At 57.5% G+C, this 115343-nt stretch carries 103 protein-coding genes and 3 tRNA genes (2 of these 106 running past the window's edge); 69 read left to right on the top strand and 37 right to left on the bottom strand.

Going from position 1 to position 115343, the window contains the following annotated elements:
* Positions 1–645, bottom strand: partial view of a DNA mismatch repair protein MutS gene (mutS, locus tag MLD04_RS16270; RefSeq protein WP_248160491.1) — the 5' end (the start) only. It extends 1989 nt beyond the left edge of the window; the window shows 645 of its 2634 coding nt (coding positions 1–645); its start codon is at positions 643–645; its stop codon lies beyond the left edge, outside the window.
* A 105-nt stretch (positions 646–750) separates the two neighbouring features.
* On the opposite strand from mutS, the gene MLD04_RS16265 reads away from it, so the two are divergent.
* The 6 genes from MLD04_RS16265 (at position 751) to MLD04_RS16240 (ending at position 7767) form a co-directional block, all read left to right on the top strand.
* A complete protein-coding gene (locus MLD04_RS16265) occupies positions 751–1263 on the top strand; it encodes a CinA family protein (RefSeq protein ID WP_248160490.1) in 513 nt (170 codons plus the stop codon).
* 161 nt (positions 1264–1424) lie between these two features.
* Positions 1425–2468 carry a recombinase RecA gene (gene recA / locus MLD04_RS16260; protein WP_248160489.1) on the top strand — a complete coding sequence of 348 codons (1044 nt, stop codon included), beginning with the start codon at positions 1425–1427 and terminating at the stop codon, positions 2466–2468.
* A 32-nt stretch (positions 2469–2500) separates the two neighbouring features.
* Positions 2501–2962, top strand: a complete 462-nt coding sequence (locus MLD04_RS16255) for a flavodoxin family protein (RefSeq protein WP_248160488.1) — start codon at positions 2501–2503, stop codon at positions 2960–2962.
* A 111-nt stretch (positions 2963–3073) separates the two neighbouring features.
* Complete coding sequence (locus MLD04_RS16250) at positions 3074–5482, top strand: Lon protease family protein (RefSeq protein WP_248160487.1); 2409 nt, start codon at positions 3074–3076, stop codon at positions 5480–5482.
* 39 nt (positions 5483–5521) lie between these two features.
* Complete coding sequence (fixJ, locus tag MLD04_RS16245) at positions 5522–6142, top strand: response regulator FixJ (protein WP_008937667.1); 621 nt, start codon at positions 5522–5524, stop codon at positions 6140–6142.
* 50 nt (positions 6143–6192) lie between these two features.
* Entirely contained in the window at positions 6193–7767 is a 1575-nt protein-coding gene (locus tag MLD04_RS16240) for an ATP-binding response regulator (RefSeq protein WP_248160486.1), read from the top strand.
* On the opposite strand, the gene MLD04_RS16235 is transcribed toward MLD04_RS16240, so the two are convergent.
* Entirely contained in the window at positions 7764–8639 is an 876-nt protein-coding gene (locus tag MLD04_RS16235; RefSeq protein ID WP_248160485.1) for a MaoC/PaaZ C-terminal domain-containing protein, read from the bottom strand. The two genes, MLD04_RS16240 and MLD04_RS16235, sit on opposite strands and share 4 nt — an antisense overlap.
* Before the next feature lie 235 nt (positions 8640–8874).
* Between MLD04_RS16235 and MLD04_RS16230 the strand changes: the two genes are divergently transcribed.
* Both MLD04_RS16230 and MLD04_RS16225 read left to right on the top strand, forming a co-directional pair.
* On the top strand, positions 8875–9879 hold the full coding sequence (locus MLD04_RS16230) for an AraC family transcriptional regulator (RefSeq protein ID WP_248160484.1): 1005 nt from the start codon (positions 8875–8877) through the stop codon (positions 9877–9879).
* Positions 9880–10033: 154 nt separating this feature from the next.
* Positions 10034–10110 (top strand) — tRNA-Asp (locus MLD04_RS16225).
* A 159-nt stretch (positions 10111–10269) separates the two neighbouring features.
* Here the strand turns inward: MLD04_RS16225 and MLD04_RS16220 are convergent.
* Positions 10270–11373 carry an AraC family transcriptional regulator gene (locus MLD04_RS16220; protein WP_248160483.1) on the bottom strand — a complete coding sequence of 368 codons (1104 nt, stop codon included), beginning with the start codon at positions 11371–11373 and terminating at the stop codon, positions 10270–10272.
* 140 nt (positions 11374–11513) lie between these two features.
* On the opposite strand from MLD04_RS16220, the gene MLD04_RS16215 reads away from it, so the two are divergent.
* From MLD04_RS16215 to MLD04_RS16115, 21 genes are all read left to right on the top strand, one after another.
* On the top strand, positions 11514–13577 hold the full coding sequence (locus MLD04_RS16215) for an NADPH-dependent 2,4-dienoyl-CoA reductase (RefSeq protein ID WP_248160482.1): 2064 nt from the start codon (positions 11514–11516) through the stop codon (positions 13575–13577).
* 92 nt (positions 13578–13669) lie between these two features.
* Positions 13670–14923, top strand: coding sequence for a DNA repair protein (locus MLD04_RS16210; protein ID WP_248160481.1), 1254 nt, complete (start codon positions 13670–13672; stop codon positions 14921–14923).
* 112 nt (positions 14924–15035) lie between these two features.
* Complete coding sequence (locus tag MLD04_RS16205; RefSeq protein ID WP_008937674.1) at positions 15036–15920, top strand: NAD(+) kinase; 885 nt, start codon at positions 15036–15038, stop codon at positions 15918–15920.
* Between the two features lie 2 nt (positions 15921–15922).
* Positions 15923–16936, top strand: coding sequence for a metallophosphoesterase (locus MLD04_RS16200; RefSeq protein WP_248160480.1), 1014 nt, complete (start codon positions 15923–15925; stop codon positions 16934–16936).
* Positions 16937–16999: 63 nt separating this feature from the next.
* A complete protein-coding gene (locus tag MLD04_RS16195; protein WP_248160479.1) occupies positions 17000–17839 on the top strand; it encodes a rhomboid family intramembrane serine protease in 840 nt (279 codons plus the stop codon).
* A gap of 165 nt (positions 17840–18004) precedes the next feature.
* Positions 18005–18298, top strand: coding sequence for a YeaC family protein (locus MLD04_RS16190; RefSeq protein WP_248160478.1), 294 nt, complete (start codon positions 18005–18007; stop codon positions 18296–18298).
* Positions 18295–19134, top strand: coding sequence for a DUF2797 domain-containing protein (locus tag MLD04_RS16185; RefSeq protein ID WP_248160477.1), 840 nt, complete (start codon positions 18295–18297; stop codon positions 19132–19134). Before MLD04_RS16190 ends, MLD04_RS16185 begins: the two co-directional genes overlap by 4 nt.
* Positions 19135–19155: 21 nt before the next feature.
* Positions 19156–21798: an aminopeptidase N gene (gene pepN / locus MLD04_RS16180; RefSeq protein ID WP_248160476.1), complete on the top strand. Its 2643-nt coding sequence runs from the start codon at positions 19156–19158 to the stop codon at positions 21796–21798.
* 185 nt (positions 21799–21983) lie between these two features.
* Positions 21984–23372, top strand: a complete 1389-nt coding sequence (locus MLD04_RS16175; RefSeq protein ID WP_248160475.1) for a DUF1329 domain-containing protein — start codon at positions 21984–21986, stop codon at positions 23370–23372.
* Positions 23373–23517: 145 nt separating this feature from the next.
* A complete protein-coding gene (locus MLD04_RS16170) occupies positions 23518–24663 on the top strand; it encodes a WD40/YVTN/BNR-like repeat-containing protein (protein ID WP_248160474.1) in 1146 nt (381 codons plus the stop codon).
* Between the two features lie 46 nt (positions 24664–24709).
* A complete protein-coding gene (locus MLD04_RS16165) occupies positions 24710–27094 on the top strand; it encodes an efflux RND transporter permease subunit (protein ID WP_248160473.1) in 2385 nt (794 codons plus the stop codon).
* Positions 27095–27285: 191 nt separating this feature from the next.
* Positions 27286–28266 carry a TAXI family TRAP transporter solute-binding subunit gene (locus MLD04_RS16160; protein WP_248160472.1) on the top strand — a complete coding sequence of 327 codons (981 nt, stop codon included), beginning with the start codon at positions 27286–27288 and terminating at the stop codon, positions 28264–28266.
* A gap of 87 nt (positions 28267–28353) precedes the next feature.
* A complete protein-coding gene (locus MLD04_RS16155; RefSeq protein ID WP_248160471.1) occupies positions 28354–30954 on the top strand; it encodes a TRAP transporter permease in 2601 nt (866 codons plus the stop codon).
* A gap of 161 nt (positions 30955–31115) precedes the next feature.
* Positions 31116–33041: a threonine--tRNA ligase gene (gene thrS, locus MLD04_RS16150; RefSeq protein ID WP_248160470.1), complete on the top strand. Its 1926-nt coding sequence runs from the start codon at positions 31116–31118 to the stop codon at positions 33039–33041.
* Entirely contained in the window at positions 33038–33583 is a 546-nt protein-coding gene (gene infC, locus MLD04_RS16145) for a translation initiation factor IF-3 (RefSeq protein WP_239039229.1), read from the top strand. The genes thrS and infC overlap by 4 nt, the downstream gene beginning before the upstream one ends.
* A gap of 92 nt (positions 33584–33675) precedes the next feature.
* A complete protein-coding gene (rpmI, locus tag MLD04_RS16140) occupies positions 33676–33867 on the top strand; it encodes a 50S ribosomal protein L35 (protein WP_008937687.1) in 192 nt (63 codons plus the stop codon).
* Between the two features lie 29 nt (positions 33868–33896).
* Entirely contained in the window at positions 33897–34250 is a 354-nt protein-coding gene (gene rplT / locus MLD04_RS16135) for a 50S ribosomal protein L20 (protein WP_248160469.1), read from the top strand.
* Between the two features lie 137 nt (positions 34251–34387).
* A complete protein-coding gene (gene pheS, locus MLD04_RS16130) occupies positions 34388–35386 on the top strand; it encodes a phenylalanine--tRNA ligase subunit alpha (protein ID WP_248160468.1) in 999 nt (332 codons plus the stop codon).
* A 72-nt stretch (positions 35387–35458) separates the two neighbouring features.
* Complete coding sequence (pheT, locus tag MLD04_RS16125) at positions 35459–37831, top strand: phenylalanine--tRNA ligase subunit beta (RefSeq protein WP_248160467.1); 2373 nt, start codon at positions 35459–35461, stop codon at positions 37829–37831.
* Between the two features lie 3 nt (positions 37832–37834).
* Positions 37835–38137 (top strand): integration host factor subunit alpha, encoded by a 303-nt coding sequence (gene ihfA, locus MLD04_RS16120; protein ID WP_007151838.1) that lies wholly within the window; start codon positions 37835–37837, stop codon positions 38135–38137.
* Complete coding sequence (locus MLD04_RS16115) at positions 38118–38483, top strand: MerR family transcriptional regulator (RefSeq protein WP_008937691.1); 366 nt, start codon at positions 38118–38120, stop codon at positions 38481–38483. The genes ihfA and MLD04_RS16115 overlap by 20 nt, the downstream gene beginning before the upstream one ends.
* Before the next feature lie 72 nt (positions 38484–38555).
* On the opposite strand, the gene MLD04_RS16110 is transcribed toward MLD04_RS16115, so the two are convergent.
* The 7 genes from MLD04_RS16110 to cyoA all read right to left on the bottom strand — a co-directional run bounded on the left by MLD04_RS16110 (position 38556) and on the right by cyoA (position 44525).
* Positions 38556–38744, bottom strand: coding sequence for a YgaP family membrane protein (locus MLD04_RS16110; RefSeq protein WP_248160466.1), 189 nt, complete (start codon positions 38742–38744; stop codon positions 38556–38558).
* A 159-nt stretch (positions 38745–38903) separates the two neighbouring features.
* Positions 38904–39515: a Yip1 family protein gene (locus MLD04_RS16105; protein ID WP_248160465.1), complete on the bottom strand. Its 612-nt coding sequence runs from the start codon at positions 39513–39515 to the stop codon at positions 38904–38906.
* Between the two features lie 242 nt (positions 39516–39757).
* Positions 39758–40648, bottom strand: coding sequence for a heme o synthase (gene cyoE, locus MLD04_RS16100; protein ID WP_248160464.1), 891 nt, complete (start codon positions 40646–40648; stop codon positions 39758–39760).
* Positions 40648–40974 (bottom strand): cytochrome o ubiquinol oxidase subunit IV, encoded by a 327-nt coding sequence (gene cyoD, locus MLD04_RS16095; protein WP_248160463.1) that lies wholly within the window; start codon positions 40972–40974, stop codon positions 40648–40650. Before cyoD ends, cyoE begins: the two co-directional genes overlap by 1 nt.
* Entirely contained in the window at positions 40974–41594 is a 621-nt protein-coding gene (locus MLD04_RS16090) for a cytochrome o ubiquinol oxidase subunit III (protein ID WP_248160462.1), read from the bottom strand. Before MLD04_RS16090 ends, cyoD begins: the two co-directional genes overlap by 1 nt.
* 2 nt (positions 41595–41596) lie before the next feature.
* The gene (cyoB, locus tag MLD04_RS16085) at positions 41597–43588 is read right to left on the bottom strand and encodes a cytochrome o ubiquinol oxidase subunit I (protein WP_248160461.1); all 1992 of its coding nucleotides are present in this window, start codon (positions 43586–43588) and stop codon (positions 41597–41599) included.
* Between the two features lie 4 nt (positions 43589–43592).
* Positions 43593–44525, bottom strand: coding sequence for a ubiquinol oxidase subunit II (cyoA, locus tag MLD04_RS16080; RefSeq protein ID WP_248160460.1), 933 nt, complete (start codon positions 44523–44525; stop codon positions 43593–43595).
* Between the two features lie 503 nt (positions 44526–45028).
* Between cyoA and MLD04_RS16075 the strand changes: the two genes are divergently transcribed.
* Positions 45029–45226 carry a hypothetical protein gene (locus MLD04_RS16075; RefSeq protein ID WP_248160459.1) on the top strand — a complete coding sequence of 66 codons (198 nt, stop codon included), beginning with the start codon at positions 45029–45031 and terminating at the stop codon, positions 45224–45226.
* Positions 45227–45296: 70 nt separating this feature from the next.
* On the opposite strand, the gene MLD04_RS17730 is transcribed toward MLD04_RS16075, so the two are convergent.
* From MLD04_RS17730 to MLD04_RS16060, 3 genes are all read right to left on the bottom strand, one after another.
* Entirely contained in the window at positions 45297–46271 is a 975-nt protein-coding gene (locus MLD04_RS17730) for a substrate-binding periplasmic protein (RefSeq protein WP_248160458.1), read from the bottom strand.
* A gap of 156 nt (positions 46272–46427) precedes the next feature.
* Positions 46428–46504 (bottom strand) — tRNA-Pro (locus tag MLD04_RS16065).
* Positions 46505–46621: 117 nt separating this feature from the next.
* The gene (locus tag MLD04_RS16060; protein ID WP_248160457.1) at positions 46622–48265 is read right to left on the bottom strand and encodes an FMN-binding glutamate synthase family protein; all 1644 of its coding nucleotides are present in this window, start codon (positions 48263–48265) and stop codon (positions 46622–46624) included.
* Between the two features lie 239 nt (positions 48266–48504).
* On the opposite strand from MLD04_RS16060, the gene MLD04_RS16055 reads away from it, so the two are divergent.
* Positions 48505–50094 (top strand): BCCT family transporter, encoded by a 1590-nt coding sequence (locus tag MLD04_RS16055; RefSeq protein WP_248160456.1) that lies wholly within the window; start codon positions 48505–48507, stop codon positions 50092–50094.
* Positions 50095–50159: 65 nt separating this feature from the next.
* Here MLD04_RS16055 and MLD04_RS16050 read toward each other — a convergent pair whose 3' ends face one another.
* The 4 genes from MLD04_RS16050 to MLD04_RS16035 all read right to left on the bottom strand — a co-directional run bounded on the left by MLD04_RS16050 (position 50160) and on the right by MLD04_RS16035 (position 53959).
* Positions 50160–51110, bottom strand: a complete 951-nt coding sequence (locus tag MLD04_RS16050) for an alpha-L-glutamate ligase-like protein (protein WP_248160455.1) — start codon at positions 51108–51110, stop codon at positions 50160–50162.
* 1 nt (position 51111) lies between these two features.
* A complete protein-coding gene (locus MLD04_RS16045; RefSeq protein WP_248160454.1) occupies positions 51112–52629 on the bottom strand; it encodes an inactive transglutaminase family protein in 1518 nt (505 codons plus the stop codon).
* Positions 52626–53423 (bottom strand): ATP-dependent zinc protease family protein, encoded by a 798-nt coding sequence (locus tag MLD04_RS16040; RefSeq protein WP_248160453.1) that lies wholly within the window; start codon positions 53421–53423, stop codon positions 52626–52628. Before MLD04_RS16040 ends, MLD04_RS16045 begins: the two co-directional genes overlap by 4 nt.
* 143 nt (positions 53424–53566) lie before the next feature.
* Positions 53567–53959 carry a hypothetical protein gene (locus MLD04_RS16035; protein ID WP_248160452.1) on the bottom strand — a complete coding sequence of 131 codons (393 nt, stop codon included), beginning with the start codon at positions 53957–53959 and terminating at the stop codon, positions 53567–53569.
* Positions 53960–54226: 267 nt separating this feature from the next.
* Here MLD04_RS16035 and MLD04_RS16030 point away from each other — a divergent pair, with 267 nt between their 5' ends.
* Together MLD04_RS16030 and MLD04_RS16025 are read left to right on the top strand one after the other, a co-directional pair.
* Complete coding sequence (locus MLD04_RS16030; protein ID WP_248160451.1) at positions 54227–55660, top strand: DNA recombination protein RmuC; 1434 nt, start codon at positions 54227–54229, stop codon at positions 55658–55660.
* 5 nt (positions 55661–55665) lie between these two features.
* Positions 55666–56526 carry a tetratricopeptide repeat protein gene (locus MLD04_RS16025; RefSeq protein ID WP_248160450.1) on the top strand — a complete coding sequence of 287 codons (861 nt, stop codon included), beginning with the start codon at positions 55666–55668 and terminating at the stop codon, positions 56524–56526.
* Between the two features lie 7 nt (positions 56527–56533).
* On the opposite strand, the gene MLD04_RS16020 is transcribed toward MLD04_RS16025, so the two are convergent.
* Positions 56534–57553 (bottom strand): AraC family transcriptional regulator, encoded by a 1020-nt coding sequence (locus MLD04_RS16020; protein WP_248160449.1) that lies wholly within the window; start codon positions 57551–57553, stop codon positions 56534–56536.
* Positions 57554–57730: 177 nt separating this feature from the next.
* On the opposite strand from MLD04_RS16020, the gene MLD04_RS16015 reads away from it, so the two are divergent.
* Positions 57731–58801 (top strand): CaiB/BaiF CoA transferase family protein, encoded by a 1071-nt coding sequence (locus MLD04_RS16015; RefSeq protein WP_248160448.1) that lies wholly within the window; start codon positions 57731–57733, stop codon positions 58799–58801.
* Between the two features lie 50 nt (positions 58802–58851).
* Here MLD04_RS16015 and MLD04_RS16010 read toward each other — a convergent pair whose 3' ends face one another.
* Complete coding sequence (locus MLD04_RS16010) at positions 58852–62250, bottom strand: hypothetical protein (protein WP_248160447.1); 3399 nt, start codon at positions 62248–62250, stop codon at positions 58852–58854.
* A 299-nt stretch (positions 62251–62549) separates the two neighbouring features.
* On the opposite strand from MLD04_RS16010, the gene MLD04_RS16005 reads away from it, so the two are divergent.
* Positions 62550–64064 (top strand): fumarate hydratase, encoded by a 1515-nt coding sequence (locus MLD04_RS16005; RefSeq protein ID WP_248160446.1) that lies wholly within the window; start codon positions 62550–62552, stop codon positions 64062–64064.
* Between the two features lie 68 nt (positions 64065–64132).
* Here MLD04_RS16005 and MLD04_RS16000 read toward each other — a convergent pair whose 3' ends face one another.
* Positions 64133–65587: a protein adenylyltransferase SelO gene (locus MLD04_RS16000; RefSeq protein WP_248160445.1), complete on the bottom strand. Its 1455-nt coding sequence runs from the start codon at positions 65585–65587 to the stop codon at positions 64133–64135.
* 69 nt (positions 65588–65656) lie between these two features.
* Here MLD04_RS16000 and MLD04_RS15995 point away from each other — a divergent pair, with 69 nt between their 5' ends.
* The 4 genes from MLD04_RS15995 to MLD04_RS15980 are packed head-to-tail and all read left to right on the top strand — an operon-like array spanning position 65657 to position 70403.
* The gene (locus MLD04_RS15995) at positions 65657–66607 is read left to right on the top strand and encodes a hypothetical protein (RefSeq protein WP_248160444.1); all 951 of its coding nucleotides are present in this window, start codon (positions 65657–65659) and stop codon (positions 66605–66607) included.
* Positions 66608–66628: 21 nt separating this feature from the next.
* Positions 66629–67432, top strand: coding sequence for an HAD-IIB family hydrolase (locus tag MLD04_RS15990; protein WP_248160443.1), 804 nt, complete (start codon positions 66629–66631; stop codon positions 67430–67432).
* A 14-nt stretch (positions 67433–67446) separates the two neighbouring features.
* On the top strand, positions 67447–68670 hold the full coding sequence (locus MLD04_RS15985) for a glycosyltransferase family protein (RefSeq protein WP_248160442.1): 1224 nt from the start codon (positions 67447–67449) through the stop codon (positions 68668–68670).
* Positions 68667–70403 carry a sugar phosphorylase gene (locus tag MLD04_RS15980; RefSeq protein WP_248160441.1) on the top strand — a complete coding sequence of 579 codons (1737 nt, stop codon included), beginning with the start codon at positions 68667–68669 and terminating at the stop codon, positions 70401–70403. Before MLD04_RS15985 ends, MLD04_RS15980 begins: the two co-directional genes overlap by 4 nt.
* A gap of 122 nt (positions 70404–70525) precedes the next feature.
* Here MLD04_RS15980 and MLD04_RS15975 read toward each other — a convergent pair whose 3' ends face one another.
* The gene (locus tag MLD04_RS15975) at positions 70526–71551 is read right to left on the bottom strand and encodes an NADP-dependent oxidoreductase (protein ID WP_248160440.1); all 1026 of its coding nucleotides are present in this window, start codon (positions 71549–71551) and stop codon (positions 70526–70528) included.
* A 93-nt stretch (positions 71552–71644) separates the two neighbouring features.
* The gene (locus MLD04_RS15970; RefSeq protein ID WP_248160439.1) at positions 71645–72556 is read right to left on the bottom strand and encodes a DUF1853 family protein; all 912 of its coding nucleotides are present in this window, start codon (positions 72554–72556) and stop codon (positions 71645–71647) included.
* A gap of 79 nt (positions 72557–72635) precedes the next feature.
* On the opposite strand from MLD04_RS15970, the gene MLD04_RS15965 reads away from it, so the two are divergent.
* The 3 genes from MLD04_RS15965 to MLD04_RS15955 all read left to right on the top strand — a co-directional run bounded on the left by MLD04_RS15965 (position 72636) and on the right by MLD04_RS15955 (position 74894).
* The gene (locus tag MLD04_RS15965) at positions 72636–73076 is read left to right on the top strand and encodes a VOC family protein (RefSeq protein ID WP_248160438.1); all 441 of its coding nucleotides are present in this window, start codon (positions 72636–72638) and stop codon (positions 73074–73076) included.
* Between the two features lie 62 nt (positions 73077–73138).
* Positions 73139–74548: a hypothetical protein gene (locus MLD04_RS15960; RefSeq protein ID WP_248160437.1), complete on the top strand. Its 1410-nt coding sequence runs from the start codon at positions 73139–73141 to the stop codon at positions 74546–74548.
* Entirely contained in the window at positions 74520–74894 is a 375-nt protein-coding gene (locus tag MLD04_RS15955) for a hypothetical protein (RefSeq protein WP_248160436.1), read from the top strand. Before MLD04_RS15960 ends, MLD04_RS15955 begins: the two co-directional genes overlap by 29 nt.
* A gap of 49 nt (positions 74895–74943) precedes the next feature.
* Here the strand turns inward: MLD04_RS15955 and MLD04_RS17680 are convergent, their stop codons facing one another.
* Complete coding sequence (locus tag MLD04_RS17680) at positions 74944–75498, bottom strand: cold-shock protein (RefSeq protein ID WP_282451975.1); 555 nt, start codon at positions 75496–75498, stop codon at positions 74944–74946.
* A 159-nt stretch (positions 75499–75657) separates the two neighbouring features.
* Here MLD04_RS17680 and MLD04_RS15945 point away from each other — a divergent pair, with 159 nt between their 5' ends.
* Positions 75658–75876 (top strand): SlyX family protein, encoded by a 219-nt coding sequence (locus MLD04_RS15945; RefSeq protein WP_248160435.1) that lies wholly within the window; start codon positions 75658–75660, stop codon positions 75874–75876.
* Between the two features lie 27 nt (positions 75877–75903).
* On the opposite strand, the gene dapE is transcribed toward MLD04_RS15945, so the two are convergent.
* The 6 genes from dapE to map are packed head-to-tail and all read right to left on the bottom strand — an operon-like array spanning position 75904 to position 83050.
* The gene (gene dapE / locus MLD04_RS15940; RefSeq protein WP_248160434.1) at positions 75904–77040 is read right to left on the bottom strand and encodes a succinyl-diaminopimelate desuccinylase; all 1137 of its coding nucleotides are present in this window, start codon (positions 77038–77040) and stop codon (positions 75904–75906) included.
* Entirely contained in the window at positions 77027–78055 is a 1029-nt protein-coding gene (gene dapD, locus MLD04_RS15935; RefSeq protein WP_248160433.1) for a 2,3,4,5-tetrahydropyridine-2,6-dicarboxylate N-succinyltransferase, read from the bottom strand. The genes dapE and dapD overlap by 14 nt, the downstream gene beginning before the upstream one ends.
* Positions 78056–78088: 33 nt before the next feature.
* Positions 78089–78436, bottom strand: a complete 348-nt coding sequence (locus tag MLD04_RS15930; protein WP_248160432.1) for an ArsC family reductase — start codon at positions 78434–78436, stop codon at positions 78089–78091.
* Positions 78433–79635, bottom strand: coding sequence for a succinyldiaminopimelate transaminase (dapC, locus tag MLD04_RS15925; RefSeq protein WP_248160431.1), 1203 nt, complete (start codon positions 79633–79635; stop codon positions 78433–78435). Before dapC ends, MLD04_RS15930 begins: the two co-directional genes overlap by 4 nt.
* Entirely contained in the window at positions 79632–82277 is a 2646-nt protein-coding gene (locus MLD04_RS15920; RefSeq protein WP_248160430.1) for a [protein-PII] uridylyltransferase, read from the bottom strand. The genes dapC and MLD04_RS15920 overlap by 4 nt, the downstream gene beginning before the upstream one ends.
* Positions 82278–82279: 2 nt before the next feature.
* The gene (gene map, locus MLD04_RS15915) at positions 82280–83050 is read right to left on the bottom strand and encodes a type I methionyl aminopeptidase (RefSeq protein ID WP_248160429.1); all 771 of its coding nucleotides are present in this window, start codon (positions 83048–83050) and stop codon (positions 82280–82282) included.
* Positions 83051–83296: 246 nt separating this feature from the next.
* Here map and rpsB point away from each other — a divergent pair, with 246 nt between their 5' ends.
* The 16 genes from rpsB (at position 83297) to MLD04_RS15835 (ending at position 98086) form a co-directional block, all read left to right on the top strand.
* Positions 83297–84049 carry a 30S ribosomal protein S2 gene (gene rpsB / locus MLD04_RS15910; RefSeq protein WP_008937772.1) on the top strand — a complete coding sequence of 251 codons (753 nt, stop codon included), beginning with the start codon at positions 83297–83299 and terminating at the stop codon, positions 84047–84049.
* A 92-nt stretch (positions 84050–84141) separates the two neighbouring features.
* Positions 84142–85011 (top strand): translation elongation factor Ts, encoded by an 870-nt coding sequence (gene tsf, locus MLD04_RS15905; RefSeq protein ID WP_248160428.1) that lies wholly within the window; start codon positions 84142–84144, stop codon positions 85009–85011.
* A gap of 179 nt (positions 85012–85190) precedes the next feature.
* On the top strand, positions 85191–85919 hold the full coding sequence (gene pyrH / locus MLD04_RS15900) for a UMP kinase (protein ID WP_008937774.1): 729 nt from the start codon (positions 85191–85193) through the stop codon (positions 85917–85919).
* 68 nt (positions 85920–85987) lie between these two features.
* Positions 85988–86545 carry a ribosome recycling factor gene (frr, locus tag MLD04_RS15895; RefSeq protein WP_248160427.1) on the top strand — a complete coding sequence of 186 codons (558 nt, stop codon included), beginning with the start codon at positions 85988–85990 and terminating at the stop codon, positions 86543–86545.
* A gap of 67 nt (positions 86546–86612) precedes the next feature.
* On the top strand, positions 86613–87383 hold the full coding sequence (gene uppS, locus MLD04_RS15890) for a polyprenyl diphosphate synthase (protein ID WP_248160426.1): 771 nt from the start codon (positions 86613–86615) through the stop codon (positions 87381–87383).
* A 22-nt stretch (positions 87384–87405) separates the two neighbouring features.
* Positions 87406–88245, top strand: a complete 840-nt coding sequence (locus MLD04_RS15885; RefSeq protein ID WP_248160425.1) for a phosphatidate cytidylyltransferase — start codon at positions 87406–87408, stop codon at positions 88243–88245.
* Between the two features lie 2 nt (positions 88246–88247).
* The gene (gene ispC, locus MLD04_RS15880) at positions 88248–89432 is read left to right on the top strand and encodes a 1-deoxy-D-xylulose-5-phosphate reductoisomerase (RefSeq protein ID WP_248160424.1); all 1185 of its coding nucleotides are present in this window, start codon (positions 88248–88250) and stop codon (positions 89430–89432) included.
* A 50-nt stretch (positions 89433–89482) separates the two neighbouring features.
* Complete coding sequence (gene rseP, locus MLD04_RS15875) at positions 89483–90832, top strand: RIP metalloprotease RseP (protein ID WP_248160423.1); 1350 nt, start codon at positions 89483–89485, stop codon at positions 90830–90832.
* Positions 90833–90876: 44 nt separating this feature from the next.
* A complete protein-coding gene (gene bamA, locus MLD04_RS15870; RefSeq protein WP_248160422.1) occupies positions 90877–93195 on the top strand; it encodes an outer membrane protein assembly factor BamA in 2319 nt (772 codons plus the stop codon).
* 46 nt (positions 93196–93241) lie between these two features.
* Entirely contained in the window at positions 93242–93739 is a 498-nt protein-coding gene (locus tag MLD04_RS15865; protein ID WP_248160421.1) for an OmpH/Skp family outer membrane protein, read from the top strand.
* 47 nt (positions 93740–93786) lie between these two features.
* Positions 93787–94812 carry a UDP-3-O-(3-hydroxymyristoyl)glucosamine N-acyltransferase gene (lpxD, locus tag MLD04_RS15860; protein WP_248160420.1) on the top strand — a complete coding sequence of 342 codons (1026 nt, stop codon included), beginning with the start codon at positions 93787–93789 and terminating at the stop codon, positions 94810–94812.
* Positions 94813–94823: 11 nt separating this feature from the next.
* Positions 94824–95261 carry a 3-hydroxyacyl-ACP dehydratase FabZ gene (gene fabZ / locus MLD04_RS15855; protein ID WP_248160419.1) on the top strand — a complete coding sequence of 146 codons (438 nt, stop codon included), beginning with the start codon at positions 94824–94826 and terminating at the stop codon, positions 95259–95261.
* Positions 95261–96052: an acyl-ACP--UDP-N-acetylglucosamine O-acyltransferase gene (gene lpxA / locus MLD04_RS15850; RefSeq protein WP_008937784.1), complete on the top strand. Its 792-nt coding sequence runs from the start codon at positions 95261–95263 to the stop codon at positions 96050–96052. The genes fabZ and lpxA overlap by 1 nt, the downstream gene beginning before the upstream one ends.
* 17 nt (positions 96053–96069) lie before the next feature.
* Entirely contained in the window at positions 96070–97251 is a 1182-nt protein-coding gene (gene lpxB / locus MLD04_RS15845) for a lipid-A-disaccharide synthase (RefSeq protein ID WP_345799626.1), read from the top strand.
* Positions 97251–97931, top strand: coding sequence for a ribonuclease HII (rnhB, locus tag MLD04_RS15840; protein ID WP_248160418.1), 681 nt, complete (start codon positions 97251–97253; stop codon positions 97929–97931). The genes lpxB and rnhB overlap by 1 nt, the downstream gene beginning before the upstream one ends.
* A gap of 78 nt (positions 97932–98009) precedes the next feature.
* A tRNA-Met gene (locus tag MLD04_RS15835) sits at positions 98010–98086 on the top strand.
* A 69-nt stretch (positions 98087–98155) separates the two neighbouring features.
* On the opposite strand, the gene MLD04_RS15830 is transcribed toward MLD04_RS15835, so the two are convergent.
* From MLD04_RS15830 to MLD04_RS15805, 6 genes are all read right to left on the bottom strand, one after another.
* The gene (locus MLD04_RS15830; protein WP_248160417.1) at positions 98156–98689 is read right to left on the bottom strand and encodes a Crp/Fnr family transcriptional regulator; all 534 of its coding nucleotides are present in this window, start codon (positions 98687–98689) and stop codon (positions 98156–98158) included.
* Between the two features lie 181 nt (positions 98690–98870).
* Complete coding sequence (locus MLD04_RS15825; protein ID WP_248160416.1) at positions 98871–100631, bottom strand: FUSC family protein; 1761 nt, start codon at positions 100629–100631, stop codon at positions 98871–98873.
* Between the two features lie 129 nt (positions 100632–100760).
* Positions 100761–101549 (bottom strand): alpha/beta fold hydrolase, encoded by a 789-nt coding sequence (locus tag MLD04_RS15820; RefSeq protein WP_248160415.1) that lies wholly within the window; start codon positions 101547–101549, stop codon positions 100761–100763.
* A 14-nt stretch (positions 101550–101563) separates the two neighbouring features.
* Positions 101564–102766 (bottom strand): 3-oxoadipyl-CoA thiolase, encoded by a 1203-nt coding sequence (gene pcaF, locus MLD04_RS15815; protein WP_248160414.1) that lies wholly within the window; start codon positions 102764–102766, stop codon positions 101564–101566.
* Positions 102767–102774: 8 nt separating this feature from the next.
* The gene (locus MLD04_RS15810) at positions 102775–103551 is read right to left on the bottom strand and encodes a CoA-transferase subunit beta (RefSeq protein WP_248160413.1); all 777 of its coding nucleotides are present in this window, start codon (positions 103549–103551) and stop codon (positions 102775–102777) included.
* A 1-nt stretch (position 103552) separates the two neighbouring features.
* Positions 103553–104368 (bottom strand): CoA transferase subunit A, encoded by an 816-nt coding sequence (locus MLD04_RS15805; RefSeq protein ID WP_248160412.1) that lies wholly within the window; start codon positions 104366–104368, stop codon positions 103553–103555.
* A gap of 198 nt (positions 104369–104566) precedes the next feature.
* On the opposite strand from MLD04_RS15805, the gene MLD04_RS15800 reads away from it, so the two are divergent.
* Positions 104567–105346 (top strand): IclR family transcriptional regulator domain-containing protein, encoded by a 780-nt coding sequence (locus MLD04_RS15800; protein ID WP_248160411.1) that lies wholly within the window; start codon positions 104567–104569, stop codon positions 105344–105346.
* Between the two features lie 5 nt (positions 105347–105351).
* On the opposite strand, the gene MLD04_RS15795 is transcribed toward MLD04_RS15800, so the two are convergent.
* Entirely contained in the window at positions 105352–106254 is a 903-nt protein-coding gene (locus MLD04_RS15795; protein WP_248160410.1) for a LysR family transcriptional regulator, read from the bottom strand.
* A 106-nt stretch (positions 106255–106360) separates the two neighbouring features.
* On the opposite strand from MLD04_RS15795, the gene MLD04_RS15790 reads away from it, so the two are divergent.
* From MLD04_RS15790 to MLD04_RS15750, 9 genes are all read left to right on the top strand, one after another.
* A complete protein-coding gene (locus tag MLD04_RS15790; RefSeq protein WP_248160409.1) occupies positions 106361–107482 on the top strand; it encodes a muconate/chloromuconate family cycloisomerase in 1122 nt (373 codons plus the stop codon).
* A gap of 49 nt (positions 107483–107531) precedes the next feature.
* Positions 107532–107822: a muconolactone Delta-isomerase gene (catC, locus tag MLD04_RS15785; protein WP_058342332.1), complete on the top strand. Its 291-nt coding sequence runs from the start codon at positions 107532–107534 to the stop codon at positions 107820–107822.
* A gap of 71 nt (positions 107823–107893) precedes the next feature.
* Entirely contained in the window at positions 107894–108835 is a 942-nt protein-coding gene (catA, locus tag MLD04_RS15780; protein WP_248160408.1) for a catechol 1,2-dioxygenase, read from the top strand.
* Positions 108836–108949: 114 nt separating this feature from the next.
* Positions 108950–110323 (top strand): Rieske 2Fe-2S domain-containing protein, encoded by a 1374-nt coding sequence (locus MLD04_RS15775; protein WP_248160407.1) that lies wholly within the window; start codon positions 108950–108952, stop codon positions 110321–110323.
* The gene (gene benB / locus MLD04_RS15770) at positions 110320–110811 is read left to right on the top strand and encodes a benzoate 1,2-dioxygenase small subunit (protein ID WP_248160406.1); all 492 of its coding nucleotides are present in this window, start codon (positions 110320–110322) and stop codon (positions 110809–110811) included. The genes MLD04_RS15775 and benB overlap by 4 nt, the downstream gene beginning before the upstream one ends.
* A 20-nt stretch (positions 110812–110831) precedes the next feature.
* Positions 110832–111863 carry a benzoate 1,2-dioxygenase electron transfer component BenC gene (benC, locus tag MLD04_RS15765; protein WP_248160405.1) on the top strand — a complete coding sequence of 344 codons (1032 nt, stop codon included), beginning with the start codon at positions 110832–110834 and terminating at the stop codon, positions 111861–111863.
* Complete coding sequence (gene benD / locus MLD04_RS15760; RefSeq protein ID WP_248160404.1) at positions 111860–112639, top strand: benzoate diol dehydrogenase BenD; 780 nt, start codon at positions 111860–111862, stop codon at positions 112637–112639. Before benC ends, benD begins: the two co-directional genes overlap by 4 nt.
* Positions 112640–112705: 66 nt before the next feature.
* Positions 112706–113953, top strand: a complete 1248-nt coding sequence (locus MLD04_RS15755; RefSeq protein WP_282451973.1) for a benzoate/H(+) symporter BenE family transporter — start codon at positions 112706–112708, stop codon at positions 113951–113953.
* 272 nt (positions 113954–114225) lie between these two features.
* Positions 114226–114651 (top strand): fibronectin type III domain-containing protein, encoded by a 426-nt coding sequence (locus MLD04_RS15750; protein WP_248160402.1) that lies wholly within the window; start codon positions 114226–114228, stop codon positions 114649–114651.
* Positions 114652–114685: 34 nt separating this feature from the next.
* Here MLD04_RS15750 and MLD04_RS15745 read toward each other — a convergent pair whose 3' ends face one another.
* Positions 114686–115343, bottom strand: the final stretch of a protein-coding gene (locus MLD04_RS15745) for a CHASE2 domain-containing protein (protein WP_248160401.1). The gene runs 1910 nt beyond the window's last position; 658 of the gene's 2568 nt are visible here — the last part of the coding sequence; its start codon lies beyond the right edge, outside the window; its stop codon occupies positions 114686–114688.

Raw genomic sequence — 115343 nt, 5'->3', positions numbered from 1 at the left:
GGTAAGCACCCTGTGGGCGGTGTCGGATTCGAACAGCCAGGGACCCTGCCGACGGATGCCGGTGAAGCCCTCCAGGATATCGGCGTACGGGAAATCTTCGCTGATGAGTATCTCGGCGGGCCTGAGACGCTGCAATTCGCCCTGAAGGGCATCCAGGTCCTCAAGTTCGGAGACAGAGAAACGGCCGCTGGAAATGTCCAGGGAGGCGAACCCGAACCGCTCCTTCTGGTTGAAGATGGCCGCCAGCAGATTGTCGCGCCGGTCCTCGAGGAAGGCTTCGTCACTGAGCGTGCCGGGTGTGACAATCCGGACGACCTGCCGCTCCACGGGGCCCTTGCTGGCCGCGGGGTCCCCGATCTGCTCGCAGATGGCGATGGATTGACCCGCGCGGACCAGCCGGGCAATGTAACTTTCGGCCGAATGGTAAGGGACGCCTGCCATGGGAATCGGATTTCCGCCGGATTGCCCGCGGGCGGTCAGGGTGATATCCAGAAATTCGGCCGCCTTTTTGGCGTCTTCGTAAAACAGTTCGTAAAAATCACCCATGCGGTAGAAGACCAGCTCGTTCGGATGCTGCCCCTTGATCTTCAGGTACTGCTGCATCATGGGGGTGTGCTTTGAGAGATCGGTCTGCGCTGCTGACATGAGTGGTCCGGTCTGCGTTGGATTGGATGGAGGCGTGAATTGTAAGAAAATAACGCCGGCGATGAAACGAAGCGTTTCGATAAACCCTTTCCCGAGGAGAGCGACATGTCAGTGACTGACCACGACCTTGAGCATGCGGGTTTGCGGCTCGGCAAACTCCTGGACAGCCAGCGACGTACCATTGCCACCGCCGAAAGCTGCACCGGCGGCTGGGTTGCCAAGGTGCTGACGGATCGCCCTGGCTCTTCGGCCTATGTCATGGCCGGGCTGGTGACCTACAGTAACGGTGCAAAGCAGGCGTTACTGGGGGTCAAAGAAGAGACCCTGGACGCTCACGGTGCGGTCAGTGAGCCGGTGGTCCGGGAGATGGTGTCCGGAGCTGTCAGGGCGGCGGGCGTTGATGTCGCAGTAGCGATCAGTGGTGTCGCCGGCCCCGGCGGGGGGAGTGAGGGAAAGCCGGTCGGGACTGTCTGGTTTGCCTGGGGCGCCGGCGGAGCCAGTACAGAGGCGGCTGTTCGGCATTTTCAGGGCGATCGGGATCAGGTGCGCCGCCAGTCGGTTCTGTTTGTGCTGGAGGCAGTGACGGAGTACATCGAGCGAACTTCGTCGGTTTCTTGAATCGCTTCACGCGGGAGGGGTTGGTCTCCTCATCCGCTTATGTTTTAATACTGTTCAAATATACAGGAAATGCACTGGATGGCTCCGGTGGTTTCCTTCCAGATTTCGCTGTCGGTCTCCTGGAAAAGGGCTGGCAGCCCCGGCGACGAGGGTTTGTAGCAATGGAAGACAACCGCAAGAAAGCATTGAGCGCAGCGCTGAGCCAGATCGAGCGCCAGTTCGGCAAGGGTGCCGTCATGAAGATGGGGGATCAGCCCCGCGAAGCCATTCCTGCGGTCTCTACCGGTTCCCTGGGGCTGGACGTTGCCCTGGGTATTGGTGGTCTGCCTTACGGCCGGATCGTTGAAATCTACGGCCCGGAAAGTTCCGGTAAAACCACGCTGACTCTGCAGGTGATCGCCGAAGCCCAGAAGCAGGGCAAGACCTGTGCATTCGTGGACGCCGAGCATGCGCTGGATCCGGTGTACGCCGAGAAACTGGGGGTTAACGTTGATGATCTTCTGGTCTCCCAGCCGGACACTGGCGAACAGGCGCTTGAAATTGCCGACATGCTGGTTCGCTCCAACGCCGTGGATGTGATTATTGTCGACTCCGTGGCGGCGTTGACGCCGAAAGCGGAGATCGAAGGCGAGATGGGCGACAGCCACGTTGGCCTTCAGGCACGACTGATGTCCCAGGCGCTGCGCAAGCTGACCGGTAACGTCAAGCATGCAAACTGTCTGATGGTGTTCATCAACCAGATTCGTATGAAGATTGGTGTGATGTTTGGTTCGCCAGAGACGACCACCGGCGGTAACGCGCTGAAATTTTACTCTTCCGTCCGCCTGGACATCCGTCGCATCGGTTCCGTCAAGGACGGCGATGAAGTGGTGGGTAACGAAACCCGCGTCAAGGTCGTCAAGAACAAGGTTTCTCCGCCGTTCAAGCAGGCTGAGTTCCAGATCATGTATGGCAAGGGCATCTACCACATGGCCGAGGTTCTGGACATGGGTGTGAAGGAAGGCTTCGTGGACAAATCCGGCGCCTGGTACGCATACAATGGTGACAAGATTGGCCAGGGCAAGGCCAACGCCTGCAAGTTCCTGGAAGAAAACATGGACATTGCCACCGAGATTGAAGCCAAGGTCCGCGACAAGCTGATGCCCAAGCCGGTCAAGAAAGATGCGGCGGCAGAGCCGGCCGAGGCCAATGGAGAGTTGCTCTAAGAGTATTCCGGGCTGTGAAGAGGGGAGGTGCGATGAAACGGTTGCTGATTTTCGCTCACGCGCCTTCCCCGAATACCCTTCGATTACGGGACACTGTCTGTGCTGGCGCCCGGCATGAGGACATCGAGGCCGTTGAGGTGGTGGTCAAACCACCGCTGGAGGCTGGTCCGGAAGACGTTCTTGAGTGTGATGCCATTATCCTTGGCACAACCGAGAACCTGGGGTACATGAGTGGTGCCCTGAAGGACTTTTTTGACCGTACTTATTACCCCTGTCTGGAAAAGACCCAGGGATTACCCTTCACCTATTACGTTCGAGCAGGCCATGATGGCACAGGCACCTGCCGGGCGATTGACTCTATCACTACCGGTCTGCGCTGGCGGCGCATTCACGAACCGCTTGTCTGTCGTGGCGAGTACCGGGACCACTTCGAAAATGACTGTCGCGAACTGGGACTTTACGTGGCGGCGAGTCTCGACGCCGGGCTGATCTAGCTGGTAAGTAAAACTTTTGCCAAAACGCGACAGGGCGGCTTGCAGAATCTACAATGAGCGGCCAAAGACTCTTCAATCAATCAGTTATCCGGATTGTTACAGGAACATACCTTGAAGCCATTGCCTCTGCATCAGCTCTACAAAGCCTGCGTTCTGAAAGACCTTCTCTTCAAGACCACGAAGCAACTGGAGCCGTTGGCTGAAATTGTCGGTCAGAACCGTGCCCAGGAAGCGGTGCGTTTTGCGCTGGCGATGCCGCACGGAGGCTACAACGTCTATGCAGTGGGACGGAATGGTCTGGGCAAGCGCACCATGATGCTCCGCTATCTGGAACACCATGTAGATACCGAGCAACAGAGCCATGACTGGTGCTATGTGGCCAATTTCGAGGAGCCGCGGATTCCCAAGCTGTTGAAGCTCCCCGCGGGTCTCGGGTCTCAGCTCAAGCAGGATATGGACAGACTGATGTCACGGCTGGTCAAGGTGATTCCCCAGACGTTCGACAGTGACAGTTTTCTGGAGCGATCCGAGCAGCTCAAGAATGAATATGGCAAGAAGCAGGAAGATGAACTCGAGAAGGTCGCGGTCCAGGCCAAACGCAAGAAAATCAGTCTGACTGTCACGACACCGGGCGGGTACCGTCTGGTGGCCATGAACGGAGACGAGCCGCACACTGCGGAAACTTTCGAAGCGCTCAGCGAGAAGGAGCGCGATCGTTTTGAGGACGCCATCAACAGACTGGAGAAACGTCTGCGGCAGGCCTTGCGTAAGATTGCCGACTGGGAGCAGGAGTATGCCGAGAAGCAGCATGCCCTGAATCAGGAAACTCTGGAGGGGATTTCCGGTCATCAGCTGGACGAGCTTGTTGAAAAGTACCGGGAGCTGCCGGATGTTGTCGAATATATCAATGCCGTCCGGGCGGATCTGGTGGAAAACCTCGACATTTTCCTGGACGACAGTGAAGAGCAGGTGGCCATCGCCTATGCGTCTCTCGACAAAAAGATGCCCCGCCGGTATCTGATTAACCTGCTCGTACACCAGAAAAGCAATGAAGTGCCGGTGATCGTTGAGGAAAATCCGACTTACCACAACCTGTTCGGGTATGTGGAGAACGTGACCTACAAGGGTACCGTGTTCACCGACTTTTCCCTGATTCGTCCGGGGAGTCTGCACAAGGCCAACGGTGGGTACCTCCTGATGGATGCGATCAAGGTTCTGGAGCAGCCGTTTGTATGGGATGGCCTCAAACGGGCCCTGCGTTCCCGGTCGCTGCAGATCAACTCGTTGGAGCGTGAGATGACGCTGTCCGGAACCATCTCCATCGAACCGGAGGGCGTCCCCCTCGACGTCAAGATTGTCCTGTTCGGAGATCGGGAAACCTGGCTGCTGTTGCAGGAATACGATTCCGAGTTTTCCGAGTTGTTCCGGGTGACGGCGGACTTTGAAAACGAAATGTACCGGACCGACGACAGCCAGCTGCTGTATGCCAAGTTTATTGCCAGTCTGGTCAGTGAGAAGAAACTGCTCCACTGCACCAACAAAGCGGTGGCGCGCATCATCGAGCACAGCGCGCGCATGGCCGAGCATCAGGACCGTCTGTCGCTGCATGCAGCGGACATTGCCAATCTGCTTCGGGAGTCCGATTTCTGGGCCCGGCAGGCTGGGGCCCGTCTGATTACCGACGTGCATGTCGAAAGGGCACTGGAAAGTGCCCGGTACCGAAGCAGTCGTATACGGGATCAGTTCTACGATTCCATCCGGGATGGGTCGACGCTTGTCTCGACCACCGGCACCTGTGTGGGCCAGGTTAACGCCCTGTCCGTACTATCGACCGGTGGATATGAATTTGGCCTTTCCAATCGGGTGACGGCAACCTGCTATTATGGCGATGGTGGTGTCATGGACATTGAGCGGGATGCCAAGCTGGGGGGGAACATTCATTCCAAGGGAGTGATGATCCTGACCTCCTGGCTGTCATCGAAGTTCGCCGTCGACGACCCCATGCATCTCTCTGCCAGCCTCACGTTTGAGCAGAACTACGGTGAAGTCGAGGGAGACAGTGCTTCGCTGGCGGAACTTTGTGCCCTGGTATCGTCGTTGTCCGGTGTGCCGGTTCGTCAGGATCTGGCGATTACGGGGTCGGTCAACCAGTTCGGTGAGGTCCAGCCGATTGGCGGCGTGAACGAAAAAGTGGAAGGGTTCTTCGCCACCTGTCAGTTGAAGGGCGGGCTGACAGGTGAGCAGGGCGTGATTGTACCCGTGACCAATGTCCAGAACCTGATGTTGGATGCGGAAGTGGTCAGCGCGGTCAGGGCCAGACAGTTTTCAGTCTATGCGGTTGCCCACGTTGAAGAGGCGATCAGCCTGTTATTGGGGTTGCCAGCGGGCAAGCCCGACAAGCGGGGCAGGTATCCGAAGCAGAGCGTTTTTGGCATTATCCAGCAACGGCTTGAACAAATGCGGGAGCACGAGCGCCAGGAACACGCCAAGGCCGATCACAAGGACCCGTCAATTCACTGACCGGAAACGATAAGAAAACGGACAGGAGAGAATACACCCATGACAGATATCCAGCAGACTGTGTACGTAGTTGAGGATGATGAGGCGGTGCGCGATTCCCTCGAGCTGCTGTTGAAATCCGATGGCAAGCCGGTGCAGACCTACGAGAGCGCAAATGCGTTTTTGCGGGATTATTCCGACAAGATGGCCGGCTGCATCGTGCTGGATATCCGGATGCCCGGCATGGACGGGATGGAGCTGCAGAAAAAGCTGAACGACAAGCACTCCATTCTGCCCATCATCTTTGTGACCGGGCATGGCGATGTGCCCATGGCGGTTGATGCCATGAAGGAAGGGGCGGTGGATTTTATCCAGAAGCCCTACCGTGAAGAGGCGCTTCTCGAAAAGATCGAAGCGGCGCTGGAGCAGGACCTGGAGCAGCGCAAGACTCTGGATGAGAAGCAGGAAATCATCCGGCGCATCAAGAGCCTGACGCCCCGGGAGCATGAAATCATGGACCGGATGATTGCAGGCCAGGCGAACAAGGTTATTGCGATCGAGCTCGAGATCAGCCAGCGTACGGTCGAGATCCATCGTTCCCGGGTTATGCACAAGATGGGAACCCACTCTCTGGCACATCTCGTTCGTATGGTCTTGTCCGTAAAGGACCTTATCGACTAAGCGTGCCCGCGCCGGCATGATGGCGAGATGTTTTTTACCGGCCCGACTCTATGACTGAAACCGTCAGCGAGAATTCCGAGGTGACGGTTCTGTTGGTTGATGACAACCCTCAGAACCTCAAAGTCCTCTATGAAACCCTGAAAGACAAAGGCTATCGCCTTTTGATTGCCAATGAGGGCGAAAAGGCTCTGGACCTAGCCCATCGGCACCAGCCCGAAGTTATTCTGCTGGACATCATGATGCCGGAAATGGACGGCTACGAAGTGTGTCAGCGGCTCAAAGACGATCCGCAGACGGCCGATTGCGCCGTTGTGTTCCTGTCCGCCCTGGACGATCTTCAGGCAAAAGTGAAAGGTTTTAACCTCGGCGGCGCTGATTACATCTCCAAACCATTTCAGTCCCAGGAAGTGATTGCGCGGGTAAAGACGCACGCCCGGGTTATCCGGCTCGAACGCGAGTTGCAGGCGCGCAACCGGGAATTGCAGGGGGACCAGGCCCGGATCCTCAACTCCATCAGCGAAGGTATCTACGGCCTCGACGAGAACGGAATCATCGAGTTTGCCAACCCTGCCGCTGCGCTGATCATGGGCGCGCCCGCTGAGGAATTGATTGGCCAGAACTTTTTCGAACTGCATTTTGCAACCTGCTCGGACGATCCTGATGGCCTGCCGGTAAAGGCCACCTGTCGACAGGGCGTTGCCGAAAATCAGCGGGATATCCGGCTTCAGCGGCTGGATGGGACCGGATTTCCGGCCGAGTATCGTTCCACGCCCAAACTGGATAATGATGAGTTGCACGGCGCCGTGGTGGTTTTCAGGGACATTACAGCGGAGCTGGAAAGCGAGAAGGAGCTGCAGGAGGCGCGGGAGCTGGTTCAGGAACAGCGCGATCAGCTGGCACACACGTCCCGTCTGACCACGATGGGGGAAATGGCTGCCGGTTTCGCCCATGAAGTGAATCAGCCATTAACGGCCATCACCAACTACGCCCGTGTGGCCAAGCGCATGATGGGTAAGGAGTCCCCGGATCTCTCCCTGTTACAGGAAACACTGGACAAGATTGAGGCGCAATCCCATCGTGCCAGCGAAATTATTCGCCGTATCCGTCGTTTCATGAAGAAGCCTGCCACCGGAAAGGAAATCCTTTCGGTGGAGGCGCTGCTGGAAGATACCCGCCAGTTTGCCGAAGTGGATATGCGCAACAACGAGGGTGGGATAGAAGTGCTGCTCGACGACGCCTTGCCCGATGTCCTGGCGGACCCGGTGCAGGTGCAGCAGGTGGCCCTGAACCTGATCCGCAATGCCCTCGAGTCCACCCGTTCGGCAGGGGCATCGGAACCGGTAGAGGTACGGGCCTACCTGAAAGGCGATGCGTGTGTGCGGATCGAGGTTCGCGATCACGGAGTTGGCCTGCCGGATGACGCCGAAGAGAAGCTTTTTCACCCCTTCTACACCACCAAGGACGAAGGCATGGGGATCGGGCTGGCCACCTGTCGTTCGCTGATTCAGGCGCAGGGCGGTGAAATCGGTTTTGAGCGCCCTGAAGACGGCGGTGCCCGATTCTTCTTCACGCTCCCGGTATCGGGTGCGGAGGGTGAGCCGTGCCAGCCCTCCGGCACTGATTAGAGCCAGTCAACGCGCCCGATCAGGTGGGGCGCATCCCCTTTGCTGTTAAGAAGCTGATAGTCCCAGCCACTTTGATCAGCCTGCCACTCAAGGGTCGCCACTCCCGGAAGGAAGAGCGGTTTCTTGAACTGGCAGCTCACGGTGAAGGACTCTCCTTTCCAACCTTCCTGCTGTTCCAGCTCCGCCAGGATTTTTGCCTGGCTCCACATGCCATGGGCAATGGCCCTCGGAAATCCGAACGCCCGGGCTGTGAGTGCATGCAAGTGAATCGGATTGCGGTCGCCGGAGACCGCTCCGTACTGACGTCCAATGGATTCCGGGGCCCTGATCGACAGGGTTTGCGCAAAGCGCTGCAGCTCTGAAGCCTGTTTCTGCCCGGACGTCGTGTCTTTGGAGGTTGGCTTGCGAAACAGGTTGGTGCTGGTTTCCTGCCAGGCGAGAGTGCCAGCCGAACGGGCCTCTGTGGTGAGGTCGAACTCGATGCCACGGGCGGTTTCCTGCTGGTTCCCCAGCCGCACGGTCAGATCCAGGGTTTCGCCTGCACCGATTGGACGATGCTGGGTGATGGTGTTTCGCAGATGCACCAGTCCCAGCAACGGCAGGGGGAAATCCGGTTCGGTCAGCAATTTCAGATGCAGGGGAAACGCGAGTATGTGCGGCCAGGTTACCGGGACACTGGTGTGCTGACTGAACCCGCAGACCGACGAGTATTCGGCCAATCGTTCGTTAACCGTGGCCACTCCGAGCAGGTGTGCCTCAAGTTCGGGGATCGTCGGTTGCGCACCCGGGTTCATTCGCTTGGGAATCAGGGCCTTGCTGAACAGTGGCAGCAGGGCCGGTGGTCGGTTGCGATAAATCAACGGCGTCGGCATGGTGCAGGTCTCCTTGTCGCCTGATATGCTCTATTATTAACACAGATCGCCTCTGGCCCCGGAAAGAGAGGCTATGCCCGGGATTTTCCGGCTTTTTACACTCTGGTTGAGTCTGGCAAACCCGACTGGCTCGATCATTGGCTTGGCACGCCCCGCTGGTTGTCCGGCGGGTCAAAGTAGTACCCATAAATAAAAAAAGCGGGATCTTATGCAGGAACTTCGTGACGCGGGAGTAATGTTGCGCCTGATTTATGAGGCGATGAAGAAAAAGGGTGTTGATACCGATGCCGTCTTCAGTCGCCTGGGCGTGGATGAGAGCTATGTATACACCGATCAGCTGCGAACGCCGCATAGCGCGCAGCTTTACTTCTGGCAGGCGTTGGAGGATGTGTCCGGTGACCCGGATATAGGCCTTCATCTCGGGCAGCTCCTGCCCGCCTACAAGGGGCAGGTCCTCGAATACCTGTTTCTGAGCAGTCCGACCTTTGGAGAGGGGTTGCGGCGAGCCCAGAATTACCAGCGGCTGCTCAGCGATGCAGCCAATACCGATTTCTTCATTGAGGGCGACAACGCCTGCATGGTCCTGGATGCGGCCTGCGACGATGTCCGTCGCCTCAAACATTTCAACGAGTGTTTTGCCCTTGGGCTGATCACGTTTTTCCGGTCCATTACCGACGATCAGTTCTACCCGTCGCGCGTAGAGTTCGAGCATAGTCGGGAACAGGGGCAGGAGCACGTCGCCGAAGTGTTCGGCTGCGAGGTTGTCTTTGATGCGGAGGAGAATCGCCTCTATTTCCCCGTGAGCCTGTTGCAGCATACCTCTCCGCACGCCGAACCGGAGTTGCTCGATCTCCATGAGCGGTTTGCCAGTGAGCAGGTGGCCCGGTTGGAGAAAAAGGACATCGTCGGGCAGGTGGAACGTATCGTTGCCGAGCTTCTGGATAGCGGTGAAGTGACCCTGGACGCGGTTGCCGGAAGACTCGGTATCAAGCCCAGAACCCTCCGGACCCGATTGACCGAGGCCGAAACCAGTTTCAATCAGGTGCTTGCCGAATTCCGGTACCGTCTGGCCCGGCAACTTCTGGCGACAACGGACGAGTCGATTGATGAAATTGTCTATCTGACCGGCTTTTCGGAACCGAGTACCTTCTACCGTGCTTTCAAACGCTGGTCCGGAATGACGCCGATCGAATATCGTCGGACCGCCCAGGGCAAAGACGCCATGGTAGATGCCATGTAAAAAGTTTTCCGTTTTTTTCGGAAAACCGTTGACATGTTTCAGGGCGTCTATATAATGCGCCCTCGTTGTCACCGAGCAGTCACACCCCTGACTGCTAAGCCTTTAACAGATCAGGCTTTTGATCGAGGTTGAAGCGCACGGTGGTGACCCACGCGGAGCGGTAGTTCAGCTGGTTAGAATACCGGCCTGTCACGCCGGGGGTCGCGGGTTCGAGTCCCGTCCGCTCCGCCATTTTCCTCCCCTTGTTTTCACTCTGTTCCGTTCGATTCTGACTCCAAACTGTCATAAAGACCTTCTATTTTGTCTCTCATACGTACCGTTCGAGAGAGAGTCGATGTCTGAATACGAAGAAGAGCTGCTTGAAACCTATTTTGACGACCTTGCCGACGATCAGGACTTTGTTGACGACGCCACCGAGCTTTGAGTCTGTTCGGATTGCAGGTTGGCATTTCCTTTCTGTCTGAGTTCTTTGCGCCTTTCGCCGGGGCTGATTCCAAACCAGCGCTGGTACGCCTTGTGAAAGGCCGGAGGGTTGGCAAACCCGAGCAGCCAGGCGATTTCTGACAAAGAACTCTCGGTTTCCCGGAGATAGTCCTCGGCCAGTTGCTGGCGGGTCTTGTCCAGTAATTGACGGAAACCGGTGCCCTCTGTCGCCAGATGGCGCTGCAGGGTCCAGGGCGTCATGCCCAGGTGCGCTGCGACCCTTTCAAGCGATGGTGTTTCCCCCCGAAACATGGGCGTCATCAGGTGGCGTACCCGATCCGACATCTGCCAGCCCCTGCGGATTTTTTCGAGTTCCTGTTCACACAGTCTGCCTAACTGTGCATGCATGGCTGGATGGGCCTGGATGCTTGGCTGGCGCCAGGCACTCTCCTTGAAGGTCAGGCTATTTTCGTCTGCTCCGAACTCGACCGGGCAGCGGAACCAGCTTTCAAACAGATCATCCAGTCCGTTGGAACGGTATTCGATGCAAACCTTTTCCAGAAGGTCATACCGGCCGGTCAGCGTTCGCGCCATTTGGGTCCATGCGGCCAACACCGAATCCACGACGAAGTAATTGTATGGGTTGTAAGGCCGTATGGAGTAAAACCGGACGGTGCGCCGTTCCGGCTCGATGGACGGGCGTCCGCGGCTGTTCTGGCTGGTCAGCAGAGAATAGCGGGTCAGTGTTGCCAGGGCCTGGCTCACCGTCGGTGCGGTTTCGGCTGCGATGCCTGCAAGGCCCGCGTCCACTGGTCGGCTGAGTGCGCCCATGCGTAAACCCAGGGCGGGATTTCCGCAATCCATGATGGCGGCGTGTCCCATGCGCATGAACCGGGGAATACTTATGCGCGCTTCCGGTGAGGCGAGCCCGGTTTCGTCCAGACCGAACTGCGTTGCCAGTCCCGGGGTATCGGCGCCTTCCGCCGCGGCCGCACGCAACAGCACGGATACGTAGAGCATGCTGATGTCGCCAAGGGCATTCCGCTTATTGGAGTCCTGATTTCGTGGCATCCTGTTTCCATCTCATGGGCAGTGTTGTCCTAGGATAACAGAAAGTTGTGTTTGGATATTGAGTGGCGCCGGGTCGCCCGTTAAGTTGTCCCTCATACCGAAAGGCGCGTGTCGTCGCCCGAACCGATGAGGAGATCAACATGAGCGCTACACCTGGTGTAGAGAAGTATCCCAACCTTCTGGAGCCGCTGGACCTGGGCTTCACCAAGCTTCGCAACCGGACGCTGATGGGCTCCATGCATACGGGGCTTGAGGAAGCCAAGAACGGTTTTAATCGTCTGGCCGAGTTCTATGCGGAGCGTGCCCGCGGCGGGGCTGGGCTGATTGTAACGGGTGGCATCGGTCCGAATGAGGAAGGCGCGGTCTTCCAGCATGCGGCGAAAATGACGACGGAGGAGGAATCTGATCGCCACAAGGTCATCACCGAGGCGGTCCATGAGGCCAACGGCAAAATCTGTATGCAGATCCTGCATGCCGGTCGCTACGCCTATTCTCCTGCGCTGGTTGCTCCGTCAGCCATTCAGGCGCCGATCAACCCCTTCAAGCCCCGGGAGCTGGACGAGGACGGTATCCAGAAGCAGATTGATGACTACGTGAACTGTGCCGCGCTTGCCCAGCGAGCGGGTTACGACGGCGTAGAGATCATGGGCTCAGAGGGCTACTTCATCAACCAGTTCATCGTGACGCATACCAATCAGCGCACGGACCGCTGGGGTGGAAGCTATGAAAACCGGATTCGCCTGCCCATCGAAATCGTGCGTCGGGTTCGCGAGCGTGTTGGTGAAAACTTCATCATTGTCTATCGTCTGTCCATGCTTGACCTGATTGAGGATGGCAGCACCTGGGATGAAGTCGTACTGCTGGCAAAGGAGATCGAGAAGGCCGGAGCGACGATCATCAATACCGGCATCGGCTGGCACGAGGCGCGGGTGCCCACGATCGCCACGTCCGTGCCACGGGGCGCGTTTACCAAGGTGACAGCCCGTCTCAAGGGAGAGGTATCGATACCGCTGGTGACCACCAACCGGATTAATATGCCTGATGTCGCGGAGCAGGTTCTGGCCGAGGGCGATGCCGACATGGTGTCCATGGCCCGGCCGTTCCTCGCCGACGCGGAGCTGGTACTCAAAGCCGCAGAGGATCGTGCCGACGAAATCAACACCTGTATCGGGTGTAACCAGGCGTGCCTGGATCATACCTTCAGCGGCAAACTGACCTCTTGCCTGGTCAACCCGAGGGCCTGTCACGAGACCGAGCTGACCTATGTTAAGACAGCCGCGCCCAAGTCCATTGCGGTGGTCGGTGCCGGGCCGGCTGGCCTCGCGTTCGCATCGGTTGCCGCGGAGCGTGGCCACAAGGTTACCCTGTTTGACGCCGGTAACGAGATCGGTGGGCAGTTCAATGTGGCCAAGCGGATTCCGGGGAAAGAAGAATTTTACGAAACCCTCCGGTACTACCGGGTGATGCTTGAGAAATACGGCGTGGACATCCGGCTGAACACCCGGGTAAGCGCGGACGATCTGAAGGCTGGTGGCTTTGATGAAGTCGTTCTGGCAACCGGTGTTGAGCCCCGTACCCCCGACATCGATGGTATTGATCATCCCAAGGTAATCGGCTATCTGGATGCGCTGCTTGAGCGCAAACCGGTTGGTCAGAAGGTGGCGGTGATCGGTGCCGGCGGGATTGGCTTTGATGTCTCCGAGTTCATCGTTCACCAGGGCAAGTCGGCGTCTCTGGATACCGGTGAGTTCATGAAGGAGTGGGGTGTTGATCTGAGCGTCGAGCACCGGGGTGGAATCCAGGGTGTCGAGGCCGATGTCCCCGAACCGGCCCGTCAGGTTTACCTGCTCCAGCGCAAAGCGTCCAAAGTCGGCAAGAACCTGGGCAAGACCACCGGCTGGATCCATCGGACCTCCCTGAAGAACCGGCAGGTGCAGATGGTGCCGGGTGTCACTTACCGGAAAATCGATGATGAAGGCCTGCACATCACTGTGACGCCGAAGGGTGCCGAGCAGGGTGAGGACCGGGTTCTGGACGTTGACACGATCATCGTCTGTGCCGGCCAGGAACCGCTCCGTGAGTTGCAACAGGGTGTTGAGGCGGCTGGACTGCCAGTACACCTGATTGGCGGAGCCGACGTTGCGGCGGAACTGGATGCCAAGCGGGCGATCAACCAGGGCAGTCGTCTGGCAGCGGAAATCTGATCACAAAACTTTGCAGTTTTTCGCTGTCCATCGGGGATTGTCTGGCTAGACTATTGTAAAGCCAGACAATCCCTGACCCCGGAGTTTTAAGAATGGCATCTGCCGCACCGGCATCCGACGGCTACTCAGCCGTATTTTTTATGGAAGGAGGAACCGTTGCCCGACAGATGCGGGCTTCGGAGTTTGGGGCTTTCCTGGATGGGTACGTGGGACTGTCTGATCTGGCGGAGACGGACGTCCGGGCCGTTCTCGTAGACCTCGGGACCGACCTGGTGGTCCGTTCGCTGGTGTTTTTCCGCATCTGGTTCGATGAAGAGGGGCGGGCGGATACCAACTGGAACATTCCCATAGAAGAGCTGGCGAAGCGCGGCGCAAAGGGGCCGGATATGGGAGCTGGCCCCATTCGTCTGGTCTGCCGGAGCCAATGCCCCGACCCAAAGTTCGCCCAGGAACTGTGGGATCCCGACATGACGCCGGGCAACAATCACTTCCAGGCCATCCGTAAAGCCGTTGAAGCCAATTCCCTCAAGTTCAGGAAAGTCGAGCCGGTTGACGAGGATATACCGGTTCTGAATGCCGCTCCGGCCCCCGAGTCCCGGGCACCCGATGGTGCATCGGACGGAGAGGGGCGGGACCGTGCCCGCCTGGCCCAGTTGATCCGTGAACAGCGTCTGCGCATCAAGACACTGCAGAGTGTCCACCGGGATTCCATGTCAGACATCCAGCGGGAACACCGGCTGGAAATGCAGGCCCTTCGCAGCGAACTGAATGAGCTCGAACAGAAATACGAGCGCCAGCGGCTGAGTAATGAACAACTGAAGAAGCGCCTTGCTGAACGGAATGAACAATACCTGTCGATGCAGGAGCGTCTGGAAGGGGTCGATGGCGAGCGGGCCAGAAACGACGCCAATGCCGACGCGGAACTGGTGCTTCTAAGAGACCAGCTCGATCGGCGTCAGCGTGAGCTGGAACTGCGGGACGAGCGGATTGTTGCCCTGGAGCAGGAGAACCACGAACTCCGGCATGTCGAACCAACCGAGAACTCCATTCTGGACCACCTGCAGAAACAATCGGTCTTCCTGGTGGCGTATCATCCAGGGCTTGGCCATGTCACGCTGCCGTACGATGACATCGAAACCTACTTCGAGAACCCGGTGGCGTATGCCGCAGAGCGTTGCGGTGTCAATGAGCCGGCCTATCGGGAATGGCTGGACCATTACGAGAATCCGGTGTGCCGTCACCAGGACAGCGATGGCAATGTCTGCGAAGAGCCGATCATGAGGGTCAGTCAGCCGTCGGAATTCAGACCCGGTACAGATGACCGATGCGAAAAGCATCAAGCCTGATCCCGCCAAGCTTTTTTCAGAATCCCGCCGAGTTTCGTTACACTGTACGCCATCGTTACAGGGGGTCAGACCTTGCCTGCCTCTGTTGCATCCCGTGAATACAGGAAACCTCATGGATCAATTCAGGAATATCGGCGTCATTGGGCGTATGGGCAGCGTCAAGGTGGTGGAGACCCTGCGCCAGCTCAAGCAATATCTGCTTGCCCAAAACTACCAGGTCATTCTCGAAGAGGACACGGCGGGCATGATCCCGGGCCACGGTTTGCAGGTGGCCAGCAAGAAACTGCTGGGAGAAATCTGCGACCTCGTCATTGTGGTTGGCGGCGATGGCAGCCTTTTGGGCGCTGCCCGCGAGTTAGCCAAGTCCAAGATCCCGTTGTTGGGTGTCAATCGGGGCCGTCTGGGCTTTCTCACCGATATCTCGCCGTCGGACCTGGAGGAGCGCCTCGGAAAGGTTCTGGAAGGTGAGTACATTGAGGAAACCCGCTTTTTGCTGGATGGTCACGTCGAACGTAATGGTCAGCCGCTCGGGTTTGGCAGTGCCCTCAATGACGTGGTGCTGCACCCGGGCAAGTCCACCCGGATGATCGGCTTCGATCTCTTTATTGACGGCCATTTTGTATACAGCCAGCGCTCTGACGGTCTGATTGTGTCGACACCGACCGGTTCGACGGCCTATTCGTTGTCTGCCGGCGGCCCGATCATGCATCCGAAGCTGGATGCCATTGTGCTCGTTCCCATGTTTCCGCACACGCTCAGCAGTCGGCCGATCGTGGTGGACGGGAAAAGCGAGATCAAACTGGTGATTGGCGAAACCAACGAAACCTATCCCCAGATCAGTTTTGACGGGCAGATGAACATCTCCTGTGCGCCAGGGGACATCATTCGCATCATCAAAAAGCCCTTCAAGATCCGGCTCATTCACCCAACGGACCACAATTTCTATGCCACCTGCCGCGACAAGCTTGGCTGGGCAAGTGAAATCGCAGCGAGTTAACCATGGCAGGACAACGATCCGCCGCACCACGCGGCTTCGACATCATCGGGGATATTCACGGCTGTGCCCATACCCTGGAGCGGTTGCTCGACCAAATGGGTTACCGCAAGGTTAACGGCGTCTACCGACACCCATCCAGACAGGCCATCTTTATTGGCGACATCATTGACCGAGGGCCACGGATCCGGGAAGCGCTTCATCTTGTGCGCGATATGGTCGAGCATGGCTCCGCGCGAATTGTGATGGGCAACCACGAGTACAACGCACTGGGCTACTGCACCCGGGCGCGGGCTGGCAGCGGTAAGACCTGGTTGCGGGAGCACACTCCGCGGCACAATCGTCTGATCAAGGAAACCCTTGAACAGTTTGATGCGTACCCTCATGAGTGGAATGAGTTTCTGGAGTGGTTCTACACCATCCCCCTGTTCATTGATGAAGAGGATTTCCGGGTGGTTCACGCCTGTTGGGACGGTGACCTGATCGAGAAGTTCAAGGCGTTGCAGGGCGGACCGTACATTGATGATGATTTTCTCCATGCATCGGCCGCGATCGAATCGTTTGCCGGGCAGGTAATGGATACCCTGTTGCGTGGAACGGATCTCCGGCTACCCGAAGGAATGTCCATTACCGGTCGTGACGGCTATGTGCGGGAGTTTTTCCGGACCAAATTCTGGGCCGATAATCCGCGTACTTATGCCGATGTGGTGTTCCAGCCCGATCCGCTGCCGCCGGAAGTGGCCAGCCAGGTTCTGACCGATCGGGAACGGGCGCAGCTGATCAGCTATCCGATCGATGCCCCGCCGGTGTTTGTCGGACACTACTGGATGGACGGTGAGCCTGCGCCGCTGAAACCCAACGTTGCCTGCATCGATTTCAGTGCCGTCAAATACGGACGCCTGGTGGCCTACAGATTCGACGGCGAAAAGGCACTTTCCCCGGACAAATTTGTCTGGGTAGAGGTGGAGCGCCCGGAGGCGCCGGACTATCCCAACAGCGAAGACAGTGTCGCACGCTAACCGGACGCCTCCGGTTGGTCCACGCCCTATCAGTGAGGTTAACACTTGTATCGGATAAAGCAGTTGGATACCTCCGTGAACCTGGCCGAGTTTAGCCGCTGGCTGAAAGATCAGGGGGTCAGTCATCGAATTACCGAAGAGGGCGGTCAGCAGGTACTCTGGCTGGAAAATCCGGATCATGCGCAACCGGTGCTCGCTGCACTGGAGCGATTCCTGGCGGAGCCGGACGTGAGGAAGGCCGTCGAAGAGCGGAACCGTTCGCCGGTTTTCGTGGCCGGTCGCTGGCAGCCCTCTCCCCGGCATGCTCCCATGATTCTGGGGGTGATCGTTTTTGCCGTGTTGATGGTGTTATTGACCGACATGGGGTCCAACCCGTTGTCGGCCTCCCTGTTGATCATTGATCCCCGCATGTATGACTGGAGCAGTTTTGATGGCCGGCTCCAGGCATTGCTGCAAACCCTGGCAAGCGGTCAGGTCTGGCGAGTGATCACCCCGGATTTCCTGCATTTCAGCTGGACGCATATTGTGTTCAACTCGGTGATGCTGTGGTTTCTCGGTAGCCAGATTGAATGGTTCGATGGACGTGGCCGGCTTGCCATTCTGTTTGTGGTGACCAGTCTGTTGTCGAATGGGTTGCAGTTTTTCGTGTCGGGACCGCTTTTTGGTGGTCTTTCCGGCGTGGTTTACGGGATGCTGGGCTATTGCTGGCTCGCACAGCAGAGGGCACCCCGATTTCAGTTTCCTCCGGCACTGGTGACTTTTGCCGTCGTCTGGATGGTGCTCGGGTTTACACCTTTGACGGAAATGCTGGGATTGGGGCGGATGGCCAACGAGGCTCACCTGGGGGGCTTTGTCGCCGGTTTGCTCTGCGCGCTGGTGTTGCCTGCAAGAACGAAACAGTAAAAAAAGACCCCCGCCAGGGGCGGGGGTTGAAGAGAGCATTTAGCTCCTGATGAGAGAGACCAAATGATACGACCGTCGTCATTTGGTGGGTTAATGATAATCATTATCGTTTGAGGGTGTCAAACGATTCCGTTAATTTTCTTTGAGTGAGTTCAGGAGAGCGGAATGACTTACGAGCAGCTTATCGAGCGGTTGGATCCGACCGTCTACCGGAATCTCCGTCAGGCGATTGAGCTTGGCAAATGGCCGGATGGCCGAAAAATGACCGCTGAACAGCGTGAAATCAGCCTTGAGGCGGTCATCTACTACGAAAACCGGCATAACATCCCCGAGGAAGAGCGTGTCGGCTACCTGGACCGGGGAGCCAAAGCCGGTACGGCTTGCGATCCGTCGGTGCAATTCCGTCAGGGTGATCGGCCGGATGTGGATCCCGATCAGTTTGTCGAGGTCAAGTCTTGACGGGCGGCGTCGATGTCACCGGTCGTCTGCGCAAGATGCCGGCAGAAGCAGGGGATCCGGTCACCTATACGATCGCTGTCGGTGATGATCGCATTCTTCTCAATGAACTGATTGGGCGTCCGCTTCAGATCGACTTTGAGGGTGTGATCCGTTGCATACACTGTGACCGGAAAACCAAAAAGAGCTTTAATCAGGGGTATTGTTACCCCTGTTTCCGGAAGCTGGCGGCCTGTGACAGTTGCATCATGAGTCCTGAAAAGTGCCACTATCACCTGGGTACCTGTCGCGAGCCGGAGTGGGGCGAAACCCACTGCATGGTGGAGCATGTGGTGTATCTCGCGAATTCCTCCGGTCTCAAGGTCGGCATCACCCGTGCAACCCAGATCCCGACACGCTGGATCGATCAGGGCGCGGTTGAGGCCATTCCGCTGCTGAGAGTGAAAACGCGCTACATCGCCGGCCTGGTTGAGGTGGCCTGCAAGCAGCATGTGGCGGATCGTACCAATTGGCGGGCCATGCTCAAGGGCGATGTCCCGGAACTGGATCTGGTCGCCGAAAAGCAGAGGATGCTTGAGGTTATCGCGCCGGACATTGAGGCCATCCGTGAAAGCCACGGTGCCGATGCAGTCTGGCAGGTGGACGAGGATGGACTGGGTCTCAGCTATCCTGTCAGCGTCTGGCCCGAAAAGGTCAAAACCCATAATCTGGACAAAGAACCACACGTGGACGGCGTGTTGGAGGGCATCAAGGGTCAGTACCTGATTCTTGATACCGGAGTGATCAATATCCGGAAGTTCACCGGGTATGAGGTTCGCTTCCGCGTGGATGCCCGATGAACCGAATTTTTGGAGATTGTCATGCGTAGTAACCAGCCCCAAACCATTTACCTGAGTGACTACACGGTTCCTGCGTATCTGGTTGATCACGTGGACCTCAGATTCGAGCTGTTCGAGGACGGCGCCCGGGTTCACAGTACCCTGTCCATCCGTCGCAATCCGGAATCCGGACGGAGCGATGCGGCACTGGCACTGGATGGCGACAGCCTCTCGCTTCAGGCGGTGAGTCTCGATGGGCGTGAATTGCAGGAGTCGGAATACGAACTGTCTGACGAACAGCTTGTGATCGCCGGTGTGCCCGATGCCTTCAAGCTCGATGTTGTTACCTGGATCGAACCTCAGAACAACACCCGGCTGGAGGGGCTGTACAAGTCCTCGGGGATGTTCTGTACCCAGTGCGAAGCCGAGGGATTTCGCTGCATCACCTTTTTCCCGGACCGTCCGGATGTGATGTCCCGGTTCCGTACCCGCATCGAAGCGGATCGATCGGCATACCCTGTGTTGCTGTCCAACGGTAACGATGTGGACCGTGGTGACCTGGAGGGTGACCGGCACTTTGTCACCTGGGAGGACCCGTTCCCCAAACCCTGTTATCTGTTTGCCCTGGTGGCCGGGGACCTGGTGGAGAAACGGGATACCTTCCGGACCTGTTCCGGCCGTGACATTGATCTGCGGATGTACGTGGAACCCCGGAATGCCGAAAAGTGCGAACACGCCATGGATTCCCTCAAGCGTTCCATGCGCTGGGATGAAGAGGTCTATGGCCGTGAATACGATCTGGACATTTTCATGATCGTGGCCGTGGACGATTTCAATATGGGAGCCATGGAGAACAAGGGCCTCAACATCTTCAACTCGTCCTGTGTTCTGGCCAGCCAGGAGACCGCCACCGATGCGGCGTTCCAGCGCATAGAGGCGATTGTCGCCCACGAGTATTTCCACAACTGGTCCGGAAACCGGGTCACCTGCAGGGATTGGTTCCAGCTGAGCCTTAAAGAAGGCTTTACCGTCTTCCGGGATTCCCAGTTTTCAGCTGATATGGGCTCTCCCACCGTGAAGCGGATCGAGGATGTGACCCTGCTCAGGACGGCGCAGTTTGCCGAGGATGCCGGCCCCATGGCCCATCCGGTGCGCCCCGCGTCGTACATGGAAATTTCCAACTTCTACACCCTGACCATCTATGAGAAGGGCGCGGAAGTAGTTCGTATGATCCACAACCTGCTCGGGTCGGAGATGTTCCGAAAGGGCAGCGATCTGTATTTTGAGCGTCACGATGGTCAGGCAGTGACCACCGATGATTTTGTCAGGGCGATGGAGGATGCGTCCGGTCGGGATCTGGGGCAGTTCCGCCTCTGGTACGAGCAGGCCGGCACGCCCGTACTGAGCGTGTCTGATGAGTTTGATGAAGATGCGGGGATTTATCGGCTGACCATCCGGCAGGACATTCCCGATACGCCGGGTCAGACCGACAAGAAACCCCAGCATATACCGTTCGCGCTGGGTCTGCTCGGTAGCCATGGCGAGTCCTTGCCTCTGCGGCTGGCGCCGGATGAACAGGATGCCCCGGATGAACGTGTGCTGGAACTGACCGACTCCGAACACACCTTTGAGTTCCATGGGCTGGACGAGCGGCCGGTACCCTCCTTGCTGCGGCATTTCTCCGCGCCGGTGCGTGTGCAATATCCGTGGACCCGGGAGCAGCTCCTGTTCCTGATGAGCCACGATCCCGACGGGTTCAACCGCTGGGATGCGGGCCAGCGGCTGACGGTGGATGTCATCCGGTCTCTGGTCGGCAAGCCCAAGGACACCCCCGTGGAGCCGCGGCTGGTGACGGCCTACAGGCACCTGATCTCCGATTCCGAACTGGATCAGGCGCTGGTTGCCAAGATGCTGCAGTTGCCCTCGGAGGCCTATCTGATCGAACTGTCCGAGAGCGCCGACGTGCCCGCTATCCATGAGGCGCGGGAGCGTGTACTCAAGCATCTGGCGATTGCCCTTCGCGACGAACTGGTGGCCTGTTACCGAAGGAACGGTGACTCGGACGCCTACGAGGTTACCCCGGAGGCCGTCGCCCGGCGCAGTTTGCGCAACACGGCCTTGGCCTGGTTGTTGGCCATTAACGACGAAGAAGCCCGTGAGTTGGCGGTTCGCCAGTTCCGTAACGCCGACAACATGACCGATCGAATGGGAGCGCTTCGGGCCCTGGTCAATTCCGATTACGAGGACGACCGGACCGAAGCTCTGGAGACGTTCTACGAGCAGTTCCAGGACGACCCCCAGGTGGTCGAACTCTGGTTCTCGGTGCAGGCTTCCAGCGATCGGGCGGGGCAGTTGCCGCACATCCGGCGGTTGATGGCACACCCGGCCTTCGACTGGAAAAATCCCAACAAGGTTCGTTCCGTTGTGGGGGCGTTCGCCGGGCAGAATCTGGCGGCCTTCCATCACTCCGACGGTTCTGGCTATGAGTTCCTGGCAGAACAGGTCTGCCGTCTCGATGACAGCAACCCTCAGATTGCGGCCAGGCTGGTGACACCACTGACTCGCTGGCGCAAATTTGCACCTGCCTACAGTGCCAGCATGAGGGCCGCCCTGGAGCGCATCCGCGACAAGGAAGGGCTGTCCCGGGACGTGTACGAGGTGGTGCACAAGAGCCTGGCAGACTGACCTGCTGTTCCCTCCCTCCGATATCAGGCTGTGGCGGTGATGACCCCGTCACAGCCTGATACAAAATCGCACTTTCGGTCGATAGACTTCGTTGCCGGATCCGCTAACCTAAAAGAACGTCATAGTATCCATCAGACCACAATAAAAAAGCCCCTAAGAGGCTTCCAGACGGATTTAGGTAGACCATGAGATATAACAAAAATGTGTTGTTCGGCAGCCTCCTGGCTCTGTCCGTGGCAGCTGCACCCGCCAGTGCCGCCGTATCGCAAAGCCAGGCTGATCGCCTGGGAAAGGATCTGACGCCTTTCGGCTCCCCGAAAGCCGGTAACAAATCAGGCACCATTCCCGATTGGGATGGCGGACTCACCGAACCGCCTCCTGGCTACGAGGGGAGCGGGCAGCATCACATCAACCCGTTCCCGGACGATCAGGTGCTCTTCACCATCACCGCCGCCAATATGGATCAGTACAGTGATCATTTGAGCGAAGGCGTGAAGGCCATGTTCGAGACCTATCCCACCACGTTCAAGGTGCCGGTGTACAAGACTCGCCGTAGCCATGCGATCCCGGATTGGGTTGCCAAGAACGTGAAGGACAACGCAACGTCTGCGGAAATGGTGGGCGAGGGCGCCGGCATCAAGGGCGCCTATGGTGGCTATCCGTTCCCGATTCTGAGCGGGAATGATGAAGAAAAAGCCTGGCAGGTCATGTGGAACCACCTGACCCGCTGGCGCGGGATTTACGTCACCCGTCGTTCGAGTGAAGTGGCTGTCCAGCAGGACGGCGACTACTCGCTGGTGACCTCTCAGCAGGAAGTGTTCTTCAACTTCTATAATCCGAAGGGTGATGAAAGCACCCTGGATAACATCATCTTCTATTATCTGTCGTTCACTCTGTCACCGCCCCGTCTGGCCGGTGGTGCCATCCTGATCCAGGAAACCCTGAACCAGATTATCGAGCCGCGTAACGGCTGGGGCTACAACGCAGGCCAGCGGCGCGTTCGCCGGGCGCCCAACCTGAACTACGATTCCCCGATCGCGGCATCCGACAACCTGCGTACCGCTGACGACACCGACATCTTCAACGGGGCTCTGGACAAGTACAACTGGAAGTACCTGGGCAAGCGCGAGATATACATCCCGTACAACTGTTACCGGATTGGTGAGGCCGGGGTGCCTTATTCCAAGATTCTCGGGATTTCCCACATCAACCCGGACCTGACGCGCTGGGAACTGCATCGGGTCCATGTGGTTGAAGCGACCCTGAAGAAAGGTGAGCGTCACATCTATTCCAAGCGTCGTTTCTACGTGGATGAAGACAGCTGGAATGCGGTCCTGGTGGATCAGTACGACAGTCGGGGCAACCTCTGGCGCGTTACCATGGGCCTGCCGAAGAACTATTACGAACTGCCGGGTGTCTGGACCGTTCTGGACGTCTATCATGATCTACAGGCACGTCGTTATCACGTTCTGGGACTGGATACCGAAGAACCGACTACCCGGGTCTTCTCGGACAAGATTCCGAACAAGCGTTACTTCTCACCGGCTTCCCTGCGTCGCAGGAGTGTTCGTTAACACGTCAAGTCGCTCGATGTGAGACGGCCCCTCGGGGCAGCGGCAACACGCATGCCGGCAATCGGGGGATTGCTGGCATGCGTGTTGTTTAAGCCGGCAATGCCGGTCAGAGACACCGTGTAATAACAACCAATAGGCAATCTGAATGGCTACAAGCTTTGTGCGTAAAACTCTCGGTGCAGCGTGCCTGGGGCTCTCCATGGTCTGCGCATCCCCGATGGCTATGGCGCTGGGAGATCTGCTCGAGACTCCGGCGCGTCCCTCGGACCTGGCTCCCGAGAGCCTGTTGAACGATGTCGCCAGCTCTGGCGACCGTATCGTGGCGGCGGGGGAACGCGGGCACATCATCTACTCGGACGACCAGGGGCGGACATGGAACCAGGCGAAGGTTCCGGTCTCGGTAACCCTGACGGGCGTTGATTTTGGAGCCAAGACGGATCTCTGGGCCGTGGGCCACAGCGGCGCCGTGCTGCATTCCGGGGATTCCGGTGCGACCTGGGAGCTTCAGCTGGACGGTATTCGCGCGGCAAAGCTGGCCATTGCCAGCCAGGAAGATGAAATCGCCCAGATGGAACAGCGGATCGAGGAGGCGCCCGAGGCCGACAAGGCCGATCTCGAATGGGCGCTGGATGACCTCAACTTCCGGTTGGAAAACATGCAGAGCGATCTGGACATCGGCCCCGTCAACCCGTTTCTTGATGTCTGGTTCGAGAACGCCAATCACGGCTTTGTGGTTGGGGCCTACGGCATGATTTACCGCACGGTGGATGGCGGTAAGTCCTGGCAGGATTGGGCGCCAAAGCTGGAAAACCCGCAGGGCTATCACCTCAATGCCATCTCCAGTGTGGCGGGCGGTGCGCTCGTGATTGTCGGTGAGGCGGGTCAGATTTTCGTGTCTGTCGATAATGGCGAGAGCTGGGAGAAGCGGGAGAGTCCCTATCCCGGTTCACTTTTTGGTGTGATGGGCACTGGCCGGGTGAACGAGATCCTGGCGTTCGGTCTGCGTGGCACACTGATGTTTTCCTCGGACCTCGGCAAGTCCTGGTCGATTGTTAATACCGGTTCGTCCGCAACACTGAACGACGGCGCCGCCGATGGTGACCGGATTGTTCTCGTAGGTAACGAGGGTACGGTCCTCACCAGTGGAAACAGCGGCGATACCTTCCGTGAAAGCCTTCTGGAAGACCGCGAAGGGCTGATGGGAGTTGTTCCCCTGGCAGATACCAACCTGCTTCTCGTGGGCGAACATGGTGCCAAGCGGACCGACGCTGACGGCAAGAAACTTCAATAACGCCCTGATGTGGCAATAACAGAATTCAATATAGAGGGGCTTTTGAATGTCCAACCCTAAGCACGATAAGGGCGAGCACTACCTCACAACGCCGAAGGCCGAGCCGTTTCTCGAGCGCGTCATCTTCAATAACCGGGCGATCATCCTCGGTTTGCTGGCTCTGCTGACCCTGTTCCTGGGGTACAACGCCGTCAAGATCCAGCCGGATGCGAGCTTCGAGCGGATGATCCCGCTGGAGCATCCCTACATCGTCAACATGATGGATAACCGGAAAGACCTGGAGAATCTGGGGAACTTTGTCCGGATTGCCGTCGAGGCGAAGCAGGGGGATATCTTCAACAAGGAGTACATGGAAACCCTGAAACAGATCACCGACGAGGTGTTTTACCTCAACGGGGTGGATCGCTCGGGCCTGAAATCCCTCTGGACGTCCAACGTTCGCTGGGTGGAGGTCACAGAGCAGGGGTTCCAGGGTGGTACTGTCATTCCGGACAACTACGACGGCTCCCACCAGAGTCTGGAGCAGCTGCGCCAGAACGTGTTGCGTTCCAGCGAAGTCGGCCGTCTGGTGTCGGATAACTTCAAGTCCACCATTGTTTACGCACCGCTGTACGAAAAGAATCCGGAAACGGGCGAACCCCTCGACTATGCCGAGTTCTCCCGTCAGCTTGAAGAAAAAGTGCGTCAGAAATACGAGGCGCAGAATCCGAACGTTGAAATCCACATTGTTGGCTTCGCCAAGAAAGTCGGTGACCTGATCGAGGGCATTGGCTCGATCGCCTGGTTTGCGGGCATCACCATTGTGCTCACAACCCTGTTGCTGTTCTGGTACTCCCGTTGTATTGCGGGCACCCTGGTACCGGTCGTGACTTCCATTATCGCGGTATTCTGGCAGCTTGGAACACTCCGGCTCCTTGGTTACGGCCTGGATCCCTATTCCGTCCTGGTGCCGTTCCTCGTCTTTGCGATCGGTATCAGTCACGGTGTCCAGATCGTCAACGCCATGGCGGTTGAGTCCTCCAAGGGATTCGATGCGGTGACGTCCGCCCGGCTGGCCTTCCGCTCCCTGTATATCCCGGGCATGCTGGCCCTGATTTCCGACGCTTTCGGTTTCCTGACCCTGTTCTTCATTCAGATCGACGTCATTCGTGATCTGGCGGTTGCGGCAGGTATCGGTGTGGCGTTCGTCATCATCACCAACCTTGTGCTGCACGTGCTGATCATGTCGTACATCGGTATCACCAAGCGTGGTGTCAATCACGTACAGAACCGAAACAGCAACAAGGACAGGAAATGGCGGGTGCTTTCGTATTTCTCGCATCCGGGTGTGGCGCCCATTTCCCTGCTGATCGCGGTCATTGGTCTGGGTCTGGGTGTCTACTACAAGCAGGACCTCAAGGTCGGTGACCTCGATAAGGGGGCTCCGGAGCTTCGCAAGGACTCCCAGTACAATCAGGACAACGCGTTCATCATTGACAACTATTCCACCAGTGCCGATGTCATGGTGGTCATGGTCAAGACCCCCACAGAGCAGTGCACCCAGTACTCGGTGTTGCGCGCCATGGATGCTCTGGAGTGGGAGCTTCAGAACACGCCTGGCGTCCAGTCGACGGCGTCGCTGGCGGATGTCTCGAAAATCGTGACCAAGGCGCTGAACGAGGGTAACTGGAACTGGTATGCGATCTCACGGAACCAGACCATCATCAACGCATCGATACGGAGTGCACCCTCCGGCCTGATCAACACCGACTGCAGCCTGACGCCGCTTCTGGTGTTCCTGGAAGACCACAAGGCGGAAACCCTGAAAACGGTGGTCAAGCAGGTTGAGGCATTTGCCCAGGAGAATAACAACGACGAGCATACCTTCCTGCTCGCCGCGGGTAACGCGGGGGTTGAAGCCGCCACGAACGAAGTGATCTCGAAGGCCAAGGACCGGATGTTGATGTTCGTCTATGGCGTGGTGAGTTTGCTGTGCTTTGTCACGTTCCGGTCGATTCGCGCCGTGTTGTGTATCGTTATTCCGCTGGGGCTCACGTCTGTGCTGTGTGAGGCGATCATGGCGGTGTCCGGAATCGGCATCAAAGTGGCGACTCTTCCGGTCATTGCACTGGGGGTCGGCATCGGTGTGGATTACGGTATTTACATATACAGCAAGCTTGAGAAATACCTGATTGAAGGTAAGACTTTGCAGGAGGCTTATTTTGAAACCTTGCGGTCTACAGGTAAGGCGGTTGTCTTTACCGGTGTGACCCTGGGTATCGGGGTTGTCACCTGGATCTTCTCTCCGATCAAGTTCCAGGCTGACATGGGTTTCCTGCTCTTCTTCATGTTCCTCTGGAACATGGTCGGCGCAATCTGGCTGCTGCCTGCGCTGGCACGCTTCCTTCTCCGGCCAGACCGGATGGTCGCGAAGGCGAGAGCAGCGAAATAAGCTTGCGTCCCGATTCAGTAGAAAAGCCCGCTTTGCGGGCTTTTTTATTGCTTGTTCAAATGTTTAGCGAACAGGGGCCAGCTTTATTTATGCAATAAACTGGTCTATGTTCAAAGAGGACGCGATCGACGCCCGTCCCGATTCGGGCAGTCATATTAACTATAAATACCTGACAAAAAGGAAGAAGCTACATGACTCTGAAACTCAAAGTATCCGCTCTTGCGATGGCCGCGGCCGTCAGTCTTGGTGCTTCCACGTCTGTTTCGGCTCAGGAACAGCAGTTCATTACCATTGGTACCGGTGGTGTGACCGGGGTTTACTATCCGGCCGGTGGTGCCATCTGCCGGTTGGTTAATATGGATCGGAAAGAGCATGGTATCCGTTGCTCTGTTGAAAGTACCGGTGGCTCTGTCTATAACCTGAACGCCATCCGTCAGGGCGAGCTCGACCTGGCTGTGGCCCAGTCTGACTGGCAGTATCATGCCTACAACGGCACCAGCCAGTTCAAGGATGACGGCCCCAACAAGAAGCTGCGCGCAGTGTTCTCCCTTCACCCGGAGCCGTTCACCGTTGTTGCCAGCAAGGCCTCCGGCGTCAAGAAGTTCGAAGATCTCGCCGGAAAGCGCGTATCGGTTGGTAACCCGGGCTCCGGCCAGCGTGCCACTGCCGAAGTGCTGATGGATGAAATGGGCTGGACCATGGACAAGTTCTCCCTGGCAGCTGAGCTGAAAGCCTCCGAGCAGTCCCAGGCCCTGTGTGACGGCAACATTGATGCCTTCTTCTACACCGTGGGTCACCCGTCCGGTGCCATCAAGGAAGCCACTACTTCATGCGACAGCGTTATCGTTGAAGTCGACAACGATGCAACCAAGAAGCTGATCAAAGATAACCCGTACTATCGGAAAGCCGTCATCCCCGGTGGCATGTACCGGGGTACTGACGAGGACGTGACTACCTTTGGTGTGGGTGCAACTCTCGTGTCTTCCACCGACGTCCCGGATGACGTGGTCTACGAAGTGGTCAAGGCCGTCTTCGAGAACTTCGACAGCTTCAAGCGCCTGCATCCGGCGTTTGCCAACCTGAAGAAGGAAGAGATGGTTCACGATGGCCTGAGTGCGCCTCTGCACCCGGGTGCCCTGAAGTACTACACGGAAGTTGGCCTGATCAAGTGATCCGGCTGAGCTAAATGACGTGGCCACAGGCAACCTCGCCTGTGGCCTTTTCCGACCTTTTCGATTTCCCTCTGACAGGATCCGGCTATGACAAATAGCGACCCGAGAGCCGGGGATGCCGTCGATAAGCAGAAACTAGAGGAATTCCTCCAGACCGAGTCGGGTGGACGGGCCGCAACTGGGCCGGCCGCCATCATTCTCTTTATCGTTCCTTTGCTCTGGTCTCTTTTTCAGCTTTGGATAGCGTCACCGCTTCCTTATATTTTCAACATCGGCGTGTTCAATTCTACGGAAGCACGTTCGATTCATTTGGCCTTTGCCATTTTCCTGGCCTTTGCCGCCTTCCCAATGTTCAAGGGGAAGCACGCCAATCATGTCCCGATCTATGATTGGGTGCTGGCGCTGGCAGCCGCCTTTGCGGCCTCCTATATTTTTATTTTCTATCGTGACCTGGCGCAGCGTCCGGGCGCCCCGACCACGACGGATATGGTGGTCGCCATGTTGGGCCTGGTGTTGCTGCTTGAGGCGACCCGTCGTGCCCTGGGACTGGCACTGACCATCGTGGCCGCTGTGTTCATCTTTTACTCCCTGGCCGGCCCTTACATGCCGGATGTGATATCCCATGGCGGCGTCAGTCTCAGTAAACTGGCCTCACATCAATGGTTGGGTACCGAAGGCGTATTTGGCGTGGCCCTGGGCGTTTCGACCAGTTTTGTATTCCTGTTTGTTCTGTTTGGCGCCATGCTGGAGAAAGCCGGCGCTGGCAGCTATTTCATCAAGATTGCCTATGCCATGCTGGGGCACATGCGGGGCGGGCCGGCCAAAGCGGCGGTGGTGTCCAGTGGTCTCAGTGGTGTGGTGTCCGGTTCGTCCATTGCCAACGTGGTGACCACGGGTACGTTCACCATCCCGCTGATGAAGCGCGTGGGTTTTCCGGCGACCAAAGCCGGCGCCGTGGAAGTGGCTGCTTCTGTGAATGGCCAGCTGACACCGCCCATCATGGGGGCCGCGGCTTTCCTGATGGTCGAGTACGTGGGTATTCCTTACCTGGAGGTCGTAAAGGCGGCCATCCTCCCTGCGTTGATCTCTTATATTGCACTGCTTTACATGGTCCACCTTGAGGCCTGCAAGCTCAACATGAAGGGAATCGAGCGAAAGGTGAAGCCGACCATGGCGCAGCGGCTTTTGAGCTGGGTTACCATTATTCTGGGCTTCAGCATCCTGACGCTTGTGGTCTACTACGGTGTCGGTTGGCTGAAAGGCGCGCTGGGAGAATCCGCACCCTGGATCCTGACGGTGCTGCTCGGCGTTATCTACCTGGCACTGGTTGCCTACTCCTGCAAGTTCCCCGACCTGGATGAAGACGGTCCCGATGCGGATATCAATGAACTCCCGCCGTTGGCCGAGACCTTCAAGGCCGGGTTGTACTATCTGTTGCCGGTGGTGGTTCTGGTCTGGTGTCTGACCGTTGAACGCTTCTCGCCGCAGTTGTCCGCCTTCTGGTCAACGGTGTTCATGATGTTCATCCTGGTGACCCAGAAGCCGCTGAAGGCCTACTTCAGAAAGAGCGGTAACGTCGGCGAGTTGTTGCGCGGTGGGGTGGTCGAACTTGGTGACGCACTGGTGACCGGTGCAAGAAACATGGTCGGCATTGGTGTTGCCACGGCGACCGCGGGCATTGTGGTCGGTACCGTGACACTCACCGGTATTGGCCTGGTGATGACTCAGTTCGTGGAGTACATTTCCGGCGGAAACCTGCTGCTGATCCTGATCTTTACCGCGATCATCAGCCTGATTCTCGGTATGGGCCTGCCCACCACGGCAAACTACATCGTTGTGTCCACCCTGATGGCGCCGGTTATCGTGACGCTCGGTGCAGAAAACGGCTTCCTGGTGCCGCTGATTGCGGTCCACATGTTCGTTTTCTATTTCGGTATATTGGCTGACGACACGCCACCGGTCGGGCTTGCCGCCTATGCCGCGGCGGCGATATCGGGGGCCGATCCGATCCGGACCGGTGTTCAGGGATTCATCTATGACATCCGGACCGCGATTCTGCCGTTCATGTTTATTTTCAATAACCAGCTATTGTTGCTGGGTCTGACCGGTTGGTTTGACCTGCTTGTGACGGTGTTCAGTGCCATCACGGCGATGCTGGTCTTTGCTGCCGCAACCCAGGGGTACTGGTTTACCCGAACCCGCTGGTGGGAAGTCGTGTTGCTTCTGTTGGTGACCTTTACTCTGTTCCGCCCCGGTTTCTGGTGGGATCAGGTATACCCGGCCATGGATCAACGTCCGGCAACGGAGATCTTCCAGCGGATCGATGAAGTGCCGGCGGGCGAGCCGATCTACCTGCGGGCATCGGGAACGGCGATTTCGGGTGAAGAGGTCACCAAGGTGATCAGTCTGAACCTGCCGAAGGCTGAAAGCCCGGAACAGCGCCTGGCCCAGGCGGGTCTTGAATTGTCCCGTCAGGGCGACGTGATGGCCGTCGACTTCGTAAACTTTGGCAGTGTCGCGGAGAAAGCCGGCATCAGTTACGGCTGGACAATCGACGAACTGGAAATTCCGAATGATCGTCCGCCCAAGGAGTTGATGTTCATTCCGGCGTTCTTGCTGCTTGGTCTGCTGGCCTTCGGCCAGCTCCGGCGAAAGGCTCGGGAAGAAGCCGAACCGGAACCGGCATGATTCGGTGATAACCGATCTTTGTCTGTGAAACCCGGCGTTAACCCGCCGGGTTTTTTTCTGTTAGACTGCCTCCCGGCCAGCCCGCGGTTTGTGTCGCGGTGAGCTGGCGACATGTGATCTTTGGTATAGATCACCGCTGAGTCATTCACGAGGAGTATTCCATGCCCGTCATTACCCTGCCGGATGGCAGTCACCGCAGTTTTTCTGAATCCGTAACCGTTCACGACGTCGCCGCAGACATTGGTGCGGGGCTGGCAAAAGCCGCTCTGGCCGGTAAGGTGGACGGCAAACTGGTGGACACCAGTCATCTCATCGATCGGGATGCCGAATTGGCCATCGTGACCGATCGGGATGAAGAGGGCGTTGATATTATCCGTCATTCCACGGCGCATTTGCTTGCCATGGCGGTCAAGGAGCTGTTCCCGGAAGCGCAGGTAACCATCGGGCCGGTGATCGATAACGGCTTCTACTACGATTTCAAATACGATCGCCCGTTCACGAATGAAGATCTTGCGCGGATCGAAAAGCGCATGGAAGAACTCGCGAAGCAGGATATTCCGGTTTCCCGGTCGATCATGTCCCGGGATCAGGCGGTGAATCTGTTTGATGAGATGGGAGAAGAGTACAAGGTCCGGATTATCGAGGACATCCCGGGGGAGGAGGATCTTTCCTTCTACCGTCAGGGTGATTTCATCGATCTGTGCCGCGGGCCTCATGTGCCCAGCACCGGCAAGCTCAAGGCATTCAAGCTGACCAAGGTGGCAGGTGCCTACTGGCGTGGTGACACTGGCAACGAGCAGTTGCAGCGGGTTTATGGCACCGCCTGGGGCAACAAAAAGGATCTCAAGGCTTACCTGCACCGCCTGGAAGAGGCAGAGAAGCGGGATCACCGCAAGATTGGTAAGAAGCTCGACCTGTTCCATATGCAGGAAGAAGCGCCGGGTATGGTTTTCTGGCATCCCGACGGCTGGTCCCTGTACCAGGAAATCGAGCAGTACATGCGCCGCAAGCTCCACAGGCACGGCTATCAGGAGATCAAGACTCCTCAGGTGGTGTCACGCACCCTCTGGGAGAAGTCCGGCCATTGGGACAAGTTCAAGGATGACATGTTCACCACCGAGTCGGAGAAGCACGACTACGCAATCAAGCCGATGAACTGCCCGTGTCACGTCCAGGTGTTCAACCAGGGCCTGAAGAGCTACAAGGACCTGCCCCTGCGACTGGCCGAGTTCGGCTCCTGTCACCGGAACGAGGCGTCCGGTGCACTGCATGGATTGATGCGGGTTCGCGGTTTCACCCAGGACGACGCTCACATTTTCTGTGAGGAGGATGCGATCCAGGCGGAAGTCTCCTCGTTCATCAAGCTCCTTCACGAGGTGTACAAAGATTTCGGGTTTACCGACATTCTCTATAAGCTGTCCACCCGTCCTGAAAAACGTGTGGGTTCAGACGAGGTCTGGGACAAATCGGAAGCCGCTCTGGAGGAAGCCCTGAACCGCGAAGGTGTGGACTGGGAACTGCTGCCGGGAGAGGGGGCTTTCTATGGCCCGAAAATCGAATTCTCCCTGAAGGACTGCATTGGCCGGGTGTGGCAGTGCGGAACCATTCAGGTGGATTTCTCAATGCCGGGTCGTCTGGGCGCCCAGTATGTGGCCGACAATTCCGAGCGCAAAACGCCGGTTATGCTGCATCGCGCTGTATTGGGTTCCTTTGAGCGCTTTATCGGGATCCTGATTGAAGAATATGAAGGTGCGTTTCCGGTCTGGTTGGCACCAACCCAGGTTGCGGTACTGAATATTACCGACAATCAGCGTGATTATTGTCAGAATCTGGCGAAAAAGTGGGATTCTTTGGGATATCGGGTTAATGCTGACTTGAGAAACGAGAAGATCGGCTTTAAAATCCGCGAGCATACTCTTAACAAGGTTCCCTATCTGGTCGTTGTTGGCGATAAAGAAATCGAGAACAACGCCGTTGCCGTAAGAACACGAAAAGGTGAGGACCTGGGAACCATGTCGGTCGACGAGTTCGAGAAGCTACTGGCTGCGGACGTCGAACGTAAAGGTAGAACCAAAACGGAGATCTGATTATTAAACAGCGAGCGAATCGGGGTGGGCGTACTCCTAAAGCGCCTATCAATGAGAATATTGACGCAACTGAAGTCCGTCTGATTGACGCCGAAGGCAATCAGGTCGGTATTGTTCCGATTGAGGATGCTCTCAAGCAGGCAGAAGAAGCGTCTCTTGACCTGGTTCAGGTTACGGATTCCGATCCGATCGTCTGTAAGATAATGGACTACGGCAAGAAGATCTTCGAAGAGAAGAAGGCCAAGGCGGCTGCCAAGAAAAAGCAGAAGCAGACGCAGGTCAAAGAGGTCAAGTTCCGTCCAGGAACTGAAGAAGGGGATTATCAGGTCAAACTACGCAACCTGGTACGTTTCCTTGAAAACGGGGACCGCGGCAAAATCACTATCCGCTTCCGTGGGCGTGAGATGGCACACCAGGAAATTGGTATGAAGCTCATGAACCGCATTGAGGCAGATATTGAAGAGCTGGGCCAGGTAGAACAGCGGCCGAAAATGGAAGGCCGCCAGATGACCATGGTCGTGGCGCCCCGCAAGAAGAAGTGAGTCTGAATCGATGACCGGTCCCCCGCATCGGCGGGGGATTTGTCGTTCAGGGTCATATTTGTTTTTAAATAATAGAATGCGGAGTTTTAAAAATGCCGAAGATGAAAAGTAAAAGTGGAGCCACCAAGCGGTTCAAGAAGACCGCGACAGGCTTCAAGCACAAGCAGTCCTTCACCAGTCATATCTTGACCAAGAAGAGCCCCAAGCGTAAGCGTCAGCTCCGTGGTACCAAGCTGATCGCCAAGTCCGATGTGGCTTCCATCAAGCGTATGATCGCCAAATAAGCGTCTCACTGGTTAAGAAGGATTAAAGTATGGCTCGTGTAAAGCGTGGCGTGGTAGCACGTCGTCGTCACAAGAAGATCATGAATCAGGCCAAGGGTTACTACGGTGCCCGTAGCCGTGTTTTCCGGGTTGCCAAACAGGCGGTTATCAAGGCCGGTCAGTATGCGTACCGCGACCGTCGTAACCGCAAGCGCGCATTCCGCGCCCTGTGGATTTCCCGTATCAATGCGGGTGCCCGCGCCAACGGTCTGTCCTACAGCCGTCTGATCGCTGGCCTGAAGAAGGCGAATGTCGAAATCGATCGTAAGGTTCTGGCCGACCTGGCCATGAATGAGCAGCAGGCTTTTGCTGCTGTAGTTGAGAAAGCCAAAGCGTCCCTGTGATCGCTTAAGATCTCTCATCGATTGCAGATCGATCGGGCGTCTCATGGAAACGTGAAGGCGCCTCCTGATAGGGGAAGGGCACGCTCTTCCCCTATTTTTGTTTTAACCTACCCCATTTCTGGTTTGGAGCAGGGTCGATGGAAAACCTGGAGCAACTGGTTCAGGACGGTCTGAAAGCCGTAGAAGGCTCGGACAGCCTGCAGGCACTTGATCAAATTCGCGTGGAGTACCTTGGCAAGAAAGGTGTGATCACCCAGCAGGCCAAGACTCTGGGCAAGCTGTCTGCGGAGGAGCGACCCGCTGCAGGCCAGAAGATTAACGAAGCGAAGGGGCAGGTAGAGCAGGCCATTAATGCACGTCGTGCCGAACTGGAAAAAGCGGCCATCGAAGCCAGGCTGGCCAGTGAGTCCATTGATGTGACATTGCCGGGGCGTGGCCAGGACCTTGGAGGGCTTCATCCGGTTACCCGGACTCTCCAGCGGATCGAAGAAATTTTTTCCCGCGCAGGTTACAGCGTGGAGCAGGGACCGGAAATCGAAGACGACTACCACAACTTCGAGGCCCTCAATATCCCCGGTCATCATCCGGCCCGTGCGATGCACGACACCTTCTATTTCAATCCGGGCACGCTTCTTCGTACCCATACGTCTCCGGTTCAGATCCGCACCATGGAAGCCGGCAAGCCACCGTTCCGTATGATCTGCCCGGGCCGGGTCTATCGCTGTGATTCCGATATGACCCATACCCCCATGTTCCACCAGGTCGAAGGCCTGCTGGTTGAGAAGGATGTCAGCTTTGCCGATCTCAAGAGCACGGTCGAGGAGTTCCTCCGGGTGTTCTTCGAGCGCGATCTGGAGGTTCGGTTCCGTCCCTCCTATTTCCCGTTTACCGAGCCCTCAGCGGAAGTGGACATTGAATGGGGTCGTGAAGCAGACGGCAGCATCAAGTGGCTGGAAGTGATGGGTTGCGGGATGGTGCATCCGAAAGTATTCGATTATTGCGGTATTGATGCCGAGGAATATCGTGGCTTTGCCTTTGGTCTGGGCGTGGAGCGCCTGGCCATGTTGCGCTATGGCGTGAACGATCTGCGCATGTTCTTCGAGAACGATCTGCGCTTTTTGCGTCAGTTCCGGTAATCCGGGCAGTTTCAAGGCGCAAACCGGCAACCAATTCAACAGGCGAAACCGCATCAGGACAAGGCATAAACCATGAAATTCAGTGAACAATGGCTGCGCGAGTGGGTTAACCCGAACATTGGCTCCCAGGAATTGATGGACCAGATCACGATGGCCGGGCTGGAAGTGGACGGCTTCGAGCCGGTCGCCGGCGAATTTACCGGCGTTGTGGTCGGGGAAGTCCAGTCTGTTGAACCTCATCCCGACGCAGACAAGTTACGGGTTTGCCAGGTCCACGATGGCCGCGAGACGGTCCAGGTGGTTTGTGGTGCACCCAACGTCCGGCAGGGGCTGAAAGTGCCCTTCGCGGTTGTCGGAGCGGTTCTGCCTGGTAACTTCAAGATCAAAAAGGCCAAGCTTCGTGGCCAGCCCTCGCAGGGCATGCTTTGTTCCGAGTCAGAGCTGGCGTTATCGGACAACCACGACGGACTGATGGAGCTTCCGGGCGATGCTCCGGTCGGTCAGGACATGGCCGACTACCTGAAGCTCAACGACATCACCATTGATGTCGATCTGACGCCGAACCGCAGTGATTGCCTCTCGATCAAGGGCATCGCGCGGGAGGTTGGTGTACTCAACAGTATTCAGGTCTCGGAGCCGGATATTCAGCCGGTGCCCGCGGCACACTCCGAGGTGCCGGAGATCCGGGTGGAAGCACCTGAAGGCTGTCCGCGATATCTGGGGCGTATTCTGCGCAACGTAGACCTGCAGGCAGCCTCGCCCCTGTGGATGCAGGAAAGGCTGCGCCGCTCCGGTATCCGATCAATTGATGCTGCGGTGGATGTCACCAACTATGTAATGCTCGAACTGGGTCAGCCCCTGCATGCCTTCGACCGGGAGGAAATCCAGGGTGGCATCGTGGTGCGCATGGCGAAGCCTCAGGAAAAACTGGTCCTTCTCGACGGACAAGAGGTTGAACTGACAGAAGATACCCTCGTTATCGCCGACCACGAAAAGCCGGTCGCAATTGCCGGAGTGATGGGTGGCGAACATTCCGGAGTCAGTGCTAAAACCCGGGACCTTGTTCTTGAAGCAGCCTATTTCGATCCGATTACGCTGGCCGGAAAGGCTCGCCATTACGGGCTTCATACCGATGCTTCCCATCGTTTTGAGCGTGGTGTCGACTACAAGCTCGCACGGGAGGCCATGGAGCGTGCCACGCAGTTGTTGATGGACATCGTCGGCGGTGAGCCGGGCGAAATCGTGGAAGTTGCCAGTAAGGAGAACCTGCCCTCCGATCGCGTGGTCGATCTTCGTGAACAGCGTCTGGCGGATGTGCTTGGGCTGGCTATTGACCGCACGACGGTGGAAGAAATCCTGACCCGTCTCGGCATGCCTGTCGAGAAGTTACTCAAGGACGGCTGGCGGATTTCTGTGCCCAGTTTCCGTCCGGATATCACGATTGAAGAAGACCTTATCGAGGAAGTGGGACGGATTTTCGGCTACAACAACCTGCCGGTTACCGAGCCGACCGGGTCGCTTGGGTTGCGAGCCCGGGAAGAGGCGAAACGTCCCGTGTCTGCCATCCGAAACTATTTCGTCGACCAGGGGTACCAGGAAGCGGTGACCTACAGCTTTGTGGATCCGGCCGTACAGAAGCTGGTTGATCCGGAACGTAATGGCATTGCGCTGGCCAATCCGATTTCCGCGGATCTTTCGGTCATGCGAACCACGCTCTGGAGTGGGCTCCTGAAAACCGTCGCGTACAATCAGAATCGCCAACAACCGAGGATCCGGTTGTTCGAAACCGGGCTCCGGTTCGAGCAGAACGATCAGCGTATTGATCAACAGCCAATGCTGGCCGGTGTTGTGGTAGGTAACCAGTATCCGGAAAACTGGGTCAACGGTCGCAGAACAGCCGATTTTTTTGATGTAAAAGGGGAGCTGGAAGGATTGTTCCGCCTGCTGGGGATCGAGATCCAGTTTGTCGCCAGTCAGCATCCGGCGCTGCATCCGGGGCAGACGGCCGAACTGATGCGTGACGGCGAACATGTAGGGTGGCTGGGCACGTTGCATCCGCAAGTTCAGAAAAATCTTGAACTTAATGGCACGATCCTGATGTTTGAGCTATTCTTGAATTCAATCGTTACGGGTTATGTGCCTAATTTCAAAGAAATTTCAAAATTCCCGGAGGTCCGCCGGGATTTGGCTATCATAATCGGTGCCGATGTGGCGTTCTCCGATGTTGAGCGTGTGGCAAGAAAGCATGCCGGCGACCGCCTGACAGCGTTGCGTGCGTTCGATGTATACGAGGGCGAGAGTCTCGGTGAGGGTAACCGGAGCCTCGCGTTGAGCCTTTTCTGGCAGCATCCTGAGCGCACCTTGAACGAGGACGAAGTGCATTCGCTCTTCACCGGTGTGATTGACGCATTGAAAGAAGAGCTGGGGGCAACACTGAGGAGTTGAGAGATGGCGGCTTTGACGAAAGCGGAAATGGCAGAGCGCTTGTACGAGGAGCTCGGGTTGAACAAGCGCGAGGCCAAGGAAATGGTGGAAGCTTTTTTCGATGAGATCAGAGGCGCACTCAGCCATAACGAACAGGTGAAATTGTCGGGCTTCGGCAATTTCGACCTTCGGGACAAGAAACAGCGGCCGGGAAGAAACCCCAAGACCGGTGAGGAAATCCCGATCAGTGCACGGCGTGTTGTAACGTTTCGACCAGGACAAAAACTAAAGCAAAAAGTGGAAGCGTATGCTGGAACCCAGTCATAACAACGAACTACCTGCAATCCCGGGAAAGCGTTACTTCACCATCGGGGAAGTCGCGGAGCTGTGCAACGTAAAGGCGCACGTACTGCGGTATTGGGAGCAGGAATTTCCTCAGTTGTCACCGGTCAAGCGCCGGGGCAATCGTCGCTATTACCAGCGGGCGGATGTGATCACCATCAGGCAGATCCGCAGCCTGCTCTACGATCAGGGATACACCATCGGTGGCGCCAAACAGAAATTGAGCAGTCACGAGGTCAAGGACGATACATCCCAGTACAAGCAACTGATTCGACAGATGATCACTGAACTCGAGGAGGTGCTTGAGGTCTTGAATACGCCGGTAAAATAGGAGGAGGGACGTCTCCCCCTCCATCTCACCTATGAGACCACTTTCCGGTGGTCTCATTTCGCTTGTTTACCCTCAGGATTTCTTACAGGTTTTTATGCCCAGCAGGGTGTAAAGCGGGCAAATGCCTACCAAACCCGTAATTAGTGGTACCACGCCTATCCAGCCCCATGGAGTCTGCGGGCCGACAAATACCAGCGCCAACAGCACGACGCCTATCAATGTTCGAAGGACTCGATCAACTCCACCCATATTGATTGACATACCTTAGCCTCCAGCCAGTAATAACGGAATGTTCTGTCCTTATTATAGTAGGCGGGCCGGGGTTGGTATTGTTTGAGCCGCATCAATAAACGGTTCAACAGGAAAGGGGTGAGGGGCAGAGAAACCATTGCAAGGCGCTCTGCCCGTCGTCGGGTTACATCAGAAGCGGAATAGCCAGGGCAGGAGGACCTCACCGTAACCCCAGAGAATGACGGTTACCGAGAGCAATGCCTCAAGGATCAGAACGCCTACCGCCAGTGTCGTACTGGAAACGATAAAGCCCTCTTCAGAACTGATACCCAGAAAGTAGGGGATACCCAGGTAAAGAAGATAGGCGCTGAGGCAAAGACCAACAATGCCCGCAAGCAGGCAGAGCCAGACCAGTGGGTAAACAGCGGCGATACCGCTGAGAAACATCGGGGTGGCGATGTAGCCTGCGAAAATCACGCAGCGACGGGAACTGGGGGGCTTTCTGAACCGTTTTGCCATGCCCCGGATGACGTGGCCGACTGCGACGACAGCCGCCAGGATAGCGATATAGAAGGCGATACCGGCGAGCAGCGCGCTAAACAGGTCCAGCTTGATGAAAGGATGGTCGCCACCAAACCCCCAGCCTACCTGGGTTGTGCCTATGAAGGCACAGACGACCGGTATGGCCGCCAGGATCAGCACATGGTGTGCGTAGAGATGACGAACAGACTCGTGTTCTCTGTCGATCTCTTTCCACTCAACCTTGGGATGGGTCAACAGGCCCCATACATGCGTCAGCATAGTTTCACCCTCGTCTTCTTGTCGGCGGTTGTCGACATCCTGTCGCATCGGGCGGCCCGGAAGGGCGCCCTTCCTGTCTGGTCTCACTACTAAGGTATAGCTGAATATCAGCGACATTGCCTAACGGAATTACGAGCGGGAGTTCACATGAATCAAGGAAACTGGGAAAGGAAAGGACGGTCGAGGTAGGGTAGAGGAGACGAGTAAAAAAGCGGGTGCCCTGAGGCACCCGCTTTGGTTTATCAGCCGAGGAATGAGGGCAGGTAGGCGTTGATGCCCATCATCAGGCTCAACACGCACACGGTCAGGATCGAGAAACCAAAGTTGCCTTTGGCCCATTTAATGTCTTCCCGGGTGCGAAAACCCGCCAGGCCCAGTTTGAGCCAGTACAGTCCCATCAGCAGGACGACCACGAAGTAGGCGATGCCCGTGTAGCCAGCAACGGTCAGGCACAGCGCCGATGCTGTAAAGGCGACGGTGTAGGCCACGATGTGGTACTTGGCTGTCTGCACGCCTTTGGCCACCGGAAGAACCGGAATGCGGACCCGCTGGTAATCGCTGAACCGGAAAATCGCAATGGCGTAGGAGTGCGGCATCTGCCAGAGACAGAAGGTGACCAGCAGGATCAGGGCGCCTGTGTCGAACTGGCCCTTGACCGCACAATAACCAACAACCGGAGGGACTGCACCGGAAAGGCTTCCAATCAGCGTTCCGTGAACCGACTGCCGTTTCGCATACAGGCTGTATACGCCCACATAGATGGCAAACCCGAAGACGGCCAGGCCGACCGTCAGGAGATTAATGCCCAGCAACAGGGTAAAGCCTGCCAGCCCCAGTGCCGTGGCGAATCCGAAGGTTGTCGCCGGTGTGATGGTGCCCCGGACCAGGGGGCGGTCCTGGGTGCGCTCCATCACGGCGTCGATGTCACGGTCAATCAGGTTATTGAACGCGCAGCCGGACGCAATGACCAGGCCGAGGCCAATCAGCACCGCCACAAACAGGCCGGGATTGAACTCACCCTGGGCGGCCAGGAAATAGCCGCCCATGACCGAGATGGAATTTCCGAAGATAATCCCCGGCTTGGTGAGTGCGATGAACTGCCGCAGCACGTCCTTTACAGACGTGCCGGCCATTACATCAAGTTGATGTTGAGGTGATACATAATCCACACTGTGCCACCAATGATCAGGGTGAGAATGACGGCGGTAAAGAACACGAACGAGCCGGAGTCCCGACCTTCCTGTGTCTTCAGGTTCATGTGCATGAACAGGATCAGCTGCAGGAGAACCTGCAGCACCGCCATGATGACAATCGTCACGATCACCGTGGTTTCATCAAAACCACCCTTCATGACCATGCCAAACGGAATGACTGTCAGTACGATCGACAGGATCAGCCCCATCACATAGGACTTGACGCTGCCGTGGCTTCCGCCGTCGTGGGATGTAGAGGTACTCATCACAGAACTCCCATGAGGTAGACAAAGGTAAACACGCAGATCCAGACGATGTCCAGGAAGTGCCAGAACAGGCTCAGGCACAGAATCCGTGGACGGGTCTTGTCAGTCAGCCCCTTGGTAAACAGCTGGATGAACATGATGAGCATCCAGAGCAGACCAAAGCTTACGTGCAGGCCGTGTGTGCCAACCAGCGCGAAGAAGGACGACAGGAAGCCGCTGCGATCCGGGCCAAAGCCTTCCAGGATCAGGTGATGGAACTCATAGATTTCCATGCCGACGAAGCCGGCGCCAAACATGAAGGTCACGGCGAGCCAGAGCTTGACCTGCGCGAGACGATCCTTGTTCATGGCGAGAACGGCCATGCCGTAGGTGAAACTACTGAACAGCAGCAGGAACGTCTCGATCAGGACGAAGTCCAGCTCGAACAGGTCCTTGGAGCTCGGGCCACCGGCGGTGCCGTTATGCAGCACCGCGTAGGTCGCAAACAGGGAACCGAAGATGATCAGGTCACTCATCAGGTAGATCCAGAACCCGTACATCTTCAGACCAGTCATATCGTGGTGTTCTTCGTGGCCGCCATGGGCGGCCACGTGTTGATTAGTCATCGTATCTGTTGCCATGTTTAAGCCTGCATCTTGACGCGGTTGTAGTGCTCGGTTTCCATCCGCTTCACTTCCTCGGCCGGGATGTGATAGTCGGTGTTCTCACTGAAGATCCGCGCCATGAAGGCAGCGAACATGCCAATGGCACCAACACCAACCATCCACCAGATATGCCACACCAGGGCGAAACCGAACACGATGCTGAAGAGGCCCATGATTGGACCCGCATTGGTGTTATGCGGCATATGGATGTCGTTGTATTCGACGGACTCGGGATCTGCGAGTTGAGCTTTGCCCTGAGTCTTCTGCTTGTCTGCCCAGTAGTTGTCGATCGAATGGATCTCAGGCAGGTGCGAGAAGTTGTAGTACGGGGGCGGTGAAGCGACAGCCCACTCCAGAGTACGTCCGTTCCAGGCATCGCCGGTGACGTCACGGTTCTGATTACGATCGCGAATGCTGACATATAGCTGGATCGCGGTGCACAGAATGCCGCAGAGGATCAGGACCGCACCGAACCAGGCAACAATCATCAGAGGCTGCCAATCGGTGTTGGCGTAGCTCTGCATGCGGCGAACAGCACCGTCGAAGCTCAGGATGTACAGCGGCATGAAGGCGACGTAGAAGCCAACCAGCCAGAACCAGAAGGAGCGTTTACCCCACTTCTCGTTCAGTTTGAAACCGAACGCTTTCGGGAAGTAGAAGGAGTAACCGGCCATCATGCCGAACACCACGCCGCCGATGATGACGTTGTGGAAGTGTGCAATGACGAACAGGCTGTTGTGCAGCACGAAATCGGCGCCAGGCACGGCCAGCATCACACCGGTCATACCGCCAAGGGTAAAGGTGATGATGAAGCCCAGGGTCCAGAGTACCGGAGAGGCGAACTCGATGCGCCCGCGGTACATGGTGAACAGCCAGTTGAAGATCTTCACGCCCGTCGGTATTGCGATGATCATCGTCATGATGCCGAAGAAGGCATTCACGTTGGCGCCCGCACCCATGGTGAAGAAGTGGTGCAGCCAGACAATGAACGACAGAACACCGATGGCCATGGTGGCCCACACCATGGTGTTGTAGCCGAACAGCGGCTTCTTGGAGAACGTGGAGATCACTTCCGAGAAGACACCGAATGCCGGCAGGATCAGGATGTACACCTCAGGATGGCCCCAGGCCCAGATGAGGTTGACGTACATCATCAGGTTACCGCCCATATCGTTGGTGAAGAAATGGAAGTCGAGGTAACGATCGAGGGTCAGCAGGGCAATGGTCGCGGTCAGGATCGGGAAGGCCGCGATGATCAGCACGTTGGTGACCAGGCAGGTCCAGGTGAAGATCGGCATGCGGAAGAGGGTCATGCCCTTGGTGCGCATCTTCATGATGGTCACAAAGAAGTTGATGCCGGTCAGGGTGGTACCGATACCGGATATCTGCAATGCCCAGATCCAGTAATCGACCCCGACGCCCGGACTGTATTTGGCCCCGGATAGAGGCGCATAGGCCAGCCAGCCTGTCTTGGCGAACTCACCGACGAACAGTGAAACGTTGACCAGTACAACGCCCGCTGCGAACAGCCAGAAACTCAGGTTGTTCATGAACGGGAAGGCTACGTCGCGCGCGCCAATCTGGAGCGGAACCAGCAGGTTCATCAGGCCGATAACCATCGGCATGGCAACGAAGAAGATCATGATCACGCCGTGGGCGGTGAAGATCTGGTCGTAGTGCTCAGGTGGCAGGTAACCTTCTGCGCCACCGGCGGCCATGGCCTGCTGGGTACGCATCATGATGGCATCCGCAAAGCCGCGAATAAGCATCACCAGAGCCACCAGGAAGTACATGATGCCCAGTCGCTTGTGGTCGATGGAAGTGATCCACTCTCGCCAGAGGTAGCCCCACTTCTTGTTCAGGGTAATCCAGCCAACGACACCGGCACCAACGATCGCGATTATGGCAACCGTGACCATGATGATCGGCTCGTGGAAGGGAATTGCGTCCAGGGTTAATTTTCCGAACATAGTTTTACTCCACTGCCTCTGCGCTCACGCGCTCGCCATGCTCTGAGTTACTGACTTCACCATGCTCGCCTTTGTCTTCCACGCCCTTGCGGAAGCCGTCGAGGATATTGTTGTAGAGGTTTGGTGAAACGCTTGAGAAATACTGAACCGGGTTTTCTTCGCTCGGCTCGGCCAGTTCCTGGTAATTGCCCTTGTAGGAAAGGGTCTTGTCAGACGCCTTCACTTTGGTAATCCAGTTCTGGTAATCGTCTTCTGAAACGGCGTGTGCCTTGAAGGTCATTTCAGAGAAGCCGGCGCCACTGTAGTTGCTGGAGCGGCCTTCGAACGTGCCCTGCTCATCGGCAATCAGGTTGAGTCTGCTATCCATTCCTGCCATCGCGTAGATCTGCGAGCCCAGGGTCGGAATCCAGAAAGCGTTCATGACAGTGCCGGACGTAATCTGGAACTCGACGGGACGATTTGCCGGGAAAGTGATTTCATTAACCGTCGCAATGTTCTGTTCCGGATAAATGAAGACCCATTTCCAGTCCAGCGACACGGCCTGAATCACGACCGGTGGTTTATCGCTGTCGGTTTCCAGTGGCTTGAACGGGTCAAGACTGTGGGAGGTGATCCAGGTCAGGACAGCCAGTACCGCAATGATCACGCAGGGGATGAACCAGACCACAACCTCGATGGCGGTGGAATGGGCCCAGTTGGGCTTGTAGGTTGCGTCCTTGTTGCTCTCGCGATAGCGGTAGGCAAAGAGCAGGGTCATGACGATGACGGGAATCACGACAATCAGCATCAGCACGAATGCTGTAATAATCAGGACACGTTGTTCTTCACCGACCTGTCCCTTGGGATCCATTAGCGCCGAGCTGCACCCTGATAGCAGGAGTGGCAAGGCGGCTAACAGTACAGCGCCCAGGGCGCGTAAGTAGCTCTTCTCTCTCATTTCTCAACCTCATTTGAGCAGCACAGGCAGGGCCTGAACAGCACGCTCACATGTAGTTAGCTATTTGGAATGGATGTTTCAGGACCGTTTTTCAGGCAGCGCGAACCGGGCGGCTCAGTGATAGCCGACGAAAATTGATCCTCCTGCAGAAATCGGCGCCAATATTGGGGGAAGTCAGCGCTCGTTTCCACCGATGAGTTGATTTAGGTCAAGGAGGCGATTTGAATTGGGTGATTGGCCGGTCTACCCGCCCCGAAATGGCGTCATGCCGGGGCGGGAGCGAGCCCTGCAGTTAGTGTCTGTAAGGTATTTTAACCACACTTCCAGGAAAGAACCTCGGATTCAGGAAAAGCCAGTGAAGCCCGGGAGCTATTCAATATTGTGGGTGAGCTGGGGTGCCCGGATGAGATCGGTGTCGCTCTGGTGATGATCGTTCGTAAATTTGCAGAAATCGTTGTGAGATCTATGATTAAGATGGAAGCTAATCAGTCAGGAGATAGGCAATGAGTAAAGCTATTAATGGCAAATTCGAAAACATGGATCAGGCACGCAACACGCGAGACGATCTGATAGGTAGCGAGATCCCACAGGATCGTATCTACATTGACGAAGAGGCGCAGGTTATCCGGGTAATGCTGCCGCAAGAAGAGGCCAGAGAGGTCTACGAAATCTTTGACCGACACGGCGTCACTCACGAGTGAAGTCACTACCACCTGGATACCTGCACTTAAGGTCGCATTTGTTCCCTTTACTCTACTCGCTGCTGGCAGTCTAATGCATAGCGGACTTGCCAGCAGACTGACTTGGTATGCTGGCAAAATAGTCCGAACGTATTTGTTCGATTTCTCCGCTCGACCGCATCTCCTTTAATACCTTGTTGAGTGGTTCAACAAGGTGGAGATTTTTTTCATTTAGATAATGGTAAAGAGCTTCTGAATGAAGCACAGGGCTGATTATCTGAACATTCGAAACTGGTGAGTGTAATAGGGAGATTCTTGCATTGGTTTCAGGAACGAGAGCGTATTTAGCTCTCCCCAGACTTACCATCGCCAGCACTTGATCTATGTTGACAACGAATACGCACTGAATGTGGTTTTCACTGGCCAAGATCTCGACTATGACATTCCCTCTTACACAGAGTGGATTTTCTCGAATATTCTCAATTTTGTGGATATTAGCGCTATCCGGCCGTCCTAGTGCGACGATATTGACGACGTTTACTGGTGTCGGTACGAGATGCAAATTAGGGTAGATTGCGTTGAGATCAGCAACGCGTGAAACTTCTCCATCGTATTTGCCGTTGTTCGCAGACATCAAGGAGCGAAGGTTCGGTAATTTATGGACTAAAAGCTTATAACCCAATTTATCGTAAGCTTCTTGTAGTACTCTGATTGAGATGTCTTGAACAAAGGCTTTTCCAGGAGCTGCCAAATTAATCGTGGGCCGTGTTGGAATGCTCGCTGATATTGGTTGACCAAATCGCTCCGTTGAGCTGTCAAGGGTAAGCTCTTCGATGTCCTCGATGGAGGGGGGATGAGTTGACGCTAAATACTCGTCTTGTCCTGCTGACTCACTTCCTGGATCAGCCAGCGTTACCGTTGTAAAGGAGATGATGCCAGCGTACAGGCACACAATGAGCCAACGGGTGTAGAAGCTCCGTGGACGAACTATTGCGGCTTTGGACCGGACAATAAACATCCTTTTCACTTTCCCACCGTTAGCAAATATTCGCAGGACGCGTTTCACGACTGCATACCAGAAAAGCTTCTGCCCCTTCAATTGGAGCCTTTGTATTCACTGTAGAGTTCAAGCTACATTTTGCAAATCGTGGCGCTACTATTGAGGAGATTCAAAAACGAAAAAGGCCAACCCCGAAGGATTGGCCTAAGTCGTTGATCAATCTGGTCGGGACGGCAGGATTTGAACCTGCGACCCTCTGCACCCCATGCAGATGCGCTACCAAGCTGCGCTACGCCCCGAAAACTGCTGGCCAATGAGCGACTTGTGTCGGATCCCTCAGTGGCTTAGCGGGAGCGAAGTCTACACGAGAGCTTTGGAAAAATAAACATCCTTTTTTCTAAATCCGGTCATCCGACTCAGCGCAGTTTGGTTTCCCTCAGCTCCTTTATAAAGCTCGGCGGAGCGAAGCTCTCCGCGTCGGCATGTTCCCAGAACTTGTCGAACACTGAATGCCCGGTTTCACCCTCAAGCAGGGCGCCTGGTTCAAGGAAGTGGTAGAGGTCGAGATAGGAACGGATCTCGGTGCTCGACATCCGGCGAACGATATGCTCCGGGCCGAGTTCAGAAGGGTGGTTCAGCCCCGACGCCTGCAGAAGGTTCTGCAATGCATCCAGGGTGTTCTTGTGGAAGTTGTATACCCGGACACTCTTGTCCTCCACGTCCAGTTTCTCGCTCCGGCGAGGGTCCTGCGTGGCGACGCCGGTCGGACATTTCCCCGTGTGGCAGCTCAGTGACTGGATGCAGCCCAGGGCGAACATATAGCCCCTGGCGGCGTTGCACCAGTCGGCACCGAGCGCCAGAGTGCGGGCCACGTTGAACGCGGAGGTGATCTTGCCGGCAGCGCCGATGGCTATTTCGTCCCGCAGATTGGTGGCGACCAGAGTGTTGTGTACCAGCAGCAGGGCCTCGGTCATGGGCATGCCGAGCCGGTTGATAAACTCCAGAGGTGCGGCGCCGGTTCCGCCTTCGCCGCCATCAACCACGATAAAATCGGGCCGGCGACCGGTCTTGAGCATTGCCTTCACGATGGCGAACCATTCCCACGCGTGACCAACGGCCAATTTGAAGCCGACCGGCTTGCCGCCCGAGAGTTCGCGCAGATGATCAAGAAATTCCAGGAGCTCGATCGGGGTTGAGAACGCCGAATGGCTGGCAGGAGAAACGCAATCCTCGCCCACTGACACGCCGCGGGCTTCCGCGATTTCTTCGGTCACCTTGGCGCCGGGCAGTATACCTCCGTGTCCGGGCTTGGCCCCTTGAGATAGTTTGACCTCTATCATTTTTACCTGGTCGAGCACGGCATTCTTGCGGAACATCTCCTCGTTGAATGTGCCGTCCTTGTTGCGACATCCGAAATAGCCGGACCCAATCTCCCACACCAGATCACCACCGGGTTGCCGGTGATAGCGTGAAATCGAGCCCTCACCGGTGTCGTGGTAGAAGTTGCCCATTCTGGCGCCGGTATTCAGGCTGAGGATCGCGTTTGCCGATAGCGAACCGAAGCTCATTGCCGAAATGTTGAAAACGCTGGCGCTATAAGGCTTTGGGCGATTTTTGCCAATGACAATGCGGAAATCGGAGTCCGGAATCCGGGTGGGTGTCAGTGAGTGACTCATCCATTCGAAGCCTTCCTCATAGGTGTGCAGCAGGGTGCCAAAGGGGCGTTTGTCCAGAACGTTTTTGGCCCGCTGGTAGACAATCGCACGCTGCTCCCTCGAGAAGGGGCGCTCTTCCGTGTCGTCCTGAATGAAGTACTGGCGGATCTCCGGGCCAATGGACTCGGCGAGATACCGGATGTGTGCGGAGATCGGATAGTTGCGGCTGACCGTATGTCTGGTCTGAAGGCAGTCGTAGGTTCCTACGGCGGAGAGGGCGGCGAAAATGATCGTGATGAGGTAGCCCTCACCGAGCCACAGGGAGAGAGGCAGGGAGATCGCCAGGCCGGCGAGACTCAGTGCATAGACGGAGTAACGTATCGGAAAGGTAGTGGTTTTCGCCATGTAGACCTCTGGTTGGTGGCTTGGGCGACTGCTGATCAGTATAACGGTACGAAGCCGGCTGGCCAGTCGATCGCTGTGGGCAGACCTTGATATGCCTCAATTTGAGCTATCCTGATAAGGATGCAAACGCGAAGGATTGTCGCTTTGATGTTTTGACCTCAAAACATTAGACTGTCGCGTTTTTAACGTTCGGATTCCGATTCTGACATTGAATTTCAACAACCAGGAGGCGCCATATTGTGGGCGAGGTAGTGAAAGACGAATATCAGACGGACTACGTCGCGGGCCAGGACAATATCAACGTTCTGGGCCTGGATCTTCATAACTGGGTGTTCCCGGTGTCAGCGCTCATCGTCGTGGGTTTTGTCATCGGTACCCTGATGTTTCCGGAACAGGCCAAGGAAATGCTGGATGGTGCCAAATGGGACATCATCGCCAGCTTTGACTGGTTTTTCCTGCTCAGCGCAAACGTCTTCGTTATCGTTTGCCTGGCGCTGATCTTTTTGCCGGTTGGCAAGATACGGTTAGGCGGGCAGGATGCAAAACCGGAATTTTCGACCATGTCCTGGTTCGCGATGCTGTTCGCGGCCGGTATGGGTATCGGTCTTATGTTCTGGGCGGTCGCAGAACCAACCGCCTACTACACCGGGTGGTATAAAACGCCTTTTAATGTTGAGGCCAACACGCCTGCGGCGGCGGACCTTGCCATGGGCGCGACCATGTACCATTGGGGACTCCATCCCTGGGCTATCTACGCAATTGTGGCGCTGTCCCTTGCGTTCTTTGCCTTCAACAAGAACATGCCGCTAACCATCCGTTCGGCGTTTTTCCCACTGCTGCGGGACAAGGTCTGGGGTTGGCCCGGTCACATCATTGATGTGCTTGCGGTTGTTGCCACCATCTTTGGTCTTGCGACTTCCCTGGGTTTTGGGGCGCAACAGGCAGCATCGGGTCTGGACTATCTGTTCGGAACCGGCTCGGGCATTAACGTTCAGATGGCCATTATTGTAGCGGTCACTTCGGTGGCGCTGATCTCGGTGCTTCGAGGCCTGGACGGCGGAGTCAAGGTACTCAGTAACATCAATATGGGCGTCGCCGGCGTGCTGTTGTTCTTCATTATCTTTGCCGGCCCTACCATGAAGATCCTGGAAACCATCTGGGTGACCTCTTCCCAGTACGTCACGGATATCGTTCCGCTGAGTAATCCGTTCGGTCGTGAGGATAAAGACTGGATGCAGGGCTGGACCGTGTTCTACTGGGCCTGGTGGATCTCCTGGTCACCGTTCGTTGGTATGTTCATCGCACGGGTTTCCAGCGGTCGTACCGTACGGGAATTCATTACCGCGGTTCTGATCATTCCGACGGTCATCACCGTTGTCTGGATGAGTGGCTTCGGTGGCACTGCGCTTGAGCAGATCCAGGACGGTGTTGGTGCGCTGGCGAAAGATGGTCTGACCGATGTGTCCCTGGCCATGTTCCAGATGTTCGCGAACCTGCCGCTGACCGAGATTATCTCGTTCGTGGGCATCGTTCTGGTTCTGGTCTTCTTCGTGACGTCGTCGGACTCCGGCTCGCTGGTGATCGACAGCATTACCGCCGGTGGTAAAACCGACGCGCCGACCGCACAGCGTGTCTTCTGGGCCGTGATGGAAGGTGCTATTGCGGCCGCGCTGATCTTCGGCGGTGGTGCCGATGCTCTGGGAGCCATTCAGGCCACTGCAATCAGTGCGGGTCTGCCCTTTACTCTGATCCTGCTGATCATGACCTGGGGGCTTCTCAAGGGCCTCAGTCACGAACGCAAGTTGCTCGTTGCACGGGGTGAACTCTGATCCTGTGCGGGCTTGAGTAAAAAAAACCGGGGCATTGCCCCGGTTTTTTTTGCCTGCGCAACGGTTCAGGCGCGGGCGGCGAAGGTTGCCATGGCGAATTCGGCCCGTTCCTGCGGCGTAAAGTGCGGGCGCTTGAGTTTCTCGATGGTCTTCAGGCGAGGGAGCAGGCCCTGTCCGTTCGCCATCTGTATGGCGAGCCCCGGCCGGGCGTTCAGCTCCAGAAGCAGGGGGCCTTCGTTGGCATCCACCACCAGATCGACGCCCATGTAGCCCAGGCCGGTGGCTTCGTAACATCGGGCTGCCATCTCAAGCATCAGCTCCCAGTCGGAGATCTGGATGTTCTCCAGCGCCAGCCCGGTATCGGGATGAAGAAGGGTCGGGCGATTGAACTGGACGGCATTGAGGCCTCTTCCGGAACCCAGGTCCAGGCCGACACCGATCGCGCCCTGGTGCAGGTTCGCTTTGCCATCGGAAGCTGTGGTGGCGACCCGAAGCATGGCCATCACCGGATAGCCCCTGAAAACGACAATCCGGATGTCGGGAACGCCCTGATGGGAATAGCGAGCAAGAGTTGGCTCGGATTGCACCAGGTTCTCAACGATGGCGACATCGGGTGTGCCCGCCAGTGAGTACAGGCCCGCCAGAATATTGGTCAGGTGACGCTCCAGATACCCGGCATTCACCCGCACACCGGAACCTTTGATGTATTCGTCGCCGTCGCGTCCGGTAATGACGGTGATGCCTTTGCCGCCGGAGCCTTTCGCGGGTTTGATGGCAAAGCCGGCCAGATCCTCGGCCATTTCACGGAAATGCGAGATTTCATGCTGCTCACGAACCACCTGGAGGAGCCTGGGAGTTTTCACCCCGTACTCGGCGACTACGAGTTTGGTCTTGAGTTTGTTGTCCACCAGTGGGTACGAGGCACGCTCGTTATACCGCGCGATGTAGTCCACATTGCGCCGGTTCATGTTGAGCATGCCCAGCCGGTTCAGTGCCCGAGGTGAAATCCAGCCCATCTCAGTCGTAAACCTTCATGGGTGAAAAGCGCCGCAGTTCGGTCAGCTTGTAGCCGGTGTACTGACCCATCAGAAGAATCAGCCCCAGAATCACCAGGTGCAGCTCCGGGAAATTGAAAGTCAGATGGCCCGAAAGAGGTATGCTCATCAGCAAATAGGCGCACACTGCGACAAACAGGCTGCCGGTGCCCTGGATCAGAACCTCCCGAACCCCTTCTTCTTCCCACAGGATGGACATGCGCTCGATGGTCCAGGCGATGATGACCATCGGGAAAAAGGTGACGGTCATGCCGGTATTGAACCCCATCTGATAGCCAAAGACAGACAGACCGGCGGTGATGAAAATAACCAGTATGATGAGAGCGGAAATCCGGGAGACCAGCAGCAGGTTCAGGCTCGACAGGTAACCCCGCATCAGGAGGCCAATCGCAACAATCGCCACGAAGGCGACCAGTCCCGGGATCAGCGCGGTTTGAACAAAGGCCACGGCAATCAGCACGGGCATAAAGGTGCCGGATGTTCTTATGCCGATAAGCATACGCATGAAGGCAACCACGAAGGCGCCAAGCGGAAGCAGCAGCAACAGGCGGAACATGCTCTGCTCTTCGATGGGTAACTCGTAGAAGCCCAGGTAGCCAAGACTGTTGGACTTGGACTGCATCGTGGCCAGCTGGAGGGCAGGCACGGTCTGCCGGAGCATGGAAAAGCTTACCCGGGAGTTGTCGCCGCCGACCACATCCAGGAGGGAGGCGGATCCTTCCCGCCAAAGCAGCAGGTTGTCCGGCAGTCCCTGTTCACCGGTTTTCGGATCAAAGGTCAGCCAGCGGGACCCGTTGTAGATCTGCAGGAACGGCATGAGCTGTTGTCGCCGCCGGGCATCCTCAAGCCTGAGTCCATCGGCCGTCCGAGCGGGTATGCCCGCATGGTTGAGCATCTTGACGAGGAGCGAGATGTTATCACCGTCAGAGGCGAGCAGGGCCGTATTCTGGTTGGCGCCGTCCGGCCGCATCAGTCGGATAACCTCCCGGGTCATGCTTTCCGGGGTACTGGAACGTTCCCGTGCCTGGTCGAGAATTTCACGTACAGCAGTGGCCTGGGGTTCTTCCCAGAAAACGTCGTGGGCCCTAGGCTTGCGTGCGGAGAGGTCGGGTCGGTCGCGATCCGATGGCACAAACTGGGCTTTGAAATACAGGGTCTGTGGCCCTACGACGTCACGCTTGGTCCACTCAGCCCTTCGATTCCCGTTCTTGCCCACGATGGAAAAGCCGTAACCGGGCGAAGCCGCCTGTTCGGAAATGATGCTGAATCCGGGGGGCTGCTCCGGGACGTTGAGGCTGGCAAGCACCGGGCCGTTGTTGCTGTCGAAGTCAATCCGGGCTTCGACCATCCAGACCGGCCGCTGTTCGCCGGCCAGCCAGGGAATGCCAAGCTCCATGTGGCGCCAGATCGCCAGGGAAATGCCGGCGCCGATCAGCAGAAGTACGGCGACGTAAAACGGAATGCGCGACGGATTGGTCAAGAATCGTCTCCGTTGGGCTGGGTCAGCTTGGCCGGGAGTTCGGTCGCGAATTCCTTCCCGACATCGATAAGCATCACGTCTCGCAGGATATTGCGACCGATCAGAACCTCGTAATCCAGATCGCTGCGGTCCGCCAGTGTAAACTCGGCGACCTGCTTGTGATCGCCAATCGCAAACTGCAGTTCAACGACCACCCTGTGTTCGGACTCATCGGCGCTGGCCTGAACGATGCGTACCCGACGCGCGACTTCCTTCTCCAGTGTCACAAACTGGTCGGTTCCCGGCACGGGCACGTCGAACCGCACAAAATTGCGCCCGTCGCGTTCGAAACGGGTGATGTTGCGTGCGTCGATGGAGGACGTCTCTGCGCCACTGTCGATGCGTGCGGTGTAAACCTGGTTGGCGTTGGCAAGATAGAACTTTTCAAGTTCGCCCACGATCAATTTGCCGTTCAGATGGGCGGCCCGTCCGAGATCTTCCGGTTTCGGGCAGGCGGTTCGGGGCTGAACCGGAGGGCATGAGGGCTTCTTCACCTGTTCGGCAATGGCATTCAGGATCGTCTCGGTCGACGCATCCTGGCGTTCGAGGAGCTGATTCTGGCGGGCGGCGGCATTGCCTTCCATGGTCACCAGGGTTGCCCGCTGTGACTGCACCGAGTTGCTGAGGCCTTCCAGGTTGCTCTTGGGCACCATCAGATAGCGGTTAGCCGTGCACCCGGCGAGTAGAAGGCCGGCTGTCGCCAAGATCAGAACACGAGAAAACGTAAAACCAGCCGGTGAGTGACTGAACCCCATGAAAACCCCTGAGACGGCAGACGGTCGAACCCTGGACAATGAAGCCTCCATGGTTCTCTGCCTTAACGATATTAATAAGGAGCGGAATTATACATTAACCACACCGTATAGTGGCTTTACAGTTGGTTAACCGGAGAAGGGCGTCACTTATTGAGCAGGGGGCCTTCGCCAAGATCCGTCTCATGGCGCAGGTATTCCTGGATTACCGGTGAACAGTTCAGGTAGAACAGCAGCAATTCCCTCTGTACGTCCTGATCCTGGATGCGGACGGCGAAGCTGATCATGTCCCGGATGGCGTCGTCGCCCTCCTGGATGGAATCCGGTTTCTCAATCTGTTTACCATAGCGTTGTTGAAGCAGCCGGGTCAGGCGCTCCAGATGGAATTCACCGGTGTGGGTGATATGGGGCAGAATCCGGAAACCATCCGGAAAGGATTTGTCCGTATAACCATAGGCGTCGTCGACCGAAGCGGAGTCGCTCGAGCGGCTCGGCTGCCAGAGTTCAGCCCCCAGTTTTCGCCACAGCGTTTTCAACATGTGCTTCAGTCCATGGTTCAACAGTCACTCTGCACCGGATGGCCACTGAAGGCCCATTGTTCCGGAAGCATATACTTTCCCTTTTAGTGGATATTACGGGGTGCGTCCAGACCCGGATTCACATTGCACGATATTTTTACAATTCTTGCGGTGATCCTCGCAGTGTTCGTGTGGCCTGACGATACTCGAGCACAACTCTGGTCGCGTACGTTAAACTGTATTGAATTCAGCGATTTTGTTGCCTATTTCCCGAAGGAGCCATCAGAAGTGCCCGAAAACCTGACTCAATGGATCGTGTCTCATCCGGAGCTGTCCTCCGGCCTGACAATGCTTCTGGTAATGCTCGCGGGCGTTCTGGTAGTGGTTTGCGGCTTCCTCGTGCGCAAAGCAGGTCAATGGCAGTCGGTGGCTCATGCCGCTGAAGCTCGACTGGTGGCTGCAGAATCCGAGTTGAACGGAAAAACTCAATGGATTAGGCGGCTGGAGGAGGACCGGGACGAGCTCCAGGAGCGTGCGGAAAGGTTGTCCGGTGAGTTACATAACGTTCAGGTGACCATTCGGGAACAACAGGTCATGCTGGAGAACGAACGTCGTAGTGCCGCCGAGAAACAGGCACTGCTTGAAAGCAACCGGGATGCCCTCAAGCAGGAATTCGAGAATCTTGCCAATCGGATCTTCGAGCAGAAGCAGGAGCGGTTCGTCCAGCAGACGCGGTCGAATCTGGACACCCTTTTGAATCCCTTCCGGGACCAACTTCAGGATTTTCGCAAGCGTGTGGAGGATGTCTATACCACGGAGACCCGGGATCGGCAGGCATTACGCAGTGAAATCAAATCACTGCAGGAGCTGAACCGCCAGATTACCGAAGAGGCGTCCAGTCTGACCCGTGCTCTGAAAGGCGACAAAAAGATTCAGGGTAACTGGGGTGAGCTTATCCTCGAGCGCGTGCTGGAAAAGTCCGGGCTGCGAAAAGGAGTAGAGTATGAGACCCAGGGCAGCTACCGGGATGGCGATCACCAGCTCTTTCGACCGGACGTGGTGGTGCATTTGCCGGACAGTCGCAACCTGGTGGTAGATTCGAAGGTGTCTCTGTCAGCCTATCAGGAGTGGGTGAGCAGTGAAGACGAGGAGGCTCGCGAGGCAGCACTGAAACGGCATGTGGAGGCCGTGCGATCTCATATCCGGGCACTGAGCGACAAAGACTACAGTCAGTTGGAGACGCTGCATTCACCGGATCTGGTGCTCTTGTTCATGCCCATCGAGCCCGCCTTTGTGGCGGCATTTCAACAGGACGAGAACCTTTTCGCAGAAGCCTTCGACCGAAAGATTATTGTGGTGACACCGACCACGCTTCTGGCAACGCTTCGCACGATCGAAAACATCTGGCGTTACGAGCGTCAAAGCCAGAACGCCCGCATGATCGCGGATCGTGCCAGCGCCGTTTACGACAAGTTACGGGTATTTGTGGAGACCATGGAGCGTCTTGGCAGTCAGCTGCACACGGCGCAGGGGTCCTACGATGCCGCGATGAACACCCTGACACGGGGAAGAGGTAATCTGGTCTCCCAGGCGAACCGGTTTGTGGAACTCGGCGTTCGTGTAAAAAAAGAGCTTCCACGGGGGGTTCTTGACCAGGCAGAAGTGGACGCAGACGAAGCGGAGCCGGAAACGGCCGTCGACGCGGATAACCAGCAGGAGTAACAGGTATGGCAGTAAAATCGGCGAAAATGCGGGGCCTGATCAGATCGACGGCTCTGGTGGCCCTGCTCGTGGCAGGTCAGGCGCAGGCGCTGCCCCCGGAACATGAAATGCGCCGGCTGATGCTGGCCACTCAGGAAGCGGTCGACGCTGGCGAGTGGGAGCAGGCCGGAGAATACCTTAATCGTCTTCAGCAGATGGAAATCGAAAAGCCCGCTGACTATAACTTTTTCCGGGGCCAGGTCATGCTCAAATCCGGTCACCTCAATGAGGCTCAGGCGGCGTTGGAAGCCTATGTGACCAAGGCGGGCGCCAAAGGGGATCATTACCAGAGGGCCCTGGAGCTGATTACCGATGTGGAGCGGGCCCGGAAACAAAAGGCGGATTCGGTCCAGGCCGCTGGAAGCCAGCAGCCAGAGAAGATTGCGGTGATTGAGCCGGCCGGGCATCAGAGCATCGAAGCCCTGCGCAAGCTTTATCTCGCAAAGAGTGATCGGGAGGCTTTGCTGATTCACCTGAATGGTCTTCTCGATCTGGCCGGCTGGCGGTCCGATAAGGGCGTTGTGCGTCCCGATAAACCTGCGGATATTGCTTACCGGGTGACTGCTTCCGACAGTGTCCTCACGTTTCAGGAAATTCGTCGAAATGACGACGATCGTCTGGTCCGGACGACCCAGAGCCTGAAAGTCTATGGCGTGAACCCGATGATTCAGTGGGGCTGTGAAGCGGCGGTCTCCACCTGCTGGGTTTACGATCCCCGGGACGGCTCGCGCTTGATGCAGCTGGCCTTTGATCGCGAGCGCACCGGTGAAATCGCCCACACCCTGGGGCAGCTGGTTAAATTGTTACAGGCACCCAAGAAGTCCTGACCTGTCTCTAACGGTCCGGGCTGCTTCGTTCGCCTTCCCGATAGGCTCCAGGGGTCACACCGGTCCATTTTTTGAACGCGCGGTGAAAGGTGGAGGGCTCGGTAAAGCCCACCTTCGCCGCGATGTCGTTGATGGCCCATTCCTGACGGCTCAGGTAGTAGATGGCCATGTCCCGCCTCAACAGATCCTTGATTTCCTGAAACGACGTGTTCTCCTGCTTCAGGCGCCGGCGCAGCGTTTGAGGGCTGGTGTGCAATTCTGCTGCGATGGACTCGAAATCCGGTAGTGGCCTGGAAAAATCCCGTCCGATCAATGCACGAATCCGGCCAGTCCAGGTGTTGCTTTCATCCGGCCGGGACAAAAGGTCGGCCGGGGAAGTTTTCAGGAACTGGTGCATTTCGGGCTTGTCCCGGATGACCGGTGCCGACAGAAATCGCTTGTCGAAGGTCAGGGCCGTTTCCGGGGCTTCGAAACGCAGGGGGCAGTGGAAGATGTGCCGATATTCATCGCCGTGGTCGGGCCTGGGGTAATCGAATTCGGCGCTGTCCAGTTCAACCGGCTGCCCGATAAGCCAGCTTCCGAGACGATGCCAGATCACGAGGATGCTTTCCCGGAGGAAGTAGGACGGGTCCAGAATGTCGCCTTCAATTCGCGTTACCAGTCGGGCGGTTTCTTCCCCGACTTCCAGCTCCATGGCAACCATGGGGTCGAACAGGCGTGAGAACTGGTATGCGCGGCGATAGACCGCTTCCAGTGTCGGGCAGTCAATCACCAGGGCACACATGGTCGCGAAGGTGCCCGTTCTCGCCTTCCGGGGACCCATGCCCATGAATTCGTCCCCGGTCCGGTTCCAGAGAATCTGCATCAGCCGGCTGAACTGATCGCTACTGACCCGGGCCATTTCAATACGAAGCAGATCCGGGGAAATTCCGGCATCCCTCAACATAGCGCGGGTATCCAGGCCCTGGGCTTGGGCCCCGACCAAAGCCGCCTGTACAAAATGTCTTGAGACCGTCAGGTTGGACATCGTGCTCGCCATTTCATGAAAACGAAACCCATCATAAGAGCCCGGGCAAACAATGCAACTGCGGCCGGGGCGATAAGCTGGCAGATTTGGCCAACAGGAATGAAGGAACCGGCAGTTGGCCTGTCCGGCAAAACCGGTAGCATGATGAACTGGCCCAACCGACGAGAGGAGAAATCGATGTCAGGCCCCCTGAGCTCACTGAAAATCCTGGATTTCAGCACCCTGTTACCTGGCCCCTATGCGACCATGTTACTGGCGGATATGGGGGCCGAGGTGTTGCGCATCGAGGCGCCGGATCGTGTTGATCTCACCAAGGTCATGCCACCGTTCGACGGCAAATTCAGTACCGCGTTTTCCTACCTCACCCGGGGCAAGGAAACGCTCAGCCTCAACCTCAAGGAAGACGGCGCAGCAGATCGTATCAAAGAGCTGGTTAAGGACTACGATGTAGTTGTCGAGCAGTTCCGGCCAGGGGTTATGGATCGGTTGGGCATCGGTTACGAAACCCTCAAGGCGATTAACCCGGCTCTGATCTACTGCTCGATTACCGGTTACGGCCAGACCGGACCCTACCGGGACCGTGCCGGACACGATATCAATTACCTGTCGATCGCGGGCGTCTCCAGCCATTGTGGTCGCGCGGACAGCGGCCCGCCCCCGATGGGCATCCAGATTGCCGACGTGGCGGGCGGCTCCCATCATGCGGTCATGGGCATCCTCGCCGCTGTTATCCAGCGTCAGCAGACTGGCGAAGGGCAGTTCGTGGACATCAGTATGACCGATGCCGCCTTTGCCCTGAACGCCATGTCCGGAGCTGCATCCCTGGCTGGCGGTGTCGAGCAGAAGCCGGAGACGGGCCTGCTTAACGGCGGATCTTTCTACGATTACTACCAGACCCGGGACGACCGCTGGTTGTCCGTAGGCAGTCTGGAGCCACAGTTCTCAGCCCGGCTCTGTGACACGCTGGGGCTGTCGGAAATGAAAGGTCTGACGCTTAGCCAGAAGCCTGCGGATCAAAAGGCCTTGAAAGAGGCGATTGCCGGGAAGATACGGGAGAAGGATCTGGCGGAATGGCAGTCGGTCTTCGCCGAGCAGGATGCCTGTGTTGAGCCGGTATTGACCATTTCCGAAGCCGCGGAGCATCCGCAGTTGAAGGCGAGGGGAATGGTGATTGAGGTGGATCGGGGGGATGGGGAGATGCAGCGGCAGTTGGGGTGTCCGATTCGGTTTATAGAGCCAGGTCGTTGAAATGAAAACCCCCACAGCGTGCTGTGGGGGGGCATACACCGAATGGCCTATCAGTTCAGTTGCTTGAACTCGTCGGTATTGTCGGTATCTATCACATCTTGCGCTGTTGGGATGTCTTTGTCGTCCAGAATCGGGGTGGTGCTGGGCGATCCCAAGCGACCAACATCAGCAGGAATGGCGCTCAACAGCGTCCCACCGCGCAAGAAGAACTCGCTGGTCTCAAGCAAGGACTCTGAGAACGCGTCTTTCTGGCGCTGAAGATCCGCATTTCGTTCCGTCTCGTCCGCAATGTCTGTATTAGGTGATGGCAGAACGAACATGCTATGAGTGCCGTATGCAAGATCACTGGCGAGAATGGTCTCGGTTCCATTGAAGGAAACAACGTTTGTCGCGCCCAACTCCTCTGAAAGTGGGAGCGCGCCCGCGAGGTAATCGGGGAATGCATCATTCAGTTGGGTGTTCTCAGCCTCGATTACATTGACCTGATCGGATTTGTACAAAGTATTGCCGTTTCCATCTTCCGTACCGACCACGTTGAAAGTTAATACTCTTCCATTACCCGAATCCGCTAGGTCATCGGCCAAGTTAATCGGATCTGCCGGATCGATGGAGTTTTGTACTACACGCATGAATGTTTCATAGTCTTTAGAGCCCTGTTCGATACCCTTGGCTTTGAGACCATTCAGGATGGAACCCGCAAAGCTGGGCGAGTTTTCGAGCATGCGTGTGATGCCAGACGCGGGCGCATAGAGAGCAGTTGCAACAACGTCAGGCAGATTGCTCGACTGGTTAGCAACGGCTGCGGCGCCAGAGACTGCGACCGTTCCCAGTGAATGGCCGGCCATGTAGATTTGATTGCCATCAAACGGGTTGATCAAGGTTCCATTTCCATCAACATCTACCTGAATGCTTCCAACCGAAGCGATTAGATTTACAAGGTCAATTTGTGATTCGAGGTTTTTGTCTCTGGTGTTAAAGATATTCAACAGGTTGATATAGAGGCTTCCAGAAGAGCCAACACCCGCATCGAAATCCATCGGTGTCGGATTGCCGCTCTCATTCACCGTGAAGTTGAAGTGGCGCTCAAAGCTGGTTCTGGCAATGCCGGGGATGACGCTGGTGTAGTTTTTCACAGAATTCTGTGCGCCAATAGCGAAGCCAACAAGAGTTGCTGCCGCTTTGTTGGCTGTACTTCCACCGCAGCCACCTGTCCCCGAGGCAATTTTTAACGCATCAGGCTGTGAACATCCGTAGATTGTTTGAACAAGCGTTACGGTTTGGTCAACATAAGTCTGCGCGATCAGCGCTTCTATATTTGCCGCTGTGTTCTGATCCGGTAAAGCGTCGGTTGTGTCAGCCGCGTCGAAACCGGTTAGTAACGTTGATGCAAGGGCTTTTTGTTCTTCTGCTTTGCCAGAAGTCTTGTCTGACTGATCCTGCGCATCAACACCGTGTAATGGCAGATCGACTGCGACCACGCCGAAGCCTGCCGAAGTCAACGCTGATCCCACCGATAGAGCAGCACTTCGATCAGTTGTTATGCCGTGCTGGAAAACGACAACTGGAACTTGGGAATTGCCTCCCCAAGTTGGTAGGCCACTGCCGTCCACGCCATCAGGTTTAGGCAACATCGCGAGCAATGGTATTTTCTGGTCCGCAGTTCCGGTCTTTTGAGGGAATGGGAAAAGAGCATTCACCGCATTGCTTGCGTAGTCCCCTGTTTTCGGGGACTTAACACCTTGAGCCAATTGAAGCCCCAGTGGTCCGAAAGCGCTATTCAGCTGTTCTGCCAGCGCATGATCGGCGATCCAGGTACTGGAGTTGATTGTGCTCCCGTCTGATCCACTTGGCACGCCCAGATAGTAGGGGATCGAGATACTGCCTTGTAGCACGAGCGCGGTATCCGACCCAGGCACGGAAGACAATGCAGGTGTCACTAGAGCTGCTGGCAGCGCCGTATTAAGGGCCTGAAGTTGGGCTGACGAGCCTTTATCCCCGATATTTGGTAAAAGTGCAGAAAGTTGACTGGCTAGTACATTACCGCAGGTGATTGTTCCTGGCTCGAAATCACCATCGCATGGTGCTCCAGATCCAAATAAAGTGGGATCAGCTGCTGCTAGTGTCCCGGGGTAGGCAGCCTCTGCTGCTTCGATGGCAGCCTGAACATCAAAATAATTGAATGGTGCGTCTGCAGTATCACCTTTACTAACCAAGTTGAAATCGGCTGATGTGAGGTTATTGTCTCGGTTAAAATCGAAATCCAGAGGATCGATCTCGCCATTTTTATTCGTATCGTTTGGCCCCACTTCATCATCTGATTTGCGCATAGATGCCAAAGCATCTTCAAGGGAAATACCCTCGGCCACTTGTGAAAGAACATTAGCTGCCCCTGTCACTTTCCGCACTGCTCCGAGACGATATGCAGAACGGAGCTGGTCAGTGAACCACTTACTCGGCTGCGCCATGTAAGGCAGAATTTCTTCGTCAGCTGATGTTGTCAAAGAAACACTGAAAGCAATGTCTTTGGAAGAAAGGGCCGGTAGCGAGCTGTCGGAGCGTGAAGCATTAGGTAGCGCAAAGTATCCTTCTGCCACAGGCTCCCACAGTTTGTTGATGATGCGACGCACTGGAGCGAGGTTGTCAGAATTTATGGGAGCGTTTTCATCGGTAAGATTAGCGTACGTTGGGGAAGCAGTTATCGCTTCTCCGTTCGCAGTAACATCTTTTGTAACAACCACTAGGTAACGCTTTTTCGGATTAAGTGGCTTTAGAAGGTTAATTCGAATGACGCTTTTGATGCCATCGTCTGTTGATTGCTTGACAACAGAAACCTTGTATTGATCGACGGCCTGACGTGCAAGCGTATTCGCTGCGTCTACTGTTTGTACGCTGGTATCGCCACCTTTAAGGGCGACGAACGGTTGTGCCAGTTGAATTGTTGGAGGTTCCCCGAGGGACAGTGCTTGGAGGGGATCACCACTGGCGTAGTCTAGTTCAAGAAGGAAAACATTTTGTTTGGGATTAGGGATGGGGATCCCTGCGTTTAAAACGAGATTGCCGGTTTCTTGATTTACAATGAAAGGCTGTCCGTCGACGGAGTCTGCATCAATAATCCCGTTCATTGCAATGTCAATGGGAGCAACCGTTGATGCTCCACTGAGCATGTTCAAGGCTGAAGTTACCGGTGGCTTCGTATCAGCAACTTTGAAGGTGCCATCAGCTTCGTTAATACCGATCGTGTCGAGATCGTCACCCTGGAAAATTAGGTCATTTGGAATTGGTAGGTTACCCGTTGCCGGATTGAATTCCGGCCAGGTCTTCCCATCAATCTCGGGGTTATTGATCTTGTATTCCGGATTAGCATTCGCCCCCGTGTCTCCGCCGCTTAAGCAGCCTGTAAGTCCAAGGGAAGACGCCACGGCAAGACTTATTAGAGTTTTCTTGAACATGGGTGGAACCTTTTCCTGTTGTTGTGTCGTTATGTTCTTCTGAAAATTTGATCAGCGCTTGGAGCCAATTTCATACCTCTGACTATAGCGACAGTCAGGCAAGTGTTGATCAGCCAAAAGTGTGATTCTGGCGTTTCAGAACCTCCTCGCACGGGCGGAGTCTGGTCTTTCTGAAAAATAGTTGGGCGACAGCGCTTTGTCGAGCCTTACGTAGCATCCCTCGCCAGGGCGATTTTCTGGTAAACTCACGCCTCCTCTTTTTGACGACTTCATAATCACATCAAGCTGATGAGGCGCCTATGACCACCGTAATCCGCCAGGACGACCTGATTGAAAGCGTAGCGGACGCGCTGCAGTTCATTTCCTACTACCACCCGAAGGACTTTATCCAGGCCGTGTATGAGGCCTACCAGAAGGAAGAGTCCCAGGCGGCGAAGGACGCCATGGCGCAGATCCTGATCAACTCCCGCATGTGTGCCCAGGGGCACCGTCCGATCTGTCAGGACACAGGCATTGTGACGGTTTTCGTCAACGTCGGAATGGATGTGAAATTCGAGTGCGACCAGCCGCTGGATGACGTCATCAACGAAGGCGTTCGCCGTGCCTACACGCACCCGGACAACGTGCTTCGGGCGTCGGTACTGGCTGATCCGGATGGCAAGCGCCAGAACACCAAGGACAACACGCCGGCCATCATCCATTACAAGATGGTTCCGGGCGATAAAGTGGAAGTGCATGTTGCCGCAAAGGGCGGTGGTTCCGAAGCCAAGTCCAAGTTTGCCATGCTCAACCCGTCCGACTCGGTGGTGGACTGGGTGCTGAAAATGGTTCCGCAGATGGGCGCCGGCTGGTGCCCGCCGGGGATGCTCGGCATCGGTATCGGTGGTACTGCCGAGAAGGCCATGGAACTGGCCAAAGAGGCACTCCTGGACCCGATCGATATTCACGATCTCAAGGAGCGCGGCGCATCGAATCGTGCAGAGGAATTGCGTCTGGAGCTGTTCGACAAGGTGAACGATCTCGGTATTGGTGCCCAGGGGCTGGGCGGCCTGACTACTGTTCTGGATGTGAAGGTGAAAGATTACCCGACTCACGCCGCCAACAAGCCGGTGGCGATCATTCCGAACTGTGCCGCCACACGCCATGCGCACTTTACGCTGGATGGTTCTGGGCCTTCCCTGCAGACGCCCCCGAGCCTGGAGGACTGGCCGGAAATCACCTGGGAAGTGGGTGAGAATGTTCGCCGGGTGAACCTCGATACGGTCACTCCGGAAGACGTGAAAGAGTGGCAGCCGGGCGAGACCGTTCTGTTGTCCGGGAAAATGCTGACCGGCCGCGATGCCGCCCACAAGAAGATGGTGGACATGATCGAGAAGGGCGAGGAACTGCCGGTCGATCTCAAGGGTCGCTTCATTTATTACGTGGGTCCGGTGGATCCGGTTCGGGAAGAAGTGGTTGGTCCGGCTGGCCCGACGACCGCAACCCGTATGGACAAATTCACCCATACCATGCTCGAAAAGACCGGCCTCACCGGCATGATCGGCAAGGCCGAGCGTGGCCAGGTGGCCATTGATGCCATCAGGGAATTCGGTGCGGTGTATCTGATGGCCGTCGGTGGCTCGGCCTACCTTGTATCCAAGGCTATCAAGCACGCGGAAGTGGTTGCGTTCCCGGAACTGGGGATGGAAGCCATCTACGAGTTCGAGGTGGAAGACATGCCCGTGACCGTTGCGGTGGATTCACGGGGTTCCTCCGTGCATCAGACCGGCCCGGCCGAGTGGCACGACAAGATCATCGCCGCCAAAGCGGTCTGATCGGTCCCCCTCGGCATTGAGGGAGCAAAAAGGGTGAGGTTCTCGGGCCTCACCCTTTTTTATTGCCGTCAGGATGAGCAGCTGATGTTCAGGTGTTTGCCCCAGTCGGGCGGCGGCGCCGCGAACGCTTCGGCGTTCGGTTGCTCGTCGAAGGGGTGCTTCAGAACGGAGAGCAGTTCCTCCAGAGGTTGGTAGTCTCCATTCTGGGCTTCCTGGATGACCTGCTGAGCCAGATAGTTCCGAAGGATGTACTTGGGGTTCACCCGCCGCATGGCGTATTCCCGCTCGTCGTGGGCCCGTGATTCCTGCTGCAGGCGTTGTTCGTAACGGGCGAGCCAGTTGTCGGCGACACTGCGGTCGACAAACAGGTCTCGCACGGGGCCATGGCCCCTGTTATAGAGATTGGACAGTCCCCGGAAAAACAGCGTGTAATCCACACGATGCTCGTGCAGCATGCTGAAGGTATCCATGATCAGTCCGAGGTCCGAATCATCCGGCTCGGCAATGCCCAGCTTGTCCCGCATGTTCTGCAGGAAACGCTCGTTGTAGGCGGTTTCATAGCGACGTAAACCCCGCCGCACGGCATCCTCATCCATCACAGGCAGGAGCGCATTGGCCAGGTACTGGCAGTTGGTGAAGCCGACCTGGGGTTGCCGGTTGTAGGCATAACGGCCTCCCTGATCCGTGTGGTTGCAGATGTAACCGGCATCGAAATCGTCCAGGAACGCATAGGGGCCGTAGTCGAAGGTGTCCCCGATGATGGACATGTTGTCGCTGTTCATGACCCCGTGACAGAACCCCACCGCCTGCCAGTCCGCAATCAGCCGGGCGGTGGCTTCCACAACTTCCTCAAACCAGCGGCTCCGGCGTTCGTCGTCCGGTAGTTCGATCAGGTGCGGGTAGTGAAGCGCGATAACGTGCTCGATCAGCGTGGTGACCGCTTCCGGCCCTTCGTGATGGGCGGCGAACTCGAAATGACCGAATCGGATATGGCTCTGGGCCACCCGCATCAGGGCGGCGGCGGTTTCTATGGATTCGCGGCGGACCGGATCGCGGGCGCTCACCATGAACAGGGCCCGGGTGGTCGGAATGCCCAGGTGGTACATGGCTTCGCTGCACAGGTACTCGCGGATGGTGGAGCGAAGAACCGCCCGACCATCCCCGAACCGGGAGTAGGGCGTGGTTCCGGCGCCCTTGAGGTGCCAGTCCCAGCGTTTCCCGTCCGGGCCAATGGTTTCCCAGAGCAGCAAGCCGCGCCCATCGCCCAGTTCTGGATTGTAGACGCCGAATTGATGCCCGGTGTATTTCATCGCCACCGGGTCCATGCCCTCAAGCAGTTCCTTGCCTGCACCGACACCCGCCCATTGCGCCGTATCGTTCGTGTGGAATCCCATCTGGTTGGCCAGCTCATGGTTGAAGGTGACCAGCCTGGCGCTGCTCAGGGGCGTGGGCTGTACCCGGGTGTAGAAGCTGTCCGGTAGCTCCAGATAACGGTGTTCAATCCGGAAACCCTGGTCATTCATGAAATGCGTATACTCCCAATTGGTACGGATTCTGCTGCGTTTTCATTCATCTCATTCGGGGAACTGACTGTGACCGACGATTCAATGGCTCCTGTCATCGAGACACTCATCCAGCAAGAGCGTCTCCCATCATCTTACGAACAGACCGTCAGGCAGACCATCCTGCCCCTGGCCGAGCGGATCATTGCCTTGCGTCAGAAACAGGGTCGTCCGGTGGTGGTCGGTATCCACGGCGCCCAGGGCACCGGCAAGTCGACCCTGACCCTGTTCCTGAAAGAAATCCTGCACCGTCAACACCAGTGTGCCAGTGCCGGTCTGTCTCTTGATGACCTCTACCTTACCAGAGCAGAGCGCCAGACACTTGCCCGGACGGTTCATCCCCTTTTGCAGACACGGGGTGTTCCGGGGACCCACGACGTGGAGCTGGGTCTGGCGATCCTTGAGCGCCTGACCACTGCCGGGCGGGACGATGTCACCGCGATACCGGCGTTCGACAAGGCCAGTGATGACAGGATGCCTGAAGCGGACTGGCCGGTGTTCAAGGGAAGGGCGGATGTCGTTCTGTTTGAAGGGTGGTGCGTAGGCGCTTTGCCGGAAGAGCCCGAGGCCTTATCTCGGCCGGTGAACCGGCTCGAGGAGGAAGAAGACCGTGATGGCGCCTGGCGTGGTTACGTCAATGACTGTCTCAAGGGGCCTTACCGTACGCTCTTCGGCAGGCTGGATCTACTCGTGATGCTCCAGGCGCCATCCATGGATTGTGTTCGGGAATGGCGCACCCTTCAGGAACACAAGCTTGCGGAACGTCATCGCCGTGCACCAGAAGGAGGCGGGCACTCAGGCGATGCCCCGTCAATGCGCATCATGACCGATGACGAGGTGATTCGGTTCATCATGCATTACCAGCGAGTCACGGAACACTGTCTCCGTGAGATGCCCGCGCGAGCGGATGTGCTGGTGCCGGTCAGTGCGGATCATTCACTGGGAGCACCACAGTTTCGGGACGCTCCCGAACCCGATTAATCCTGTTCAGGAAGGAATATCATGACCAGACCCCATCTCATACTGTTCTCAGATCTGGACGGCACCCTGCTGGATCATGACAGTTACTCCTGGGCGTCGGCGGAGCCGGCACTTGAGCGGTTGCGTATGGCCGGTATTCCTCTAGTCCTCAGTTCCAGCAAGACCTCCGCCGAGATGGCGGCTATCCGCAATGAGATGGGGAATCGTGATCCCTATATCGTCGAAAACGGGGCGGCGGTCGTGATTCCCGAGCATTATTTCGGGGGTGTGCGCGAACAGGTGGTGACTTTTGGCGCATCCCGGGACGTGGTGTTGTCTGAGCTTGGCCGTTTGCGGGCAGCAGGCGCACAGTTTCGGGGCTTCAACGACATGACAGCCGAGGAGCTTGCTGAACTGACCGGCCTGGATGTGGTAGCCGCTTCCCGAGCACTTCAGCGCCATGCCACTGAACCGTTGATCTGGCAGGGATCCGACGGCGAACTGGAAGCGTTTCGCGCATCCCTGGCGGCCGCCAACCTCCGGCTGGTCCAGGGTGGTCGCTTCTGGCACGCCATGGGGGTCTTCGACAAGGCCGATGGGGCCCGTTTCTTGCTGGAGAAATATCAGGAGCGGTACGGTCGTGAGTCACTCCTGGCCATCGCACTGGGTGACAGCCCCAACGATCAGCAGTTGCTGGAGTCCGCAGATATTCCGGTCGTGATTCGGGGCCTCAACAGTGATTCTGTGCAATTGCCATCGGATCGCCATGCCGTCCGCTCTCTCAGAACTGGCCCTGAAGGCTGGAATGACTGCGTGCTCAACCTCCTGTTCGAGTACGGCTACTAGAAAGGAGAGGCGCCATGGGCGACTTTTACCAGAACGGCATTATCACCACCCTTCACAATCTCGTCCGGCGCCCGGTGGAGGACATTGAGCAGGAGCTTCTGGGGTTCCGGAAGGCTCGCCCCATGTCACTGGTTCTCCCTTCGCTCTATTCGGAGCTGGAGGGACCGGCTTTGAAGCATATTGTCAGCGAGCTGGCGAAAGTGCCCTATCTGGAGCAGATCGTGATCGGCCTGGACCGGGCCAACGAGGACCAGTATCGACATGCCATGGCCTATTTCTCGGAATTGCCCCAGAACGTGCGGGTACTCTGGAACGACGGTCCGAGACTGCGGGCGCTGGATCTGAAGCTCCGGGAGCAGAACCTGGCGCCAACCGAAATGGGTAAGGGGCGGAACGTCTGGTACTGCTTCGGTTATGTACTGGCCTCCGGCGTCAGTAAATCCGTGGCACTCCACGATTGTGACATTCTGACCTATTCCCGGGATCTGGTGGCTCGTCTCATATACCCGGTTGCCAATCCCGCCTTCAACTATATGTTCTGTAAAGGTTATTACGCCCGTGTCGCGGATTCGAAAATGAATGGACGGGTCAGCCGCCTGCTGGTAACGCCGTTGATCCGTGCGCTCAAGAAGGTTTGTGGTCCCAGCGATTTCCTGGATTACCTGGACAGTTACCGCTATCCCCTGGCCGGGGAGTTCTCGTTCCGCACGGACGTCATCAACGATCTGCGTATTCCCAGCGACTGGGGGCTGGAAATCGGGGTGCTGTCCGAGATGAAACGAAACTATGCGACCAACCGGTTGTGCCAGGTGGATATCGCCGACGTCTACGACCATAAGCACCAGGAGCTGTCGCCGGAGGATGCCAGCCGGGGTTTGTCGAAGATGAGCATGGACATTGCCAAGGCGTTGTTCCGAAAGCTGGCGACGAACGGGGAGATCTTTTCCAGCGAAAAGTTCCGCACCATCAAGGCGACCTATTTCCGGATCGCGCTGGACTTCGTTGAGACCTATCAGAACGATGCCGTGATGAACGGGCTGACCTTCGATCGCCACAAGGAGGAGAAAGCGGTCGAGTTGTTTGCCCAGAACGTGATGCGGGCCGGCGCCTATTTTCTGGAAAACCCGATGGATACACCGTTCATTCCCAGCTGGAACCGGGTGACCAGTGCCATTCCGGACATCAAGGAGCAACTGCTGGAAGCGGTGGAACTGGACAACGAGGAGTTCCGGGCATGACCCAGGGCCAGACGCTGAAGACCAAACTCGTCAGCATGCTCTGCATGGTGTATCGGCAGGAGGATTGCACCGTATTGGCGGATCGCTTGCTGCTGGCCATGGGACTGGCCGGTGATCAGGCTCCGGTTCCGGCGCACCAGAATCACTGGGATGAAGCCGATGTCTGGCTGATTACCTACGCGGATACGCTGCAGCGGCCGGGAGAAAAGCCGCTGGTCACCCTGCATGATGTCCTGAAACACTGGCTATCAGACGCTATTTCCGGTGTTCATATCCTGCCGTTTTTTCCCTACAGCTCCGACGACGGCTTTTCGGTCATGGACTACCTGGCGGTGAACGAGAGCCATGGGAGTTGGCAGGATATCGAACGGATCGCGGGCGACTTCAAACTGATGGCCGATCTCGTGATCAACCATATGTCGGCTCGCAGCCGGTGGTTCGAGAACTTCCGTAAGCGTCTGGATCCGGGCAAGGATTACTTCTTCGAGGCCAGCCCGCGGGATGATCTGAGTGCCGTGGTCCGTCCCCGCACCTCTCCGCTGCTGACTGCCGTCCAGACGGAAGATGGGGAGCGCTATGTCTGGTGCACGTTCAGTGAAGACCAGGTGGATCTGAATTTCGCCAATCCCCGCGTGCTGGAGGAATTTGTCGCCATCATCCGAAAGTACCTGGAGCATGGAATCTCCATCTTCCGGCTGGATGCCGTGGCGTTCCTGTGGAAGGAAATCGGGACGCCGTGTATCCATTTGCAGCAGACCCACGAACTGATCAAGATCCTGCGACTACTGATCGAGCACCACACGCCAACGGCCATCGTGATTACCGAGACCAATGTCCCGAACCGGGAAAACCTGACCTATTTCGGAAACGCCAACGAAGCCCATCTGATCTACAACTTTTCGCTGCCGCCTCTACTGATCAATACGTTGGTCACGGGGAACTGCCGACACCTGAAGACCTGGCTGATGAGCATGCCACCGGCCCAGATGGGCACCACCTATCTGAACTTTATCGCGTCCCACGACGGCATCGGCATGCGTCCCACGGATGGCCTGCTGGACGAAGACGAAAAGCAGCGCCTGATCAATACGATGGAATCGTTCGGGGGGAGGGTGTCCTATCGCCGCACCGCCGATGGCCGGGACCAGCCCTACGAGATCAACATTGCGCTTTACGATGCGCTGAAAGGCACGGCGGAAGGTGGCGTGGACCACTGGCAGCAGGCGAGGTTTGTCTGTGCCCATACCATCATGCTGGCGCTGGAAGGGGTACCGGCCTTCTACATTCACAGTCTGCTGGCCACCGGTAACGATTACGAGCGGGTGGAGCATACTGGGCGTCTGCGTTCAATCAATCGGGCCCAGTGCGAGGCCGATCGGCTGGACGAACTGCTGGCTCAGCCGGATAACCATCACGCACAGGTGTTCCGGGAGCTGAAACGGCTGATCGGCATTCGGCGCAGGCAACCCGCGTTCCATCCCAACGCCACCCAGTTTACGCTGCACCTTGGTCTTCAGGTGTTCGGCTTCTGGCGTCAGAGCGCCCGTCGGGACCAGTCCATCTTCTGCATCCACAACATCAGCCCGGAGACTCAGGAGATTGCATTGGCCGACATCAACCTGATCGGGACGGATCGGTGGGTGGACCTGATCTCCGGGATGGTCATTGAGGATCTGTCCGGAAGCGTGACCCTCAAACCCTACCAGGGCGTCTGGCTGTCGAACCGGGAGTAGGGCAGAATGCGCCCATGTCCAAGCCCGAGAATGCCGACAAGCCCCGCATCCTGCTCCTGTCAGCCTATTTGCGGCTGATCGATGACCTGATCAGAAGGCCTGCGGTGCCGGTCTGAGGTGCCTCAGTCCGCGATGTGAACCAACTGCTTGCCGAAATTGCGGCCCTTCAGCATGCCTTTGAAGGCGTCAATGGCACTGTCCAGGCCCTCGGCAATGGTCTCGCGGTATTTCAGCTCGCCACTGGCTACCCTGTCCGCCAGTATCTGTGTGATCTCCTGGTGGCGATCCTGCCATTCGGTGACCAGGAAAAAACGGTGCTCAGGCACCGGGTCCAGCGCCTTGAGAATCTGGAACGGCGTTTCCACTTCGCTCATGTCTTTGGCGTTGTAGGCGGATACGTAGCCACAGATGGGAACACGGGCGCCCGGATTAAGCAGTGGTGCGACGGCTTTGGTGACGGCGCCACCGACGTTTTCAAAGTAGATGTCGATGCCGTCGGGGCAGGCCGCCTTCAGGTCGTCCTCAAGGTTACCGGCCTTGTAGTCGACGCAGGCGTCGAAGCCCAGTTCATCCGTCACGAAGCGACACTTTTCCGGTCCGCCGGCAACGCCTACCACCCGGCATCCCTCCTGTTTTGCGGTCTGGCCGACCACGGTGCCGACCGGTCCGGAGGCGGCAGATACCACGACCGTGTCGCCGGCTTTGGGCTTGCCAACGTACATCAGTCCGCAGTAACCGGTGCGTCCGGGCATGCCGGCAACGCCCAGGTAGGTCTGTAGGGGAACGTTGTTCTTCTGGTGGATCTTGTAGACCATCGGCGCATCAGCCGGAAAGGTGACGTACTCCTGCCAGCCGGAGTAGCAGGTTACGAGGTCGCCCACCTTGAGTTTGTCCGAGCGGGATTCGACCACCCGGGCGACGCTCTCGCCCACAATCACTTCGTCGATCCCGATGGGGTCCATGTAGCCTTTGGCATCGTTCATGCGAGGCCGCATATAGGGATCCAGCGACAGCCAGAGCACCTGGGCGACGACTTCGCCTTCCCCCGGGGCGCGCACAGGACGGGCTTCCATGGCCAGGTCGCCTTCCTGGATTTCACCCTGCGGGCGCTGCTTCAGCACGATGGCTCTGTTTCTGTATTCGCTCACGATCGGGTTCCTTGTGTTTTAGGTTGCATAACGAAACCAGATTAGAGTGCCGGAGAACGTCCGCGAGGTCAACGTCGTCGCATTGGTTGCAGCTCAGCCGTTTGCGGGCCAGCTATTGGGAACCAGGAAAAACCGCCGCTGTTCGGTCCAGACGCCGGATGCGCTGTCCCGTTCCAGTTCTGCAAAAAGCTGCGGGATATTGCGTTGGAGGATCAAAGCCAAGGCCGCTTCCGAGTCGGCGGGATCCGGCTCGGTAGTCTGGCTCCACGGGCCAATCCAGTGGGGCTTACGGAGCGGCACGCAACGGGCGATATCTGCCCGCCGGATCTGCGAGGCGTAGTGCCAGGTACCGTGCAGATGATCCGCGGGCGTTGTCGGGGGCACGGAGATTTCGGTTGTCCCGTCGTCCGGATAGAAGAGATACCCGGGCATAAACACCCTAGACACCAGTGGCGCGGTGATGCCCCGTTGTTCCAGCAGGTGGTGTGTCTCGGGGCGTCGGGTGAGCTGGGCCTGCTGGTTCAGCAGCCGGTCCGTTTTCAGGTCCAGGCGATCCCTGGCATTGGGGCCATACCAACGATCCGGTTCATTATCGCCTGGTACGCCCAGGTAGAACTTGATGGCGATTTCGTGATGTTCGATTCGATCATCGGTTCTGTTGAACACCACAAAGTCCAGCTCGCCCAGGGTTCGCCCGCCCGTTTGTATCTGCTGGTTTTTCAGGAGGACGTCCCATCCGAGGAGGTCGGTAAGCAGGCTTTCGTAGAGTCGTTCGAAATAGAAACCGAGCCGTCGGGGCGGTGCTTCCGTCAGGGCTTTCGGGATCCGCGCTGGCTCGCGATCCCATTCCAGAAGAGTCTGCAGGTAGGTGGTCGGCAGGTAGCACGCTGGTTCGAAGCTCTGGTTACAGTGCAGCAGTTGGGGGGCAGTGCATGTCCACGCCAGGTGTCGTACCGACGGGTGACGGAATGGCAATAAAAGACGGGTGTCCGTATTCTCACTCATAGCGAAAGAATACCGTAAACTGTGCACAGGATTCGGTAAACATTAAATCTTGCTGGACTGACAGCACCAAGGAGCCAGTATGCAGTATTTACATACGATGATTCGTGTTAGCAATCTCGACGAAACGCTTCATTTTTTCTGTGATCTCCTGGGAATGGTCGAGATCAGTCGGAAAAGTAGCGAAAAAGGGCGCTTTACACTGGTTTTCCTGGCAGCCCCGGAAGATGAGGCGCGCGCCCGTGAGGATCGGGCACCGATGATCGAACTCACCTACAACTGGGACCCGGAGGAGTATACGGGAGGGCGGAATTTTGGCCATCTCGCCTATCGGGTTGACGATATCTATGCCCTGTGTGAAAAGCTCCAGGCGAACGGCGTGACCATTAATCGCCCGCCTCGGGATGGCTATATGGCGTTCGTCCGTACCCCGGATAATATCTCCATCGAGCTGCTCCAGAAGGGCGAGGCGCTACCGGCCCGGGAGCCCTGGGCAAGTATGGAGAACACCGGCAGCTGGTAAACAATACACCACCCGTCGCCAACGGACAGGCGGCAATCTGAAGACAACACAAGGAGAGTGTGATGGAGGACTGGCAAGGATGCCTGGCACCGGAAGGACAAGCCGCGTTGGTCAAGGCCCGCGAGCAGGTGGAACGCCGCGGTGGCACCGTGATCACCGCTGAGGATTTTCTGCTCGCGCTGCTGGACACCGAGCCCGGGTTGACCCGTTTCATGGTCGGGCGCGGCGTGGATCTGGACGAACTGGTGCGGACCATTCAGTGCGAGCAGCCCATTATCACCGAGGTCGGCGCAGAGGGCGCCCTGTCGTCGCAACTGACTTATTGGCTGGCCTGCGCCCGGGAAATATACCTCGGCCCCTGGCTGACATGGTCGCACCTGCTGTCAGCGTTGGTCCGGGGAACGGAGCGACTTCAGGGCAAGGCCTATGTGGCGGTTCTGGAGACGATCGGGGACTGGCCGGTTGGAGACTCCGGTTGTCTGACTCCGGAGCCGGTCACCCGGGGCCATGTGCCCATCACCGTGACCGATTCCGACTGGTTGGCACTGGCCGAGGAGATCGCGGTTGCCTTCTCGGCCAATGCCGGTGCCTTGTTCTGGCTGCGAGGGGAGCGGGGAGCTGGTAAATCCTCGTGGCTGAACTGTCTCACGCCGATGTTGGATCGCGATTACGTGTTATTCGACGTGAGGCGGGAATCCGAAACGCACGCCGTTGAATGGCCGAAGATCCCCAGTGGCGTCGATGGAGATCATTCCCATGCCTGGCCGGTTCTTATACTGGATAATACCTCGCCGGCGGACCTGCTCGAGGTGGTCGTTGCCAGAGAAACGGCGACTCGTGAACTGATCCTGCGGTGGGCCGGGCCGATGTTGCTGCTGGGGCCGGAAGGCGGACCGGATGATTCAGTTGAGCGGCTGGAGCGTCAATTGGGGCGAACCCTTGAATCGGCGACGTTGCCCGCCTGCAGTCGGGTTCAGCGGCAGGCGATACTGACCAGCCATCAATCCCGGATCGAAAAAAGCCGGTCGGTAGAGCTGACGCCGGCCGCAATCCGATACGCCTGTTCCAGACAGAACCGGACAGTCTCGACACCGGGAGGTTTGCTTCAGTGGGTTGAGCGTGCCGCAGCACGGCTCGACCTGTTCGCGCGGCAGGGACCCGGAGAGGCAAAGGTGCTGGCCGCCCAGGCAGATACGCTCCGACGCCAGAGCCTGGTGGCGATCGCCCGCAATCAGCCGGTGGCTCCTATCGAGGAAGCGTTGGATGCTCTGGAATTGCAGAAAGCGGCGGCCGAGGTAGCGTGGCATGAGCGCCAGAGAGAGGGAACCTTGCGTACTCTGACCGTGGCTGATTTGCGCCAGGAGCTGGAAAGATGGGTTGCGGCGCGCCCCGGCCCGGTTCACTATGTGCACCATTGTGAACAGCAGCAGGGAGAATCCGCGAGTGCAGGATCTGGAAATCTACATTCGTGATCTGGAGCCCGGCCAGGTATCTGCCTGGCTGGAAGTACACGTCGATAAGCTTGATCTTGACGACTCGGATACCGCGAAGGTGGCCAAGGGCTTCGCAGAGTATGAAGGCGGACGTCTCCGGATCACGCTATACCCCGGGGCATTCGGTAAACGGTTTACGTCACTGGTGCTTGAGGGTGACTCATTGCCGTGGAACAGTGATCTCGACTGTGCCCGCAGTGCCTGGCGGGCCATGGAAACCGAAATCCGTTGCAGCCCCGGCGACTGGAAAGAGGGAGATCCCGTTGAGGATGAAAAGTGGTGGCGTCTGGATGACCGGGGGGAGAAAATGGTCGTCTGGAACTGAAAAAGGCAGCCGGGAGGCTGCCTTTTTCATGATTCACGAAGCGGCTGATTCAGTCGCTCAGGATGGAGACGTTGTCCGCCTGCAAGCCCTTTTCCGCTTCAACAACGTTGAAACGAACCAGTTGGCCCTGGCGGAGAACGCGGCGTCCGCGGCCGCGGATGGCCCGGAAGTGAACAAACACTTCATCACCTCTGTCCCTTACGATGAAGCCGAAGCCCTTTTTCACGTTGAACCATTTTACCGTGCCTTCTTCGTCGCCTTCCGGTGTGGTGTCGTCGTAATCGTTTTCCTCTTCCTCGTAACGACTTTGATTGCGCGAAGACTGTGACTGGCCTGTGCTGCGCTGCGCTGGCTGCTGTTTGGCGGCGAGAGCAATCGCAAAGAAACCGGCAAGTCCGAAAATGACGACGGCAATCACATAGGCGGCAATGCCCTGGGCGCTACCAAGAACGAACGGCGTGTTGGTCGCCAGTTCGCTGGTCTCGGATTTGGACAGGATCTGGAACAGCTCCGGTGTGAGGGCAACCAGCAGGGTACCGAGAATGAAAGGAGCAGGAATGGCGACCAGGATGGCAACAAGGATCGCTTTGGCTGGATTACGCATTGAAAGATAGTTCTCCATTTTTTGAGCGCTAACGATAAAGAGCCGGATATCGGGTAAAATCAGTCATCCGGCCGGTGAAAACCGCCGCACCCCGAAAACCAGGGGCCCGGCGGAGAAAAGCGGAATATTACCAGATTACCCTGAGCACTGACCAAACCCATGACACAGAAAGACCTTCAAAGCAGGCTTGACGAACTGGAAACACGGATTGCATTCCAGGACGATCTCATCAATACCCTGAGTGAGCAGCTGGCCCGTCAGGAGCTCGACATTCGAGAGCTGTGGGACGCGAAAAGGCAGTTGCACAAGCAACTCAAGGAAGTGTCCCCGTCCAATATCCGGAGCGAGGAAGAGGAAACGCCGCCCCCGCATTACTGAGCGGAGACAGCGTTTACGTATTGCCTGTCAGGCAAGGAGTTCGATCAGGATGCGCTCGTAGATCCGGGACAGGATGTCCAGGTCTTCGGCTTTCACGCACTCGTCGATCTTGTGAATGGTGGCGTTGATCGGTCCGAGTTCCACCACCTGAGCCCCGGTGGGCGCGATGAAGCGGCCATCCGATGTCCCGCCCGAGGTGGACAGTTCGGTTTCCCGGCCCGTTATGTCGCGGATGGCCGCCTGGCTGGCAGAGACCAGTGCGCCCTTATCGGTGAGGAAGGGGCGCCCGCTGAGATGCCATTGCAGGTCATAACGGAGATTGTGTCGGTCCAGGATGGCAACCACGCGCTCCTCCAGACTCTCCGCGGTGTTTTCCGTGCAATACCGGAAATTGAAATGCACCAGGCACTCCCCGGGGATCACATTGCTGCCGGTACCCGACTCGATGCGTGTGACCTGAAAGGTGGTTGGTGGGAAGAAATCGTTGCCGTTATCCCAGAATTCGCGGGCCAGGGCATCCAGCGCCGGGGCTACCGCATGCACCGGATTCTCTGCCAGGTGAGGGTAGGCAACGTGCCCCTGGATACCATGAACCGTCAGGTAGCCATGCAGTGACCCCCGGCGCCCGTTCTTGATGACGTCACCGACCTCGTCGGTGCTGGACGGCTCACCGATAAGACACCAGTCGATTTTCTCGTTCCGCGCTTCCAATGTTTCCACCACGCGTACCGTACCGTCTTGTGCCGGGCCTTCTTCATCGCTGGTAATCAACAGGGCAATGGAGCCTCGGTGGTCCGGATAGGCAGCTACAAATCGCTCACAGGCCGTGATGAAGGCTGCGAGGCTGCCTTTCATATCAGCGGCGCCGCGTCCGTAAAGGTAGCCGTCACGGATGACCGGATCGAAGGGCGGGTGAGCCCAGTTCTTCTCGGGTCCCGTCGGCACCACATCGGTGTGGCCGGCAAATGCGAGCACCGGGCCATCTTTGCCCCGGCGGGCCCAGAGGTTGTCGGTATCGCCGAAGCGCAGGTTCTCACCCTGGAAACCCAGGGGGGCCAGGCGCGACATCATCAGCTCCTGACAGCCGGCGTCATCGGGCGTGACGGAACGCCGGCGAATCAGGTCAATGGCCAGATTCTGGGTCGGGGAATCAGTTGTTGGCATGCAGTTCTTCGTTCAGCTCGATGGCAGATTTGTGGGTCACGCATTCCACCGCGCCGGTCTGGCTGTTACGACGGAACAGCAGGTCGGGCTGGTTGGCCAGGTCCCGGGCTTTGACGACTTCAACCAGTTTGCCGTTGTCGTCGAGCAGGGCCACTTTGGTGCCTGCAGTAATATAAAGCCCCGCTTCCACCTTGCAGCGATCGCCAAGGGGAATTCCGATGCCGGCATTGGCGCCGATCAGGCAGTTTTCCCCGACGGCAATCACGATATTGCCGCCGCCGGACAGAGTGCCCATGGTGGAACAGCCACCGCCGAGATCGGAACCCTTACCTACCATCACGCCCGCCGAGATCCGGCCCTCAATCATCGAGGTGCCTTCGGTGCCGGCGTTGAAGTTGATGAAGCCCTCATGCATGACGGTTGTGCCTTCACCAACATAGGCGCCCAGGCGGACGCGGGCCGTGTCGGCAATCCGGACGCCTTTCGGTACAACGTAGTCGGTCATCTGGGGGAACTTGTCCACGGATTTCACTTCCAGCGTGCGACCGGCGATGCGGGCGCTCAACTGCCGCTCCGGCAGTTCGTTCAGATCGATGGCACCTTCGTTGGTCCACGCGAGGTTGGGCAACAGGCCAAAAATGCCGTCGAGCTTGACGCCATGGGGCCTGGCCATCCGGTGGGAGATAAGGTGCAGCTTCAGGTAGACCTCCGGGGTGCTGGAGGCGGTATCGTCGGTGGCCAGCACTGTGACAACCACGGGGCGAGTGCTCTCGGCTGCCTTCTCGGCGAGGATTGCCTGGTCGGTCTGGCCGACCTGGCGCAGCGCATTGGCGAACTGGTGCAGCTGTTCCGGGCTGGCGGCAATGGCTTGGTTGCCGCCCTGGTAATCAAGGGCACTTTCAACCACATCAATCAGGGTCTTGTCGGGTGTCATGATCGGCTGTTGGTAGAACACTTCCAGCCACTCGCCCTGGTTGTTCTGGGTCCCGACGCCGATGCCGAATGCAAAACTCATCTGGTGGTTGCTCCTGTCTGATCTGTTTTGAAGTTAGGCGTTTGAGTAACGTTTGGCCCAATCGTCTGCATTGAATCCCACGCTGACATTGCCGTCATGCTCAACAACCGGCCGCTTTATGATCGATGGATTCTCAAGCATGAGCTCATGGGCGGATTGGGCGCCAATGGTATCACGAACCTCCTCCGGAAGTTTGCGCCAGGTGGTTCCTCTGCGATTCAGCAGGGTTTCCCAGCCAATTGCCTGCTCCCAGCGCTTCAGGAGGGCATCATCAAGCCCGTCTTTCTTGAAGTCGTGAAAATCGTAGCCAATGCCCTGTTCGTCCAGCCACTTCCGGGCCTTTTTCACGGTATCGCAGTTTCGGATGCCATAGAGCTTCATGTCTGGTTTGCCTTTACGAATTCAACAATACGGTTGGCCGCCTCCACGCATTCTTCCAGCGGCGCCACCAGTGCCATGCGAACCCGGTTTTCGCCGGGATTATGGCCTTCGATGGTGCGGGACAGATATCGGCCCGGGAGGACATGCACATTCTGTTGCGCGGACAATTCGCGCGCGAAGGTTTCGTCGTCCATCGGGGTTTCGGGCCACAGATAGAATCCGGCGTCCGGGAAGTCGACGTCCATCACTTCTCGCAGAATCGGAACGACGGCCTCGAATTTTGCCCGGTAGGCAGCCCGGTTTTCACGCACGTGATCCTCGTCCTGCCAGGCGGCGATGCTGGCCAGCTGGTTGTGAATGGGCATGGCGCATCCGTGGTAGGTGCGGTATTTGAGATAGCCCTGCAGTACCTTCGCATCGCCGGCGACAAACCCCGAACGCAGTCCCGGCAGGTTGCTGCGTTTGGACAGGCTGTGAAACACGATACAGCGGCTGAAGTCATGACGACCCAGTGCTGCGCAGGTCTGCAGCAAGCCTTCCGGCGGCTGGCCCTCGTCCGGATACAGCTCCGAGTAGCATTCGTCGGAGGCAATGAGGAAGTCATAGGTATCCGCCAGTTCAATCACCCTGGCCAGCGTATCCCGTCCGATAACCGCGCCACTGGGATTGCCGGGAGAGCACAGGAACAGGATCTGGCACTGTTGCCAGACGGACTCCGGAACCCGGTCGAAATCCGGAATGAAGCCGTTCCCGGCGTCGCAGGGAAGATAAACGGGATCGGCGCCGGCCAGAAATGATGCGCCTTCGTAAATCTGATAGAAGGGGTTGGGGCTCACGACAGCAGCGGGTTTGCTGGAATCGATAACCGCCTGAACCAGGGCGAAAATGGCCTCGCGAGTACCGTTCACCGGGACAATATGGTGTGCGGGATCGAGCGTGCCTTCTTTCAGTTGAAAGCGCCGGGTCGCCCAGTCTGCGATGGTGGTGCGGAGTTCATCGGTACCTTTGGTCGTCGGATAGTTTGCGAGTTTGTCCAGGTTGTCGGCGATCACCTGCTTGACGAATTCCGGAGAGGGGTGCTTGGGCTCGCCGATGCCGAGCGATATCGGTGTCAGGTGCTCAGGGACAGAAATGCCCGCTTTGAGTTTCGCCAGTTTTTCGAATGGATAAGGGTGTAAACGGTCAAGGTTCGGGTTCATTGAATGTCGTCCAGCATGGTGCAGAGGTCTTCCTGGAGGTGTTGGCAGGTCGCAAGATCGCTCAGTGGATGACCGTCTTCGTCCGTGACAAAGAACACGTCTTCGACCCTCTCGCCGAGCGTGGCGATCTTGGCGTTCGTCAGCCGGACCCGATGTTCCAGCAATACCTGGCCAATCCGGGCAAGAAGGCCGGGGCGGTCCGGTGTGATCACTTCCATGACGGTGCGCTGGTTGCCGGTATCGTTGGAGAAGGTGACCTCGGTTGGAAACGCAAAGTGCTTGAGCTGTCGCGGTGTACGCCGGTGAATAATGTCCGGGTAATCCTCCGGATCATCGAGTTCCTCGATCAGGCGTTTGCGCACTCGTTCCTTCCGTGCCGGATCGACCCCGAGCGGCTGTCCCTGTTCGTCCAGAACCACGTAGGAGCTGATGGAATAGGGGCCCTGGCCCGAGCTGATGCGCGCGTCCACGATATTCAGGTTCAGTTGCTCCAGGACGGCCGTGGTGGCGGCAAACAGTGCGACCCGGTCTTTCATGTAGATGATGATCTGGGAGTAGCCGTCGGTAGGTCCTCCCCGGGTATCGCGGATCAGGACCAACGGATCCGGGTTATTGCCGTGACGGATTATGGCCGCGGTTTGCCAGGCAATGTCGACAGTGGAGTCCTGAAGGAAGTAATCCTCTTCCACCGTGTCCCAGACGCGGTCGATCTGCTCGTCTGTCATGTTCTGTGCGTGCAGGATTTCCCGTGCTTCCGACTGGGTTGCATTCACCCACTCGCGCCGATCAACCGGATTCTCTGTGCCCCGTCGCAATGCCCGCTTGGCTTCGATATAAAGCTGGCGCAGCAGTGAGGCTCGCCAGGTGTTCCAGAGTTTCGGGTTGGTGGCGCTGATGTCACAGACGGTCAGGATATAGAGGTAATCCAGGTGGGCCTGGCTCGGCATCGCATGGGCGAACGCATGAATAATCTCGGGGTCCGAGATGTCCTTGCGTTGGGCCGTCATGGACATCAACAGGTGGTTCTCGACCAGCCAGGAGGCCAGTTGGGTGTCCCGTTCGCTCAAATGGTGCCGGGCGCAGAAAGCTTCGACATCGACGGCGCCCAGTTCGGAATGGTCGCCACCCCGACCCTTGGCGATGTCGTGGTAGAGGCCGGCAATGAACAGGGTTTCCAGCTTCGGCAGGCGATGGATCAGGCGCGATGCCAGCGGGTAGTCCGTGCGGACTTCGGAACCGTTCAGGCGAACCATGTTGCGGATGACCCGCATGGTGTGGGCATCGACCGTATAGATATGGAACAGGTCGTGCTGCATCTGGCCGATGATCTGTCCGAACTCGGGCAGGTAGCGACCGAGTACGTTGTACTTTTTCATGGCCGAAAGCGTCACGTCGAGCGCATGGGGAGTGCGTAACAGCTCCATGAACAGCGTGGTGACGGCCAGGTCCGACCGGAAGGCGTCGTCGATCAGGTGTCGATGGGCCCGCAGCGAACGGATCGTGGTTGCACGAATGCCTTTGATATCCGGGTGCTGTGCCATCAGTACGAAAATTTCCATGATGGCGTAGGGGGCGTAGGCGAATACCTGGTTGTTGACCGCCTCGATGTACCGGTTCCGGATCTGGAACCGCTTGTTGAGCGGCTGGATATCATCTTCCCGGCCGGTTCCGAGAATCGCTTCGTCGTAATATTGCAGGATAACGTCGGTCAGCTCGGCGAGCGCCAGGACGGTTCGGTAGTAGGATTGCATCATAAGCTCGACGCCAAGACGCTTGCCTTCATCGTGATAGCCCAGCATTTCTGCCAGTGCCCGCTGATGATCGAACAGCAGCCGGTTTTCGTTGCGGTCGGCGAGTAACTGGAGGCCAAACCTGAGTTGCCAGAGGAAGGTTTCGCCCTGGAACAGGATCTGATGTTCTTCCTCGGTAAGAATGCTGAAACGGGTGAGATCGGCAATGTTCTGGAGCCCGAAGTGGCGCTTGGTAATCCAGCCAATGGTCTGGATATCCCGAAGAGCGCCCGGCGAACCCTTCAGGTTAGGCTCCAGATTGTATTCGGTGTTGCCGTACTTTTTATGCCGCTGTTGCTGTTCTTCCCGCTTGGCAATGAAGTAGTCCCGGTCGGTGCTGACGGTGTCGGAATAAACCTCCTCGCTCAGGGTCTGTCGGAGGCTATCGGGGCCTGAAATCGTCCGGGTTTCAAGAAGGTTGGTGAGAATGGTGACGTCATCGCGCGCGGCTTCCTTGCATTCTTCGATACTCCGCACGCTGTGCCCGATGTCCAGCTTCAGATCCCAGAGCAGTGTCACGAATGCGCCGAGGTCGTCCTGCCATTCTTCACGAATCCCGTTCCGGGTGAGAATAAGCAGGTCGATATCGGAGTGGGGGTGGAGTTCGCCACGACCGTACCCGCCGACAGCAATCAGAGCGATGTCCTCTGAACTGGCGAACGGATAGCGGTGCCAGATGAGATCCAGAACGCGATCAACGGTCTGTGCCCGGGCGTGGACGAGGGCGCGAACATCGGCACCCTGACGAAATGCCTCGGCGTCAGCGTTGTAACGTTCCGCCAAAAGCTCCCGGGCGGCCCGAACTGGAGACGGGTCGTTGCTGATGCGGGCTTCCAGATCGGAATCGGCCACCGTCAGAAGGACTCTTCCGACCGTCTGGTCAGCACTTCGTGACCATCAGCGGTTACCAGGATCGTGTGTTCCCACTGAGCGGACAGCTTGTGATCCTTGGTGACGGCAGTCCAGCCGTCGGCAAGCAGTTTGGTCTGGTGCTTGCCCTGGTTGATCATGGGCTCAATGGTAAACGTCATGCCCTCTTTCAACTCAAGGCCGGTGCCGGGCTTGCCATAGTGCATGACCTGGGGCTCCTCGTGGAACACCTTGCCGATACCATGACCGCAGTATTCACGGACGACAGAGTAGTGATGCTTTTCCGCGTGTTGCTGGATCACGTGGCCGATGTCGCCCAGCCGAACACCGGGCTTGACCATCTCGATGCCTTTGTAGAGGCATTCCTGGGTTATGCGGATCAGGCGCTCGCTGCCGGGCTTGGGTTTGCCAACCACCCACATCTTGCTGGTATCTCCGTGATACTCGTCCTTGATGACGGTGACGTCGATGTTCAGGATGTCGCCGTGCTTGAGCACCTTCTTCTCCGACGGAATGCCGTGGCAAACCACGTGATTGACCGAGGTGCAGATGGACTTCGGGAATCCCTTATAATTGAGTGGTGCCGGGATGGCTTGCTGGACGTTGACGATGTAGTCGTGACAGATTCGGTCAAGCTCCTCGGTTGTTACGCCGGGCTGTACATGCTCGCCAATCATCTCCAGGACTTCAGCGGCCAGGCGGCCGGCCACTCGCATCTTTTCAACTTCTTCCGGTGTCTTGATCGATACCTGCATCGGGATTCCTGTTGGTTTGAGCCAAACCGGCATTTTAAGGGCCCTGAGAGCTCCATACAAGGAAGGTTCAGCGCAAATTTAATGGCGTCGCCCGGCCGGTTTATGGTATAAACGCGCCGCCGGAAACGAATCCGGCAAATTCACACACGTGTCGACACGTTGTCCCAGGGTGCTGTTCCCTTTTATAGGGTCGGTTGGGTCAATCGGATGCGTGGAGGACTAACCCGAAGCTAAAAGGTAGATATCATGGCTCAGGTAAATATGCGTGACCTGCTCAAGGCAGGTGCTCACTTCGGTCACCAGACCCGTTACTGGAACCCGAAAATGTCCAAGTTCATTTTCGGTGCCCGCAACAAGATTCATATCATCAACCTCGAGCAGACTGTTCCTGCCATGGAAGAGGCGCTGAAGTTCATTCAGCAGCTGGCAGAGAACAAGAACAAGATTCTGTTCGTTGGTACCAAGCGTTCCGCCGCCAAGATTATTAAAGAAGAAGCTCTGCGTGCCGGCCAGCCGTACGTCAACCACCGCTGGTTGGGTGGTATGCTGACCAACTACAAGACGATCCGTCAGTCTATCCGTCGCTACCGTGACCTGGAAACCCAGAGCCAGGACGGTACTTTCGACAAGCTGACCAAGAAAGAAGCGCTGGATCGTACCCGCGAAATGGATCGCCTGGAGCGTTCAATCGGTGGTATCAAGGATATGGGCGGCCTGCCGGACGCCATGTTCGTCATCGACGTTGACCACGAGCGTATCGCCATCAAGGAAGCCAACAAGCTGGGCATCCCGGTTATCGGTGTGGTTGACACCAACAGCGATCCGGACGGCGTTGATTACGTTATTCCGGGCAACGATGACGCCATCCGCGCCATCCAGATCTACGTGCAAGCTGTGGCTGACACCTGTCTTGAAGCGGCCCAGTCTGCTGGCGCCGGCGCTGACGAGTTTGTAGAAGTCAGCGAAGATGCCGAGGGCGCCGCTCCGGCCGCCGAGTGACGCATCAGCTTCACGTTTGAGTTGTAAGGTATGCCCGCCTGTCTTGCGGGCATACCTCCCCACCGAATTCGTACAAGTTAAGAGGATTGAACATGGCTGCAATTACCGCTGCAATGGTCAAAGAGCTGCGTGAGCGTACCGGTCTTGGCATGATGGAGTGCAAGAAAGCACTGGTAGAGGCTGACGGTAGTGTTGACGCTGCAATCGAAGAGCTGCGCAAGTCTTCCGGCCTGAAAGCCGCCAAGAAGGCTGGCCGTACCGCAGCTGAAGGCGTGTCGCTGATCAAGATCTCCGACGACAACACCGTTGCCTACATTCTCGAAGTCAATTCCGAGACCGACTTCGTGGCTCGTGACGACAACTTCATGGCGTTCGCCAACGACGTGCTGGATGTTGCGTTCGATAAGGGCGAGACCGACGTTGCCAAGCTGATGGAAGGCGATCTGGAAGCGAAGCGCGAGGCGCTGGTTCAGAAGATCGGTGAGAACATCACCGTTCGCCGCATCGTGAAAGTTGAAGGTCCGGTTGTCGGTGGCTATGTCCACAGCAACAACAAGATTGCCTCCGTTGTGGCCCTGACCGCCGGTGATCCGGAAGTGGCCCGCGACATCGCCATGCACGCCGCTGCTGTCAATCCGCGCGTTGGCAAGCCGGAAGACATGCCGCAGGAAGAGCTGGATAAAGAGAAAGAAATCATCAAGGCCCAGCCGGATATGGAAGGCAAGCCTGCCGAGATCGTCGAGAAGATGATGGGCGGCCGCATCAAGAAGTTCCTCAAGGAAAACAGCCTGATTGAGCAGCCGTTCGTCAAGAACCCGGACCAGACTGTGGGCGAGCTGATCAAATCCGCCGGTGGTGAGCTGGTTGGTTTTGTTCGCCTGGAAGTCGGCGAGGGCATTGAGAAGGAAGAAGTCGACTTTGCTGCCGAGGTTGCTGCTGCAGCCGGAACTGGCAAGGCCTGATCCTTCCGTAAGGTGGCGGAGTCCTGTCTCTGCCACCGACCTGAGTCTGCCACGTTAGCCGGATGCTTTCGGCTCTCGTGGCGGGCTTGTATCTGAGATACCCCTTTTTCGAGGAGTATGTCAGATACGAGCCTGAAAACCGTGTACGCGGATAGCCATCAGACGAAAAGGGGATCACCATGCCGACATCTTCGAAAAATCAGCCCAGATACAAACGTGTTCTGCTCAAGCTCAGTGGCGAAGCCCTCATGGGGGAGCACGATTTCGGTATTGATCCCAAAGTTCTCGACCGTATGGCCCTGGAAATCGGCGCCCTGATCGGTATCGGTGTTCAGGTTGGTCTGGTGATTGGTGGTGGTAACCTGTTCCGGGGTGCCGCCCTGAATGCCGCCGGCCTGGATCGTGTTACCGGCGACCACATGGGTATGCTGGCGACGGTCATGAACGGTCTGGCGATGCGGGACGCGCTGGAGCGCTCCAACATCCGTACGCGTGTCATGTCGGCCATCCCCATGAGCGGCATTGTCGAGCATTATGATCGTCGTCGTGCAGTACGCGATCTCAAAGAAGGGGATGTGGTGATTTTCAGTGCCGGTACCGGCAATCCGTTTTTCACGACGGATTCTGCCGCCTGTCTGAGGGGTATCGAGATTGAGGCTGATGCGGTGCTGAAGGCAACCAAGGTGGATGGAGTCTACTCCGCCGATCCGAACCTGGATCCCACTGCCGAGAAATACGATTATCTCACTTATGACGAAGTGCTCGACAAGAAGCTGGGCGTGATGGATCTGACCGCCATCTGCCTGGCGCGTGACCATGGTATGCCGCTTCGGGTTTTTGACATGAACCGACCGGGCGTCTTGACCCGCATCGTGACTGGCGAAAAAGAAGGTACACTGATCGAGTGAACTCGTTAGCCGGCCCGGATGTTAACGGTCGGCTCCCGGACTGACCTGACGAATTGAGGAATGCTCTAGTGATTAACGACATCAAATCGGAAGCCGAAAAGAAAATGAAAAAGAGCCTGGAGGCTCTGCATTCGGCGTTCAATAAAATCCGTACCGGCCGCGCTCATCCTGCGATCCTGGACAGTGTCATGGTGAACTACTACGGCCAGGAAACGCCGCTCAAGCAGGTAGCGAGCGTCAACGTTGAAGACAACCGGACTCTGGCAGTGGCTCCCTGGGAAAAGAACCTGGTGCCGACCATCGAAAAGGCCATCATGACATCGGACCTCGGTCTGAACCCGGCGACCAGCGGTGACATCATTCGGGTTCCGATGCCCATGTTGACCGAGGAAACCCGTCGGGAAATGGTCAAACAGGCCAAGGCCGATGCGGAACACGCGCGCGTGTCCGTTCGCAACGCCCGTCGTGATGCCAATTCCATGGTCAAGGATCTGCTGAAGGAAAAGGAAATCAGCGAAGACGAAGAGCGCCGTGCAGAGGATGAGGTCCAGAAGCTGACCGACAAGTACATCGCCGAAGTGGACAAGATGCTCAAATCCAAAGAAGAGGACCTGATGGCGGTCTGATCCGCCGGGTTGCTCAGTTGCAGGACAGTCGGCTCCGGAGATTGACCGGGGCCGCGCAGGGGATTTCATGACGGGACAAGTAACCGCGGAAATTCCGGTGTCGGCGGATCGCCGGCCCCGGCACGTGGCCATCATCATGGACGGAAACAACCGGTGGGCCAAAGCCCATCGGCTGACAGGAGTGGCGGGTCACAAAGCGGGCGTCAACGCAGTGCGGGCAGTGGTCGAGACCTGTGCCCGCGAGGGCGTTGAGGTACTGACCCTGTTTGCCTTCTCGAGTGAAAACTGGCGGCGTCCCAAGGACGAAGTGTCGGCTCTCATGCGGCTGTTCCTGTTTGCGCTGGAGCGGGAGGTGCGCAAGCTGCACCGGAACAATATCCGGCTGCGCATTATCGGAGATCGCTCCGCGTTCAGTGAGGCTTTGCAGGAGCGCATGGAGAAAGCCGAGACCCTGACCCGCGACAATACCCGCATGACGCTGGTTATTGCTGCCAATTATGGCGGTCACTGGGACATCGCCCAGGCCACACGGCAGGTCGCCGAAAAAGTCCGTCAGGGGCAGCTTGAGCCGGGTGACATTACCGATGATCTGATTCAGCAGCATCTCAGTATTGGCGATCTGCCCATGCCTGACCTGATGATCCGCACCGCCGGGGAGCAGCGGATCAGCAATTTCCTGCTTTGGCACCTGGCTTACACCGAGTTCTATTTTTCTCCGGTGTTCTGGCCTGACTTCAAGGACGAAGAAATGCAAAAGGCGCTCCGCGCCTACGCCGGGCGCAAACGCCGGTTCGGCCAGACTGACGACCAGATTGCGCTTCAGACCGCACAACAATAATGATTCGAGAGCGAATTCGACTGTGCTCAAGACCCGTATTATTACAGCCCTGATCCTGGCACCACTTGCGATCGGCGGCATCTTCTTCCTGCCCCCCCTCGGCTTCGCGGTCTTTACCGGTGCCATCATCACGATCGGAGCCTGGGAGTGGGCCAACATGGCCGGGATCGTCGGCCAGGGTGGGCGGATTCTCTATGCGCTGGCAACCGCGCTCATTCTTTTCGGGTTGCTGAATATTCCCGCGGTGGTTGTACTCTGGCTCGCCCTGGCATGGTGGTTTGTCTGTTTCCTGCTGGTCCGGAACTACCCGTCCGGGTCGGTGCGATGGGGCAACCTTCCTTTTCGGGCGTTGATGGGGCTATTTGTGCTGGTTCCGGCGTGGGTCGGCCTGAATCACCTGCGGACCGGTGGATTCCAGTTCGGGACTGTCGAGAATAACCTCTGGGGAATCCTCTATGTCTTCTGCGTCGTGTGGGTCGCCGACATTGGCGCCTATTTTGCGGGACGGGCGTTTGGCAAGAAAAAACTGGCGCCAAGGGTCAGTCCCGGTAAATCCTGGGCTGGCGTCTGGGGCGGTTTGGTAGCTGTGGGCGTCTTCGCCGTCATCGTCAGTTACCTGGCGTCTGCCAGCGGAAAGGAAACGGGGCTGCTGGTTCTGGCCAGCCTGGTGACAGGGCTCGTCTCGGTGCTTGGCGATCTGCTTGAAAGCATGTTGAAGCGTTTCCGCGGTATCAAGGACAGCAGCCAGCTTTTGCCCGGGCACGGCGGTATCATGGATCGTATCGATAGCCTGACAGCGGCCATTCCCGTGTTTGCGTTGATCATCACGCAACTCGGGTGGTTGACCACCGGACACTGGTAAGTATGTCAAAACGCTGCCTTACAATTCTTGGCGCTACCGGCTCCATCGGTCTGAGTACCCTGGATGTGGTTCGGCGACACCCGGATCGCTTTTCCGTCTATGCGTTGACGGCGGGAACCCGGGCCGATGAACTGGCTGTGCTTTGTCGTGAGTTCCGGCCCTCGGTAGCCGTTATGGCCAGTCACGATGCCGCTGAGAGGCTGGAGCGGCTGCTCGAAGATGTACCGGAAACCCGGGTGCTGTCTGGTGAGGCAGGGCTTTGTGAAGTGGCCAGCGCCGAGCAGGCCGATACGGTGATGGCCGCTATTGTCGGTGCAGCAGGGCTTGCTCCGACGCTGGCGGCGGTTCGTGCTGGCAAGCGGGTTCTGCTTGCCAACAAGGAAGCGCTGGTTATGTCCGGCCGCCTGTTCATGGAGGCCGTAGCGGAGTCTGGTGCCGAGTTGTTGCCAATCGACTCCGAGCACAACGCCATTTTCCAGTGCCTACCGCCCGAACATATCCGGGATCCCCGTGCGGCGGGTGTGACCCGGATTCTCCTGACGGCGTCCGGTGGACCCTTCCGGGAGCATACGGCGGCACAGTTGCAGGACGTTTCTCCGGCCGAAGCCTGCAAGCACCCGAACTGGTCGATGGGTCAGAAAATCTCGGTCGACTCGGCGACGCTGATGAACAAGGGGCTGGAGCTTATCGAAGCCTGCTGGCTGTTCAATACCACCCCGGAAAAGATTGAAGTGCACGTTCATCCGGAAAGCATCATCCATTCCATGGTCGAGTACGCCGATGGTTCGGTGCTGGCGCAATTGGGCAGTCCGGATATGAGAACGCCCATTGCCAATGGCCTGGCCTGGCCGGAGCGGATTGATGCGGGCGTTGCTCCGCTGGATCTGTTTGCGATCGGTCGGTTTCACTTCGAGAAGCCGGATCTCCAACGGTTCCCCTGCCTGGCCCTTGCGGCCGAAGCATTTGAAACCGGAGGCACAGCGCCGGCCGTTCTCAATGCCGCGAACGAGGTGGCAGTCGATGCGTTTCTCAAGGGCCGCCTGCGTTTTGCAGATATCCCCGTTATCATAGAGCGTACAATGGCGGCGACAGCGGTCGTGCCTGCTGACAGCTTCGACACCATTTTCTCCAGGGATGCCGAGGCGCGTCGCCACGCCAGGGAACAGATCGCCTTGCTGACTGTCTGATACCGTCGGTGATATTGTCCCTCTGGCTCCAGTAATTAACCGGGAAATCTATGCACATACTTCAGACTATCCTGGCCCTGGCACTGACCCTGGGCATCCTGGTGACACTCCATGAATATGGCCACTTCTGGGTAGCTCGGCGCTGCGGCGTCAAGGTGATTCGATTCTCGGTTGGATTCGGCAAGCCGCTGTTTTCCTGGTACGACCGTCACGGCACGGAATTCGCCGTGGCCGCCATTCCGCTCGGCGGTTATGTGAAGATGCTTGATGAGCGGGAAGGCCCGGTTCCCGAGGAGCTGCGGGATCAGGCGTTCACGTCCAAATCGCCCGGGCAGCGCATAGCGATTGCCGCCGCGGGCCCGATCGCCAATTTCCTGTTTGCGATCTTCGCCTACTGGTTGATTGCCGTGGTTGGCGTAACAACGATCGCCCCCGTGGTTGGGGAGGTGGAGCAGGGCAGTATTGCCGATCGCATGGGGCTTCATCGCGGCATGGAAATCACCGCCGTTGATGGCTCCAAGGTAAGCTCGTGGCGCGACGTGAACATGCGGTTGCTGGAACGAGCCGGTGAGCAGGGTGATATCCGCATCTCGGTATCCGATAACGGTGCCGAAGGTACCCTGGATGGGGCGCTGGGTGGTTGGCGTCTGAACGACGAGACCCCGAATCCGCTGGGAGAGTTTGGTATTACACCATGGCGTCCGGACATTCCGGCGGTCCTTGGCCAGATCAGTCAGGGCGGGCAGGCGGAGGCGGCGGGTCTGCGCAGTGGTGACCGCATTGTCAGCATCGATGGCAACGATGTGTCCGATTGGCAGGACCTGGTGGACCATGTTCGGAATGCGCCGGGCCAGACTCTGGCCTTTACCATCCGCCGGAACGGGTCGGAACAGACCCTCTCGGTGACTCCGGCCGAGAAAACATTGGACAATGGCGAAGTCATTGGTTTCATCGGGGCGGGCGTCGAATCCGTCACCTGGCCAGACAATATGCTTCGGGATATCAGCTACGGGCCATTGGGAGCCATTCCCCGGGCGATTGGGGAAACCTGGGGTGATACCCGGCTAACGCTCGTGGCCATCAAGAAAATGATCACGGGATTGCTTTCGCCCTCCAATCTCAGCGGGCCGATCACGATTGCCCGCGCCGCGGAAGCCAGTGTCAGTTCCGGGTTCGAAGACTTTGTCGGATTCCTGGCCTATCTCAGCGTTAGTCTCGGGGTGCTGAACCTGTTGCCCGTGCCTGTTCTCGACGGTGGACACATCGTCTATTACACCATCGAAGCCATCCGCCGGAAGCCGCTTTCCGAGGCTGCTCAGGCGCTTGGATTACGAATTGGTATGGCTTTGATCCTTACTTTAATGGTGTTCGCTCTTTACAACGACCTGATGCGGTTGTGAGAATTGCGGGCTCCTTACGCGCATTAATCAGGCGAAATATTTGAATGAGACGTTCTCTCCTAGGTGTAGCCGTCGGTTTCGCAGTGGCCACGATGGGCATGAAACCAGCTCTGGCGGATGAATTCACGGTTGCGGATATTGAGGTGGAAGGACTCCAGAGGGTGTCCGCCGGTACCGTATTTTCGGCCTTTCCAGTCAATATTGGCGAGCAGGTAGACGAATCCGAGCTTGCCGATGCGATCCGCTCGCTTTTCAAAACCGGACTGTTTACCGATATCAAGGCCAGTCGGGATGAAGGCGTCCTGATCATTTCGGTCCGGGAGCGGCCGTCCATCAGCTCTATCGATATTGAGGGCAACAAGAATATCGAAACGGACATGCTGATGGACGCCCTTGCCAAGGCCGGCCTCCAGGAGGGGCAGGTGTTCCGACGGGCGACCCTGGAACGTCTCGAACTTGAAATCCTGCGCTCCTACATTGCCCAGGGCCGTTACAACGCCCGGGTCAACGCCACTGCCGATGAGCTGCCCCGCAACCGGGTGGCGATCAACCTCAAGATCAACGAAGGCAGCGTGGCGGCCATCCAGCACATCAACATTGTCGGCAATCATGATTTCAGTGAAGAGCAATTGCTGAACCTGTTCGAGCTGAAGACGTCCGACTGGTGGAATTCCATCACCAACTCAGACAAATACGCCCGCGAGAAGCTGAGCGGTGATCTGGAAAGTCTGCGTTCGTTTTACCTCGATCGTGGTTATCTCGATTTCAGCGTTGAATCCAGCCAGGTTTCCATCTCCCCGGACAAGCAAAAGGTTTTCATCGCCATCGCGATCAATGAGGGGCCGCAGTACACCGTTTCTGATGTCAAACTTCGAGGCGATCTGATTGTCGGTGAGGACGAGCTGCGCAAACTGATCCCCATCCAGAAAGGGGATGTTATCTCCCGAGCCAAAATGACCGCCATTTCTGAGGCGCTGTCGTTCCGGCTGGGCAAGGAAGGCTATGCGTTTGCCAACGTCAATGCGGTTCCGGAACCGGGGGATGATAATACTGCCTCTGTCACGTTCTATGTGGAGCCGGGCAAGCGCGCCTATGTCCGTCGCGTCAATTTCGATGGTAACGTCTCAACCCGGGACGATGTCCTGCGCCAGGAAATGACCCAGATGGAAGGTGGCGTTGCTTCCTCTGACCGTATCGAGTACTCAAAGACCCAGCTTGAGCGGCTCGGTTTCTTCAAGACGGTTAACGTGGATACCGTGCCCGTACCCGGGACCGACGACCAGGTGGATGTCAATTACTCGGTTGAGGAGCAGCCCACCGGCAGCCTCTCCGCGTCTGTCGGGTTCTCCCAGAGTTCCGGTGTGATTCTCGGTGCCAACGTGTCGGAGAACAACTTCTTCGGCTCCGGCAAGCGGGTTTCTTTCGGCGTGAACGTCAGTAATGCAGTCAAGAGCGCCAACGTATCCTATCTGGATCCTTATTACACCGTCGACGGCGTCAGTCGGGGGTTCAGCCTGTTCGCGCGCAAGACGGACTACCAGCAACAGGATATTTCCTCCTACCTGCTCGATGAATACGGTGGCAAGGTCACGTTCGGTTATCCCACGGACAGCATCACCCGACTCAACTTCGGTTTCGGGGTCACCCGGTCAAACCTGAAACAGGGCCTCTATACGTCCAAGCAGGTCCAGGATTTTATTGCGAAGGAGGGCGACTCTTTCGATAATTTCTTCCTGAGTGGCAGCTGGAATCGCAGCACTCTCAACCGGGGTGTATTGCCAACGGACGGCTACAGCCAGTCTATCTCCCTGAATGTGGCCGTGCCCGGAAGCGATCTTACATTCTATAAGTTAAGCCATAAAACCAACTTTTACTTCCCGCTTACGGATAATCATCACTGGATCTTCCGGGCCCGATCGGACATCGGCTACGGAGACGGGTACGCCGGACGCAGTCAGATGCCGTTTTATGAGCATTTTTATGCCGGTGGCTTTGGGTCAGTGCGAGGGTATAAATCGAATTCACTTGGTCTGCGGGCTGAAAACAGCGAGTTTGATTATTCTAGCCCAGATCCGTTCGGTGGTAATCTGTTGACCGAAGGTAGCCTAGAACTGATTACGCCCACACCCTTCGCTGGTGACAGTCGGTCCATGCGGACCTCGGTGTTTATTGATGGCGGACAGGTGTTTGACACCGATCGCGGATTCGATCCGGCACTCGGCGATATCCGATTGTCCGCCGGTGTCAGCTTCCAGTGGATAACGGCCGTGGGTCCGCTGGCGTTCAGTCTGGCCAAGCCGCTGAACGATAAACCGGGCGATGATACCCAGTTGTTCCAGTTCTCACTGGGCCAGACTTTCTGATTGCCCGGAAATAACAACATAAAGGATGAAATACAGGAGAAATCCCATGTTCCGATTGAAAGCCCTTCTGGCGGCCCTGCTGATGGTGATGTCCGTCTCTGCGTTTGCCGAGACCCGCATCGGTGTTGTTGATCTACGCCAGGCGCTGTTTTCTTCAGACGAAGCCAAAGCGTTCAGCGAAACCCTGAAGAAGGATTTTTCCGGCGAGGAACAGAAGGTCCGGGAAGCTCAGCAAAGCGCACAGAAACTCAAGGATCGCCTTGAGAAAGATGGCGCCATGATGAACGAAACAGAGCGGAACAAGCTGGCGGGTGAGTTTCAGGACAAGGTCAAGGAATTCAACTACCTCAAGCAGAAGCTCGACTCCACCGTTGCCAAGCGGAAGCAGGATTTCCTCCAGTCGCAGCGTCCGGACGTGGATGCGGCAGTGAAGGAGTTGCTCAAGGAGCATGATCTTGACCTGATCCTGCCGAGTGAAGCTGTCGTCTATGTAAAGCCGGAAATGAACCTGACATCCGAGCTGCTGGACAAGCTGAACCGTTAAGTGCTCCAGGGCTCTCAGAGTCCTGACTGATGCCCTGGAGGGAAAACATGACAGAACAGTCCTATCGGTTGGGCGAGATCGCAGAGGCTCTGGGCGCAGAGTTGCGTGGCGATCCTGATATCCGGATTTCGGGCTTGGCCACATTGCAGGCGGCAGGGCCCGGGCAGATCAGCTTTCTTGCCAATCCGGCCTATGGGAAATATCTGGTCGATACCAGGGCTTCGGCTGTGATTCTCTCGCCTGCCACGGCAGGTGATGCTCAGACGAATGTCCTGTTACTGGATAATCCTTACCTGGGCTATGCTCGCCTCAGTCACTGGTTCGATCCGGCGCCCGTGCCGGCGCCGGGTATTCATCCCTCCGCGGTCGTGGACCCCTCAGCCAACATTGATGCCACGGCCAGTATTGGTCCCCAGGTAGTGATTGAAGCCGGTGTCGAGATTGGCGCCGGGGTGGTTGTCGGTGCGGGATCGGTTATTGGCGCCCGCACCCGTCTCGGGGCAGGAACGCAGCTGCGTCCCCGCGTCACACTCGCCCACGATGTTGTTGTCGGTGAGCGGTGCCATATACTGAGCGGCGCTGTGATTGGCTCTGACGGCTTTGGGTTTGCCAATGAAAAGGGCGTCTGGCATCGCATCGCCCAGCTGGGGAGAGTGGTGCTGGGAGATGATGTCGAGGTGGGCGCCAATGCCACGATTGACAGGGGTGCCCTCGACGACACGGTCATCGGAAATGGCGTCAAACTGGACAATCTGATCCAGATTGCACACAACGTACAGATCGGCGACCACAGTGCCATGGCTGCGATGGTGGGCATTGCCGGTAGCACGCGGATTGGTCACCACTGTGTTTTTGGTGGGGCCTCCGGTGTCGCCGGTCACCTTGATATCACCGATGGCGTCCACCTGACAGGCATGACTCTGGTTACCGGAGATATTCGCGAACCGGGGGTCTACTCTTCCGGCACCAGCGCGGATACCAACCGACAATGGCGCAAGAACGCCGTGCGTTTCCGCCAGCTGGATGTGCTCGCGCGGCGGGTCAAAGAACTGGAAAAGAAAATTGAGGGCTGAGGCCGACCAACATGATGCATATTGACGAAATTCTGGAATACCTTCCGCATCGGTACCCGTTTTTGCTGGTGGATCGGGTAACCGAGGTCGAAAAGGGAAAGTCGATCAAGGGGTACAAGAACATTTCGTTCAACGAACCTTTCTTTCAGGGCCATTTTCCGAACAATCCGATCATGCCGGGGGTGCTGATCATTGAGGCAATGGCCCAGCTTTCCGGCATCCTCGGATTTGTGACCGTTGAACGGAAACCGGCTGACGGCGTGGTACAATACTTGGCTGGATCCAGTAAGGTGCGTTTCAAGCGCCCCGTGCTGCCAGGGGACCGTCTGTGTATGGAGTCGGAATTGATCTCTGGCAAGCGAGGAATCTGGAAATTCGAATGCCGCGCACTGGTCGACGGTGAAGTCGTCTGTGTGGCAGAAGTTCTCACCGCTGAGAGAGAAGTTTGATGGCGACAAATGACTGGTCGGGTGTCCATCCTCAAGCGATTGTGGACCCATCAGCCAAGCTGGCAGACAACGTGACGGTCGGCCCGTGGAGTTATATTGGTCCGGGTGTCGAGATCGGGGAGGGGACTGAGATTCTTTCCCACGTTGTCGTCAAGGGGCCAACCGTAATCGGCCGCAACAACCGGATATTCCAGTTTTCCAGCATCGGTGAAGAGTGTCAGGACAAGAAGTACGCGGGCGAGCCCACCACACTGGTGATCGGCGACAACAACGTGATCCGTGAAAACTGCACGATTCATCGTGGTACCGTTCAGGATCGGGGCGAGACCCGGATCGGCAGTGATAACCTTCTCATGGCGTACGTCCATGTCGCTCATGACTGCACGGTCGGCGACAATACCATTCTCGCCAATTGCGCCACGCTTGCCGGGCATGTCACCGTCGGGGATTTTGCCATCCTTGGTGGTGGAACCATGGTACACCAGTTTTGCCATATCGGTCCGCACAGCATGGCGGCAGGCGGCAGTATCGTCCTGAAAGACATTCCGGCTTACGTTATGGCCAGTGGTCAGTCTGCACAACCCCACGGGTTGAATGCAGAGGGGCTCAAGCGGCGTGGATTCAGCAAGGACGTCCTTCTGGTTCTGCGGCGGGCCTACAAGACCGTATACCGCCAGGGATTGACTACCGAACAGGCCGTTGAAGAGCTGGAATCCCAGTATCCGGACGTGCCGGAAGTCCGTCCGCTGATTGACTCCCTTCGCGGAGCAGACCGCGGCATCATCCGCTGATCGGCCGGAGCTTTCCGGTGACGGACCAGACCCTTCCTTACCATCTTCGCGAACGACCGCTTACCATTGCGATGATTGCCGGTGAGGCCTCGGGAGACATTCTCGGTGCAGGCCTCATCCGGTCGCTCCGCCGTCGATACCCTCGTGCGCGCTTTGTTGGTATTGGAGGCGATGAAATGATCGCTGAGGGTTTTCATTCGCTGGTCCCGATGGAGCGGTTGTCCGTCATGGGACTGGTGGAAGTGCTTGGTCGGATCCGTGAACTGTTCAGCATTCGAGCACGTTTGCTGGATTATCTGTTTACCAACCGCCCCGACGTGGTGATCGGTATCGACTCGCCGGATTTTACCCTGACCATCGAGCGACGCTGCCGGGAAGCCGGCATACCCACGGCTCATTACGTCAGTCCATCGGTGTGGGCCTGGCGCCAGAAGCGGATCTTCAAGATTGCCAAGTCCGTTGATCTGATGTTGACGCTGTTTCCCTTCGAAGCCCGGTTCTATGAAGAGCACAACGTGCCTGTCGCCTTTGTCGGCCACCCCCTGGCAGATCGGATTCCCATGGAGCCTGAGACCGGCAGGGCGCGGGAGAAGCTTGGTCTGAGTCCGGACGCGCCCATGCTGGCGGTACTGCCGGGCAGCCGTTCGGGAGAAGTGGAACGCCTTGGCACCCTGTTCCTGGAGGCCTGTCGCTGGATTCAGCAACGGCGGCCGGATATCCAGCTGGTGATTCCCTGCGTCAATCGGGAGCGGGAACAGCAGGTTCGAGACCTGGTGGAGTCACTCGGCGTCAGCTTACCGGTGACCATTGTTCGTGGACAGTCCCGTGAAGTGATGGCGGCCTCTGATGTGGTCCTGCTGGCCTCGGGTACGGCAACTCTGGAGGCCATGCTGCTGAAAAAGCCCATGGTGGTCGGCTACCGGCTCAGTAATTTCAGCTACGCGCTCGTCTCCCGTCTGGTCAAGGTGCCCCATGTGGCGCTGCCAAACCTGTTGGCACGGGAGGCATTGGTGCCGGAACTGCTGCAGGATGATGCGACTCCCGAAAGCCTCGGGGCGGCCGTGCTCGAACGCATGGAGAACCTCGGGGAGCGGAAGAGGCTGAAAGAAGCCTTCACTGAACTTCACCAGACGCTTCGCCAGAACGCGGATGAAAGGGCTGCCGAAGCGATCTCCGGCCTGCTGAAGGGGAGGTCCTGATGGCCAAGACTGTTTTGCCTCCATTTGAGTGCCGTTACGATGGGCGCTTGCTTGCGGGTGTTGATGAAGTGGGGCGCGGCCCTCTCATCGGTGCTGTCGTGACCGCCGCGGTCATCCTCGACCCTGAGCGGCCCATCCTCGGCCTGGCTGACTCGAAAAAACTTTCCGAAAAAAGACGGCTGGCGCTTTACGACGAGATCCTGGAAAAGGCCACAGCGTGGTGTATAGGCCGGTGCGAGGCCCACGAGATAGACCGACTGAATATCTATCAGGCCACCATGCTGGCGATGGAGCGGGCGGTGGAAGGGCTTCCTGTTGCGCCGGAATATGTGCTGGTGGATGGTAATCGGTGCCCGAACTGGCGCTGGCCGTCGGAGCCGGTGGTCAAGGGAGACAGCCGGGTGGCGGAAATCAGCGCAGCCTCTATTCTGGCCAAAGTGACCCGGGACCGAGAAATGGAGGAGCTGGAAGAGCGATACCCCGGCTACGAGCTGGCCAGACACAAGGGCTATCCCACGCCCGTGCATATGGAAGCGCTCAATCGACTGGGCGTGACCCCTGAGCACCGCCGATCCTTCCGGCCCGTGCAGGAGGCATTTGAGGCTGTCGGTATGTATCGGGAGCTCCGTGAGCCGGCTGCCGAAGAGCTCAGCTTTCCAACCGATTTGTTCGAAAATTAACAATTGACAGGTCAGGCTTCAGTCCTTAATATACGCGCCACGTTGATCGGGTGTTCCCCGAAAGACAACCAGTTTTGATGCGGGGTGGAGCAGTCTGGTAGCTCGTCGGGCTCATAACCCGAAGGTCGTTGGTTCGAATCCAGCCCCCGCTACCACATAAGAGAAAGGCAGATCAGCCACTGACTGATCTGCCTTTTTTGCATTTGCAGGGATGAAAACCGCATTCACTTCCTGTCCCGATCGTGCTCGGTCCGTATGGAATAGGCCTTGTGCAGTTCGCGATCCTGTTCCTCAAGCATGGTGGCCATATTGATGACCGCTCTGGCCATCCCCCGGACCAGGTTGAGCAGCATCAAGCCAAACGCATCCGGCTCTTGCTGATGCAGATCGAAGAACTGGCCAGCGGTGATTTCGAGAACGACAGCATCCGTTTCGGCCATGGTTCTTCCGGGGCGGTTAGTGAGGGCGATCATCGGTACGAATCCCATGTCGTCGCCGGGCTTATGTATGCGTGCCAAGGTCCAGTTCCCGTCGTCGCTTGGCATGCAGGTGTTCACACAACCAGTCAACACAATGTAGAAACCTTCGCTTCTATCGCCAGCATCGTAGAGAAGTTCCCCCGCATCCAATTGGATAACTTTGCCATTTTCCAGCGTACGCAAAATAACGTCTTCCGGCATAGCGCCGAAGGTTGAGAGTTCACGAAAGTACTCGGGTTTTTGAGCTTGCCAGAATTCCCGAGCATCTAATTGCTGCATTCTTTGGGCACCCTTCTGGATCTCTTTTTTTAGTATAGCTTCGGTGGGGTCTTATGCCGGCACGTGGCTTTGATCCGGGGATCTATATATCCCAATCGTCGGAGCGGACTCGCTTCCTGAATGACCCCAGCCAGACGTTGTCAGGTTACGGTTGGATGTGAGGGAATTGAACGCTAAACGGTTAACCGAGACTTGAAATCGCGGCGAGTGATGCGCCGATGGCGGCCAGAATCCGGCCTTGAGGAGAGCTATCAGCTGGCCAGACAATGGGGTCAGGCGACGCCTGCCTTTGATCAAGAACATGAGCTGCAACGGTTCGACACTGTTCAGCCAGCTGTCTGAAGCGGTCGGGATCAATACGCGATGGTGACTGCTTGGACCATTCTTGTTGAAATGCGACAAGATGCTGTATGCGCGCCAATTCGATCAGAGCCGCACGCATTCGGCTGCCATCGACGAACAGGCTCTCGATCGGGCCGAATTCGGCGCTCTTGTATACCTCTCCGAGGTCGTTTCGAAGAGTGTGGGTGCTTGGTCCTTCTGCATCCGGATCAAGTGCGTTTGCCACGCCAGCCAAGAAGTTTGCGGAGGCCTGCCGAATTCCTGAGCTCCCTCGCTCCGGCATCAGCAGGAGTCCCGCGGCGACACCGAATGATGCGCCCACAAGAACCTCTTCCAGGCGAATTACGAGAAGTGCCGATACATCGTTCCCTCCCAGTGAAAACGCCAGTGCAATCAGAGCGGTTACCGCTGCCATGCCCAGTGCATAAATGACGGGAATCAGGTAGAAAGCCAAAAAAAGCATTACCAGGAGCGCCGCAAGCTCGCACCACCATAAGGACGACAATAGCTGGCTCAGCAGAACTCCAAGAAGCAAACCAAGCACTACACCAGCGACATTTTGGATCCCCTTGCTCAGCAGTCGCCCAGAACTCTCTGTTCCAAAGAACATGAACATGGCCACGATAACCGCCCAAGGCCATCTTTCGGGTGATATGAGATATCCGACAAAGGCCGCGAGAGCGACTGCAGTGGAGACCTGTAATGCTCTTCGGGCTGATTTGGAGGCGGGTGAATGGGTATTTTGTCTGGACTGGGTCGGTTCCTCCGGAAAGCTGTCCCAGTTTTTCGTCAGCTGGTCCAGTTGCGGAGAAAGCTGCTTCTCACTGGCGAAAGGGTTGTCCTGGAGTGCCCTGGCGATGTCGGTGCCTTGCTTGGGCGACTGTAATAATTCAATTTCCACAGCCAAACGCTGATTGGCGAGAGTAGATCGTTCGTTGGCATTGAAGTGGGGATGATGCGCCAGCGATCGTACGACCGGTTCAAGGGATCTATGGGCTTTTCCGATAACGTCCGCAATGTGGTTGCTTTCAACGGCACGTTTTGCAGCGTCGATAAGTATCAGTTGATGGCTTCGTAGTATCAGACTCCGTGGAGTGGGGCGGTCATCTCGCCAAAGGACGAAGCGCACTGCCATCATGATTGAAACAGAAATGACGATTGCTGCCAGGTGCCAGAGAAGGGGCCCTTGCTGTACATGGAAATAGACCGCGAACAGACATATCCATGCCATTGCCATGATCACGACAGAAAGATTCGGACGCGTTTGTTGAGACCAGAACCCCAGCCCTATCAGGAGGGGAAGCGAGAACACCTGGAGGAGGGAGTGACGGGACGCGAAATACATGAGGATAAGCCCCAGCCAATACCCGGGAATCATCAGGATTGAGGTGACAATACGTTGGTTTCTGGAAGGTTGTCTGGCCAAAAGGAGAGTGAACTGGGCGGCAACAACGCCTAACAAGACGCCAGAAATACCGAGTCCAAAGCGATTCGAAAGAATCCAGCAAATAACTCCCGCGAGCACCAGGCCAACAAGGGCTCGCGCGGAGAAGGTCAATCTGATGAGCCCTGGATCGAAAAGTAAAAGTTTTGTCTTCAAACAGATACCCTTCTTGCGGATGATTTCTGTCGCTATTTGGGCAAGCAAGAATTCGTTAACGGCCCAACAGGGTGGGGCTATGCGGAGTCACCGGGCCAAAAAACGGGTGTTGGCCCAGTGATCTTGCAGTCAGCCAAGGTTTTTCAGAAGCAGGTTGGCCAACAGCTCCGGGCATTCGACGGAGGGCACGTGGCCGATCCCTTTCAGAATCACCGGATCCGGTGCCCCGCAGCATTGCGCCAGGATTTTCAGCGATTCCGGCGGAGTGGCCAGGTCTTCCTCACCCCCGATCAGCTGTACGGGCACATCCCGCCCCCGCAGCTTCTCGCGGAAATCCGCCTTGCCGAGCATCTCGCACAGCAGGGCATAACTGTTGTCGTCACCGCGCCCCATGATCACTTTCCAGCCATCGAGCAGGGCCGGCTGTGCCTTGCAGGCTGCCGGACCGAACCAGCGCGGCACAATCTCTCCGGCCATGGCGGCAAGGCCGTTGGCGCGAACGTTGGCGGCCCGCAAGTTCCAGGCTTCCGGGCTGCCGATGATGGCACCGGTGTTGGTCAGGGTGGCGGAGATCAGCATGTCTCCATATTTGGAAACCAGTTGCTGGCCAATCACACCGCCGATGGAAGTGCCGGCGAAGTGGAAGGCTTTGGCGTCCGCCACCTCGGCTAGGGTCAGGGCCTCTTGGGCCAGGTCGTCCGGGGTTATTTCCCCGGCGCCGTCCGGCCAGGCGCTGCTGGCACCGTGGCCAGGCAGGTCCCAGGTCAGCACCCGGAATTTGCTGAGCAGGGCCGGCAACATATCGTCCCAGACGCCCTGGGTCATGCCCAGCGGGTGGGCCAGTACCAGCAGGGGCTTCTCGCTGTCGCCCAGCAGGCGGTAGCAGAGGGTACGGCCGTTATGGTTCAGAAATGACATGGAAGCTCCTTCGCTCAGACCCGTTCAATCAGTGTAGCAATACCCTGACCCACACCCACACACATGGTGCACAGGGCGTAGCGGCCGCCGGTGCGCTGCAGCTGGTGGGCGGCCGTCATCAGCAGACGGGCGCCGGACATGCCCAGCGGGTGGCCGAGGGCAATGGCGCCGCCGTTCGGATTCACCCGGGGATCGTCGTCGGCGATGCCCAGCTCACGCAGGACGGCCAGGCCCTGGGCGGCGAAGGCTTCGTTCAGCTCGATCACGTCGATGTCGGCGATGCTTATGTTCTGCTTCTCCAGCAGCTTCTGAACCGCCGGTACCGGGCCGATGCCCATGATGCGCGGCTCTACTCCGGCGGTGGCCATGCCGAGGATTTTCGCCATGGGCGTGAGGCCCTGATCTTTTACTGCCGCTTCGCTGGCCACCAGCATCGCGGCGGCGCCGTCGTTGACGCCGGACGCGTTGCCGGCGGTTACGCTGCCGTTGTCACGGAACGGAGTGGGCAGGGAAGCGAGCTTCTCCAGGGTGGTGCTGCGGGGATGCTCGTCGGTGTCGAACACCAGCGGGTCCTGCTTGCGGCGCGGGATGGAGACCGGCACGATTTCCTCGGCAAATACACCTTCCTGCTGTGCCCGGGCGGTCTTCTGCTGGGAACGGAAGGCGAACAGATCCTGATCTTCACGGGAAATGTTGAACTGTTCGGCGACATTCTCTGCTGTTTCGGGCATGGAGTCGATGCCGTACTGCTTCTTCATCAGTGGGTTCACGAAGCGCCAGCCGATGGTGGTGTCCTCGATCTTCTGGCCCCGGGAGAAGGCGCTGTCCGCCTTGCCCATAACGTACGGGGCACGGGACATAGACTCCACGCCGCCCGTCAGTACCAGATCCATTTCACCGGCGCGGATGGCGCGGAAGGCCGTGCCCACGGCGTCCATCCCGGATCCGCACAGCCGGTTGAGGGTGGTGCCGGGTACGGAGGTGGGCAGACCAGCCAGCAATGCGGACATGCGGGCCAGGTTGCGGTTGTCTTCACCGGCCTGGTTAGCGCAGCCCATCATCACTTCGTCGATGGTGGCCGGGTCCAGTTCCGGGGCCTGCTCGAGCACGGCCTTGAAGATATGCGCCGCCAGGTCGTCCGGGCGCACACTGGCCAGGTTGCCACCGAAGCGGCCAATGGCCGAACGGCGGGGATGGCAGATAAATACGTCAGTCATGGTGGACCTCACTGTTGGCCGGAATGATGTGAATGGGTACGGGCTTTCAGGGCGCGCAGCACTTCCAGTTCTTCGGCAGTTGGTGCAGGGGTCGTTTCCAGCTGGTCCGCGAAGCGGATGTCCCAGCCGGTGGCCTCGATCACGTCTTCCCGGGTCACATTCGGGTGCAGGGAGATGACCACCAGCTCCTTGGTTTCCGGATCCGGCTTGAGGCTACACAGGTCGGTGATAACCACCGTGGGGCCGCGGCCGATGTTCGGGACGTTGTCCCGTGCCTTGCCATCGCGACCGAAGCCAACGGTGGTCACGAAGTCCACGTCCTTTACGAAGGTGCGCCTGGAGTGCTTCACGGTAATGAACACTTCCTTCGCGTTGGTAGCGATCTCCGGGGCGCCACCGCCACCGGGCAGACGAACCTTCGGTTCGCGGTAATCGCCGATCAGGGTGGTGTTCAGGTTGGCGAAACGGTCGATCTGTGCTGTGCCCAGGAAGCCGACACTGATGTGGCCGCCCTGCAGCCAGTAGCGGAACATCTCCGGGACCGACACCGTGGTCAGGGCAGATTCGCAGAGCTCGCCGTCACCGATGGACAAAGGCAGCACGTCCGGTTTGGTCTGCAGTGTGCCGGACTCGTAGATCAGGGTCACGTCCGGAGCGTGGGTCAGGCGGGCGAGGTTGGCCGCCTCGCTGGGCAGGCCAATGCCCACAAAGCAGGTCATGTCGTTGGTCAGCGCCCGGGCGGCGGTGACACTCATCATTTCCGAGGACGTAAATTCAAGGCTCATCTCACGCTACTCCTTTCTCGAATACGTTGTCGTTCAGCCAGGCCTGGAAGGTCTCGCGGTCACGGGCAATGCCATCCCAGTCTTTATAAAAGGCGTTGTCGCGATCGTAGTAGCCGAGGGCGTAGGAGGGTTTGGCGCCTTTGGGAGCCTCGGCAACGGCCGTGATGGCCCAGGACGGCAGCACGCAGGCATTTACGGAGGCGCCCAGGTCGTCGACGATTTCTTCCACGGTGACAAGGCTGCGTTTGGCGGCCAGCACCACTTCTTTCTGGATACCGACGATGCCCTCGATCACTACATTGCCGTTGCGGTCCGCCCGCTGGGCGTGGATCACCGCGACGTCCGGGCGAACGGATGGCACCGCGGCCAGGCGCTCACCGGTGAACGGGCACTCGATGAATTTGATCTGGTCGTTCACCTTGGGCAGGTCGCTGCCCACATATCCGCGCAGCACGGCCAGCGGTAATCCGGCAGCGCCGGCTTCGTAGGCACAGGCCATGGCGGCATGGCTGTGCTCCAGAATCTCCAGTTTGTTCGGCCAGCCTTTCTCGACGGCATCCCGTAGTCGATGTAGGGAGCCCACACCCGGGTTGCCGCCCCAGGAGAAAATCAGTTTCTTGGCGCAGCCAGCGCCGATCATCTGGTCGTACACCAGGTCCGGCGTCATCCGGATGAGGGTCAGGTCGCGCTTTTCCTGGCGAATGATTTCGTGGCCCGCGGCAAATGGAATCAGGTGGGTAAAGCCCTCCATCGCCACGGTGTCACCGTTGTTGATGTGTTTGCTCACCGCTTCCTGAAGGGAGAGGAATTCAGCCATCGCAGTGTCTCCTTTGTGTTACTTGTCGAAAGTTCGATATGCGAACATAAGTTTTATATGCGAACATAATGGCGTGATTGCTTTCAGGTCGTCAAGTACAAAATTTCACCAGCTGCGAAAAATGCACGGATGTTCGGAATGCGAACACCCTGTTACCATGCACTGACACTGACGTTGGAAGGCGCTGAAGGAGCCGGAATGGACGAACAGATTCTCAAGCCGGGAGACCGGGATTACGTGGGCGCGCTGGCCTCGGGGCTGGAAGTGCTCCAGGCATTTGACGCCGAGCACCCGAAAATGACCCTGAGTGAAGTGGCTGCCCGCACCGACATGGACAGGGCCAAAGCAAGGCGCTTTCTGCTGACCCTGCACGCGCTGGGATTTGTTAAGCGTCATGGCCGACAGTTCGAGTTGACGCCCCGGGTGTTGCAACTGGGCTATGCCTATCAGGCCTCGAACCAGTATCGAGCGGTCATTCAGCAATACCTGGAAGACATCACTGCGGAGTTGGGGGAGTCGTCATCACTGGCCGTTCTGGACGGTGTGGACGTGGTATACGTGGTTCGCTCAGCGGCGCAGCATCGACTGATGGCCATCACATTGTCGGTGGGAACCCGCTTGCCCGCGGCGTATACCTCAATGGGGCGGGTGTTGTTGGCACAGCTCCCGGAAAGCGAGCTCAATGTTGTCCTGGAAGAAGTGCAGCTGCAGCGCTTTACGGACCGTTCAATCACAACCAAAGAGGCGCTGCGTTCGGAGATATCAAAGGCGAGGTCGCAGGGCTATGCGATTGTGGATCAGGAGCTTGACTCAGGTTTGAGGTCGGTGGCGGTTCCCGTATTCAGCGGCAGTGGAGAGTTGCTGGGCGCCCTGAATATCAGCACTAACGCGGCCCGGGTGGATATGCCAACCCTGCTGGAGGTGTATCTGCCCCGGCTGCAGGCCGTGGCGGAGAAGGTTCGGGAAGTCACCCGCTGAAATTGTTACGGATAGCGCCCCGTCAGCCGATTCTGGACCAGTTCCGTCAGTATGGTGTTGGTCAGTCGCATGACGGCATTCGGATTTTCGCCCCGTCGGCGTGACGCGATGACCGGTGTGGTGATGTTGTCGTCTTCCAGGGGAAGGTATTCTACGCCCTCTCTTTGCAGGCGCCTGACCTGTTCCGGGACCAGGGTGAATCCCATATCGGAGGCCACCAGAGATAGAGCGGTCTGCAGATCGTTGACCTGCTGGATCACATGCACCCGCAACCCCCGTCGGTGAAACAGCCCCTGGGTGATGTCGGAAAAATTGGGCCCCGGGCCCGAAGGGAAGGTGATCATTGGCACGTCCGACAATTCCTTCATTGAAGGCGGGTGGCGGGTCAGAGGGTGGGCTGCAGGAACCGCCGCAATCATTGGCTCGTCAAACAGATTCTCCTGTTCCACATCCGGGTCCTCGATCATGAGCCGGCCAAATCCGATATCAATCTTGCCGGACTTGAGTGCCTCGACTTGCTCGCGGGTTTTCAGCTCGTGGAGCACAATTTCCAGATTCTTGTTCTGACGCAGGCGCCGCACCATCAAGGGAAGCTGCCCGTAAAAAACCGATGGCACGAAACCGATCGAGAAGACCGTCTTTCGATGTTCGGCAATACGGCGGGTATCACCGACAGTAGCCGTTACCTTGTCCAGGATCTGCCGGGCCTGTTCCAGAAAATATTCTCCGCCTGTCGTTAGCTCCAGCCCTCGGGGTTTGCGAATAAACAGGTCTACCCCGATTTCCTCCTCCAGTTGTTTGATGGCCCGGGTGAGTGGTGGCTGGGCAATGAACAGCTTTTGTGCAGCTCGGGTGAGGTTCTGTTCCTCGGCCACTGCAACGAAGTACCGCAAGTGTCTCAGCTCCATCCATACCTCCAGGGTATTGGTTATTACTTAATCAATATTGGTTCATATCCGTGAAACTTCGTACTGTTCGAATCACAGGCTTTTTAACTTGCGATTCGGAGAGTCCATGTCCGCCATCATTGAGTCCATTGAAACGATCCTGGTCGATATTCCGACCATCCGCCCTCATAAGCTCTCCATGACAACCATGGGCGTTCAGAGCATGGTGATCGTGCGGATGAAGGACTCTGACGGCCTTGAAGGACTGGGTGAAGCGACCACCATCGGTGGCCTGGCCTACGGCCCGGAAAGTCCCGAAAGCGTGAAACTTACCATAGACACCTATTTCAAGCCGCAACTGGTTGGCCAGCCTTCGGATAACATCAATACCCTGAGAGTAATGGTAAACCGCTCGACCCGTGGCAACAACCTGGCCAAGTCCGCCATCGAAACCGCGCTTCTCGATCTGCAGGGCAAGCGCTTGAATCGTCCGGTGTCGGATCTGCTGGGCGGCGCTATCCATCGGCACATGCCGGTGCTCTGGACACTTGCCAGCGGTGATACCGCCAAAGACATCGAGGAAGCCCTCGGTCTGATCGAAACCCGCCGCCACTGTGATTTCAAACTCAAGATCGGCTCCCGTCCGGTGATGGACGACGTTCGTCACGTTGCAGCGATCAAGAGTGCGGTCGGCGAAAGTGCCAGTGTGCGGGTGGATGTGAATCAGGCGTGGGATGAGGCCACCGCTGCGAAGGGGATGGCCGAGTTGCAGGCTGCCGGAATTGATCTGGTCGAGCAGCCTACGCACATGAAGGACCACGCGGCGCTGGTGCGTCTGTCCGAGAAGTTCCATCTGCCCATCCTGGCTGACGAGGCCGTGGCCGATGCCAAGGATCTGTACAACCTGGCCGCTGCCGGTTTCGCCGGCGCAGTGGCCATGAAGATTGCCAAGGCCGGTGGTCCGGCCCGGGCACTGGAGCAGGCTGTGGTGGCCCAGGCCGCCGGTATCGGGCTGTACGGAGGCACATTGCTGGAAGGCACCATCGGTACCGCCGCTGCCCTGCACGCCTGGTCCACGCTCGAGACCCTGCACTGGGGCACCGAGATGTTCGGTCCGCTACTGATGAAAGATGACATCGTGGTCAACCCCCTGAACTTCCATGACAACGGCGTGGACCTGCCGGAAGGGCCCGGTCTGGGGGTCGAAATTGATGAAGACAAGCTGGCCGAGTACCGCAGAAGGGTATAGGGCAACGGACCTAATCAGACCGGAACGATCAGTAAACGGAGGAAAGCACATGCTGTTCAAAGTCGAAATGAAGGTGAATATCCCCCACGACATGCCCGCCGAAGTGGCCGCGGACATCAAGGCCCGGGAGAAAGCCTACGCCCAGGATCTGCAGAAGCAGGGTAAGTGGCGCCACCTGTGGCGGGTGGCCGGCAGCTACGCCAACGTCAGCATCTTCGATGTGGCGGACAACGCCGAGCTGCAGGACCTGATCAGCAATCTGCCTCTGTTCCCTTACATGGATATCACTGTCGCGCCTCTGTGCCGGCACCCGTCCTCGATCCACGAGGATGACCGTTAAGCATCAACACAGTGTTGCCAACCGATGAGCTGAATTGAGCAACAACAACAAAAGCACCGAGGAGACCAACAATGACCGTTAAAACCATGCAAACTGCGGAAGTAAAGGACCTGCTGGAGAAAGTGGCCGGCTTCAACCAGGACGGTGGAAACGAGCGTGTGAAGAAAATCGTTCACCGTGTCATGCACGATATTTTCCAGATCGTCGAAGACTTCGATGTCACTCCCGAGGAATTCTGGCAGGCGGTCTACTACGTGGGCGACCTTGGTGCCAATGGGGAAGCGGCGCTGCTGGCCCCGGGCCTGGGAATGGATAAGTACCTGGACATCCGGATGGACGCCGAGGACGAACAGGCGGGTCTTACCGGCGGTACGCCGCGCACTATCGAAGGCCCACTCTATGTGGCAGGCGCACCGATCAGCGAAGGCTTCGCCCGAATGGATGACGGTTCGGACGAAAACGCCGAGACGATGATCCTGACCGGCCAGGTCACAGACGAGGACGGCCAGCCGGTCGCCAACGCGGTCGTTGACGTATGGCACGCCAACACCATGGGTAACTACTCTTACTTCGATCAGTCGCAGAGTGACTACAACCTGCGCCGTCGGATCACGACGGATGAAAACGGTCGCTATACAGCCCGCTCGATTATTCCCTCTGGCTACGGTTGTCCGCCGGAAGGGTCTACCCAGGCTCTGTTGAACCTGTTGGGTCGTCATGGCAATCGTCCGGCACATATCCACTTCTTTATCTCCAAGCCGGGATACAAGCACCTGACAACACAGATCAATCTGGCGGGAGACGAGTACACCTACGATGACTTCGCCTTCGCCACCCGTGAGGAACTGGTGGTTGAAGCCAACCGCATCGAGGATCCGGCCAGGGCTGAGCAGTTCGGTCTGAACAAGCCGTTTACCGAAGTGGAGTTCAACATCCAGCTGGTATCCACCGACAAGCCTGAGCTGCAGACCCGCCACGAGCGTAAACGCGCTCTGGAAGGCGAGACAGCTTAATACCAAACCTTTAATCCCAACGTTTTTGTGATCCAGCCGGTCTGCTTCGGCAGGCCGGCCAGGGGACCTGCGCGCCCGGGAAACGGTATTCACAACAACAAAAGGAGTGACGACATGACTCGCCAACTCGACCGACTTGAGAAAACGATCCGCAACGCGGTGGAAGCCGATGCGGAAACCGGTCACTACCGCTGTGACCGCAGCATCTTCACCGACCAGGAGCTCTTTGAGCTCGAGATGAAGCACATTTTTGAAGGCAACTGGATTTTCCTGGCCCACGAGAGCCAGATCGAGAATCCGGGCGACTACTACACCACCACGGTAGGTCGTCAGCCGGTGATCATCACCCGGACCAAGGACGGCGAGCTCAAGGCGATTCTGAACACCTGTACCCACCGGGGTGCAACACTGTGCCGCAAGAAGCGGGGCAACAAGACCTCCTTCACCTGTCCGTTCCACGGCTGGACCTTCAAGAACGACGGCAAGCTGCTGAAGGCCAAGGATCAGAAGAAGGGAGGTTACCCGGACAGCTTTAACGTTGATGGTTCCCACGACCTCAAGGAACTGCCGAAGTTTGAAAACTACCGTGGCTTCCTGTTCGGCAGCCTCAATTCCGACGTTCTGCCGCTGGAAGACTACCTGGGCGAGACCACCAAGGTCATCGACGCCATTGTTGACCAGGCCCCGGAAGGCCTGGAGATCCTGCGCGGTGCCTCTACTTACACCTACGAGGGTAACTGGAAGCTGACCGCCGAGAATGGCGCCGACGGTTACCACGTCAGCACCGTGCACTGGAACTACCTGTCCACCATGGGGCAGCGCAATTACGAGAAGGGCGGCACCGAGGCGGTGGATGCCAAGAGTTGGTCCAACGAGGGCGGTTTCTACTCCTTCGAGAACGGCCACATGATGCTGTGGACCCGTCTGACCAACCCGGAAGTGCGTCCGGTCTACAACCAGCTGGAGCGTCTGGAACAGGAAGTGGGCGAGGCGCGGGCTGACTTTATCGTCCGCACCACCAAGAATCTGTGCCTGTATCCGAACGTGTACCTGATGGATCAGTTTTCCACCCAGATCCGGGTGCTGCGTCCGATCGACGTCAACAAGACCGAGATCACCATCTACTGCTGGGCGCCCAAGGGTGAGTCGGCCGAGAACCGTGCCAAGCGGATCCGTCAGTACGAAGACTTCTTCAATGTCTCCGGTATGGGCACTCCCGACGACCTGGAAGAGTTCCGGGGCTGTCAGGAGGGCTATTACGCCAAGGGTGTGAAATGGAATGACATGAGCCGGGGCGCCCAGCACTGGATCGAAGGTGCAGACGAGTGGGCCGAACGCATCAGTCTGAAGCCGATCCTGAGCGGTGCCAGGCCGGAAGACGAGGGCCTGTACGTGACCCATCACCAGCACTGGGTGGAAGAGATGAGCAAGGCGATCGACACCGAGCGTGCGCGTTTCATTTCGCTGTCAGAGGAGGTTTCCGCATGAGCATCTCTTTCGAACAGATTCAGGCTTTTGTGTTTCGCGAAGCCCGGTTACTGGACGACCGGGAATGGGATGAATGGCTGAAGTGCTACCACGAAGAGGTGACCTACTGGATGCCCGCATGGGACGACGATGACCAGCTGACGGAAGACCCGCAAAGCGAGATCTCCCTGATCTATTACGCGAACCGTAACGGGCTGGAAGATCGTGTTTACCGGCTCAAGACCGAGCGTTCTGGCGCCAGTTCCATACCCGAGCCGCGTACGGTGCACCTGACCAGCAACCTTGAAATTCTTGAGCGGGACGGTGACACCGTGAAGCTGCGTTTCAACTGGCAGACCAACAGCCACCGCTATCACAAAACCCAGTCTTTCTTCGGTGTGTCCTTTTACACCCTGGACTGCAGTGGCGAGCAGCCACTGATCACCGAGAAGAAGGTGGTTCTGAAAAACGATTACATCAATCAGGTGATTGATATTTACCACCTGTGATTGATGAGGAGGGCATCATCATGAGTTACAACATCGCGTTGAATTTTGAAGACGGCGTCACCCGTATGATCACCTGCAATGAGGGAGAGACCGTACTCGACGCCGCCTACCGGGCGCAGATCAATCTGCCGATGGACTGCTCCGATGGCGTTTGCGGAACCTGCAAGGGCGCCTGTCATCAGGGCGATTTCGACCTTGGGGACGAGTACATTGACGAAGCGTTGTCCGACGAGGAAGCCGGTCAGGGCATGGTCCTGACCTGTCAGATGGTGCCCTCCAGTGATTGCGTGGTCGAGATACCGGCAGCCGCATCCCTGTGCAGCAAGGGCGGCAACCAAGCGGTCTCCGGCACCGTTGCGGAGGTCAACCTGATTTCCTCCACGGCGATCGAGCTCAGGATTACGGCGGATACCGATATTGGTTTCCTCCCGGGCCAGTACGTCAACATCCAGGTGCCGGGCACCGAGGAAACCCGCGCCTACTCATTCAGTTCACGCCCGGGCAGCCGGGAACTGAGCTTCCTCATACGTAACGTGCCGGGCGGGCTGATGAGTTCCTGGCTTGTGGGTAAGGCCAAGACCGGCGACCAGGTCACCATCACCGGTCCCATGGGGGTGTTCTATCTTCGTCCGGTCCAGCGTCCGGTGCTGATGCTGGCTGGTGGCACTGGCCTGGCGCCGTTCCTGGCCATGCTGGAAAGCCTGAGGGAGAAGGGCTGTGACCAGCCGACCCACCTGATCTATGGCGTGACCAGCGATGAGGATCTGGTGTGTGTCGACGCCCTGGAGCAGTTTGAGGCAGAGATCGAGAACTTCACCTTCAAGACCGTCGTCGCCAGTGACGAAAGCAACCACCCGCTCAAGGGTTATGTAACCAACCATATGGACGATGCGCCCATTAACGGGGGCGACGTGGATGTCTATCTGTGTGGTCCGCCTCCAATGGTGGACGCCGTGCTGGGCTATTTCCGTGAGCAGGGCATCGAGCCGAATTCGTTCCACTATGAAAAATTCAACCCCAGCGTGTCTGCCGTTGAGGAGAAGGTGGCATGAACCCGCGTTTCACCAACAAGGTGATGGTGGTCACCGGTGCGGCCCAGGGGATCGGTCAAAGGGTGGCTGAACTGGCCGCTACCGAGGGTGCCCGCCTGCTCCTGGTAGATATAGCGGACTATGTGCACGGCGTTGCCGCCGGGTTGCGCGACCGGGGCGCCGAGGCCCTGGCCGTGCAGGCCAACCTGGAAACCTGGCAAGGCGCAGAATCGGTGATGGCGAAAGCCCACGAGCAGTATGGCCGCATCGACATCCTGATCAACAACGTTGGTGGCACCATCTGGGCCCAGCCCTTCGAGCACTATCAGCCCGAACAGATCCAGAAGGAAATCCAGCGGTCCTTGTTCCCGACCCTGTGGTGCTGTCGAGCGGTTCTTCCTTACATGGTGGAACAGAAGGGCGGAGCCATTGTCAACGTGTCTTCGGTCGCGACCCGGGGTTTGATGCGGGTGCCCTATGGTGCCGCCAAGGGTGGGGTCAATGCCATGACTGTGAACCTGGCCTTTGAATACGCCGAACACGGCATCCGGGTGAACGCGACCGCACCGGGCGGTACCGAAGCGCCGCCCCGACTGACTCCGCGCAACACCGAAGAGCAGGGCGAGCAGGAAAAGGCCTGGTACCAGACCCTGGTCGATCAGACCAACACCAGTACTTTCATGGGACGCTACGGCACCCTGGATGAGCAGGCGGAGCCCATCCTGTTCCTTGCCTCGGATGCGGCGAGTTATATGACCGGAACGATACTGCCCGTGGCAGGGGGTGATCTTGGTTAAGCGGGCCATTGCCCGACAGTTTGTATTAAGCGTTGATGTGTCCAGTGGGTAAGTTGTCTACCCCTCTTGGCCCCGGTACGTAAGTGCGCGGGGCCTTTTTTTAGCGTTCTCCTCATTAACTGCAACAAGAAGGAATCATCGATGAGACGCATGTTGAACGATTTTTCACTGACGGCGGTGGTTGCCGGTTTCCTGGCGGTCCTGGTGTCCTACTCGGGTCCGTTGGCGATTTTTTTCCAGGCGGCCGCCAAAGCCGGCGTGTCGCAGGACATGATGGCCTCGTGGGTGTGGGCCATCTCACTTGGTGCTGCGGTCTCCGGCATCGTACTTTCCATCTGGCTGCGGGCACCGATCGTGACTGCCTGGTCGGCGCCCGGTACCGCGCTTCTCGTGGCGCTTTTCCCGGATCTTTCGTTGCATGAGGCCGTGGGCGCCTATATCACCGCCGCGGTCATTATCTTTCTGATCGGTATCTCCGGTACCTTTGATGTCCTCGTGCGAGCCATTCCAAAAGGCGTTGCGGCGGGCATGATGGCGGGAATTCTCTTTCAGTTCGGTGTGGACGCCTTCGCCAGCCTGGAGACGTCGCCAGCACTGGCCGCAGGCATGCTGGTGGCTTACGTTGTTTTCCGGCGACTGGCGCCGAAATACACGTTGATCCTGTTGTTGACCGTCGGCGTGGGGCTGGCGGTTGTCCTACAGGACGCATCCCTTGATGGCGTTCACTGGCATCTGACGGTTCCCCGGTTCATCGAGCCGGAATGGAACCTGGCGTCGACGTTGAGCCTGGCAATTCCCCTGGTTTTGGTGAGCCTGACGGGTCAGTTCCTGCCAGGAATGGCGATTCTCCGAGGGGCCGGGTACCAGGTCAGGGCCAAGCCGGTGATCGGAATCACCAGTCTGATGTCGCTGCCCATGGCATTTTTTGGAGGTATCACGACCGTTGTTGCCGCCATCACTGCGGCAATGTGCACGGGAGAGGACGCTCATGAAGATCCCCGCCGCCGCTACATCGCGGGCGTTTTCAATGGGGTGTTTTACCTGGTCGGCGGGCTGTTTGCTGGCGCCATCGTTGGTTTGTTCGCCTCATTGCCCGCAGCGTTTGTCGTGTTACTCGCCGGGCTGGCATTGCTGGGAGCTATTGCGAACAACCTTTTCGCCGCTCTCGAGGACCCAAGCCACCGGGAAGCATCGCTCATTACCTTTATCGTGACTGCGTCCGGATTGTCGCTTTTCGGATTGTCCTCGGCGTTCTGGGGAGTGGTGATCGGGTTTGGGTGCTATCTGATACTTAACCGGAGAGGTAAGGCATAGGTTGGCGATCCGCCGGAAGAGCTCATAGGTGGTTGGTGCTGTCCGCAGCCCTCGTTCTGAACTCTTATTCTTTGGTCTCATTCGCATAGTCAGCGTTCAAATCTGTTTCGGGCAAAAATTGCCCACGCGTCAGTATCTTCCCCTAAGTAATTACCAGAACCTGTCGAAAAATTGACAATTTCGTAATTGGCTTGATGACGTCTTTCACATCGATAATCGCCGTCGTTTTATAGAATTTCACAAAATCGACGAGAAATTGGTGTGGAAGTCTTATGAATAGCGTCATTAAAGTGTCAAAGGCTTGGGGTGTTGCGATTGTCTTCGGCATGTTGCTTGCTGGCTGTGGCGGTGGGGGATCATCGTCTGATTCAGCCCAGTCTACGGCAGCACAGGGTAGTGGCGTGGCTTCGGCAACCGATGCCAAAAAGGCTGTATTGAGCTGGAGTGCGCCCTCTACCCGCGTCAATGGCGAGGGCATTGCCATGGGCGAGCTGGACAAATACGTCATCCGCTACGGTCAGGACGCCGGTAATCTCGATAGGGAAGCGGTGGTGGATAATGCCGCCGAGGATGCTGCAATGTCCTACACGGTGGATGGTCTGAGCAGCGGTACCTGGTACTTCACGATCCAGGTTCAGGACATCAACGGCCTGATGAGCGAGCCCTCAGAGGTTGTGAGCAAGAGCATTGCCTCCTGAGCGATTGCGCCTGCTGATCTGAAACCGTCATCGGTCAGGTCAGCGGGTTGGCAATTGGCAGCTTCATGGTAAAGGAAGTTCCCTCGCCCGCGGTCGAAGTCACCGTTATCTCTCCCCGATGTTTCTCCACAACGGTCTTGACGAAAGAAAGTCCGAGGCCGGTGCCGTGTACGCCACTCAACTCGCTGCTTTTCTGACGTCGGTAACGATCGAACAGATGCGGCAGTTCGTGGGGATCAATACCGCTGCCCTCATCCGTAATGGTCAGGCAGGCAAGGTGCCCGGCCCGGAATACCTGGATAATGACGGTGGAGGCTTCCGGACTGTACTGAACGGCGTTGGTCAGAATATTGATAACCGCCCGTTCCAGCAGTTCTGCATTGCCCTTCAGCCATAGATCCTCGGTGCCCTGTAGCTGAAGCCGGATTCCCTTTTCGGAAGCCTGTTCGCTCACACTGTCCCGGGCATTCTCGACAATGGCCAGGAACTCGCATTCGTAAAAGCGGGTTTCTGTGAGCTGTTCCGCCCGTGCCAGCTGAACGAATTCCTCGGCGAGGTGATAGCTCCGTCGTGCCAGCTTGCCCAGCTGTTCAAGCTGCGAGGGCTCTATGTGGGCCGGGTCGCGCTTCAGTTGCTCAATCAGGGCAAGCTGTGACACCAGGGGCGAACGGACATCGTGGGAGATGAAGTCA

Source organism: Marinobacter koreensis (assembly GCF_023156285.1).
Classification (GTDB): Bacteria; Pseudomonadota; Gammaproteobacteria; order Pseudomonadales; family Oleiphilaceae; genus Marinobacter; species Marinobacter koreensis.
The sequence above is the reverse complement of the archived record's forward strand: the minus strand, read 5'-3'. Positions and strand labels throughout refer to the sequence as shown.

What these genes read in the sequence shown, in the direction of transcription:
- MLD04_RS16265 (WP_248160490.1), top strand. Translation starts at nt 751, where the DNA reads ATGTCAGTGACTGACCACGACCTTGAGCATGCGGGTTTGCGGCTCGGC.
- recA (WP_248160489.1), top strand. Translation starts at nt 1,425, where the DNA reads ATGGAAGACAACCGCAAGAAAGCATTGAGCGCAGCGCTGAGCCAGATC.
- MLD04_RS16255 (WP_248160488.1), top strand. Translation starts at nt 2,501, where the DNA reads ATGAAACGGTTGCTGATTTTCGCTCACGCGCCTTCCCCGAATACCCTT.
- fixJ (WP_008937667.1), top strand. Translation starts at nt 5,522, where the DNA reads ATGACAGATATCCAGCAGACTGTGTACGTAGTTGAGGATGATGAGGCG.
- MLD04_RS16240 (WP_248160486.1), top strand. Translation starts at nt 6,193, where the DNA reads ATGACTGAAACCGTCAGCGAGAATTCCGAGGTGACGGTTCTGTTGGTT.
- MLD04_RS16235 (WP_248160485.1), bottom strand. Translation starts at nt 8,639, where the DNA reads ATGCCGACGCCGTTGATTTATCGCAACCGACCACCGGCCCTGCTGCCA.
- MLD04_RS16230 (WP_248160484.1), top strand. Translation starts at nt 8,875, where the DNA reads ATGTTGCGCCTGATTTATGAGGCGATGAAGAAAAAGGGTGTTGATACC.
- MLD04_RS16220 (WP_248160483.1), bottom strand. Translation starts at nt 11,373, where the DNA reads ATGCCACGAAATCAGGACTCCAATAAGCGGAATGCCCTTGGCGACATC.
- MLD04_RS16215 (WP_248160482.1), top strand. Translation starts at nt 11,514, where the DNA reads ATGAGCGCTACACCTGGTGTAGAGAAGTATCCCAACCTTCTGGAGCCG.
- MLD04_RS16210 (WP_248160481.1), top strand. Translation starts at nt 13,670, where the DNA reads ATGGCATCTGCCGCACCGGCATCCGACGGCTACTCAGCCGTATTTTTT.
- MLD04_RS16205 (WP_008937674.1), top strand. Translation starts at nt 15,036, where the DNA reads ATGGATCAATTCAGGAATATCGGCGTCATTGGGCGTATGGGCAGCGTC.
- MLD04_RS16200 (WP_248160480.1), top strand. Translation starts at nt 15,923, where the DNA reads ATGGCAGGACAACGATCCGCCGCACCACGCGGCTTCGACATCATCGGG.
- MLD04_RS16190 (WP_248160478.1), top strand. Translation starts at nt 18,005, where the DNA reads ATGACTTACGAGCAGCTTATCGAGCGGTTGGATCCGACCGTCTACCGG.
- pepN (WP_248160476.1), top strand. Translation starts at nt 19,156, where the DNA reads ATGCGTAGTAACCAGCCCCAAACCATTTACCTGAGTGACTACACGGTT.
- MLD04_RS16175 (WP_248160475.1), top strand. Translation starts at nt 21,984, where the DNA reads ATGAGATATAACAAAAATGTGTTGTTCGGCAGCCTCCTGGCTCTGTCC.
- MLD04_RS16170 (WP_248160474.1), top strand. Translation starts at nt 23,518, where the DNA reads ATGGCTACAAGCTTTGTGCGTAAAACTCTCGGTGCAGCGTGCCTGGGG.
- MLD04_RS16165 (WP_248160473.1), top strand. Translation starts at nt 24,710, where the DNA reads ATGTCCAACCCTAAGCACGATAAGGGCGAGCACTACCTCACAACGCCG.
- MLD04_RS16160 (WP_248160472.1), top strand. Translation starts at nt 27,286, where the DNA reads ATGACTCTGAAACTCAAAGTATCCGCTCTTGCGATGGCCGCGGCCGTC.
- MLD04_RS16155 (WP_248160471.1), top strand. Translation starts at nt 28,354, where the DNA reads ATGACAAATAGCGACCCGAGAGCCGGGGATGCCGTCGATAAGCAGAAA.
- thrS (WP_248160470.1), top strand. Translation starts at nt 31,116, where the DNA reads ATGCCCGTCATTACCCTGCCGGATGGCAGTCACCGCAGTTTTTCTGAA.
- rpmI (WP_008937687.1), top strand. Translation starts at nt 33,676, where the DNA reads ATGCCGAAGATGAAAAGTAAAAGTGGAGCCACCAAGCGGTTCAAGAAG.
- rplT (WP_248160469.1), top strand. Translation starts at nt 33,897, where the DNA reads ATGGCTCGTGTAAAGCGTGGCGTGGTAGCACGTCGTCGTCACAAGAAG.
- pheS (WP_248160468.1), top strand. Translation starts at nt 34,388, where the DNA reads ATGGAAAACCTGGAGCAACTGGTTCAGGACGGTCTGAAAGCCGTAGAA.
- pheT (WP_248160467.1), top strand. Translation starts at nt 35,459, where the DNA reads ATGAAATTCAGTGAACAATGGCTGCGCGAGTGGGTTAACCCGAACATT.
- ihfA (WP_007151838.1), top strand. Translation starts at nt 37,835, where the DNA reads ATGGCGGCTTTGACGAAAGCGGAAATGGCAGAGCGCTTGTACGAGGAG.
- MLD04_RS16115 (WP_008937691.1), top strand. Translation starts at nt 38,118, where the DNA reads ATGCTGGAACCCAGTCATAACAACGAACTACCTGCAATCCCGGGAAAG.
- MLD04_RS16110 (WP_248160466.1), bottom strand. Translation starts at nt 38,744, where the DNA reads ATGTCAATCAATATGGGTGGAGTTGATCGAGTCCTTCGAACATTGATA.
- MLD04_RS16105 (WP_248160465.1), bottom strand. Translation starts at nt 39,515, where the DNA reads ATGCTGACGCATGTATGGGGCCTGTTGACCCATCCCAAGGTTGAGTGG.
- cyoE (WP_248160464.1), bottom strand. Translation starts at nt 40,648, where the DNA reads ATGGCCGGCACGTCTGTAAAGGACGTGCTGCGGCAGTTCATCGCACTC.
- cyoD (WP_248160463.1), bottom strand. Translation starts at nt 40,974, where the DNA reads ATGAGTACCTCTACATCCCACGACGGCGGAAGCCACGGCAGCGTCAAG.
- MLD04_RS16090 (WP_248160462.1), bottom strand. Translation starts at nt 41,594, where the DNA reads ATGGCAACAGATACGATGACTAATCAACACGTGGCCGCCCATGGCGGC.
- cyoB (WP_248160461.1), bottom strand. Translation starts at nt 43,588, where the DNA reads ATGTTCGGAAAATTAACCCTGGACGCAATTCCCTTCCACGAGCCGATC.
- cyoA (WP_248160460.1), bottom strand. Translation starts at nt 44,525, where the DNA reads ATGAGAGAGAAGAGCTACTTACGCGCCCTGGGCGCTGTACTGTTAGCC.
- MLD04_RS16075 (WP_248160459.1), top strand. Translation starts at nt 45,029, where the DNA reads ATGAGTAAAGCTATTAATGGCAAATTCGAAAACATGGATCAGGCACGC.
- MLD04_RS16060 (WP_248160457.1), bottom strand. Translation starts at nt 48,265, where the DNA reads ATGGCGAAAACCACTACCTTTCCGATACGTTACTCCGTCTATGCACTG.
- MLD04_RS16050 (WP_248160455.1), bottom strand. Translation starts at nt 51,110, where the DNA reads ATGGGCTGGATTTCACCTCGGGCACTGAACCGGCTGGGCATGCTCAAC.
- MLD04_RS16040 (WP_248160453.1), bottom strand. Translation starts at nt 53,423, where the DNA reads ATGGGGTTCAGTCACTCACCGGCTGGTTTTACGTTTTCTCGTGTTCTG.
- MLD04_RS16035 (WP_248160452.1), bottom strand. Translation starts at nt 53,959, where the DNA reads ATGTTGAAAACGCTGTGGCGAAAACTGGGGGCTGAACTCTGGCAGCCG.
- MLD04_RS16025 (WP_248160450.1), top strand. Translation starts at nt 55,666, where the DNA reads ATGGCAGTAAAATCGGCGAAAATGCGGGGCCTGATCAGATCGACGGCT.
- MLD04_RS16020 (WP_248160449.1), bottom strand. Translation starts at nt 57,553, where the DNA reads ATGTCCAACCTGACGGTCTCAAGACATTTTGTACAGGCGGCTTTGGTC.
- MLD04_RS16015 (WP_248160448.1), top strand. Translation starts at nt 57,731, where the DNA reads ATGTCAGGCCCCCTGAGCTCACTGAAAATCCTGGATTTCAGCACCCTG.
- MLD04_RS16010 (WP_248160447.1), bottom strand. Translation starts at nt 62,250, where the DNA reads ATGTTCAAGAAAACTCTAATAAGTCTTGCCGTGGCGTCTTCCCTTGGA.
- MLD04_RS16005 (WP_248160446.1), top strand. Translation starts at nt 62,550, where the DNA reads ATGACCACCGTAATCCGCCAGGACGACCTGATTGAAAGCGTAGCGGAC.
- MLD04_RS16000 (WP_248160445.1), bottom strand. Translation starts at nt 65,587, where the DNA reads ATGAATGACCAGGGTTTCCGGATTGAACACCGTTATCTGGAGCTACCG.
- MLD04_RS15990 (WP_248160443.1), top strand. Translation starts at nt 66,629, where the DNA reads ATGACCAGACCCCATCTCATACTGTTCTCAGATCTGGACGGCACCCTG.
- MLD04_RS15985 (WP_248160442.1), top strand. Translation starts at nt 67,447, where the DNA reads ATGGGCGACTTTTACCAGAACGGCATTATCACCACCCTTCACAATCTC.
- MLD04_RS15980 (WP_248160441.1), top strand. Translation starts at nt 68,667, where the DNA reads ATGACCCAGGGCCAGACGCTGAAGACCAAACTCGTCAGCATGCTCTGC.
- MLD04_RS15970 (WP_248160439.1), bottom strand. Translation starts at nt 72,556, where the DNA reads ATGAGTGAGAATACGGACACCCGTCTTTTATTGCCATTCCGTCACCCG.
- MLD04_RS15965 (WP_248160438.1), top strand. Translation starts at nt 72,636, where the DNA reads ATGCAGTATTTACATACGATGATTCGTGTTAGCAATCTCGACGAAACG.
- MLD04_RS15960 (WP_248160437.1), top strand. Translation starts at nt 73,139, where the DNA reads ATGGAGGACTGGCAAGGATGCCTGGCACCGGAAGGACAAGCCGCGTTG.
- MLD04_RS17680 (WP_282451975.1), bottom strand. Translation starts at nt 75,498, where the DNA reads ATGCGTAATCCAGCCAAAGCGATCCTTGTTGCCATCCTGGTCGCCATT.
- MLD04_RS15945 (WP_248160435.1), top strand. Translation starts at nt 75,658, where the DNA reads ATGACACAGAAAGACCTTCAAAGCAGGCTTGACGAACTGGAAACACGG.
- dapE (WP_248160434.1), bottom strand. Translation starts at nt 77,040, where the DNA reads ATGCCAACAACTGATTCCCCGACCCAGAATCTGGCCATTGACCTGATT.
- dapD (WP_248160433.1), bottom strand. Translation starts at nt 78,055, where the DNA reads ATGAGTTTTGCATTCGGCATCGGCGTCGGGACCCAGAACAACCAGGGC.
- MLD04_RS15930 (WP_248160432.1), bottom strand. Translation starts at nt 78,436, where the DNA reads ATGAAGCTCTATGGCATCCGAAACTGCGATACCGTGAAAAAGGCCCGG.
- dapC (WP_248160431.1), bottom strand. Translation starts at nt 79,635, where the DNA reads ATGAACCCGAACCTTGACCGTTTACACCCTTATCCATTCGAAAAACTG.
- map (WP_248160429.1), bottom strand. Translation starts at nt 83,050, where the DNA reads ATGCAGGTATCGATCAAGACACCGGAAGAAGTTGAAAAGATGCGAGTG.
- rpsB (WP_008937772.1), top strand. Translation starts at nt 83,297, where the DNA reads ATGGCTCAGGTAAATATGCGTGACCTGCTCAAGGCAGGTGCTCACTTC.
- tsf (WP_248160428.1), top strand. Translation starts at nt 84,142, where the DNA reads ATGGCTGCAATTACCGCTGCAATGGTCAAAGAGCTGCGTGAGCGTACC.
- pyrH (WP_008937774.1), top strand. Translation starts at nt 85,191, where the DNA reads ATGCCGACATCTTCGAAAAATCAGCCCAGATACAAACGTGTTCTGCTC.
- uppS (WP_248160426.1), top strand. Translation starts at nt 86,613, where the DNA reads ATGACGGGACAAGTAACCGCGGAAATTCCGGTGTCGGCGGATCGCCGG.
- ispC (WP_248160424.1), top strand. Translation starts at nt 88,248, where the DNA reads ATGTCAAAACGCTGCCTTACAATTCTTGGCGCTACCGGCTCCATCGGT.
- rseP (WP_248160423.1), top strand. Translation starts at nt 89,483, where the DNA reads ATGCACATACTTCAGACTATCCTGGCCCTGGCACTGACCCTGGGCATC.
- bamA (WP_248160422.1), top strand. Translation starts at nt 90,877, where the DNA reads ATGAGACGTTCTCTCCTAGGTGTAGCCGTCGGTTTCGCAGTGGCCACG.
- MLD04_RS15865 (WP_248160421.1), top strand. Translation starts at nt 93,242, where the DNA reads ATGTTCCGATTGAAAGCCCTTCTGGCGGCCCTGCTGATGGTGATGTCC.
- lpxD (WP_248160420.1), top strand. Translation starts at nt 93,787, where the DNA reads ATGACAGAACAGTCCTATCGGTTGGGCGAGATCGCAGAGGCTCTGGGC.
- fabZ (WP_248160419.1), top strand. Translation starts at nt 94,824, where the DNA reads ATGATGCATATTGACGAAATTCTGGAATACCTTCCGCATCGGTACCCG.
- lpxA (WP_008937784.1), top strand. Translation starts at nt 95,261, where the DNA reads ATGGCGACAAATGACTGGTCGGGTGTCCATCCTCAAGCGATTGTGGAC.
- rnhB (WP_248160418.1), top strand. Translation starts at nt 97,251, where the DNA reads ATGGCCAAGACTGTTTTGCCTCCATTTGAGTGCCGTTACGATGGGCGC.
- MLD04_RS15830 (WP_248160417.1), bottom strand. Translation starts at nt 98,689, where the DNA reads ATGCAGCAATTAGATGCTCGGGAATTCTGGCAAGCTCAAAAACCCGAG.
- MLD04_RS15820 (WP_248160415.1), bottom strand. Translation starts at nt 101,549, where the DNA reads ATGTCATTTCTGAACCATAACGGCCGTACCCTCTGCTACCGCCTGCTG.
- pcaF (WP_248160414.1), bottom strand. Translation starts at nt 102,766, where the DNA reads ATGACTGACGTATTTATCTGCCATCCCCGCCGTTCGGCCATTGGCCGC.
- MLD04_RS15810 (WP_248160413.1), bottom strand. Translation starts at nt 103,551, where the DNA reads ATGAGCCTTGAATTTACGTCCTCGGAAATGATGAGTGTCACCGCCGCC.
- MLD04_RS15805 (WP_248160412.1), bottom strand. Translation starts at nt 104,368, where the DNA reads ATGGCTGAATTCCTCTCCCTTCAGGAAGCGGTGAGCAAACACATCAAC.
- MLD04_RS15800 (WP_248160411.1), top strand. Translation starts at nt 104,567, where the DNA reads ATGGACGAACAGATTCTCAAGCCGGGAGACCGGGATTACGTGGGCGCG.
- MLD04_RS15795 (WP_248160410.1), bottom strand. Translation starts at nt 106,254, where the DNA reads ATGGAGCTGAGACACTTGCGGTACTTCGTTGCAGTGGCCGAGGAACAG.
- MLD04_RS15790 (WP_248160409.1), top strand. Translation starts at nt 106,361, where the DNA reads ATGTCCGCCATCATTGAGTCCATTGAAACGATCCTGGTCGATATTCCG.
- catC (WP_058342332.1), top strand. Translation starts at nt 107,532, where the DNA reads ATGCTGTTCAAAGTCGAAATGAAGGTGAATATCCCCCACGACATGCCC.
- catA (WP_248160408.1), top strand. Translation starts at nt 107,894, where the DNA reads ATGACCGTTAAAACCATGCAAACTGCGGAAGTAAAGGACCTGCTGGAG.
- MLD04_RS15775 (WP_248160407.1), top strand. Translation starts at nt 108,950, where the DNA reads ATGACTCGCCAACTCGACCGACTTGAGAAAACGATCCGCAACGCGGTG.
- benB (WP_248160406.1), top strand. Translation starts at nt 110,320, where the DNA reads ATGAGCATCTCTTTCGAACAGATTCAGGCTTTTGTGTTTCGCGAAGCC.
- benC (WP_248160405.1), top strand. Translation starts at nt 110,832, where the DNA reads ATGAGTTACAACATCGCGTTGAATTTTGAAGACGGCGTCACCCGTATG.
- benD (WP_248160404.1), top strand. Translation starts at nt 111,860, where the DNA reads ATGAACCCGCGTTTCACCAACAAGGTGATGGTGGTCACCGGTGCGGCC.
- MLD04_RS15750 (WP_248160402.1), top strand. Translation starts at nt 114,226, where the DNA reads ATGAATAGCGTCATTAAAGTGTCAAAGGCTTGGGGTGTTGCGATTGTC.